The organism is Anaeromicropila populeti, assembly GCF_900112775.1.
Taxonomy (GTDB): domain Bacteria; phylum Bacillota; class Clostridia; order Lachnospirales; family Lachnospiraceae; genus Anaeromicropila_A; species Anaeromicropila_A populeti.
Genome location: NZ_FOYZ01000001.1, coordinates 288,358 through 403,700, shown reverse-complemented (window position 1 = coordinate 403,700; position 115,343 = coordinate 288,358). Strand labels below are relative to the sequence as shown.

The 115,343-nt window shown below is 36.8% G+C and carries 108 protein-coding genes, 1 tRNA gene and 2 pseudogenes (2 of these 111 only partly in view); 97 read left to right on the top strand and 14 right to left on the bottom strand.

Annotated features, from left to right (window positions below):
• The 35 genes from flgK (BM305_RS01860) to BM305_RS01690 all read left to right on the top strand — a co-directional run.
• Positions 1 to 1,643, top strand: partial view of a flagellar hook-associated protein FlgK gene (gene flgK, locus BM305_RS01860; protein WP_092558988.1) — the 3' portion only. Its footprint begins 178 nt before the window's first position; only the last 1,643 of its 1,821 coding nucleotides appear in the window; its start codon lies beyond the left edge, outside the window; the stop codon is at positions 1,641 to 1,643.
• 52 nt (positions 1,644 to 1,695) lie between these two features.
• Positions 1,696 to 3,534 (top strand): flagellar hook-associated protein FlgK, encoded by a 1,839-nt coding sequence (flgK, locus tag BM305_RS01855; RefSeq protein ID WP_092558987.1) that lies wholly within the window; start codon positions 1,696 to 1,698, stop codon positions 3,532 to 3,534.
• Between the two features lie 35 nt (positions 3,535 to 3,569).
• The gene (gene flgL / locus BM305_RS01850; protein WP_092558986.1) at positions 3,570 to 5,072 is read left to right on the top strand and encodes a flagellar hook-associated protein FlgL; all 1,503 of its coding nucleotides are present in this window, start codon (positions 3,570 to 3,572) and stop codon (positions 5,070 to 5,072) included.
• Between the two features lie 45 nt (positions 5,073 to 5,117).
• The gene (fliW, locus tag BM305_RS01845; protein WP_092558985.1) at positions 5,118 to 5,582 is read left to right on the top strand and encodes a flagellar assembly protein FliW; all 465 of its coding nucleotides are present in this window, start codon (positions 5,118 to 5,120) and stop codon (positions 5,580 to 5,582) included.
• On the top strand, positions 5,576 to 5,797 hold the full coding sequence (gene csrA, locus BM305_RS01840; RefSeq protein WP_092558984.1) for a carbon storage regulator CsrA: 222 nt from the start codon (positions 5,576 to 5,578) through the stop codon (positions 5,795 to 5,797). The genes fliW and csrA overlap by 7 nt, the downstream gene beginning before the upstream one ends.
• 96 nt (positions 5,798 to 5,893) lie before the next feature.
• The gene (locus BM305_RS01835) at positions 5,894 to 6,298 is read left to right on the top strand and encodes a flagellar protein FlaG (protein ID WP_092558983.1); all 405 of its coding nucleotides are present in this window, start codon (positions 5,894 to 5,896) and stop codon (positions 6,296 to 6,298) included.
• Positions 6,299 to 6,311: 13 nt separating this feature from the next.
• Positions 6,312 to 8,387 carry a flagellar filament capping protein FliD gene (gene fliD / locus BM305_RS01830; RefSeq protein ID WP_092558982.1) on the top strand — a complete coding sequence of 692 codons (2,076 nt, stop codon included), beginning with the start codon at positions 6,312 to 6,314 and terminating at the stop codon, positions 8,385 to 8,387.
• 62 nt (positions 8,388 to 8,449) lie between these two features.
• Complete coding sequence (fliS, locus tag BM305_RS01825; protein ID WP_092558981.1) at positions 8,450 to 8,824, top strand: flagellar export chaperone FliS; 375 nt, start codon at positions 8,450 to 8,452, stop codon at positions 8,822 to 8,824.
• Between the two features lie 29 nt (positions 8,825 to 8,853).
• On the top strand, positions 8,854 to 9,333 hold the full coding sequence (locus tag BM305_RS01820; protein WP_092558980.1) for a hypothetical protein: 480 nt from the start codon (positions 8,854 to 8,856) through the stop codon (positions 9,331 to 9,333).
• A 174-nt stretch (positions 9,334 to 9,507) separates the two neighbouring features.
• On the top strand, positions 9,508 to 10,329 hold the full coding sequence (locus BM305_RS01815) for a flagellin N-terminal helical domain-containing protein (protein ID WP_092558979.1): 822 nt from the start codon (positions 9,508 to 9,510) through the stop codon (positions 10,327 to 10,329).
• 177 nt (positions 10,330 to 10,506) lie between these two features.
• Positions 10,507 to 10,821 carry a hypothetical protein gene (locus tag BM305_RS01810; protein ID WP_092558978.1) on the top strand — a complete coding sequence of 105 codons (315 nt, stop codon included), beginning with the start codon at positions 10,507 to 10,509 and terminating at the stop codon, positions 10,819 to 10,821.
• Between the two features lie 18 nt (positions 10,822 to 10,839).
• Positions 10,840 to 12,681: a motility associated factor glycosyltransferase family protein gene (locus tag BM305_RS01805; protein ID WP_092558977.1), complete on the top strand. Its 1,842-nt coding sequence runs from the start codon at positions 10,840 to 10,842 to the stop codon at positions 12,679 to 12,681.
• An 11-nt stretch (positions 12,682 to 12,692) separates the two neighbouring features.
• Positions 12,693 to 13,694, top strand: a complete 1,002-nt coding sequence (locus BM305_RS01800) for an acylneuraminate cytidylyltransferase family protein (RefSeq protein WP_092558976.1) — start codon at positions 12,693 to 12,695, stop codon at positions 13,692 to 13,694.
• A 27-nt stretch (positions 13,695 to 13,721) separates the two neighbouring features.
• Positions 13,722 to 15,416: a motility associated factor glycosyltransferase family protein gene (locus tag BM305_RS01795; protein ID WP_092558975.1), complete on the top strand. Its 1,695-nt coding sequence runs from the start codon at positions 13,722 to 13,724 to the stop codon at positions 15,414 to 15,416.
• A gap of 19 nt (positions 15,417 to 15,435) precedes the next feature.
• Positions 15,436 to 16,929 carry an N-acetylneuraminate synthase family protein gene (locus BM305_RS01790; protein WP_092558974.1) on the top strand — a complete coding sequence of 498 codons (1,494 nt, stop codon included), beginning with the start codon at positions 15,436 to 15,438 and terminating at the stop codon, positions 16,927 to 16,929.
• Position 16,930: 1 nt separating this feature from the next.
• Positions 16,931 to 18,157 carry a CDP-glycerol glycerophosphotransferase family protein gene (locus BM305_RS01785; protein WP_092558973.1) on the top strand — a complete coding sequence of 409 codons (1,227 nt, stop codon included), beginning with the start codon at positions 16,931 to 16,933 and terminating at the stop codon, positions 18,155 to 18,157.
• Between the two features lie 47 nt (positions 18,158 to 18,204).
• Complete coding sequence (locus BM305_RS01780; RefSeq protein ID WP_092558972.1) at positions 18,205 to 18,927, top strand: IspD/TarI family cytidylyltransferase; 723 nt, start codon at positions 18,205 to 18,207, stop codon at positions 18,925 to 18,927.
• Positions 18,924 to 19,949, top strand: coding sequence for a zinc-binding dehydrogenase (locus BM305_RS01775; RefSeq protein ID WP_092558971.1), 1,026 nt, complete (start codon positions 18,924 to 18,926; stop codon positions 19,947 to 19,949). Before BM305_RS01780 ends, BM305_RS01775 begins: the two co-directional genes overlap by 4 nt.
• A gap of 17 nt (positions 19,950 to 19,966) precedes the next feature.
• Entirely contained in the window at positions 19,967 to 22,291 is a 2,325-nt protein-coding gene (locus tag BM305_RS01770) for an HAD family hydrolase (RefSeq protein WP_092558970.1), read from the top strand.
• Between the two features lie 30 nt (positions 22,292 to 22,321).
• On the top strand, positions 22,322 to 24,208 hold the full coding sequence (locus BM305_RS01765) for a capsular polysaccharide export protein, LipB/KpsS family (RefSeq protein ID WP_092558969.1): 1,887 nt from the start codon (positions 22,322 to 22,324) through the stop codon (positions 24,206 to 24,208).
• A 2-nt stretch (positions 24,209 to 24,210) separates the two neighbouring features.
• On the top strand, positions 24,211 to 24,924 hold the full coding sequence (locus BM305_RS01760; RefSeq protein WP_092558968.1) for an acylneuraminate cytidylyltransferase family protein: 714 nt from the start codon (positions 24,211 to 24,213) through the stop codon (positions 24,922 to 24,924).
• Positions 24,918 to 25,616: an acylneuraminate cytidylyltransferase family protein gene (locus BM305_RS01755; protein WP_092558967.1), complete on the top strand. Its 699-nt coding sequence runs from the start codon at positions 24,918 to 24,920 to the stop codon at positions 25,614 to 25,616. The genes BM305_RS01760 and BM305_RS01755 overlap by 7 nt, the downstream gene beginning before the upstream one ends.
• Positions 25,607 to 26,377, top strand: coding sequence for an SDR family NAD(P)-dependent oxidoreductase (locus tag BM305_RS01750; RefSeq protein WP_092558966.1), 771 nt, complete (start codon positions 25,607 to 25,609; stop codon positions 26,375 to 26,377). Before BM305_RS01755 ends, BM305_RS01750 begins: the two co-directional genes overlap by 10 nt.
• 14 nt (positions 26,378 to 26,391) lie before the next feature.
• Positions 26,392 to 27,291: an aldo/keto reductase gene (locus BM305_RS01745; RefSeq protein ID WP_092558965.1), complete on the top strand. Its 900-nt coding sequence runs from the start codon at positions 26,392 to 26,394 to the stop codon at positions 27,289 to 27,291.
• On the top strand, positions 27,276 to 28,352 hold the full coding sequence (locus BM305_RS01740) for an N-acetylneuraminate synthase family protein (protein ID WP_207649450.1): 1,077 nt from the start codon (positions 27,276 to 27,278) through the stop codon (positions 28,350 to 28,352). The genes BM305_RS01745 and BM305_RS01740 overlap by 16 nt, the downstream gene beginning before the upstream one ends.
• Positions 28,353 to 28,361: 9 nt before the next feature.
• Positions 28,362 to 29,585 (top strand): ATP-grasp domain-containing protein, encoded by a 1,224-nt coding sequence (locus BM305_RS01735; RefSeq protein WP_092558963.1) that lies wholly within the window; start codon positions 28,362 to 28,364, stop codon positions 29,583 to 29,585.
• Entirely contained in the window at positions 29,582 to 30,223 is a 642-nt protein-coding gene (locus BM305_RS01730) for a class I SAM-dependent methyltransferase (protein WP_092558962.1), read from the top strand. Before BM305_RS01735 ends, BM305_RS01730 begins: the two co-directional genes overlap by 4 nt.
• 19 nt (positions 30,224 to 30,242) lie before the next feature.
• Positions 30,243 to 31,010 (top strand): amidohydrolase family protein, encoded by a 768-nt coding sequence (locus BM305_RS01725; RefSeq protein WP_092558961.1) that lies wholly within the window; start codon positions 30,243 to 30,245, stop codon positions 31,008 to 31,010.
• Positions 31,010 to 32,062: a UDP-2,4-diacetamido-2,4,6-trideoxy-beta-L-altropyranose hydrolase gene (gene pseG, locus BM305_RS01720; RefSeq protein ID WP_092558960.1), complete on the top strand. Its 1,053-nt coding sequence runs from the start codon at positions 31,010 to 31,012 to the stop codon at positions 32,060 to 32,062. Before BM305_RS01725 ends, pseG begins: the two co-directional genes overlap by 1 nt.
• Complete coding sequence (locus BM305_RS01715) at positions 32,059 to 32,706, top strand: RraA family protein (protein ID WP_092558959.1); 648 nt, start codon at positions 32,059 to 32,061, stop codon at positions 32,704 to 32,706. The genes pseG and BM305_RS01715 overlap by 4 nt, the downstream gene beginning before the upstream one ends.
• 3 nt (positions 32,707 to 32,709) lie before the next feature.
• Positions 32,710 to 33,186 (top strand): GNAT family N-acetyltransferase, encoded by a 477-nt coding sequence (locus BM305_RS01710; RefSeq protein WP_092558958.1) that lies wholly within the window; start codon positions 32,710 to 32,712, stop codon positions 33,184 to 33,186.
• On the top strand, positions 33,183 to 33,866 hold the full coding sequence (locus tag BM305_RS01705) for a PIG-L deacetylase family protein (protein WP_092558957.1): 684 nt from the start codon (positions 33,183 to 33,185) through the stop codon (positions 33,864 to 33,866). The genes BM305_RS01710 and BM305_RS01705 overlap by 4 nt, the downstream gene beginning before the upstream one ends.
• Positions 33,867 to 33,895: 29 nt before the next feature.
• The gene (pseB, locus tag BM305_RS01700; protein WP_092558956.1) at positions 33,896 to 34,888 is read left to right on the top strand and encodes a UDP-N-acetylglucosamine 4,6-dehydratase (inverting); all 993 of its coding nucleotides are present in this window, start codon (positions 33,896 to 33,898) and stop codon (positions 34,886 to 34,888) included.
• Positions 34,889 to 34,915: 27 nt separating this feature from the next.
• Positions 34,916 to 36,052, top strand: coding sequence for a UDP-4-amino-4,6-dideoxy-N-acetyl-beta-L-altrosamine transaminase (gene pseC, locus BM305_RS01695; protein ID WP_092558955.1), 1,137 nt, complete (start codon positions 34,916 to 34,918; stop codon positions 36,050 to 36,052).
• Between the two features lie 136 nt (positions 36,053 to 36,188).
• A complete protein-coding gene (locus BM305_RS01690) occupies positions 36,189 to 37,475 on the top strand; it encodes a fibronectin type III domain-containing protein (protein WP_092558954.1) in 1,287 nt (428 codons plus the stop codon).
• A gap of 61 nt (positions 37,476 to 37,536) precedes the next feature.
• Here BM305_RS01690 and BM305_RS01685 read toward each other — a convergent pair whose 3' ends face one another.
• Positions 37,537 to 38,388, bottom strand: coding sequence for a discoidin/SUN/FTP domain-containing protein (locus tag BM305_RS01685; RefSeq protein WP_092558953.1), 852 nt, complete (start codon positions 38,386 to 38,388; stop codon positions 37,537 to 37,539).
• Between the two features lie 237 nt (positions 38,389 to 38,625).
• Between BM305_RS01685 and BM305_RS01680 the strand changes: the two genes are divergently transcribed.
• Positions 38,626 to 40,758 (top strand): glycosyltransferase, encoded by a 2,133-nt coding sequence (locus tag BM305_RS01680; protein ID WP_092558952.1) that lies wholly within the window; start codon positions 38,626 to 38,628, stop codon positions 40,756 to 40,758.
• A gap of 17 nt (positions 40,759 to 40,775) precedes the next feature.
• On the opposite strand, the gene BM305_RS01675 is transcribed toward BM305_RS01680, so the two are convergent.
• Positions 40,776 to 41,066: a PqqD family protein gene (locus BM305_RS01675; protein ID WP_092558951.1), complete on the bottom strand. Its 291-nt coding sequence runs from the start codon at positions 41,064 to 41,066 to the stop codon at positions 40,776 to 40,778.
• Positions 41,067 to 41,399: 333 nt separating this feature from the next.
• Between BM305_RS01675 and modA the strand changes: the two genes are divergently transcribed.
• The 23 genes from modA to BM305_RS01560 all read left to right on the top strand — a co-directional run bounded on the left by modA (position 41,400) and on the right by BM305_RS01560 (position 65,758).
• Positions 41,400 to 42,206: a molybdate ABC transporter substrate-binding protein gene (gene modA, locus BM305_RS01670; protein WP_092558950.1), complete on the top strand. Its 807-nt coding sequence runs from the start codon at positions 41,400 to 41,402 to the stop codon at positions 42,204 to 42,206.
• A gap of 21 nt (positions 42,207 to 42,227) precedes the next feature.
• Positions 42,228 to 42,929 (top strand): molybdate ABC transporter permease subunit, encoded by a 702-nt coding sequence (gene modB, locus BM305_RS01665; protein ID WP_092558949.1) that lies wholly within the window; start codon positions 42,228 to 42,230, stop codon positions 42,927 to 42,929.
• Positions 42,926 to 43,984: a sulfate/molybdate ABC transporter ATP-binding protein gene (locus tag BM305_RS01660; RefSeq protein WP_092558948.1), complete on the top strand. Its 1,059-nt coding sequence runs from the start codon at positions 42,926 to 42,928 to the stop codon at positions 43,982 to 43,984. The genes modB and BM305_RS01660 overlap by 4 nt, the downstream gene beginning before the upstream one ends.
• 233 nt (positions 43,985 to 44,217) lie before the next feature.
• Complete coding sequence (gene nifH, locus BM305_RS01655; RefSeq protein ID WP_092558947.1) at positions 44,218 to 45,036, top strand: nitrogenase iron protein; 819 nt, start codon at positions 44,218 to 44,220, stop codon at positions 45,034 to 45,036.
• Positions 45,037 to 45,062: 26 nt separating this feature from the next.
• Positions 45,063 to 45,389 carry a P-II family nitrogen regulator gene (locus BM305_RS01650; RefSeq protein ID WP_092558946.1) on the top strand — a complete coding sequence of 109 codons (327 nt, stop codon included), beginning with the start codon at positions 45,063 to 45,065 and terminating at the stop codon, positions 45,387 to 45,389.
• Between the two features lie 14 nt (positions 45,390 to 45,403).
• Positions 45,404 to 45,793, top strand: coding sequence for a P-II family nitrogen regulator (locus tag BM305_RS01645; protein WP_092558945.1), 390 nt, complete (start codon positions 45,404 to 45,406; stop codon positions 45,791 to 45,793).
• 13 nt (positions 45,794 to 45,806) lie between these two features.
• Positions 45,807 to 47,420, top strand: coding sequence for a nitrogenase component I subunit alpha (locus BM305_RS01640; RefSeq protein WP_092558944.1), 1,614 nt, complete (start codon positions 45,807 to 45,809; stop codon positions 47,418 to 47,420).
• Entirely contained in the window at positions 47,414 to 48,778 is a 1,365-nt protein-coding gene (locus BM305_RS01635) for a nitrogenase component 1 (protein ID WP_092558943.1), read from the top strand. The genes BM305_RS01640 and BM305_RS01635 overlap by 7 nt, the downstream gene beginning before the upstream one ends.
• A 117-nt stretch (positions 48,779 to 48,895) precedes the next feature.
• On the top strand, positions 48,896 to 50,260 hold the full coding sequence (nifE, locus tag BM305_RS01630) for a nitrogenase iron-molybdenum cofactor biosynthesis protein NifE (protein ID WP_092558942.1): 1,365 nt from the start codon (positions 48,896 to 48,898) through the stop codon (positions 50,258 to 50,260).
• A gap of 11 nt (positions 50,261 to 50,271) precedes the next feature.
• Positions 50,272 to 52,929: a nitrogenase cofactor biosynthesis protein NifB gene (gene nifB / locus BM305_RS01625; protein WP_092558941.1), complete on the top strand. Its 2,658-nt coding sequence runs from the start codon at positions 50,272 to 50,274 to the stop codon at positions 52,927 to 52,929.
• 47 nt (positions 52,930 to 52,976) lie between these two features.
• Complete coding sequence (locus BM305_RS01620) at positions 52,977 to 53,285, top strand: 2Fe-2S ferredoxin (RefSeq protein ID WP_092558940.1); 309 nt, start codon at positions 52,977 to 52,979, stop codon at positions 53,283 to 53,285.
• A gap of 52 nt (positions 53,286 to 53,337) precedes the next feature.
• A complete protein-coding gene (locus BM305_RS01615; protein WP_092558939.1) occupies positions 53,338 to 54,321 on the top strand; it encodes a homocitrate synthase/isopropylmalate synthase family protein in 984 nt (327 codons plus the stop codon).
• The gene (locus BM305_RS01610; RefSeq protein ID WP_092558938.1) at positions 54,296 to 55,129 is read left to right on the top strand and encodes a beta/alpha barrel domain-containing protein; all 834 of its coding nucleotides are present in this window, start codon (positions 54,296 to 54,298) and stop codon (positions 55,127 to 55,129) included. Before BM305_RS01615 ends, BM305_RS01610 begins: the two co-directional genes overlap by 26 nt.
• On the top strand, positions 55,101 to 55,745 hold the full coding sequence (locus BM305_RS01605; RefSeq protein ID WP_092558937.1) for a Fe-only nitrogenase accessory AnfO family protein: 645 nt from the start codon (positions 55,101 to 55,103) through the stop codon (positions 55,743 to 55,745). The genes BM305_RS01610 and BM305_RS01605 overlap by 29 nt, the downstream gene beginning before the upstream one ends.
• Before the next feature lie 10 nt (positions 55,746 to 55,755).
• The gene (locus tag BM305_RS01600) at positions 55,756 to 56,616 is read left to right on the top strand and encodes a hypothetical protein (protein WP_092558936.1); all 861 of its coding nucleotides are present in this window, start codon (positions 55,756 to 55,758) and stop codon (positions 56,614 to 56,616) included.
• Between the two features lie 314 nt (positions 56,617 to 56,930).
• Positions 56,931 to 58,298, top strand: a complete 1,368-nt coding sequence (locus BM305_RS01595) for an ABC transporter substrate-binding protein (RefSeq protein ID WP_092558935.1) — start codon at positions 56,931 to 56,933, stop codon at positions 58,296 to 58,298.
• A gap of 88 nt (positions 58,299 to 58,386) precedes the next feature.
• Positions 58,387 to 59,250 carry a carbohydrate ABC transporter permease gene (locus tag BM305_RS01590; protein WP_242940425.1) on the top strand — a complete coding sequence of 288 codons (864 nt, stop codon included), beginning with the start codon at positions 58,387 to 58,389 and terminating at the stop codon, positions 59,248 to 59,250.
• Positions 59,250 to 60,113: a carbohydrate ABC transporter permease gene (locus BM305_RS01585; protein ID WP_092558934.1), complete on the top strand. Its 864-nt coding sequence runs from the start codon at positions 59,250 to 59,252 to the stop codon at positions 60,111 to 60,113. Before BM305_RS01590 ends, BM305_RS01585 begins: the two co-directional genes overlap by 1 nt.
• Before the next feature lie 67 nt (positions 60,114 to 60,180).
• Complete coding sequence (gtfA, locus tag BM305_RS01580; protein ID WP_092558933.1) at positions 60,181 to 61,629, top strand: sucrose phosphorylase; 1,449 nt, start codon at positions 60,181 to 60,183, stop codon at positions 61,627 to 61,629.
• 8 nt (positions 61,630 to 61,637) lie between these two features.
• The gene (locus tag BM305_RS01575) at positions 61,638 to 63,191 is read left to right on the top strand and encodes a glycoside hydrolase family 32 protein (protein ID WP_092558932.1); all 1,554 of its coding nucleotides are present in this window, start codon (positions 61,638 to 61,640) and stop codon (positions 63,189 to 63,191) included.
• Positions 63,192 to 63,211: 20 nt separating this feature from the next.
• Positions 63,212 to 64,189, top strand: a complete 978-nt coding sequence (locus BM305_RS01570) for a LacI family DNA-binding transcriptional regulator (protein ID WP_092558931.1) — start codon at positions 63,212 to 63,214, stop codon at positions 64,187 to 64,189.
• An 82-nt stretch (positions 64,190 to 64,271) separates the two neighbouring features.
• A complete protein-coding gene (locus tag BM305_RS01565; RefSeq protein WP_092558930.1) occupies positions 64,272 to 65,297 on the top strand; it encodes a glycosyltransferase family 2 protein in 1,026 nt (341 codons plus the stop codon).
• Positions 65,294 to 65,758 (top strand): signal peptidase II, encoded by a 465-nt coding sequence (locus BM305_RS01560; RefSeq protein ID WP_092558929.1) that lies wholly within the window; start codon positions 65,294 to 65,296, stop codon positions 65,756 to 65,758. Before BM305_RS01565 ends, BM305_RS01560 begins: the two co-directional genes overlap by 4 nt.
• Before the next feature lie 73 nt (positions 65,759 to 65,831).
• Here BM305_RS01560 and BM305_RS01555 read toward each other — a convergent pair whose 3' ends face one another.
• The 6 genes from BM305_RS01555 to BM305_RS01530 form a co-directional block, all read right to left on the bottom strand.
• The gene (locus BM305_RS01555) at positions 65,832 to 66,872 is read right to left on the bottom strand and encodes a PocR ligand-binding domain-containing protein (RefSeq protein ID WP_092558928.1); all 1,041 of its coding nucleotides are present in this window, start codon (positions 66,870 to 66,872) and stop codon (positions 65,832 to 65,834) included.
• A 163-nt stretch (positions 66,873 to 67,035) separates the two neighbouring features.
• Complete coding sequence (locus BM305_RS01550) at positions 67,036 to 68,082, bottom strand: PocR ligand-binding domain-containing protein (protein WP_092558927.1); 1,047 nt, start codon at positions 68,080 to 68,082, stop codon at positions 67,036 to 67,038.
• Between the two features lie 130 nt (positions 68,083 to 68,212).
• Positions 68,213 to 69,481 carry an ABC transporter permease gene (locus BM305_RS01545; protein WP_092558926.1) on the bottom strand — a complete coding sequence of 423 codons (1,269 nt, stop codon included), beginning with the start codon at positions 69,479 to 69,481 and terminating at the stop codon, positions 68,213 to 68,215.
• Positions 69,478 to 70,395: an ABC transporter ATP-binding protein gene (locus tag BM305_RS01540; protein WP_092558925.1), complete on the bottom strand. Its 918-nt coding sequence runs from the start codon at positions 70,393 to 70,395 to the stop codon at positions 69,478 to 69,480. The genes BM305_RS01545 and BM305_RS01540 overlap by 4 nt, the downstream gene beginning before the upstream one ends.
• 24 nt (positions 70,396 to 70,419) lie before the next feature.
• Positions 70,420 to 70,986, bottom strand: coding sequence for a DUF2812 domain-containing protein (locus BM305_RS01535; protein ID WP_092558924.1), 567 nt, complete (start codon positions 70,984 to 70,986; stop codon positions 70,420 to 70,422).
• The gene (locus BM305_RS01530) at positions 70,986 to 71,312 is read right to left on the bottom strand and encodes a PadR family transcriptional regulator (RefSeq protein ID WP_092558923.1); all 327 of its coding nucleotides are present in this window, start codon (positions 71,310 to 71,312) and stop codon (positions 70,986 to 70,988) included. Before BM305_RS01530 ends, BM305_RS01535 begins: the two co-directional genes overlap by 1 nt.
• Before the next feature lie 236 nt (positions 71,313 to 71,548).
• Between BM305_RS01530 and BM305_RS01525 the strand changes: the two genes are divergently transcribed.
• The 8 genes from BM305_RS01525 (at position 71,549) to BM305_RS01490 (ending at position 79,771) form a co-directional block, all read left to right on the top strand.
• Positions 71,549 to 73,129, top strand: a complete 1,581-nt coding sequence (locus tag BM305_RS01525) for an ABC transporter substrate-binding protein (RefSeq protein ID WP_092558922.1) — start codon at positions 71,549 to 71,551, stop codon at positions 73,127 to 73,129.
• A 128-nt stretch (positions 73,130 to 73,257) separates the two neighbouring features.
• Positions 73,258 to 74,199 (top strand): ABC transporter permease, encoded by a 942-nt coding sequence (locus BM305_RS01520; RefSeq protein WP_092558921.1) that lies wholly within the window; start codon positions 73,258 to 73,260, stop codon positions 74,197 to 74,199.
• Positions 74,200 to 74,213: 14 nt separating this feature from the next.
• Positions 74,214 to 74,999 carry an ABC transporter permease gene (locus BM305_RS01515; RefSeq protein ID WP_092558920.1) on the top strand — a complete coding sequence of 262 codons (786 nt, stop codon included), beginning with the start codon at positions 74,214 to 74,216 and terminating at the stop codon, positions 74,997 to 74,999.
• Positions 75,000 to 75,006: 7 nt separating this feature from the next.
• Complete coding sequence (locus BM305_RS01510; RefSeq protein WP_092558919.1) at positions 75,007 to 76,599, top strand: dipeptide ABC transporter ATP-binding protein; 1,593 nt, start codon at positions 75,007 to 75,009, stop codon at positions 76,597 to 76,599.
• A 147-nt stretch (positions 76,600 to 76,746) separates the two neighbouring features.
• Positions 76,747 to 77,862: an NAD(P)H-dependent flavin oxidoreductase gene (locus tag BM305_RS01505; protein WP_092558918.1), complete on the top strand. Its 1,116-nt coding sequence runs from the start codon at positions 76,747 to 76,749 to the stop codon at positions 77,860 to 77,862.
• Positions 77,859 to 78,662: an amidohydrolase family protein gene (locus BM305_RS01500; RefSeq protein WP_092558917.1), complete on the top strand. Its 804-nt coding sequence runs from the start codon at positions 77,859 to 77,861 to the stop codon at positions 78,660 to 78,662. The genes BM305_RS01505 and BM305_RS01500 overlap by 4 nt, the downstream gene beginning before the upstream one ends.
• An 82-nt stretch (positions 78,663 to 78,744) precedes the next feature.
• Positions 78,745 to 78,816 (top strand) — tRNA-Gln (locus tag BM305_RS01495).
• Positions 78,817 to 79,246: 430 nt separating this feature from the next.
• Entirely contained in the window at positions 79,247 to 79,771 is a 525-nt protein-coding gene (locus BM305_RS01490; protein WP_092558916.1) for a DUF6465 family protein, read from the top strand.
• Between the two features lie 74 nt (positions 79,772 to 79,845).
• On the opposite strand, the gene BM305_RS01485 is transcribed toward BM305_RS01490, so the two are convergent.
• Genes BM305_RS01485 through BM305_RS01475 form a run of 3 tightly spaced genes read right to left on the bottom strand, consistent with a single transcriptional unit; the run spans position 79,846 to position 81,743 of the window.
• On the bottom strand, positions 79,846 to 80,637 hold the full coding sequence (locus tag BM305_RS01485; RefSeq protein WP_092558915.1) for a hypothetical protein: 792 nt from the start codon (positions 80,635 to 80,637) through the stop codon (positions 79,846 to 79,848).
• Entirely contained in the window at positions 80,631 to 81,329 is a 699-nt protein-coding gene (locus BM305_RS01480) for an ABC transporter ATP-binding protein (protein ID WP_092558914.1), read from the bottom strand. Before BM305_RS01480 ends, BM305_RS01485 begins: the two co-directional genes overlap by 7 nt.
• A 30-nt stretch (positions 81,330 to 81,359) precedes the next feature.
• On the bottom strand, positions 81,360 to 81,743 hold the full coding sequence (locus tag BM305_RS01475) for a GntR family transcriptional regulator (RefSeq protein WP_092558913.1): 384 nt from the start codon (positions 81,741 to 81,743) through the stop codon (positions 81,360 to 81,362).
• 409 nt (positions 81,744 to 82,152) lie between these two features.
• On the opposite strand from BM305_RS01475, the gene nifJ reads away from it, so the two are divergent.
• A complete protein-coding gene (gene nifJ, locus BM305_RS01470) occupies positions 82,153 to 85,680 on the top strand; it encodes a pyruvate:ferredoxin (flavodoxin) oxidoreductase (RefSeq protein ID WP_092558912.1) in 3,528 nt (1,175 codons plus the stop codon).
• A gap of 86 nt (positions 85,681 to 85,766) precedes the next feature.
• Here the strand turns inward: nifJ and BM305_RS01465 are convergent, their stop codons facing one another.
• Positions 85,767 to 86,255 carry an eCIS core domain-containing protein gene (locus BM305_RS01465; RefSeq protein WP_092558911.1) on the bottom strand — a complete coding sequence of 163 codons (489 nt, stop codon included), beginning with the start codon at positions 86,253 to 86,255 and terminating at the stop codon, positions 85,767 to 85,769.
• Between the two features lie 280 nt (positions 86,256 to 86,535).
• On the opposite strand from BM305_RS01465, the gene BM305_RS01460 reads away from it, so the two are divergent.
• The 9 genes and pseudogenes from BM305_RS01460 (at position 86,536) to BM305_RS01420 (ending at position 93,317) form a co-directional block, all read left to right on the top strand.
• On the top strand, positions 86,536 to 86,982 hold the full coding sequence (locus tag BM305_RS01460) for a hypothetical protein (RefSeq protein ID WP_092558910.1): 447 nt from the start codon (positions 86,536 to 86,538) through the stop codon (positions 86,980 to 86,982).
• A 57-nt stretch (positions 86,983 to 87,039) separates the two neighbouring features.
• Positions 87,040 to 87,996, top strand: coding sequence for a hypothetical protein (locus BM305_RS01455; protein WP_092558909.1), 957 nt, complete (start codon positions 87,040 to 87,042; stop codon positions 87,994 to 87,996).
• Positions 87,997 to 88,072: 76 nt separating this feature from the next.
• The gene (gene greA, locus BM305_RS01450) at positions 88,073 to 88,555 is read left to right on the top strand and encodes a transcription elongation factor GreA (RefSeq protein ID WP_092558908.1); all 483 of its coding nucleotides are present in this window, start codon (positions 88,073 to 88,075) and stop codon (positions 88,553 to 88,555) included.
• 29 nt (positions 88,556 to 88,584) lie between these two features.
• A pseudogene (lysS, locus tag BM305_RS01445) lies at positions 88,585 to 90,072 on the top strand (lysine--tRNA ligase); the annotation flags it as partial.
• Between the two features lie 539 nt (positions 90,073 to 90,611).
• On the top strand, positions 90,612 to 91,790 hold the full coding sequence (locus tag BM305_RS01435; protein WP_092558905.1) for an HNH endonuclease domain-containing protein: 1,179 nt from the start codon (positions 90,612 to 90,614) through the stop codon (positions 91,788 to 91,790).
• A gap of 96 nt (positions 91,791 to 91,886) precedes the next feature.
• The gene (locus tag BM305_RS01430; protein WP_092558904.1) at positions 91,887 to 92,162 is read left to right on the top strand and encodes an RHS repeat-associated core domain-containing protein; all 276 of its coding nucleotides are present in this window, start codon (positions 91,887 to 91,889) and stop codon (positions 92,160 to 92,162) included.
• Between the two features lie 11 nt (positions 92,163 to 92,173).
• Complete coding sequence (locus BM305_RS18870; protein WP_177214466.1) at positions 92,174 to 92,368, top strand: hypothetical protein; 195 nt, start codon at positions 92,174 to 92,176, stop codon at positions 92,366 to 92,368.
• Positions 92,340 to 92,627, top strand: coding sequence for a hypothetical protein (locus BM305_RS01425; protein WP_242940424.1), 288 nt, complete (start codon positions 92,340 to 92,342; stop codon positions 92,625 to 92,627). The genes BM305_RS18870 and BM305_RS01425 overlap by 29 nt, the downstream gene beginning before the upstream one ends.
• Positions 92,628 to 92,681: 54 nt before the next feature.
• Entirely contained in the window at positions 92,682 to 93,317 is a 636-nt protein-coding gene (locus tag BM305_RS01420) for a hypothetical protein (RefSeq protein WP_092558902.1), read from the top strand.
• 94 nt (positions 93,318 to 93,411) lie between these two features.
• Here BM305_RS01420 and BM305_RS19855 read toward each other — a convergent pair whose 3' ends face one another.
• Complete coding sequence (locus BM305_RS19855; RefSeq protein ID WP_092559044.1) at positions 93,412 to 93,516, bottom strand: cyclic lactone autoinducer peptide; 105 nt, start codon at positions 93,514 to 93,516, stop codon at positions 93,412 to 93,414.
• Positions 93,517 to 93,937: 421 nt separating this feature from the next.
• Between BM305_RS19855 and BM305_RS01410 the strand changes: the two genes are divergently transcribed.
• The 11 genes from BM305_RS01410 to BM305_RS01360 all read left to right on the top strand — a co-directional run bounded on the left by BM305_RS01410 (position 93,938) and on the right by BM305_RS01360 (position 104,869).
• Positions 93,938 to 94,273 (top strand): DUF4280 domain-containing protein, encoded by a 336-nt coding sequence (locus BM305_RS01410; protein ID WP_092558901.1) that lies wholly within the window; start codon positions 93,938 to 93,940, stop codon positions 94,271 to 94,273.
• Between the two features lie 34 nt (positions 94,274 to 94,307).
• Positions 94,308 to 95,741: a type VI secretion system Vgr family protein gene (locus BM305_RS01405; protein WP_092558900.1), complete on the top strand. Its 1,434-nt coding sequence runs from the start codon at positions 94,308 to 94,310 to the stop codon at positions 95,739 to 95,741.
• Between the two features lie 11 nt (positions 95,742 to 95,752).
• The gene (locus BM305_RS01400; RefSeq protein ID WP_092558899.1) at positions 95,753 to 96,259 is read left to right on the top strand and encodes a hypothetical protein; all 507 of its coding nucleotides are present in this window, start codon (positions 95,753 to 95,755) and stop codon (positions 96,257 to 96,259) included.
• Complete coding sequence (locus BM305_RS01395) at positions 96,259 to 97,644, top strand: contractile injection system protein, VgrG/Pvc8 family (protein ID WP_092558898.1); 1,386 nt, start codon at positions 96,259 to 96,261, stop codon at positions 97,642 to 97,644. The genes BM305_RS01400 and BM305_RS01395 overlap by 1 nt, the downstream gene beginning before the upstream one ends.
• A gap of 18 nt (positions 97,645 to 97,662) precedes the next feature.
• A complete protein-coding gene (locus BM305_RS01390) occupies positions 97,663 to 98,289 on the top strand; it encodes a hypothetical protein (RefSeq protein ID WP_143099112.1) in 627 nt (208 codons plus the stop codon).
• Positions 98,211 to 99,407, top strand: coding sequence for a pentapeptide repeat-containing protein (locus BM305_RS01385; protein ID WP_177214493.1), 1,197 nt, complete (start codon positions 98,211 to 98,213; stop codon positions 99,405 to 99,407). The genes BM305_RS01390 and BM305_RS01385 overlap by 79 nt, the downstream gene beginning before the upstream one ends.
• An 18-nt stretch (positions 99,408 to 99,425) precedes the next feature.
• On the top strand, positions 99,426 to 100,862 hold the full coding sequence (locus BM305_RS19410) for a DNA/RNA non-specific endonuclease (protein ID WP_092558895.1): 1,437 nt from the start codon (positions 99,426 to 99,428) through the stop codon (positions 100,860 to 100,862).
• A 21-nt stretch (positions 100,863 to 100,883) separates the two neighbouring features.
• On the top strand, positions 100,884 to 101,348 hold the full coding sequence (locus BM305_RS01375; protein WP_177214492.1) for an immunity protein YezG family protein: 465 nt from the start codon (positions 100,884 to 100,886) through the stop codon (positions 101,346 to 101,348).
• Between the two features lie 156 nt (positions 101,349 to 101,504).
• Positions 101,505 to 102,224, top strand: coding sequence for a PoNe immunity protein domain-containing protein (locus tag BM305_RS01370; protein ID WP_177214491.1), 720 nt, complete (start codon positions 101,505 to 101,507; stop codon positions 102,222 to 102,224).
• A 193-nt stretch (positions 102,225 to 102,417) separates the two neighbouring features.
• Positions 102,418 to 103,020, top strand: coding sequence for a class I SAM-dependent methyltransferase (locus BM305_RS01365; protein WP_092558892.1), 603 nt, complete (start codon positions 102,418 to 102,420; stop codon positions 103,018 to 103,020).
• Between the two features lie 109 nt (positions 103,021 to 103,129).
• Positions 103,130 to 104,869, top strand: coding sequence for a hypothetical protein (locus BM305_RS01360; protein ID WP_092558891.1), 1,740 nt, complete (start codon positions 103,130 to 103,132; stop codon positions 104,867 to 104,869).
• Positions 104,870 to 105,118: 249 nt separating this feature from the next.
• Here the strand turns inward: BM305_RS01360 and BM305_RS19930 are convergent.
• Positions 105,119 to 105,385 (bottom strand): annotated as a pseudogene (locus BM305_RS19930) (IS110 family transposase); the annotation flags it as partial.
• 119 nt (positions 105,386 to 105,504) lie between these two features.
• On the opposite strand from BM305_RS19930, the gene BM305_RS01350 reads away from it, so the two are divergent.
• The 9 genes from BM305_RS01350 to BM305_RS19925 form a co-directional block, all read left to right on the top strand.
• Entirely contained in the window at positions 105,505 to 106,299 is a 795-nt protein-coding gene (locus BM305_RS01350) for a phosphotransferase (protein ID WP_092558890.1), read from the top strand.
• 318 nt (positions 106,300 to 106,617) lie between these two features.
• Positions 106,618 to 107,880 carry a phosphotransferase gene (locus tag BM305_RS01345; protein ID WP_330393402.1) on the top strand — a complete coding sequence of 421 codons (1,263 nt, stop codon included), beginning with the start codon at positions 106,618 to 106,620 and terminating at the stop codon, positions 107,878 to 107,880.
• Between the two features lie 170 nt (positions 107,881 to 108,050).
• Positions 108,051 to 108,686, top strand: a complete 636-nt coding sequence (locus tag BM305_RS01340; RefSeq protein WP_092558888.1) for a hypothetical protein — start codon at positions 108,051 to 108,053, stop codon at positions 108,684 to 108,686.
• 38 nt (positions 108,687 to 108,724) lie between these two features.
• Positions 108,725 to 109,318, top strand: coding sequence for a molybdenum cofactor guanylyltransferase (mobA, locus tag BM305_RS01335; RefSeq protein ID WP_092558887.1), 594 nt, complete (start codon positions 108,725 to 108,727; stop codon positions 109,316 to 109,318).
• A 12-nt stretch (positions 109,319 to 109,330) separates the two neighbouring features.
• Entirely contained in the window at positions 109,331 to 109,810 is a 480-nt protein-coding gene (mobB, locus tag BM305_RS01330; protein WP_092558886.1) for a molybdopterin-guanine dinucleotide biosynthesis protein B, read from the top strand.
• A gap of 42 nt (positions 109,811 to 109,852) precedes the next feature.
• Positions 109,853 to 110,527: a BUD32 family EKC/KEOPS complex subunit gene (locus tag BM305_RS01325; RefSeq protein WP_092558885.1), complete on the top strand. Its 675-nt coding sequence runs from the start codon at positions 109,853 to 109,855 to the stop codon at positions 110,525 to 110,527.
• Positions 110,528 to 110,625: 98 nt separating this feature from the next.
• Positions 110,626 to 111,513: a transporter substrate-binding domain-containing protein gene (locus BM305_RS01320; protein WP_092558884.1), complete on the top strand. Its 888-nt coding sequence runs from the start codon at positions 110,626 to 110,628 to the stop codon at positions 111,511 to 111,513.
• Positions 111,514 to 111,519: 6 nt separating this feature from the next.
• Entirely contained in the window at positions 111,520 to 114,810 is a 3,291-nt protein-coding gene (locus tag BM305_RS01315; RefSeq protein ID WP_092558883.1) for a molybdopterin-dependent oxidoreductase, read from the top strand.
• A protein-coding gene (locus BM305_RS19925; protein WP_092558882.1) for an ATP-binding cassette domain-containing protein crosses the window boundary here: on the top strand, positions 114,761 to 115,343 show its beginning. 926 nt of this gene lie beyond the right edge of the window; only the first 583 of its 1,509 coding nucleotides appear in the window; it begins with the start codon at positions 114,761 to 114,763; the stop codon falls past the right edge of the window. Before BM305_RS01315 ends, BM305_RS19925 begins: the two co-directional genes overlap by 50 nt.

The window sequence follows — 115,343 nt, the reverse complement described above, 5'->3', positions numbered from 1 at the left end:
TGCAGGTTGGATTAGGAACGGATATGGACGCTATCAGGCAGATAAGAGAGACGTTTCTGGATAAATCTTACCGGCTTGAGGTGGGAAGGCAGGGGTTTTATGAGGTGCAGCAGGAAGCAGTTTCTGAAATTGAAGATTTGTTTGGAGAATTAGAAGGTGAAGCATTCCATGAAACGATTTCAGATTTCTGGACTAATCTACAGGAATTGGTAAAAGAGCCAGATAACCGGGTGAAACGTTCTGCATTTGTGGAAACGGCAGTAACTTTTCTAGAGCGTGCAGAGAACATTTCGAACCAGCTGAATTCTTACCAGGTGAATTTGAATACGCAGATTTCTGAAAAGGTTAACCGGATTAATGAAATTGGCAAACAGATTTCACAGCTTAATTCTGATATTGTTAAATATGAAAGCAGCGGGCAGAATGCCAATGATTTAAGGGATTCGAGAAATACACTGATGGATGAACTGGGGGAACTGGTTAAATTTACTTACAGGGAAGATTCCATAGGTAGTGTGACGATTAATGCAGAGGGTTATCCTTTTGTGACAGAAGATAGCTATAATAAGATGGCTACCCAGAAAATCAGTGGTTCTTCTATGCTGGAGGTAGTGTGGGACGGTATGGACGGCTATCCAGTATTTGATTTTTCTATTGAATGTAACTCTGAACTGAATACCAATATTGGCTCGTTAAAGGGATTACTGATTGCAAGAGGAAATGAGCAGGCTAATTATAAAGATATACCAAAGCCTGAGGATTATGCTACGGAAGTTTTGTATAACCAAGCGGTAGAAGATTACAATAATACGGTAGATCCATCTATTGTTATGACAGTTCAGGCAGAGTTTGACCAGTTAATTCACGGAGTAGTGACTGCTATTAATGATGTACTGGCACCTAATAATACAATTAATCAGGTAATGGATAATATTGGAATTGACACAGCCGCAGCAACTAATGTGATATTGACCATTGACGGGGTTTCCCAATCCATTAATTTGACCAATGACACATCAGGGGTTTTGCTTTGGGATCAGGGAATTGCGCCTACTACTAAGGAGGAAAAGGAGGAACCTGGTGAAGTTCTATTTAAAAGAACCAACACAGAACGTTATAAAGAAGCAGAAATATCATATATTGACGGCAGTGGTAATACTCAGACCCAAAAAGTATACGTGTATCAGCAGGAATATAAATCAGATCCATATAGCTTATATTCATTAGGTGCGATGGAAGTAAATTCAAACGTATTGCAGGATGTAGCCAATCTTCCACTAAGCGGGACTTCTGAAAGCGGCCTGACAGATGCGTATGACATGAACACTTGTGAAAAACTGGCGGACTTATTTGAAAATGATTTTTCTACCCTATCTCCAAATGAATTGACCAGCTATACGTTTCAGGATTACTATACGGCTTTGATTGGAAACATTGGGAATAGAGGCAATGCACTGGCAACCATGACGGAAAACCAGACGGGAATGGTGGAAAGTTTAGACAGCCAGAGACAGACAGTTATGGGAGTATCCTCAGAGGAGGAACTGACTAATATGATAAAGTTTCAATATGCATATAGCGCCAGTTCAAAATATATATCTGTGATTAATGATATGTTAGAACAGATTATTAACAGGATGTAAGGACTGAATTGCAGAGGCCGGAACAGATTTTTTTGAGGAAAGGAAGAAGAAAATGCCATCAACATTTTTTGGATTATCGATAAGTACATCAGGGCTTTATGCCAGTCAGGTAGCAATGAATACCACTTCACATAACATATCAAATGCAAATACAACAGGATATACAAGACAGGAGGCATCAGCTGCCGCAAGTGTTCCTATATCACTTACCAGCAGCTATGGAATGGTTGGTACGGGAGTAGATGTGAACAGTATTACTCAGGTTCGTAATGAATATTATGATTTAAAATATCGTGATAATAGTACTATCTATGGTTATTATTCTACCCAGGAGCATTTTTTGCTAAGTATTGAAGATTATTTTAAAGAAACCAATTCAGAGGGACTGACTGCTACATTTAGTAATTTTTCAGAGGCACTCTCTGAACTGCAAAAAAGTGCAGGGGATACTACGATGCGTACCCAGACGGCCAGTATGGCAGAAGGTTTTACGGAATTTGTGAATTATTTAGGAATCAGTCTCCAGACGCTGCAAAAGGAGGCGAATTCTGAAATTAAGAATACAACAGATGCTATTAATTCAATTGCAGAACAAATCGCATCTTTAAACAAGCAGATTAATACGATTGAAATGACAGGGCAAAATGCCAATGATTTACGGGACTCCAGAAATGTATTGCTAGACAGACTTTCGGAATATGTCAAGATTACAAGTAATGAATATGACTCTCCCAACAGCAGAAGTACCACATTTGAAGTTCGTATAGATGGTAAGCTGCTTGTGGATAATTATGAGTATAGTACTTTAGAATGTGTTCCAAGCGAAACTAAGACCAATCAGTGCGATGTAGATGGTTTATATGATGTTTATTGGAGTGACGGACAGTCCTTTAATGAATCCAGCCCAAGCCTGGGAGGAACATTGCAGGCATTGTTTGAGCTGCGAGATGGGAATAATCAAGAAGTATTTAGTGGAAATAGTAATGGAACACTGGGTTCTACCACTCTCACAATTACAGATTCTACTTGCAATGATATAACCAAATTGAATCTGCCAGAAAAGGATGGTTTGATTAAAGTTGGGAACAAGGAATGTGCCTATGATAGTTTTGATGTTACAGTAGATGCAGCCGGAAACTATACTTATACATTTCAATTGTCAGAACCTTTAGCAACCGATGTTACAGATGTGTCAGCTCAAGTGGGGAGGAGTATTTCTTTTAAGGGAATCCCTTATTATATGAATCAGCTGACTGAGTTTGCCAGAACCTATTCCAGTGAATTCAACAAGCTGCATAATAGTGGTGAGGATTTGAATGGGGTACAGGGAGTAGATTTTTTTGTGGGCACAGATCCAACTACAGAGTGCGATTATGAATTTGGCGAGCTGAAAGCTGGTTTTTCTTTTTCTTCCCTTGTAGCTACAGATGCAGCAGGCAATGTAATAAAGAATGCAAATGGATACGTAGATGCTTCTTATTATAATATGACATGTTTGAATTTTGCAGTTTCCAAAACAGTTACAGAGGATCCGGACAGAATTGTGACCTGTGAAAAGCGGGACAATGGTATTGAAGAAAAGAATATTTTGGAAAAACTGGTTGCTTTGAAAACAGATACCACGGTATTCTCAGTAGGCTCACCAGCTGGATTTTTAGAGACTTTCACCTCTGATATTGGAACAGATACAAAGAAATCCAGTATGTTTACCAGCAGTCAAAGTAATATATTAAAATCTATTGATACACAAAGAATGTCTATATCTAGTGTGGACACAGATGAAGAAAGTATGAATTTAGTCCGTTATCAAAATGCATATAATTTATCTTCTAAGGCAATACAAACTATGAACGAACTGTATGATGTGCTGATTAATGGACTTGGCATATAGGATTGTTAATGTGAGGTAAGAAAGGGAATGATGATATGAGAGTTACCAGTAAAATGATGACGACTAGTATGTTGAGTAATATTAATAAAAATAAAACAAACATGTCAAAAGCAGCAGATCAGTATGCTACGCAGCAAAAAATACAGAGACCGTCTGAAGATCCTGTTATTGCAGTGCGTTCTTTGAAGTACAGGACAAATCTGGCAGAACTGGATCAGTATTTAGAAAAAAATGTTCCCGATGCCATGTCATGGATGGAAGTAACAGAAAGTGCTTTGGACAATGTGAATGATATTTTGACAAAAATGAACACGTATTTTAACCAAGGGGCAAATGATACTTTAGAGACAACGGATCGATCAGCTATTATTGAAACTTTGAAGCAATATAAAGAGCAGGTTTATGAATGTGCCAATGCGGATAATGCAGGAAGATATTTATTTACAGGATATCGCACCGATACACCATTGGTATTCGAAGAGAAAACAGAGAATAAATTGTATGAGATATCAGAACAGTTAGATTTTGATAAAGTGAATACCATTTCATATGTAAAAGCAGATATACAATATACAGCAGGTAATACAGCACAGGACTATGCTTCTATGGCAGCAACACAGCAGACTGCATACAGAATGCAGCTCTCCTATGGCAATATTGATAGTCTTACCAGTTTGTCTTATACGACGGGGGGAACCACCAATAACCTATCGATTCATGAAGTTTCCATGAGTGATGCAGATGCTTATGACATTGATGCTTACAATACGGCAAATGGCACAACTTATGATGCTCTGTGGGTAAAGGAAACGGGTGAGATTATTATTTCAGGGAGTACGTATGATACGCTAGCCACTGCAACAGATATTCAAGCCGATTATGAGAAAAGCAGCTTTGAAAAGGACGAACTTCGCCCAGAACATTATTTTGATTGTAAGGTATCTGATTTAGATGGAACAGGAGCTGTTATTGCAGGTACGTTAAAACAATATGAAAAGCCAGAGGAGCAGGAAATTCAGTACGAAGTGAATTTCAGCCAGAAAATAACGGTAAATACTATGGCAAATCAATGCATTACTGCTGAACTGGGGAATCAAATTGATGATATTATCAGACAATTAAAAAAGGTAGATGAAGTGGAACAAAAGCTAACTAAAATTAAAAGCATGATAGAGAATAAAACTTACACAGGTACAGAAGATGCCATGAATGAATTATTGGAACAGGCAAATACGGAACTTACGCTTCAGAAAAATGTTTTGCAGGAAAAGTTTGGGAACGGACTGACCACAACTACTAATGTTCAGGAAGATGTAAATACAGAGCTTGCAGATTTGGGAAGCCGGTATAAGAGACTGGAGCTTACTGAAGCAAGATTAACGGATCAGCAGACTTCTTTTTCAGAAATGTTAACGAAAAATGACAGAGTGGATATCGAAGATGCAGTGGTAAATTACACATCGGCTATGACGGTGTACAATGCTTCATTAAGTGCTAGTGCGAAGGTGGCTCAGGTAAGTCTGCTGGATTATTTATAGGATAGTGTTCAAAGGGGTTACCTGTGCAGCGAAAGGAGATACAAGATGTTAATTAATACAAAGTGTTTTGGGGAAATAGATTTAGAGGAAAATAAAATTATCCATTTTGCAGATGGATTAATGGGTTTTGAAGATTATAAGAAATTTACAATATTATATGATATTGAAGATGAAAAGAAGTCAGCTATTTCATGGCTGCAATGTATTGAGGAGCCAGGTCTTGCACTTCCAGTAATTAATCCCCTGCATGTAAGGGAGGATTATAATCCAACCATTGAAGATGAACTGCTTAAGCCTTTAGGAGATGTTACAAGCGAAAATATTGTAGTATTGCTTGTTGTAACAGTACCCAATGACGTGAAAAAGACAACAGCTAATCTAAAGGCGCCGATTATTATTAATTCAGATACAAGGCAGGGATGTCAAATTATTGTAGAAAATCAGGATTACTCAGTACGATACTGCATTTTTGAGGAAAATCGTGAAAAGAAGGGAGAGAGGACATGTTAGCTCTTTCGCGTAAAACAGATGAAACAATTGTAATTGGTAATAACATTGAGATTACTGTTTTAGAAATTAAAGGTGATCAAGTCAAAATAGGAATTAATGCACCCAAATCAGTTCCTATTTACAGAAAGGAAATATATTTGCAGATTCAAGAAGCAAATAAAGAATCTGTTTCAGATATAGAGAGGGTAAATGAATTAAAAAAATTATTAAAATAGCCTACAGGTATAAACTTATTTAGGGATTATACCGATAAAATGAATAAGGAATGAGAGAGATAAAGGATTATCGATGGGTAACATGGAGGTGTTTTTATGTTAGATGGGATTGTTGGAATAGGAAATAAATATTCCAATGAAGTGAAGCCAGTTCAGGTGTCTGGTTCAGAGCTGAATCCAGCTCGTGAATCAGAAGAAGCTGGAGTGGTAAAGGATATTGGTAAGAGCAGCGAAACAAAGGAAGAAAATCAAGGAAAACAGGGAAATCAAGGTGATTTGGAAAAGAAAGTAAAAACAGCAGTGGAACAGGCGAATGAGGACGCCAGAGTGAAGCGAACTGGATTTGAATTTACATATCATGAGGTTTCCAACAAGATATCAATTAAGATTTATGACAAGAAAACCAAAGAGGTAATCAAAGAGATTCCGCCTGAAAAGACAATTGAAATGGTGGAAAAAATGTGGGAACTTTCGGGTTTGCTTGTGGATGAGAAAATGTAAGGGGGTCTGAAATATGCCAATTCGTATGACAGGATTGATTTCGGGTATGGATACGGAGACTTTAATTCAGAATTTGGTTGATGCACAGAAGATGAAAAATCAGAAAACAACCAATAAAAAGACCCTGCTGGAGTGGAAGCAGGAAAAGTGGCAGGATTTGAATAAGAAACTATATGCATTGTATACAGAAGATTTATCAAAGGTAAGGTTACAAGGAAGTTATTTGACTAAAAAAGTAACTTCTTCGGATGACACAAAGGTTGAGGTAACAGCAGGGACGACTACGCCAGAGGGCTCTCATGTAGTAAGCTGTAGTCAACTGGCCAGCGCCCAATATGTAACTGGAAATAAGGTTACTACAGATGGATTTGGCACTGCTTCAAAGTTAACAGACCTTGGATTTACTGCTGATGCTTCCGTTATTAACATCAATGGTGGAGATAAGTCGGTTCAGCTTCAAGTATCCAGTACAACAACAGTGAAGGATTTCCTTTCTGCATGTCAAAGTGCCGGATTGAATGCTTCCTATGATTCTACACAGAAAAGGATGTTTATCAGTTCCAAGACAAGTGGTGAGGACAGCGCATTTTCTATTACAACAGCATCTCTTACCAGTGATGGTCTGACTGCAAGAGATAACATTGAAGGTCTGGTAGATATGAGCATTTCTGCTAATGTAACAACGGTAAACAATGCATTACAGGCATTCAGAGATGGAGGAGATACAACAGCTACAGAACAGACTCTTGTAGATTTGGCTGTAAGTAATGTAGATGCCCAGGCAAGCAAAAAGGCTCAGGATTTTTATGGTGCAGTTGCCTATAAGGCTATTACAGATGATGCTGCTAAAATGGCAGATATAGAAGCACAATACGCTGGTATTGCCGACGCAACAGAACGGCAGACAGCAATTGATAAAGCAGTACAGACAGCAGCAGATGAACTTTATGCAACAGAAGAGTACCAGACATATGTAACGGACGCTACCCAGAATGGGATAGATGATGCCACAGTAACAGCGGCATTGGGATTATCGGATCCAACTGAAATTGCAGCGTATACATTTGAGGATAAGGCAACACGTACAAGTCAGGCAACGACGAGTATGGAAACCGCAATAGCTGATTACAAGGCGTTAGTGCAGGGTGGGGCAGGAGAGTCTACTTCTGTGAATGCCGCAGATAGTGCATTGATTAATTTGGGGCTGGGTGAGATTGGTTCCTATACAGCGGATGCAGATTCTACGGAAACAGTAGGAGGATTTACAGTAATTGCTGCAAAAAACAGTGTAATCAAGTATAACGGAGTAGAGATGGAAAGCAGTAATAATTCTGTTTCGGTAAATGGTTTGACCATTAATTTGAAAGGGGTTACCAGTGGAGATGTTACTCTGAATGTTGCCAGTAATACAGAAGAAAATTATAAGATGATTAAGGATTTCATTACTGAATATAATTCTATTCTGGAGGAAATGAACGATTTATATTATGCAAAATCTACCCGTGGATATGATCCATTGTCAGATGATGAAAAAGAAAGCATGACAGATGATCAGATAGATAAGTGGGAAACAACAATAAAGGATTCTATTTTACGAAGAGATTCTCAAATGGGTTCCTTGTTAGATGCCATGAAGGGTGCTATGCAGACATCAGTTGAAGTAGATGGAAAGAGATATTCACTTGCCAGCTTTGGAGTTGGGACATCTACGGATTATACGGAAAAGGGTTTACTCCATATTCGAGGAGACAGTGATGATGAATTATATTCTACTAGTAAAAACAAACTAATGGCTGCTTTGGAAAGTGACCCAGAAACGGTTATGAAGGTCTTTTCTGGTGTTGCAGGTAAACTGTACGATACTATGCAGGATAAGATGAAAAAGACTAGTCTGAGTAGTGCCATGACATTTTATAATGACAAAGAAATTACAAAGCAGATTACATCCTATACAAAAAAGATCGCTAAGGAAGAGGATGAAGTAACAGAACTAGAGGATAAGTATTATGCCCAGTTCTCGGCAATGGAAACAGCATTAGCTGATTTACAGTCACAACAGAATGCGTTAGCAGGGCTATTGGGAAGTTAATAGCGATTAGGCAGGTTAAGAGGAAGTATAATTTTTAATTGAGACACATGGAGGTAGGGAATATGGCATTGAATGCAGCTCTGGCATATCAAAACAGTAAAGTGCAGACAGCTTCAAAAGCTGATTTGACACTAATGCTTTATGAGGGGGCAATTAAATTTTGCAATATTGCTCTATTAGCGTTGGAAAAGAATGATATTCAAAAAGCAAATACTAATATTATAAAAGCAGAACGTGTTATTTATGAACTGCTGGCAACTTTGGATTTTAAGTATCCTGTTGCAAAAGATTTTCAAGTAGTATATAACTATATTAACAACAAGTTAATTCAGGCTAATATAAAAAAGAGCAGTGAAATATTGGAAGAAGCTCTGGCTGAGATCCGTGATATGCGAGATATGTGGAAGCAGATTATGGCTGCCAGCAAAACAAAATAAACTTCACAAGTTTAGAAAGGAAGTTTTATTTGGAGAAGACAGTATATTTGCGTATTTTGAATGATACCTTACACAGAAAGCAGGAAGCATTAAAGATGCTGAAAGAATTAACAAAGCAGCAGGAAGAACTTTTAAAAGCAGAAAGCTTTGACGAAGAAGCATTTAATAGCAAAATGGATGAAAAGGAATGTTATATTAAAAAGCTGGTTGAACTGGATAATGGTTTTGAATTGATTTACCAGCGCGTAAAAAATGAGATTGCAGAATGTCGGAATGAGTTAAAAGAGGAAATTCTGCTGATGCAGAAACTGATTTCGGAAATAACAGCTTTAAGTGTGGATGTGGAGGTTCTGGAAAAGAAGAACCGGCCTGTACTGGAACGTAAAATTATAGATAAGAAGAAAAAAATTAAAGAAGTCAGATTAAGTAATCAGACAGCAGCAAGCTATTATAAGAATATGACTAGTCAGGTACAGGGGCAATCTTATTTTTTGGATCAAAAAAAATAAAAAAAATTATATTTTGCTATTAAGTATTTAAAATTTTAACCGATATATATAGTACAAATGTAAGTTAACTTTAAAATAAAGTTTGGATAATAAACTATTTAAAGTTGGCATTGCATAAATTAAAAAAATAATAAGTAGCATGGATGCTACTTCAATTTCAAGGAGGAATAAACTATGAGAATTCAACACAATATGACTGCAGCTAATGCAAACAGACAATTAGGTATTACGAATGGAAACCTTGCTAAATCTACAGAAAAATTATCATCTGGATACAAAATCAACCGCGCTGGCGATAACGCTGCTGGTTTAAAGATTTCTGAAAAAATGCGTGGACAGATTAGAGGTTTAGAGCAAGCTTCTACTAACGCTCAGGATGGTATTTCTTTAGTTCAGACTGCTGAAGGTGCATTAAATGAAACTACTTCAATTCTTCAAAGAATGAGAGAATTAGCAGTACAAGCAGCTAACGATACTAACGTAACTGCTGACCGTGTTTCTATTAAAGAAGAATTAGCAGAATTAGAAAAAGAAATTACTCGTATTGCATCTCAGACAGAGTTCAATACTCAGAAATTATTAAGCGGTGGTTTATCTGGTGGAGTTAATCTTCAGATTGGTGCAAATGAAGGACAATGCATTACATTTAGTATTAAGTCAATGACAGCTAATGCATTAGGCGTTTCTGGAATTAGTGAAAAAGTTAGTTCTTATGCAAATGCTACAGCTGCAATCACTACAATTCAAGATGCTCTTGATAAAGTATCTGCACAAAGATCTTCATTAGGTGCAACTCAGAACAGATTAGAGCATACAATTGCTAACGCTGATAACACAGCAGAAAACTTAACAGCATCTGAATCTCGTATCCGTGACGTTGATATGGCTCAAGAGATGGTTAAGTACTCAAAGGATAATATCCTTCAACAAGCAGCTCAGTCTATGCTTGCACAAGCTAACCAAGCTACTCAAGGTGTATTATCTATTTTGGGATAATCAAATCATAGTTGAAAATAAGGCTGACAATTGTCAGTCTTATTTTTTTAAATAATTATAAAATGATTATAGCCAAAATTGGCAAATAAATGTAGAAATATATTGTGATTTAAGATAGAATAGATATAGTAGAAGTTTGAAAGAATAAAGATAAATAGAAAAGGTATGGTATCGCTCATGGAAAATATAGTGGAATTAGCAAAATTAATGCAGGAAAAAATTAATATAATGACAGAACTGTTTTATCAGCAGAACACCAATGCATACCAGTATTTAAATGTTATTCTTGAGGGTTTAACACAGCTGATTAATTTACTGGTGCAATATCAGGCAGAGAATAATGAGAAGATTTTAGATGAACAGGAACTGCTGCAAAGTATTACAGAAGCCTTTACAGCAATGCAGGAGGGGGATAATGTACTTCTTGCAGACTTGTTCAGTTATAATATTAAAGAACAGTTACAGACTTTAATAGATTGCGAAAATAAGTAAGTGACAAGGGGATAAAAAATGAGTCTTTATGATTTGAATTTATCAGCAATTGCAGAGAGAAATGGCCGTTGGCATGAAAAAGTGACAGAAGTAGAAGGCAAAAAGGAGCAATTGCCTAATTCTTTAGAAGGCGTAGAGTCTAATGTAACTAGAGATGGCAACTTTGCGGTAACCATTATAGTGGGAGATAGAAAAGTCCGGCTCAACAGTGGATTCAGACCAATGGAAGAGGCAGAACGGTGGGCAAAGCAATATTCTTTTCAGAATGTGACCAATGTTGTTACAATGTTTGGATTGGGAAATGGATATTTTTGCAAGGCTATACAAAAGAAGCTTACAGAAGAAGGACATTTTTTTATTTATGAACCGTCACCAGATATCTTTTTTCATGCTTTGGAGGAGTATGATTTACGAGATTTGATTTTAGATGAGCGAATTGTAATTGGAGTGGAAGGAATTAATGAATTTGATGTTCATATTGCATTAAAGGAAGCGCTAAACATTACTAATCTTCGCAATCATGAAATTTGCGTTCATCCTCAATATGATGAAATTTTTAAAGACTCCTGGTCAGAATTTAAAGAAGATATAAAAAATTGTGTTTCTCATGCTGTGATCAATCATAATACAATGATGTATTTTGCCAAGGTCAGCATGACAAATACATTACAAAATATAAAATATTTAAGGCAATGTAATACATTTATTGAACTGCGGGAGGTCATTCCAACAGATTTGCCAGTTGTAGTGGTAGCAGCAGGACCATCCGTTGAAGAAAGCATAGAAGGCTTACGGAAAATGAAAGGAAAGGGAATTATCATAGCAGTAGATCGTATTTTAGACTTTTTACTGGATCGTGAGATAGTTCCTGACTTTGTAGTGTCAGTAGACCCCAACAAATTAATTACTAATTTTTCAAAACGGGATGACGTAGCTGTTCCTTTATTTTGCTTTATGGACTCAAAAGCAGGAATTATGGAAAGACATAAAGGGAAAAAAATATTTTGTAACGTGGGCAGCTTTATAGGAGAGATATTTGAGAAAATCAAAGGATACGCTCCCTTGGTGCCAACCAGTGCATCTGTTGCAACGGTTGCATTTTCCATAGCTGTGCAGATTGGTTTTCGGAAAATTGTTTTAGTGGGACAGGATTTGGCTTATAGTGGAAGTACAACCCATGCAGGTGGTATAACAAGCAATCCTTACAGCAGTGATGTTATTATGGTGGAAGGCGTAGATGGGAATAAAGTCCCTTCCCGTTATGACTGGCAGGAATTTATAATGTGGTATGAGGATGTTATAAAGTTGTACCCTCAAATTGAAGTGATTGATACGAAAACGAAGGGTGCTAAAATAATGGGTACGAAAAATATGTCATTGGAAGAAGCTGTATCAATAGAGAATGACAAGTGTTTGGACGTACAGGATGTTTTAGAACAAATACCACCAACCTTTAGTGACGCTGAATTTTTGGAAGTAGTTGAGTTTTTAAAGGAAAATTTTAAGATATTAGACCAGATTAAAAAGAAGGCACAAGATGGTGTAAGAGTTTGCTGTGATTTAATTGACATGACAAAAAAGGGAAGGCTGCAATCGAGAGCAGTAGATCGCAGCTTGGAAAAAGTACGTAGTATTAATGAATTTATTTTAGAACAGCCTATTTATGTTTTTATGGATGCGGCAGTAAAACAGAATTTTCAGGAAAAATTTATTGATTCCACTTCACTGGGAACAGATGAAGTAAGTAATAGTTTAAAAGTATTTGATACAACAAGAAGTATGTTTCATGCCATTGATGAAGTGGTAAGTGAGCTGAAGCCGGTTCTGAAGGAAGCAATGGATAGCTTTATTGAGGAGTAAAGGGGTGTTATATGAATATACTTGCTGTTATTCCTGCGAGAAGCGGGTCAAAAAGCGTTAAGCATAAAAATATTCGAAATGTGAATGGAAAGCCAATGATTGCGTATTCCATTGAGCATGCTTTAAAATCAAAGTATGTAAATCGGGTTGTAGTTAGTACAGACAGTGAACAATATGCGGATATTGCAAGAAAGTATGGTGCTGAGGTTCCATTTTTACGGCCAGAGGAGTATGCAACAGATACAGCACAAGATATTGATGTGTTCTATCATTGCCTAAGTTATTTGAAAGAAAAGGAACAGTATGATGCAGATATTGTAGTTCAGTTACGGCCTACGTATCCCATCAGGCAAATAGAAGATATTGATTCCATGATTGAACTGCTCCTACAGAATGAAAGTGCTGAGTCGGTAAGAAGCATCGCGCCTGCAAAGGAAGTTGCTTATAAGATGTGGCATATGGACGAACAGGGATTTTTGACACCTATTATGAAGGATATAAAAGAATGTTACAACATGCCCAGACAGGAGCTTCCTAAAGTGTACTATCAAAATGCATGTATTGATATAGTTCGAGGACAGGTTATTTTAGAGCAAAAATCCATGAATGGAACAAGGATATTAGGATATCAGATGGAGCATAACTATGATATTGACACTGAGGAAGAATTTCAAAAGGCAGAGTTATATTTGAAGGTAAAGGCTGGCGGCAAGCGGTTTGTGTTTGATATAGACGGAGTGATTGCCCAACTAGAACCTAAGCTGGCTTATGATAAAGCAAAGCCAAATGAGCCAATGATTCGAATCATTAACCAGTTATATGAGTATGGAAATGAAATTATTCTGTTTACAGCAAGAGGATATGTAACAGGAATTGACTGGACAGATGTGACGAAGGAGCAGTTAGGGAGATGGGGATTAAAGTATCACCAGCTGCATTTTGGAAAGCCCAATGCGGATTATTATGTAGATGACAAAATGCTTTCATTAAATAGTTTATATGATATTTTTTAGAGTGAAAAGGAATGTGAGGATAGTTCTTTGAAAGAATCTATTAAGAAAATTTTTGAGGAAAATAAGCAGCTTATTTCTCTGGCAGAAAGGGTAACCAGAAACCTGAAAAAGCAGAATTTTGATGCAGGGTTACGTAATGGAATTGCAGTACTGGATAAAATGACTGGAATGCTGGAAGTTCTCCTGGCTGAAGCAGGGTATTTTAATGAATCTGGAATTGTGTATGTTGACATGGCAAATATAAATGAAATGCTGACAGAAGTTTTATCGGCGCAGCAAAATATGGATTATGTATTGTTAAGTGATTTGTATGAACTTCGCTTGCAGCCGTTTTTTTCCTCTTTACAGCAGGCTATTTTTCAGAACGAGGCAGAAGCCTTTGTGGCAGAAGGAAAGAACTATCAGGAAGAGTGCCTGAATATTAAAGCTTATGATGAGGAATTATATTATTTATTAAAAAAGGCAGTTCCATATAAAGAAGAAAAACAACTTTTTCAGGTGGAACTTACCTCCTATGGAGAATTTACACTGGCTGGAAAATCAGAAGAAAAAACAATTTATTATCATAGTAATCATAAACCACAACAAGCTGCGTATGAACTGGCAGCATCCTGGTATGAGGAAGACAGGACAGAGTATGTAGTGTATGGATTTGGACTGGGGTACCATGCACTGGAGCTGGGAAGTATAGATCCTAATGTCTCCATTACTGTATATGAATCAAGGGAAGAAGTTTTAAGACTAGCCTTGGAATATGGAGTTCTTTCTTCTTTTTTAAAAAAGTCTAATCACAAAATTATATATGATAAGGATTTTACTAAATTACAAAAAAGAATAGGGAACCTTTCAGAACAGACGAGTTTTGTAATACACTATCCGTCGTTACAAAATCTCGAAAAAGGAGCCTTAAAGGAAAAACTGGAAAATTATTTTTTGCAGTATAGTTCGATAAAAAACCAAAGAAAGCTTCTGTGTGGAAACTTTCGTGAAAATGTGAGGAAGTGCAGCAAAACAGCAGAGGAATTGAAAGATTCATGGGTTGGAAAAGATATTTATATTATTGCAGCAGGACCTTCTCTCGATAAAAACTTTGTACAGTTAAAAAAAGTGAAAAAAGAAAAAGGAATTATTCTAGCAGTAGGAACCGTATTTCGAAAATTGATGAAAGCAGGAATTGAACCGGATTATGTAGTAATTTCAGAGGCTAATGAAAGAGTAATTGGTCAAATTAGTGGGTTAGAAAATGCAGGAGTACCATTACTATTGTTATCTACGGCTTTTCATGGATTTGCCTCCCAGTATCAAGGATCAAAGTACCTTATTTTTCAGAAGGATTTTCCAATGGCAGAGGAGGAGGCAGACAGCAGAGGTACCTTTTTGTGTGAGACCGGAGGTTCAGTTGCTACAGTGGCAATTGATTTAAGTGTAAAGATGGGTGCGGCAAGAATTATTTGTGTTGGTCTGGATCTGGCATATAGCAATCATTTTGTACATGCATCGGATACTTCAAGAAGAGAATTAACGGTTACAGAAAATCTGCGTCAGATTCGAGATATATATGGAGAAAAGGTTTATACAAGCCAGTCCATGGACAAGTACCGTCAATGGATAGAAGCCAGAATTAAGAGGGAAAGTACCGTTATATTTTTAAATGCAACAGAGGGCGGTGCTAATATAAGTGGAATGAAGAATGTAATTCTTGAAAATATTGTGAGACAGTAAAAGAAAAGAGGGTGAATCTATGAAACAGATGTTTAATGATTTGTTTATTTTTGAAATGGCCAATAGCCACCAGGGAAGCGTAGAGCATGGCTTGGATATTGTACATGCAATGGGAAAGATTGCAAGAAAGCATAATATTAAGGCTGCGGTAAAATTGCAATATCGTAATCTGGATACTTTTATACACCCCGATTATGTGAACCGGGAAGATATTCCTCACGTTCCAAGATTTATGGGAACCAGGCTTACTTATGAGCAGTTTAGTGTCATTGTGGAAGCCATTCGGGAAGAAGGAATGGTAACAATGGTAACACCATTTGATGAGGATAGTGTGGAATGGTGTATGGATCAAGGAATTGATATTATTAAGGTGGCAAGCTGTAGTGCCTTAGACTGGCCGCTGCTTACACAAATAGCAAAAACCCATAAGCCAGTTATTCTGTCCACAGGAGGGAAATCCATTTCTGATATAGATAAAATTTACAATTTTCTTGTTCACAAAAACTGTGAATTTGCTTTTATGCATTGTGTAGCAGAGTACCCTACTCCCATGGAGCATTTGCAATTGGATTTTATCAATAAAATGAGCCGGAGGTATCCAAACATTACTATTGGATATTCAGGACATGAAAATCCAGAGGATAATACGGTTCCTATGCTTGCTATTGCCAAGGGAGCGAAGATTTTAGAAAGACACGTAGGTCTTCCTAACGAAAAAATTACGCTGAATGCATATTCAATGAATCCAGAGCAGGCAGAACGCTGGGTGCAGGCAGCACTGAATGCTAAGACAATTTGTTCCATGAAAAACGAAAGTAAAAAATATATTACCCAAGATGAAATTGATTCTCTTCACTCTTTAATGAGAGGAGTATATGTAAAGCGTGATATTCAAGCTGGAGAAACTATTGCAAGGGACGACGTATTTTTTGCTATGCCATGCTTTGATAAACAGATGACCAGTGGCGAATTTTATGATGGAGTGGCAGCAAGCAGAGACTATAAAGCAAAAGAACAACTTCAGGAAAAAAAGAAGTTATCTGATATTAACTTGGTTAGAAGTGTGATTCATGATGCAAAAGGTATGCTGTATGAAGCAGGAATTGCGTTGGGAAATGATTTTGAAGTAGAACTGTCACATCATTATGGAATGCAGCATTTTAGACAGTTTGGTGCAATTATTATTAATATAATTAATCGGGAATATTGTAAAAAGCTGATTATTGTGCTGCCTGGACAAAAGCATCCGCTTCATGCCCATAAGGTGAAAGAAGAGACTTTTCAGCTTTTATATGGAGATATGCAGGTGTGTATTGAGGGAAATATGATTAATATGACACCAGGAGATATCCAGACGGTTCTGAGAAGTGAGAACCATTCCTTTACATCAGTAAACGGTGCTATTTTTGAAGAAGTGTCTACCACACACGTTAGAAATGATTCCTATTATGAAGATGAGAAAATTAGAAGTTTAGATCCAATTGAAAGAAAGACTATTTTAAGGAACTGGTAATATGAAAAGGAAAGTAATGGGATTTTTAAAATACTGGGCTCAGTTATTTTTACTTCCAGTGTATGGCGTTTCCTTTATTACGCCTAGAAGCAAAAAGATTTGGCTGTTTGGAAGCAGTTTTGGAAAACGATTTGCAGACAACCCACGGTATCTGTATTTATATGTCAGCCAGATGGAGTCCTGTGAAGAAAGACCTATTTGGATTTCAAAGGATAAGCAGATTGTGGATTTTTTGAAACAGAATCATTTGGAGGCATATACGTACCGTTCTTGGAAAGGTATCTATTATTGCCTTCGGGCAGGAGTGTATCTATTTGATAACTATTCAAAAGATATATCCTTTTGGCTTTCAGGAGGCGCAAAAAAAATTAATTTATGGCATGGTACAGGAAATAAAAAGATTAATTATGATAACAAATTTGATAAGCTGCGTCATCCAAAGAATAACTGGGAACGGTTTAAAAATTTTTTGATTACTATTTCCAATGAAAAGCCATCCCATTATATTCTGGCGACTTCTGAAATGATGGGTGATATTTTTTCATCTGCCTTTGCTGTACCAAGAAATCACATTATTGTAGACGGTTATCCGAGAAATGATGTTTTGTTTTCCCAGTGTGAAATAAAGCCTGTTTATACAAAAAAAGAGGAAGCAGCGGTTTCTACAATAAGAGGGTTAAAGCAGCAGGGAGCATATATTATTTTTTACCTCCCTACCTTTCGTGATTCTGAAAAAATGTTTTTTGAGGCTATGGACTTAGTGGTTTTTAATCAGTTTCTAAAGGACAATGAAATGGTTTTTATTACAAAACTTCATCCAAAGTCAAAATTAAAAGAGCAGTTCGAAATGGTTAGTTATTCTAACATTCAAAATATGGATACAGATATTGATACTTATTCGGTATTAGGTTTTGCGGATATGCTGACCACAGATTATTCCTCCATTCATACAGATTTCTTAATGTTGAACCGTCCTTCTGTGTTATTTACATATGACTTGGACGAGTATTCAAAGGATACAAGAGAATGTTACTTTGACTATGATTCGTATATGCCGGAGCTTAGAACCTATACGATGAAAGAGTTCATGGACGGCATTGCCTCGGTTAGAAACCAGGATAATTGTGAGTCTGGAAGGGTGGAATTAAGAAGTAAAATGTTTTCTTATGTGGATTGTAAAGCCAGTGAACGGTTGGTAAAAAAAATCAGACGTATTGTAGAAAAGTAAGTTCTGAATGAAAATAGACTATAGGACATGCAGAAAAGAGGGTTTGTATGAGTGAAGCGAGAGTGTTTGCTATTATTTTAGCTGGTGGTGTAGGTTCCAGAATGGGAAATATGGAAAAGCCAAAACAGTTTATTGAATTAGGAAATAAACCGATTATTATTCATACCATTGAGAAATTTTTTGTTATGAGTGAATTTCAAAAGGTTCTTGTATTATGTCCAAGACAATGGATTCGCCATACAGAGGACTTAATTCGCAGATTTATCCCGGAAACGGAAAAAATATGTGTCATCGAAGGTGGAGAAACCAGAAATGATACGATTATTCAGGGGATTACTTATATAGAGAAAGAATATGGCTTAACAGAAGAAGATGTAATTGTAACACATGATGCAGTACGTCCCTTTGTGACACACCGGATTATTCAGGATAACATTCATATGGTAATGGAACATGGAGCCTGTGATACGGTTCTTTCTGCTACAGATACGATTGTATGCAGTGAAGATGGAAATGCCATTTCCTCCATTCCTGATCGGACAAAAATGTATCAGGGGCAGACACCCCAGTCCTTTCGTGCCAAAAGACTAAAAGAAATTTTTATGGAATTATCCGAAGAAGAAAAAGCCATTTTAACCGATGCAGCAAAAATTTTGGTCTTGAAGGGAGAGAAGGTACAGCTGGTAGAAGGTGAAGTGTTTAATATTAAAATAACGTACCCATTTGACGTACTGGTTGCCAAATCACTGCTGAAAGGAGAAACAGAATGATCAATGCGGTATATCGGCTGGTGGCACCACGAAGAATCGAGATCGCATTTGAAGATATCGATTTGACAAAACCAGAAGTGCTTGTGCGCCCAACGAAATTATCTATTTGTAATGCGGATCAGAGATATTATCAAGGTTCTAGAGAACCTAAAATATTGGAACAGAAATTGCCGATGGCATTAATACACGAAGCAATGGGCGAAGTGATTTATGATCCTACAAAAACTTTTTCGATTGGGGAACGTGTGGTTTTGATTCCTAATATTCCAGGCAGACAGGATGACGTGATAAAGGAAAACTACCGACGGGATTCTGGCTTTTGCTCCAGTGGAATAGACGGTTTTTTGCAGGAATATGTACAAATACCTGTAGCCCGTCTGGTAAGACTGCCTGAAAAGATACCCAATACAGTAGGTGCTTTTGTGGAACTGCTTTCGGTCAGTTTTCATGCAATCCAACGTTTTATGTGCTTTTCCCACAGCAGAAAGGAACGCATTGGTGTTTGGGGTGATGGAAACCTGGGCTACATTACGGCTCTTTTATTAAAAAAAACGTTTCCCCAGTCTATAATTACTGTAATTGGTGTTCACGATTATAAATTAAGTGATTTTACTTTTGTAGATGAAACCTATCTGATAACGGAGCTGCCAATGGATATGGAATTAGATCATGTGTTTGAGTGTGTAGGGAATATTGGTTCGCAGAAAGCATTGGAGCAGATTGTTGACTTGATAAAACCAGAAGGAACGATTTCACTTATGGGTGTATCGGAATTCCCAATTCAAATCAATACCCGCATGGTGTTAGAAAAGGGATTAAGGATTTATGGCAGCAGCAGAAGTGGCAGGGAAGATTTTGAAGGGCTGATCGAATTCATAACAGAGCATAATGATGTAATAGAGCATCTGGAAAAAATAGTTGCTGCTGTTATACCAATCCATTCGATTGCGGATATTCAGAGTGCTTTTGAAAGTGATATTGCAAAGAGCTTAGGGAAAACAGTTATGGACTGGAAGGAATAATCTGGAGGTATTGTGAGATGAAGTTTTTAGTGGATGTAAAACAATATGATGTATTAAGTCTGGATATTTTTGATACATTGTGGTTGCGAGCAGTGGCAAAGCCCATTGATATATTTGAAATAGTCTGGAGACGCGTAAAGGAGCAAGGTCAGAATATAATGGATCTGACAGAGTTTGAGTTTTTAAAATTACGGGTTGAGATGGAGAGAAGAGCCAGAAGCAGGGTATCTCATAAAGAAATTACATTAGCAGATATCTACCAAGAAATTCCTCCCTACATTGTGAAAAAGCAGTTTGATTTAGTGAAATTAGAAGTTGAAGTGGAAAAAGAAATGGGATATTTGAACCCTGATATTTTAGAATTAATAGATGATTTCAGAAAACAAGGCAAAAAAGTTATTTTATTATCAGATATGTATTTGACAGAAAAGCAAATCAGAGAATTATTGGCTAGTGGAGGATTTGATTTGTCATGGGTAAATCATGTTGTGATATCAAGTGAAAAAAAATGTAATAAGCAATCAGGAGAATTATATCAAGAGCTGGAACAACTATTTCCTGAGGTTTCAAAGAGCAGAATCCTTCATATCGGTGATAACAAGAGTGGAGATTACTTACAAGCACAAAAGTTTGGAATAGAAGCACATCATTATAATGTAATACCAAACAAACTAAATAGTATTTATGACTATGAAAAAATTAGACATGATATTCCCCAGCCAGCCATTTTGTCTCTTAGAAAAATAGCCGCACATGAATGTAGCTATGATACACCGGAAAAGCAGCTGGCATTTGAAATAGGTGCTAGTATCATAGGTCCGTTTCTTACTATATTTGTGTCTCATGTAATCAATCGTATGCAGCAACTAGGAATTCATGCAATTTATCCATTAATGCGAGAAGGATATTTGCTGGGTGAACTATTGAAAAATGATTGTAAGGAACAAAACCTGCCTATTAAGGTAAATCCAATTTATACTTCACGAAAGGCTTCTTATATTCCCGCCATTGAAAAGGTAAATCGTGAAGAAATTGAAAATATTATTGGGGTACGAAATATTACTATATTGGAGCTGATAGAGGTTCTTGGACTTGAAAAGGAAGCTTTTGAAGGACTAGAGGAATATTTTGATACAAAATTAAAGGTTTCGCATACAATTTTAATTCAGAAGGAAACATCACTGAAAGAATATATCATTACACGTTTACTTGAGCCAGAGAATATATCCAAAATAGAAAAGTTTGTTAGTCTAGAAAGAAAAAAATATGTTGATTATTTGAAACAAGAAATTGGGGATTTTTCTAATGTGGCTACTGTAGATATTGGTTCGGTAGGAAGAATTCAACAATGGACCGAAAAGGCTTTAAGGATGGAAGGAATAGAACCACAGATGAGTCATTTTTTTGCCATGGGAATAACAGGTGAACGTGTTTATAATGGAATGCGAATTGAAGGATATATGGGTACTTATGCAGAAAACCAGGATCTAATGACAACAATTTATCGTTCTCCTGATGTTCTCGAAAAACTAGCCAGTGTCTGTGAAGGAAGTACTATTGGATACGAAAGAATATCGCAGGGTATTAAGCCTCTACAAGCACAAGGGGTAAAAAATGATGTTTATACGAAAATTGTATTTCAAGGAGTTTTGACCTTTCAGAAATATTGGTTTTATTTCAGAAAACATAAGGCAGAGATTGCACAAGAAGTTATAAATAACAGGAGAGACACTTTGAAAATATTGCATAGACTTATTGATATGCCATTACGTTCAGAAGTTTCGCTGCTCATGAAATTTGAAGCGGATACTAATTTTGGAACAAACTATAAGGAACCTATTATTACGGAACAAAACATTGCCTTACTTGAGGACAAAGGTACTGATTATGTGGATAAGTGCAATGTCAGTTATACGTATCATAATTCCAATATTGTCTGGCCAAAAGGGTTAGTTACATTAAAGGATGAGTTTTATTATGTAAGAAGAGCGTTAAAGAATTCTGCTGGAAATGATATTATAAAAAGTATGCAGGAAGTAGTAGAAAGTATGAGTGAAGATGGTATTAAGGAAGCAGCTTTATATGGAGCTGGAGAAAATGGAAGACAATTTCATTTTATATGCAAGCTATATGGGATTAAAACAACATGTTTTATCGATCGAAAGGAATCCATTTGGGGAACTAAGAAGGAAGGTGTTTCTGTGATGGGATTAAAAGAAGCGATAGAAAAAGGAAATACAGTATTTCTTGTGACTTCTCTATTTTCCATTGGGGAAATCAAGACTTATATTGAAGAAACCTTTGAAAAGCAAGGGATAAAGCCAGAGATATATAGTGTGTAATATTATTAAATTTTTATATAGGAGAGTACTATGAGAATTGATAAATATATTGACGAAAGTAAAGTATTTGACCATTTTGATCAGGCAAAAGGAAAGAAAATTTATTGTTTTGGTGGGGGAACGGCTGGAGAGATTATTCTAAGGATTATTGGTGACAACTATCAGCTTGCCGCATTTTTAGATAACGATTCTAATAAATGGGGGAGCTGTCTGGGAAATCTGGAAATAAAAAATCCAGAAATATTAAAAGATGAAAACCCTAAAGAAATCTGTGTTTTTATTGTAAGCAGGCACGAGTTGAAAATATCGGAGCAGTTAGAAGAGTATGGACTGAAAAAAGGAAAAAGCTTCTTTTGTTTGTATTCCTTATTTGAACGTTATTTCAGATTGCAGAAGGCACTGGACACTCAGGAAGAGTTTATAGCATTTTTAAATCGGACTCCAGATAATGTGTTTGAAAAAGTAACAAAGGTATCTGATGAAAAAATAGGGGTAGTGGCATTATCCAACGCATCTGGATTGGCAGTCTGGTTTGATATTGCTCTTTGCCTTTTGCTTAAATTAAGGGGATATCAGGTAAGCCTTATTATAGATTACTTGCCTGGTTTTCCTGAAATTATGACCTATGAGGGAGCTACAGAAGATATCATAGAAATGGTGGAAGAGGTTATAGAAGTATTAAAGAAGAAGTTTCCAGAGCTAGAAATTATCTATGTAGATAAAATAAAACCTGTTGAATTATCCCAAAATGAGAAAGAAGAAATGAAAAAAATTGCGCCTTGTACAGCAATTTCCCAGTTGGGGCATTTGGGCTTCCGAGATAGATCAATGGATCGGGAGAAATTGATTTCAAGGAATTATGAAACAGGGCTTGAAAATATGAAATATATAAAGGGATTTTTTGAAAAGTATTCGTTTGCTTACTTAAATATATTTTCAGGAATTACAGAAAGAAGGAGTATGTACTCTTATTTCGCAGATAAAAATGGGATTAGGGTTTCAAATTATGATGGAGCTGGCAGTGAAGCTAAGAACAGGGCTATTTGGGCAAATGACAAGCCATGCTGTCATCAGTTTGGGATAACAGAAACAATTAAAAACAATATGTTGAATGATAAGCAGAAAGCAATCCTTCTTTCTGAGGCAAATAGAGATTTTTTACAAAGAAGATATGGAAAGCCAAAACCAGGAACAACAAACTGTCAATTAGTTGCAGCAGATAATAAAGCAAGGCATGAATTTGATATTGTGATTCCATTAAATGTAATGTTTGATGTGGCGGCAATAGGGTTAGATGAGATTTTTGTAAATACAGAGGAGTGGCTGATGGAGACATTGGACTTTATACTGGCACATACCGAAGCAAAGGTTATGGTTCGGGAACATCCTGCTCAAGAGGGATTAAAGGACTATAATTGTATGGGATTAGAAGATGTATTAAAGAATCGTTTTCAAAAAAATAAGAATTTTTATTTTGCAGCTTCCTATGAAAAAATAAATACGTATTCGGTAATAGAAAACTGTAAAGTCGTGCTTCCTTATTCCTCAACAGTAGGTGTAGAGGCGGCTCTTATGGGGAAAGTAGTAATCACTCATACCAAGTGTTATTATTCAGAATTTGATTTTGTACAAAAGGCTGTAACAAAAGAAGATTATTTTGCAAAAATTGCAGCAGCAGTAAAAGGGCAGATTAAACCAGCCAGCCAGTTAGAAGATGCCTATTTGGCATATATGTTGGTAATGAATAATAAGATTTCGTGTGAATTTAATGAAACTAATAACAGATGGCTAAAGGGTTCATTAGAAAGTCTAAATAAAACAGAAGGCATGGACTTGATTATGGAGGTTGTTGCCAAACATCAACCCCAGCACTATTGTCTTATTTTAGAGTATTTAAATAAACTTGAGGAAGTGTAGCGATGCGAATATTATACTTTTTACCGGCTCGATCGGGGTCAAAAGGGGTTAAAGATAAAAATATAAAGGATTTACATGGAAAACCATTGATGGCTTATATGATACAAGCAATTCAGAATTCTCAATACTATCATGCAGACCAGGATTACATTATGTTAAATACAGATTCAGAGGAATATGCCAGAATTGGTGAACAATACGGTTCTGTAACACCATTTTTACGTCCGCCAGAATTATCAACGGATACGGCTAGTATTACAGATACCATTATACACACAATCAATTATTTTGAAGAAAAGAAGATGAACTTTGATTTTTTTGCATTTCTTCAAGTTACCGCTCCTTTGATTACGGGAAAGGATATTGATAAGGGAATTGAAATCTTGTTAGAGCAGCCAGAAATTGATACGGTAAACTCGGTAACGGAAGTAGATGTAAGTCCTTTGTGGTGCAATACATTAGAGGAAGATGGAAGAATGGATTGTTTTCTTTCAGAAGAGGTAAAGCGAAAGAACCGGCAGGAGCTTCCTACTTATTATAAAATAACAGGAGCAGTGCGGATTGCACGATGGAACCGGTTGAAGGAGAATCAGTTTGACTGGTATAAAAATTCAAAGGCGTTACGATTAGAGCCATCCCATTCAATGGATATTGATACAATGGATGATTTTTTATATGCCCAGTACCTTATGGAAAGAAGGAATAAAAAATGTTGAAATCACTATGTGTTATACCAGCCAGAAGCGGTTCAAAAGGTTTAAAGGATAAAAACATTTTAGACTTAAGTGGAAAGCCTGTATTGGCATACACCATCGAAGCCTGTAAAAATGCCGGCATATTTTCAGAAGTATTTGTGGCGACAGATAGCGAAGTATATGCAGAAATTGCCCAAAAATATGGTGCATTGGTTCCTTTTCTGGAGCCAGAAGAAATGGCAGGAGATTTGGTTAGTTCAGCCGAACCATTGCTTTATTTTTATGAACAATTAAAAAAGGAATATGACCTGTTATGGTGTTTTCAGCCTACCTCTCCCTTAAAAACAGCAGAGGACATTATTAATGCTTATAAGGTTCTGGAGGAAAATCCTGAATGCCAATATGTATTAAGTACCACAATCATTGATCCTCATTATTTTCATTGGGCATTAGAGGAACGTGAAAATGGTATGACAGAATTATACTTTGGAAAAAAGATGTTAGTAGACAGAAGTCTGCTTAACCCAGTATATCGTCCTAATGGAGCAATCAAAGTGGGACGGACAGAAAAGGTTTTAGAATACAGGCATTTTTTTGGCGATCATATCATGCGTACAGAAATGCCAGAGGAAAGGGCAATTCACATAAGAAGCCAGTTTGATTTAGATTTATGCAGAATGTTAGTAAGTGGAGAGGATAAAAAATGTCTTTAAAGCGAAAAAAAATTATTGTAACAGCAGGCTGTGCTGGCCTTGGTGCAGTATTTACCCAATATCTGTTAGAACAGGGTGCGGTGGTAATACCTACCTCCAGAAGTGAGAAGAATGTGCAAAGCTATAGAGAACAGTTAGAACCAGCGTTACAAGAAAACTGTTTTCCAGAGCTGCTAAGTTTAGAAACACAGGAAGAAATGGATTTGTTTGTAAACCGTATCAAGGGAAAATACGAGACGGTTTATGGGCTTGTTAATTGTGCTGTTTGCAGGGACACCATTTATAATGCATTTGAGTTGGAAATGAGCCAGTGGGAAAAACATTATAAAATAAATGTATTTGCAAACACGTATCTGTCGGCACAGGTCATTGAAAAACTAATGATACAAGAGGGAGCAGTGGTAAATATATCTTCTTTCTATAGTGTAAATATACCAGATAACCGGGTTTACGATAAACATATGATACCTACTTCCCTAGTGTATGCGTCTTCAAAAGCAGCAATGAATTATATTACAAAATATCTGGCTGTCCATTATGCAAAAAATAATGTGAGGGTAAATGCAATTTTAGCAGGGGGAATACGGGATAAAGACAGGCAAAATGATTATTTTTATGATCAATATTGTATGCGGACACCAATGAACCGGATGGCGGAAATAGGGGAATTTAACGAGGCATTAAGATTCTGCCTTGCGGAAGAAAATAAATTTTGTACGGGACAATTGATTAGCATTGACGGTGGCTGGGGGTTGTACTAGAGAGGAGTGTTAAGATGGCAGAACTGTGTCTGGGTACAGTGCAATTTGGAATGAAGTATGGAATCCATAATCAGAATGGACAGCCTTCCGAGGAAGAATGTTTTGAGATGCTGGATCTTGCTTATGAAAGCGGAATTAGAAAATTTGATACGGCATTTGCCTATGGAACGGCTGAGGATGTTCTTGGTAAATTTATAGAAAAGAGAAAACTGTCAGGGAAGCTGGATGTTATTAGTAAATTAAAGCCTAATATTTTGGATGGAAATGAACAGGATGTGGTTAAGCTTGTAACAGAGGAGGCAAAACAATCCATTGAAAGACTAAAGGTTGATAAGCTAGATGGATATTTGCTTCATACACCTGCTTATATTTACAATACGCAAATTTTAGAAGGATTAAAGGAATGTAAAAAAAGGGGGCTTGTAACAAACATAGGAATTTCTATTTATGAAATAGAGGATGGTGTTGCGGCTGTGAATACAGGGATCATTGATTATATTCAATTGCCCTACAGTATATTGGATCAAAGAGGAATGAAAGAAAAGTTTTTATCCTATGCTAAAGAGAACAATGTAACGATATTTGCAAGAAGTGGTTTTTTACAAGGGCTTATTATGATGGAAGAAGAAACAATACCAGAGTATCTAAATTCTTCTAAAACATATTTGAAAAAATTTGATGACATTTTAAAAAAATATAATGTTGAAAAAGTAAACGGGCTAATACATTTTGTATTAGATAATGAATATGTTGACTATTTTGTGTTTGGAGTAGATACGAAGCAGCAGTTGTTAGAGGACTTGGAATGTGCGGTAAAGAAAACGGTTCCCAAGGAATTTATAGAAGAAACTAGGGAAGCTTTTCAAAACATTGAGAAAAGTATTATATTTCCAAGTTTGTGGGCAAAAAGATAATTAGTAAAAAAAATTATTATGAAAACAAGGAAAAGTATATGAATCATAAAATAAATGTTGGTACGAAAGAGATTGGTGGAGAGAAGACCTTCGTTATTGCCGAAATTGGTTCTAATCACAATCAGTCACTAGAGAAGGCAAAAGAAATGATGCTGGCAGCCAGGGAATGTGGGGCAGATGCTGTTAAATTTCAATCCATTAAGCCAGATAAGCTGTACCATATGGACAAGCTTTCAAATGATGAGAAAAAATTAATGAAGCAAATTGAATTAAAGGAAGAGTGGTATCGGGAGCTATTTTCCCTTGCAGAAAAGGCAGGAATTATTTGTACAAGTGCACCGACGTATTTGGAAGCAGTGGATTTACTAGTACAGTATGGAGTTCCTATTTTAAAAATAGCCTCTCCACAGGTCTATGGCTTTCCACAGTTAATTCAAAGGGCTGATAAAGCAAATGTTCCTATGATTTTGTCAACTGGATATTGTGGATATAAAGAAATAGAGCGGGCGGTAAATTGCTGTTCTAACAAAAGTAAATTAGTTTTATTGCACTGTACGGCTAATTATCCAACTGCACCAAACGATGTAAATTTAAACTTTATGACTACTTTGCAGAACATGTTTGGAACCATTGTAGGATATTCGGATCACACATTAGGGTATCATATTCCCATTGCAGCAGTGGCAAAAGGAGCTAAAGTAATCGAAAAGCATTTTACTTTGTCAAGGAGTGAGGAAGGACCAGATCACTTCTTTGCCATTGAACCAGGAGAGTTCAAAGAAATGGTATCAGCAATACGGGAAACGGAAGAAGCATTAGGTGATTCGGGAAAACCCCAGCTGACAGAATTTGAACGGGATTTTAGGAAAAAAATTGAAATGCGTTTGTTTGCCAGTCGCAGCATAATGACAGGAGAAGAGATACATTCTGATGATTTAGTATTTCTTCGAGGCAGTGAGGAGGCGGTTTCAGCATGGGATGTGAATCTGGTGCTGGGAAAGAAAGCAGGTCAGTACATTGAGAAAGGAGAGCCAATATACGGGAAGTATTTGATTGACTAGGGTGATGTTATGAAAAAAATAATGATAATCGGTGTTGGATGGGAACAGCTTCCCTTGGTGCATGAGGCAAAAAAACTGGGTTTTCGGACAGTAGCAGTTACTACATGGAAAAAAGAATTGATTCCGGCTGATGTAGTATATGAGGCAGAACCAAGGGATTTAGACGGTTTGGAACTTATTTTTCAAAAGGAAAAACCAGATGGAATTATTGCAGATGAGTGTGATTATTCAATGTATGCAGTTGCCTGGCTCACAGAAAAATATAATCTGGCGGGACCGGGTTTAAAAGCGCTAACAATTACAAATAATAAGTATTTACAAAGGGACAAAATGAAAAATTCCAATGTTCCACAGCCAGAGTTTGAGCTTTGCTGGAATTATGAGGACTTACAAATGGCAGCAGCCAGAATCGGATATCCCGTCATTGTAAAACCAGTGGATAACAGAGGCAGCATTGGAGTCGTACAGGTTCTAGAGGAAAAAGAACTGAAAACTGCCTGGTATCTGGCAGTTTCCAATGCCCACTCCAGAATGGTTTTAGTGGAAAAGTTTATTGAGGGTGCTGTTGTAACGGCAGAGGGATTTTACGATAGTGAAAAATTTCATTTTATTAGTGTTTCAACAAAGGAGACATATCCTGAAACAAAAAATGTAGCTAAGGTTTTGTATTACCCTGGGAAATTACATCCAGAAAAGGTAAATGAGATCGAAGCATATGTAAAAGAAATTGTAGAACATTGTGAGATATGTTTTGGTTTTACTCATTTTGAATTCATATTAGAGGAACAGACAGGGAATATTTATTTTGTAGAGGCAGCAAATCGTGGCGGGGGAGTATTTATATCTAATTTAATATTAAAATCCATCACAGGAATAGATTTTAATCAGGCATTGATTCAGATGGCAATGGGAGAACAAGTAAAAATAAAATTTAATAAAGAGTATATCAGTAAAACCATGATGTATTTTCTGGCGTCGCAAGGAAATACAAGTCCAGAGCAATTTTTGGAAAGGGAAGGGGATAAAGTGCTTGCCATGCATTTAAACCCACTGGATACAGGAACCCAGAGAGGCATGACAGATGCAAGAAGAAGAACAGGCGTTATTTTATTATCAGGTGACAGCTTTGATGAAATTGAAAGTAAAGCAAAGCTGGTGGAAAAAGAAATCGCACAGCTTGCAGAAGAATTTATCCATATTAATAAAATTTACGAGAAGGGAGACTTTGTATGAGCGAGTTAGAAATGTTTAAGAAAATTCAAGAGGATGCAGTAAAGCGTTATAGTCAGAGATATGAAAAATTAGGTGTAGTTCCTCAGGCATTGGGATGGGGATGTAAAGAAGACCAGCTAGAACGATTTCAGGTTATTACAAAATATAATGATTTGTCTAATCAGACAATCTTAGATATTGGGTGTGGATTTGGAGATTTTTATGTGTATTTAAAAGAAAAGCAAATTCCTTGTACGTATATTGGAATTGACATTATTCCTCAGTTCATTTCTCATTGTAAAGAACAGTTTCCAGAAGCAGAATTTTACGATAAAAATATTTTATTGGATTTTGAGGATATTCCAGAGGCGGATTATGTTATTTCATTGGGAACCTTAAATTACAAATTAACAGAAATTGATAACATTGTTTATACCGATATCTTTATGGAAAAAGCATTTCAAAAGGCAAGACAAAAGCTAATATTAGATTTTTTAAGCACACGATTAACAAAGGATTATCCCCGAGAAGATTTTGTTTATTATCATGAACCAAAAGAAATTTTGGATATGGCGTTTTCCTTTACTGAAAATGTGGAACTAATTCATAATTATGGTTCAAATCAACATAAGCAATATATGGTAATTTTGGGAAAATAGGATAGGAGGGAGAAATAGTATGATAGATGTTCATTATCATTATCATTTTTGTGGGGGAGAAATAGCTGAGGATATAAAAAAAATAGGACAGCAGTTGGAACAATATCAAATTGAAAAGGCACTACTTCATATTATTTCCGAGGATTCTATGGATAAGAAATACTATACAGCTGATTGGGGGAATCGTATTATTCCAAGTATAATGGTAAATCCTTTTAGTAAGAATATGGAAAATGATATAAAAAACCTATCAGAACATGGGATCCGTTTTGTAAAACTATTACCTTATGAACAGATGATTAAAAGAGAACATTATGATAAAGTAGCTAATCTATGTAAGTGCATAGAACAGTATGGAATGATAGTTGTTATTTGTGGTTCTTACGGATCAGAACTGATTTACCAGACCAATGGTGTGGAACTGACAGAATATGTTTTGAGACATCATATAAAATCACCTGTTATATTAGCTCATGGAGGGATGGTGAAAGTATTAGATACCTTATCGTTGATGATGGTATATGATAATCTATACATGGATATAGCCTATACCCTACCCTTTTGGTGGGGTTCCAGTGTGATTACCGATTATGCATTTGTACTGCATAAGCTGAACTATGAGAGAACTTTTTTTGGTTCAGATGCTCCGTACTATAGTCTAGAAGAAGCATTACATTATTTTGAATTGTTTTGTTCTACCTATCACATTGAACAAAGTAATAAAGAAAAACTAATGAAAACTAATTTTAATCTCTTTTACGAGAAGTATGTGAATGGGGTATTGTGATGTTTAAAGTGGTATTTCGTTTAGACTGGGGCAAAACAATTGGCTCAGGTCATTATATCCGCTGTCTGTCATTGGCAGATGCCTTTCAAAAAAGCAATAAGGCTGAAATTCAATTTATTACAAGAAGCAGTCTGCCAGAAAACATAGTGTTTCCTGTAAAGAAGCTTGAAAAGGCATTGGATATTGTAGATGGGACAGGTTATGAGTATCTGTCTATAGAAGATGAAATCGATGAAATGAAAGCTTTTTTAAAAAGTAATACGATAGATTGTTTGATTGTAGACAGTTATGGTGTGACAGAAACGTATTTCAGTGAGTTAAGACCTTATGTAAAAATTATGACATATGTGGATGATTTATTTTGTAAAAAATATGACGTTGATGTGATTGTAAATGGTAATGCCTATGCAACAGAAGCTTTTTATGAAAAGGAAGGCAAGGAAAAATTTTTGCTTCTGGGGTGTGAGTATACATTATTGAGAGATGAGTTTTCTAATCTTTCTAAAAGAGCAATAAAGGATACCGTTCAAGTAGTTACCATTTCATCGGGAGGCAGTGATCCCATGGACTTTACTTTAGTCATGATTGGTTTGGTAAAAAAATATTTAGTACCGTCGATTCAAAAAAAAATTGTGATTGGACCGTATTTTACCAATGTTGAGAGGATAAAAAAAGCAGTAGAGGGTGACAACAGCTTTCAGCTTCTTTTTCAGCCGAGTATGAAAGAAGTCATGCTTAACACAGATTTATTCCTTACCTCATCTGGCAGCATTTTGTATGAATTAGCTGCAACAGGAACACCGTCTATTAGTTTTTTGTTATCCTACGATCAGAGCATGCTGGGGCAGTATATGAGTGAGAAGGGAACCACCATCCAAATGGGAAAGCTGGAGAATTTCCAGGAACAGGAGGCAGGGAGCAGTCTGAAGATGGTGATTGCAGACAAAAACCTTCGGAGACAGCTTAGTGAAGCAGGACAAAGAATTCTGGATGGGAATGGAGCCAGGAGAGTTGCAGAAAAAATCTTAGCGTATATGGAGGTTCATTTATGAAAGAAGAAATTATAAAGTATATAAAAAGAAACCGTGTATCTACAACGGAGATAGCTGACTGCCTTGGGAAAAAGGGGAGTTTGTATGGAATACATCCTATTAACAGAGGACATTTTAGAGTGGGAAATGTATTTTGGACTTATGCCAGTGGAGAAAGCAACTGGAATGTACATGATCAGATTCGGAAGGTACAGGAAAATGATATTATTCTGGTAGATGTATTTCAATGTGGCAATCGGGCAATTTTAGGCGAGTTAGTAGCTAAATATGCCTTGTTGTATCTTCAGGCAGGAGCAATTGTTGTAAATGGAAATGTCCGAGATGTACCAAATATTATAAAAGAAAATTATAGTGTATGGTGTAAAGGCTACAATCCAGAGGGATGTTTTAACAAAAAAGATTTTCAAGATATCGCAGCTGCCATGTATGAAGAATATAATGCAAAATATAATGGAAGTATTGCAGTGTGTGATGACTGTGGAGTAGTTATTATACCAAAGGAAGAGCATACAAAAGAATTTTACGAAAAAATAGTCCATATTGAGGAACAAGAAGATATTTGGTTTGATTGTATTGATCGGCTAAAGTGGGACACCTTTGATACTGTGTGTAAGAAGAAATATATGGAAAATCCAGGAGTGTAACCAATGTGTATAAGAAAATTACGAAAAGCCCAAGAATCAGATTTAATGACCTTATTTCAATGGGTGAATGACAAGGAGTGCAGGAAAAATTTTTTCCATTCAGAAATAATTTCATTGGAAGAACATACAAAATGGTTTCAGAAAAAGCTGGCTGATAACGAGAGCAGTATTTACATTTTGTGTGAAAAGGAAGTTCCAGTTGGTCAAATTCGGTTAGACATTACCAAAAATCAAGCAGATATCAGTTATAGTATAGCGTCTGAATTCAGAGGAAAGGGATATGGAAAATTAATTTTACTTTTGGTGGAAGAAGAAGTGAAAAAGGAAAGACCTGAAATTGAAATTTTAGCAGGAAAAGTTAAATTTGATAATATTCCTTCTCAAAGAAAGTTTGAACAGATGCAGTATGAGAAGTCAGAAACAGCGGATTATGTCTATTTCCAAAAGAAAATACAAAATGCAGAGGGGAATAAGGAATGAGTACGGTATTGGTAGTGGCAGCTCATCCAGATGATGAGATTTTAGGAGTAGGCGGCACAGTTGCCAGACATGCTGCAAAAGGGGATCATGTTTTCGGGTATATTCTGGGAGAAGGACAAACTTCTAGATGGAAGGAACGGGAGCTTGCAGAAGAAAAGGTAATACAGGAGCTTCATAAAAATACATGGGAAGCCGCAAAGGTTGTGGGATATAAGAATATTTTCTTTGCAGATTTGCCAGATAACCGATTTGACCAGGTGGATTTGCTGGATATCGTAAAACTAGTAGAAGAAATGATTCAGCAGGTTCAGCCAGAGATTATTTATACCCACCATCTGGGGGACCTGAATATTGATCATCAAAGAACAGGGGAAGCGGTTATTACAGCAACCCGTCCATTACAAAACGGGATAGTTAAAGAAATCTACACATTTGAAACGCTTTCCTCTACAGAGTGGGATTTTAGTTATCGAAATTCCTTTTGCCCCAATGTTTTTATTGAAGTAGCTGATTTTTTTGAGAAAAAGGTAGAGGCGATGAAATGCTATGAATCTGAATTGTGTGAATTTCCACATCCACGTTCCGTAAAAGGGTTAGAAATTTTAGCGCAGAAGTGGGGCATGACAGTAGGAAAAAATTATGTGGAGGCATTTCAATTAGTACGTAAAATACAAGATTAGAATTATAAAAATAAAGTGAGGTTTTGCAAATGTTAAATGGGAAAAACATACTGGTTACAGGTGGAACAGGTTCTTTTGGAAAAAAATTTTTACAGATGGTTTTTGAACGTTATAAGCCCAAAAAGGTAGTTATTTACTCCAGAGATGAATTTAAACAAAGTGTAATGAAAACAGAATTGATGGACAAGATAGATATGTCAAAGGTTCGTTTTTTTATTGGAGATGTACGTGATAAAGAACGTCTGTACCGGGCATTTGATGGCATTGATTATGTAGTGCATGCAGCAGCAATGAAACAGGTTCCCACTTGCGAATATAATCCCTTTGAGGCTATTAAAACTAATATCCATGGTGCTCAGAATATTATTGATGCAGCCTTGGATAGTAATGTAAAAAAGGTAGTGGCATTATCAACGGATAAAGCGGTAAATCCCATTAATCTATATGGAGGAACAAAACTAGTGTCCGATAAGCTGTTTACAGCGGCAAATGCTTATTCTGGATCAAGGGAAACTAGCTTTTCCATTGTCCGTTATGGAAATGTAGCTGGCAGCAGAGGTTCTGTGATTCCTTTTTTTAATAGTATAGTTGAAAAGGGTCAGTGTGTTCTACCAATTACCGATTATAGAATGACTCGCTTTTGGATTACATTAGAACAAGGAGTAGAGCTTGTTTTTAAGGCATTAGAAGAATCTAAGGGGGGAGAAACCTATATTTCAAAAATTCCATCCTTTAAAATTACAGATTTGGCAAAGGCTATGCTGCCTAATTGTGAAATGCAGGAGGTTGGAATTCGGGAAGGTGAAAAACTTCATGAAGTAATGGTAACAAAGGATGATTCCCGGTTCACTTATGAATACGAAAAGCATTTTATTATTTATCCAAATTTCGAGTGGCTGAACATTAAAGACAGACTTGCTAAGGGTGGGAAATTAGTAGAGGATGGATTTGAGTATAATTCAGGTACCAATAGCCAGTGGATGGATGTGGAGCAGTTAAAAGCAGCATTACAAAAATTATAGAATTAGGCATGGGAGAAAGGAGCAATTATGTTTATTCCATATGGACGACAGACAATTGACGATGAGGACATCTCTGCTGTAGTAGAAGTTTTAAAATCTGATTATTTAACAACTGGTCCGAAAATAGAAGAGTTTGAAAAGGTTGTAGCAGAATATGTGGGCGCCAAATATGCAGTGGCGATTTCCAATGGAACTGCTGCGCTTCATGCGGCATGCGCAGCGGCCGGAATACAAAGCGGAGATGAAGTAATTACATCACCAATTACTTTTGTGGCATCTGCTAATTGTGTTTTGTATTGTGGTGGAACTCCTGTATTTGCTGATATTGATTCAGAAACCTATAATATTAGTCTAGAGGATATCAGACGGAAGATTACCAATAAAACAAAAGCAATTATTCCTGTTCATTATGCAGGACAGCCTTGTAATATGGATGCAATCCATAAGATTGCAGAAGAACATAATTTGATCGTAATAGAGGATGGGGCACATGCACTTGGTGCGGAATATAAGGGGAAGAGAATAGGTGGGTTATCAGATATGACAACCTTTAGCTTTCACCCAGTGAAACATATTACAACGGGAGAAGGTGGTATGATTACCACAAATAATGTTCAGTTATATGAAAAATTAAAGTTATTTCGAAGTCATGGTATTACACGAGATGAGGGGATGATGAGAAAAAAGGAAGGTGACTGGTATTATGAGCAGCTTAGTCTTGGGTATAATTACAGAATTACAGATATTCAATGTGCATTAGGAATCTCTCAGATGAAAAAGCTGGACGGTTTTTTGAAAAGAAGAAAAGAAATCGTCATGGGATATCAGGAAGCTTTTAAGGGAATGGAAAATATTATAGTTCCGACAGTAGCAGAGGGATGTGAAAGCAGTTGGCACCTATATGTAATACAGGTGAAGAACTGCCAAAGGAAAAAGGTATTTGATTCTTTGAGGGATGCGGGAATAGGAGTCAATGTACATTATATCCCTGTGTATAAGCAGCCATATTATCAGGAAAATGGATATAAAGAGGTAAAGTGCGTACAAGCAGAACAGTTGTATCAGCAGATGATTAGTATTCCTTTATATCCCGGACTTACCAATGAACAGCAGGATTGTGTCATTGAGAAAGTGATAAATGCAGTTAAGTTTAATGAGATTTAGAATAGTGAGAAAAAGAGAGAAAAAAATAGAAACAATGAAAAAAATAACATAATAAGGTAAAAAATAGTCAATAAAGAACTTGAAACCTCGAGTTACTTGAAATATAATAGAAAAAAACAAACGAGGAGGAAATATTATGAAAAAGATTAGAGCGTTTCTTGTTTTAATGGCAGTATTTATGTTATGTTCAATACCAACAGGTGTGTCAGCAGCAACAGTGGGCCAATTACTGACAGCACCAGAGGATGGATGGGTAAGATACGATGATCAGAATAGTTATTTCTATTATGATGGAAATTGGTCCTTATATGAATGTGGTAAACCTACAAATGGTTATATGGGAAAATTTATGTCTAGTCCAACCACAGGTGATAGCGTAAAATTCAAATTTCAAGGTACTGAATTAAGGCTTATATCCATATTAAGTAATAATTTATCAAAAAATGTGGAAGTGAAAATTGATGATGTGGTCGTTGGTAATTATAGCATTTATAGGAGTTCTATTACATCTGGAATATGCCTGTTGTATGAGGTGACTGGATTAGAGAATGGAAATCATTATGTAGAATTAACAAAGTCAGATAGTAATTCAAGCTTTATTTTTGACGCAATTGACATTAACGATACAGGAACCCTTCTTCCTTACGACAAAGTGGAACATCTGGCGGCAGTACCAGGAGATTCCAAAGCAACTCTTACCTGGAATGCAGTGGCAAATACCACAGGATATACCGTAAAATGGGGAACGACACATGGAGAATATACCTATACTCAAACAGTATCTAGTGATGCATATACAGGCTATGATGTAACGGGATTAACTAATGGAACTACCTACTACTTTACTGTATCTGCAACTGTGAATGGAGAAGAAGGAAAAAATGCTGATGAAGTGTCCGCAACACCAGTAGCCGAAATCACAGAAGCCCCTGTAAACTTGAAAGCCATAGCAGGAGATGAACAGGTAACCTTAACATGGAATACAGTGAAAGGTGCAGACAGCTACACAATCAAGTGTGGAGCAACAGCAGGAGGACCATATACACAGATTGCAACTAGCAATACACCAACCTATGTACATACTGGATTAACCAACGGAACTACTTACTATTATGTAGTATCCGCAGTGAACACAGGCGGTGAAAGTGCAGATTCCAACGAAGCCTCTGCTACACCAGAAGAGCCAGTTCTAGAAAACGCAACTTTGGTGATCACTCTGGATGGCGGAACAATAAAAGAATACAATCTGACAGGTGAGGAACTGGATGATTTTCTTACTTGGTATGACAATCGTTCAGCGGGAGCAGCCAAAGCCTATTATATTTTCACATGGAAGAGCGATGTAAGCCCATATACCAGTATAAAAGATTATATTCCATATAGTAAAATATTATATTTTACCGTTAAGAACTATAACGTATAAAAACAAGGACGTATCACATAATTGACAATTGTCATTTGTGATACGTCCTATTATATATGGTTTATTTGTTATAATCCATTATTTCAAAGCTAGATATTTTATCAAAAACTAAGTATTCACTTCGGCTTAGATATGATGTTGCATCCTTGGAAAATACAAAATAATTTGTTCCGCTGCCTGCATAACGTGAATCATACCAAGCTAGAAAAGCATCTACCTTATCTATTGTAAGCGTGTATTCTTTTATTTCACCTGTAACCATAGTAATTCTTATATCTGCTGTATTTCCTTGAAAACTGGTAACTGGTGTTGCAGAAGGAGTTGGAGTAGGGGTAGATGTTATGCTGTCAATTTCCATCATTTCTACTTCGCCAATAATAAGAGCTTCACTAAAACCACAGTTTGCTGTAATATTTAACCTGTATTTTTTATAGTATTTATTATTTGAAAAAGTAAATTCTTTTGTCACACTAAGTTCCCAGTTACTTATATTTGTTTGTGTATCTAGTACAACCCATTGAGTTGCTTCTTCATCCCATGCCTCGAATGTCCAATTTTTAGGTAATTCTTTAATAGAAGCAACTGGATTTCTAGAAGTAATGGTGTACTTGCAAATGCATTTGTCATCTGGAAATTCATAAGCTAACCAGCCTGTGGTAGTTCCATAAGCTGCCGCCCAACTAGTGGTATTAACCTGATCAAATGCTTTCCATGCCGCTAAAGTTGCCCCAGAGCTATATGTATACACGCTGCTTGCACTGGCTACACCGCTTGGTGAAGTATCACTAGTCATAGCTGGTATAACATTAGCTGAATATGTTATTTCATCTGCGGAACTTTTCAAATTACTTGTAAATAAAACAGCAGAAAAAACTAGCACCAAACAAATTATAATTTTTTTCATATTCCTCATAAAATATCCTCCATAAAATATAATTTTCTTTTGTATGTCAATTCATACAATATATACTATTGTATTGTGAATAGTGAAACCTGTCAATAAAAAATTATCTGCACATTTATTGTAGTTTACTTGATAAAAGTAGCTTACAACCTCTAGTTTCATTCCTTCCCCTAGCTTGACTATTATATGAAAGAACTATATAATTAATAGAATAATTGGTACGAATTCCAAACTAGGAGGCGTGAAATGAAGATTAAATTACTTTGCTGTGTAGAGCAGTTTGAAGAGGGAAGTGTTCTGAGCAATTATTTGGAGCAATTGGACGAAGAAATAATGGAAGTTTATTTATATACCAATATGGCGACTGAGAAAATACTCCCACCAACTGTACTCAGCACATTAGAAGAAGTACGTGAGGATGAAAAGGATACCGTCGTTTTTCTGACCGACCAGAAAGAATTATATGATCTAATATATCGTCTATATAATCAAATTTTTGATGGTTTCTTATTTATAGAAACAGAAGACAGTGCTTCCTATCAGGCGGAAGGAATATATCGAAGTCTGTTAAAGGAACCCATTACCCAGCACGAATGTTTAAGAAAAGAATTGCAAAAGGAAGATTTATCACAAGCATATACAAAAATAGCAGAAGGCAGGGCCGAGTTAACAGATGGAGCATTAGAAAAATATTATTATCTGGATCAGCAGTACTATTTTTTTGAACCTGTCATTGGGAAAACTTTAGTGGTAGGCGGGAATGAATCAGATATTGATTTAAGCAAGGTACAGTATATGTTTTACTTTGCAGATGAAGTAATAGAAGCAGCGGGACAAATATTGGATTCCATGAATGTTTTAATAAAAGATATGGACATTAAGCAGTGCGATGCCGCCATAGAGAGGATGAATAAACTTATAGAAGCATGCTCAGGTTTGGAAAAAATAGAGATTTGTTGCTTCCTGCATAATCTTGAATTTATAGAAAAGCAAATAAACGAAATATCGAAAATATGGATGCTTACGTATTTAATTGCAGTAAGCCATCATTCAAAATATTATGAAGAACTGGAACAAACAGTGTTAGAAAGCTCCTCCTTAAACATTCATAATAAATATTATATGTGGAACCAGATGAAAAGGTATGGACTGGTTTATCCAGGAATAGGTTCAAAGCTGACAGGGCAGCTGCACTGGCAGTTGTATAGGGAAATATACCAAGTGTTTAAGGGAATGGTTGAGATAGAATTAAAAGCAATTCCTAAAAAGAAAAGAAACAAAGATTTAATCTTTGTATTTGCATATACTTTTTTGGGAGAACGTCATGCTCCAACAAGAACAATATTAGAAAGGTGCTACGCCCTTGGAAAGCTGTTGAATAAAAGGATTATGCTGATTAATACAAGAGAAAGCGTTACTAAGCTGGGAGCGATTCCACACCATGACATGGTGGCAGGTAATGTGATTGAAAAATATAACGAAATTGAAGTGTATCCATATAAAGACTACAACATTCCGTTTTTTCAGCCTGACGTTGAGATGCCAGAAGTAGGAATGATGGAGGAAATTATAGAGTTTGTGAAGAAACAGAAACCATATTTCATTTTAAATATTGGTGGAGGAAGTATTTTAGCGGACCTTTGCTCTGATATAGTGCCAGTGTTGTCTATGGCAGTTGCCTTTTCCAAACTGCCCTATACCATGAGTAAGCTTTCTATTATTGGAAGAAAATTAAATGAAGCAGACTGGGAGCAATTTTTAGAACAGGGATATACAAAGGATAATATCATTGAAAGCAGGTTTACTTTTGATTTAATACCCAAAAGCCATACAGTACAGAGAACAGATTTAAAATTGCCACAAGACAAGTTTCTTATTCCAGTAGTAGGACTTCGGCTAGATACAGAAATTGATGAGTTGTTTTTACAAAAAATGAGTCAGACATTTTCCCTCGGAACACATTTTGTTTTTGTGGGATTATTTGAAAAGTACGAAGAATACGTTAGAAAATTTCCAGAGTGGGGCCAACACTCCACTTATGTTGGATATTGCAATGATATGCTGGCACTCATGGAGATTTGTAACTTATATGTAAATCCTAAGAGATTAGGAGGAGGCTTTTCTGTAATAGAAGCATTTTATATGGGAGTGCCAGGGGTTTCTATTGACACAGGGGATGTAGCGACTGCTGCCGGACGTGATTTCTGTGTAAATGATTATGATGAAATGATTGAACTAATTCAGAGATATATAACAGATCAGGACTTTTATCAAACAATGGCAAAAAAGGCAAAGGAGCGGGCAAAGCTTATGACCGATTCTGCGCCTGCCATTGCCAGTATCATTAGAAAGGCTGAAAAAAGTAAATATTTCTTCTAAAAATAGAAGGTGGTATCCTAACGTTCAAAGGTTACCACCTTTCCATTTATTAGCTTGGCAAGAAATTCTCCTACATCCAGCTCAGCATCCTCATAGTCAATTTGATTTTTTCGTTGCAAAGCCTCTACCAGTTCTTCGGCAGTGGCACCCTGCTCTAATTTATGCCACAAGAAGATACCAGTTTCATTAATAGAAGGAAGCTCTTCTAATGCACCATTGTTGGTATCTCCCTCAAAAACAAGGCAGAATTCACCCCCAAGTTCCCGTAATAGAAATCCTTCCTTAATTCGTATTTCTTTTATCTGCATAGTAACCCTCCCTTTTTGTAATAAACAATAGCATAAAAAAATTGAGCTATCAATGCACGAAATAGTACAAAAACTAGTGCTAAAATAGCTGATTTTTATAAAATAGCTGTATAAATTGTGCAAAAATATTTAATAGTAAGTCAAATAGAAAAAATATTTATTTTATTTTGTACAAATTACTAAATTGACAAAATAAACTTAAATAATAAAGTGAAACAGGTAAAAAAAATATACTACAGCAGGCAAAATTCCAAGAACAGTCTGACAATATAATTGACAAATTAAACTTACTTTTGTATGATTGGTATTCAAAAAGAGGAAGGAGCTGGTTGTATGAAAAGAAAAGTTGTTTTAGTAACTGTTTTGTTAGTAGCTAGTATGCTATTTTGTGCAGGCTGCAATGGAAAAGAGAAAGCAGCTACCAAGGAAAAAACAGAGATTTATGTATTTATTGCAGCAAGCCTAGGAAATGCTATGGAGGAAATACAGACAATGTATCTGGAAAAGGAACCAGATGTTATGATTACATATAATGCAGACAGTTCAGGAACATTGCAGACACAAATTGAAGAAGGGGCAGAATGTGATCTGTTTTTCTCTGCTGCGACTAAGCAGATGACAGCATTAAATGAAGGAGGGTATGTGGAAAGTAATTCCATAAAAAACTTGCTGGAAAATAAAGTTGTTCTAATAAAGCCAATTAATGGGGAAACAAGTGTTACAGGATTCGAGAATATAACAGATGCCTCCAGTATTGCCCTGGCTGGCGAGGATGTTCCTGTAGGTGCCTATGCCAGAGAGATTTTTGAAAACATGGGAATTTTGGAAGCTGTAATGAAAATGGAAATCAATGAAGGGGCTAATGTAACAGCTGTTTTGGCAGCAGTAAGTGAAGCCAGTAATGAAGTAGGTGTGGTTTACGCCACAGATGCTAATTCAGCAAAAGATTCTGTTGAGGTGTTGGCAGAAGCACCAGAAGGAAGCTTAAAGACACCAGTGTTATATCCAGTGGCGCTGATAAAAAATAAAGAGGCAGGCGAGAACCAGACAGAAGCCGCAAAGAATTTTTTAGAGTATTTATCAAGCGAAGAAGCATTACAGGTATTTGAAAAGTATGGATTTTCTATTTATACAGAATAGTTAAATCAGGAGGGAGGCATCATGGAGCAGATCATCAACAAAATTGATTGGAGTCCTTTGTTTATTTCCATTAAAACAGGTATTGTGGCAACCATACTGGCATTTTTTCTTGGAATATATCTGGCACGACTTGTCATGATGACAAAAGATAAAGTCAAATGGCTGCTGGACGGTATTTTTACCTTGCCATTGGTGCTTCCTCCTACCGTTGCAGGTTTTTTGCTGCTATTGCTCTTTAGTGTGAGAAGACCATTAGGAGCATATCTATATATCAACTTTAATATTAAAATTGTACAAACATGGGCGGGATGTGTTATTGCCGCCTTTGCTATTGCCTTTCCCCTTATGTATCGGAATGCTAGAGGAGCATTCGAACAAATTGATGTAAATCTAATTTATGCAGGTAGAACGCTGGGGCTATCAGAATTTAAAATTTTTTGGAAAATAATATTACCATCTGCAAAGCCAGGGCTTCTTTCAGGAATGGTATTGACTTTTGCAAGGGCATTAGGGGAATATGGTGCAACAACTATGCTGGCTGGAAATATCTTAGGGAAAACCAGGACTATATCGGTTTCTATTGCATCAGAAGCAGCAGCAGGAAATTATGGAAAAGCTGGTTTTTGGGTAATTGTAATTGTAATTCTATCCTTCATTATTGTAGTATCAATTAATTTTCTTACAGGAAAGGGTATGAAAAATAGCAGGAGGTGGAGTGGATGACATTAGAGGTTTCGATAAAAAAGAGGCTAAAGGGATTTTCACTGGAAACAGAATTTCAGGCAAATGGAGAGTATATGGGAATATTGGGAGCGTCAGGTTCGGGCAAATCCATGACGTTACGCTGTATTGCAGGGATTGAAAAACCATCCTCAGGAAAAATAGTTTTAAATGGCAGAACACTATTTGATTCAGAAGAAAAAATAAATATAGCGCCAAGAAATCGGAAGGTAGGTTATTTATTTCAGAATTACGCATTGTTTCCTACTATGAGAGTAAAAGATAATATTAAGATAGCCATTGGGAAAAAGAATGCTGACAAACAAAAAGTAATTAGAAATTTAATAGAAAGGCTGCAACTAGATGGCTTGGAAGAAAGATATCCTTGTGAACTTTCAGGTGGCCAGCAGCAAAGAGTAGCTTTGGCAAGGATTTTGGCAAATGAACCAGATGTAATTTTGCTGGATGAGCCATTCTCTGCATTAGATTCGTATTTAAAGGAAGTGCTGCAAAAAGAAGTATTGGAGATATTGAAAGATTACCATGGAGAAGTACTAATGGTATCTCACAGCAGAGATGAGCTGTACCGCTTTTGTGAAAAGCTGACGGTTCTGGGACACGGACAGCAGCTCTTAACAGGCGCTACAAAACAAATCTTTAAGAATCCAGTCAAGTATCAGGTATGTAAGCTGACAGGATGTAAAAACGTTTCCAAAATTAAAAAAATCAGCAGTCATACCCTGTACGCAGAAGATTGGAAAATAGTTTTAAAAACGGAACTTGAAATTTCAGAACGCATTCAGTATGTGGGAATACGGGCTCATGACTTAGTACCCTGGAATGGCGAGAGGGAACGGGAAAATGTATTTCCTGTAAACTATTTTTCTAGTGTATATACTCCGTTTGAAATTGAGTTTATAGTAAAGAAAGCAGGGGAAGAACAGGGAGAAGAGATTTGGTGGAAGATTTCCCAACAATCATTTTTTCAAATTTATTCTGAGGAAACGCTTCCAGAGTATATGTCTATGCCAAAGCAATTTTTAATGCTGTTGGAGTAGTCTATGCCTAATATTGCACAAAAATTTTCAATAAAGAGTGTTTCAATTATAAAAATTAGTGTATTGTACAAAAGGCAAATTGTATATATAATTTAGCCCATAGAGAAAACAAAACTGATTTTTCTGACAGAGACGTCAAAGTGATAAAAAACTTTGGCGTCTTTTTATATTAAAAGAAATCAGAACTCTAAGTGACGATTGACAAAGTTGTATTCGAAAAGGAGGTTCTTATTATGAGACAGGTCGCAATATACGGAAAAGGTGGAATTGGTAAATCCACAACAACTCAGAATCTTACAGCAGGTTTAGGAGAAATGGGAAAGAAAATTATGATAGTAGGATGTGATCCAAAGGCAGATTCTACAAGATTAGTTCTTGGTGGTCTTGCTCAAAAAACAGTTCTGGACACATTACGAGAGGAAGGCGAAGACATCGACCTGGACTACATCATGAAGACAGGTTTTGCAGGAATCAAGGGTGTAGAATCTGGCGGACCAGAGCCTGGTGTAGGTTGTGCAGGACGTGGTATTATCACTTCCATCAATCTATTAGAGCAGTTAGGTGCTTACGAAGATGATTTAGATTATGTTTTTTATGATGTACTTGGCGATGTTGTTTGTGGTGGATTCGCAATGCCAATCCGTGAAGGAAAAGCACAGGAAATTTACATTGTTTGTTCTGGTGAAATGATGGCTTTATATGCTGCAAATAATATTTCAAAAGGTATTCAGAAATATGCAACAACAGGCGGTGTTCGTCTGGGCGGTTTAATTTGCAACTCCAGAAAGGTTGACGGAGAAGCAGAACTTGTACAGGCAGTAGCAAAAGAAATTGGAACACAAATGATTCATTTTGTACCTCGTGATAATGATGTACAGAGAGCGGAAATCAATAAGAAAACAGTAATTGATTTTAGCCCAAATGTTCCACAGGCAGACGAATACAGACAATTAGCAAAGAAAATCGACGAAAATGATATGTTTGTAGTTCCAAAACCAATGAAAATTGAAAGACTTGAAGAAATCTTAATGGAACATGGAATTATGGATTAATTGCAGAGAAAGGATGGAGGTATCTTATGGTATTAGTTCGTTCAATTATTAGACCAGATAAAGTAGGAGTTGTACTTTCAGAGTTATTATCAGCTGGTTATCCAGCTGTTACAAAAATGGATGTGTATGGTCGTGGTAAGCAAAAAGGTGTTAAGGTTGGAGATGTATTTTATGATGAAATTCCAAAGGAAATGCTTTTAATGGTTGTAAACGATGAGGACAAGGATGATGTGGTCCGAATTATTATGAAATATGCAAGAACAGGTGAAAATGGAAATTTTGGTGATGGAAGAATTTTTATTAGTCCAGTTGAGGAAGCATATACAGTTAGTACAAAGAAACAAGGACTATAATAGGAGGACTGCTTATGAAAGAAATAATGGCAATTGTCCGTTTAAATAAGGTGAATGAGACAAAGACGGCATTAGCAGCAGCAGGATTTCCAGCATTTACTTGCAGGAAGGTTATGGGACGTGGGAAAAAGGCAATTGATGTTTCCTTGTTTCATACTATTTTGGAAGAAGGTGAATTGCCGATGTCTCCTGTAGGAGAATATATATCGGAAGCTTCCAGATTAATTCCGAAAAGGGTGTTTGCACTGGTGGTTCCTGATGATTCAGTAGAAATTATCGTAAATACCATAATGGATGTTAATTCAACAGGAAACCCAGGCGATGGAAAAATATTTGTGCTGCCGATTTATGAATCTATTCGCGTTAGAGACGGTGAACATCAAACAGATACTGATTCATATTAGGAGGTGAAACAAAATGAGTAGTGTAAGAGAGAAAGTACTAGAACAATATAGTTCCAGAGTTTATAAAAATAGAAAAGAGCATGTAATCGCAATCGGTGAACATGAAAAGGATGTAGTAACCGCAAATACCAGAGCAATTCCAGGTATTATTACACAAAGAGGCTGTTGTTTTGCAGGGTGTAAGGGCGTTGTACTGGGGCCAATTAAGGATGCGGCAATTATTGTGCATGGACCAATTGGTTGTGCCTATTATTCATGGGGAACCAGAAGACATAAAGCAGTTGCAGATGAAAAGAATGGTGAGAAAGCAGATTGCTATTTGGAATATTGTTTTTCCACAGATATGCAGGAGTCAGATATCGTATTTGGCGGAGAGAAAAAATTGAAAAAGGCAATTGAAGAAGTAGTTGGTTTGATTCATCCAAAATGCATTTTTATCTGTTCCACTTGTCCAGTTGGTCTGATTGGTGATGATATCCATGCAGTTGCTAAATGGGCTCAGGAAGAATATGAAATAAAATGTATTGCATTTAGCTGTGAAGGCTATAAGGGTGTCAGCCAGTCAGCGGGACATCACATTGCAAATAACCAGTTAATCCGTTATATCATCGGTACGGGTGACCACCAGCCAGAAAAGAAATATTCCGTAAATGTTTTAGGTGAATATAATATTGGTGGTGATGGCTGGGAAGTTGAAAAAATACTGAAAAGATGTGGTATAGAAGTTGTATCTGTCTTTACAGGAAGCGGAAGCTATCGTGATATTAAAAATGCACATACTGCCAGTTTAAATTTAGTCCAGTGCCATCGTTCTATTAACTACGTAGCAGATATGATGAAGGACAAATACGGAATGGATTGGATTAAAGTAAACTTTATTGGAATTGAGTCCTGTAAAAAGTCGCTTCGGGATATTGGAGAATACTTCGGAGATGAAGAACTAAAGGCAAGAATTGAAGCAGTCATTGCAGACGAAGAAGACGCAATTCGAGATGAAGTAGAATACTATGAAAGTAAATTAAAGGGAAAAACGGCAGCATTATATGTTGGTGGTTCCCGTTCTCATCATTACCAGTTATTATTAAAAGATTTTGGAATCAGTACCGTACTGGCAGGATACGAATTTGCACATAGAGATGATTATGAAGGCCGTGAGGTTATTCCTGATATTAAGCCAGATGCAGACAGCAAAAACATTGAAAGTATTGAAGTAGAGGCAGATCCAAAATTCTATCGGGTATATATGACTGACGAGCAGAAAGCGGCACTAGAGGAAAAAGGAGTAAAAATAAACTATTACGAAGGTATGTTTAAGGGGATGGATGAAGGAGCAATTATCTGCGACGACTTAAATCATTTTGAAACAGAAGAATTTATGAAAATATTAAAACCAGACATTTTCTTTTCAGGTATCAAAGATAAATTTGTAGCTCAAAAAAGCGGCATGCTGTCCAGACAGCTTCATTCATATGATTATAGCGGTCCATACGCAGGTTTCCGAGGAGCAGTTAATTTTGGACGGGATTTGGTAATGGGCTTGTACACACCAGCCTGGAGCTATGTAAAAGCTCCATGGAAAGACACACCATGTATAGAAGGAACTTTAGGAGGTGACGAAGCATGCTAGATTACACACCAAAGGAAATAACAGAAAGAAAAGCAATTGTAATTAATCCAGCAAAAACATGTCAGCCAGTTGGAGCAATGTATGCAGCACTGGGTGTTCACAACTGTCTCCCACATAGTCACGGCTCGCAAGGCTGTTGTGCATTCCACAGAATGTTTTTGACTAGACATTTTAAGGATCCTGCAATGGCATCCTCCAGTTCATTTACAGAAGGTGCATCCGTATTTGGTGGAGGCAGTAACTTAAAAACTGCGGTAAAAAATATTTTTGATTTATACCATCCTGAGATGATAGCAGTACACACAACCTGTCTTTCTGAAACAATTGGAGACGATTTAAATGCTTTAATCATAGACATGGATATACCAGATGGAAAATATGTTGTTCACTGTAATACTCCAAGCTACAAAGGTTCACATGTTACTGGATTTACAAACATGGTATCTGGTTTTATCAAATACTTAGCTAAAAAGGGTACAGAGCCAAACGGAAAGGTTTGTATTATGCCTGGTTTTGTGAACCCAGGTGATATGAGAGAATATAAGAAATTGGCAAATGCATTAAAGGTACCGATTACTATGCTTCCGGATACCAGTGGGGTAATGGATTCGCCAATGACTGGAAAATACGAAATGTATCCAAAGGGCGGTACCTTGATTGATGATATTAAGGAATTGGGCGGCTGCATCAAAACAGTAGCGTTAGGAGTTCAGACATCTGAACCATCAGCAGAGGTTCTTCGTAAACAATGTGGGGTTGAATATGTATCTATGCCACTTCCAATGGGGGTTGAGGCAACGGATAATTTCATCATGGAACTACAAAAAATTTCAAAGGAAGAAGTTCCATATGAGATAGAAGAAGAAAGAGGTCAGCTGATTGATATTATGATAGATATTCATCCATATACCTATGGTAAAAAAGTGGCGATATTTGGAGACCCAGATACCGTATTAGGAATTGCTTCCTTTGCATTAGAATTAGGTATGATTCCAAAATACATGGTAACTGGTACACCAGGAGCTGCATTTGAAACGGCTGGAAAAGCGCTTCTTGAAAAATTTGGGGTAGAAGACTGTACCGTAAAGGCAGAAGGTGATTTATTCCTGTTACATCAATGGATTAAAAATGAGAAGGTTGATTTAATCATTGGAGGAACACATGGAAAAACAATTGCCAGGGCAGAGGATATTCCTTTGGTAAGAATGGGATTTCCAATTATAGATAGATATATACATTCTTATATGCCACTTACAGGTTATCGTGGAGCAATGAGAATGGCAGAATTGATAGCAAGTGCATTAATGGATTACCAAGACAGTCATTGCGAAGAAAAGGATGTCGAAGTTGTAATGTAAAAGAGGATTTGAGGGTATTTGACAATTGAGTCAACATACCCTCTTTCTGTAAATGACAGCAGGCTGTCAGGCAAATCTGATAGAGTGAGAAAACGGTAGTGGAAGGAAGTGTTTGGTATGGTTGTAGAAGAAATAGTAAAAACGGACAGCAGTATATTAAAAGAAAGACAGGATTTTATTCTGCATAAGCAGGCAGGGGGCTGTAGTGGCGATGGGATGAGATGTGACTCCGATAGTGTTTCTGGAGCCGTCAGCCAAAGAGCCTGTGTTTATTGTGGTGCAAGAGTCGTGTTAAATCCAATTACAGATGCATTTCACATTGTGCATGGACCAATTGGCTGTGCAAGTTATACGTGGGATATCCGAGGCAGCCTGACTAGTAAGGAAGATTTATACCGAAACAGCTTCTCTACCGATTTAAGAGAGACCGATATTATATTTGGCGGTGAAAAAAAATTAACGGCTGCCATTGAAGAGGTCATGGAGAAATACAATCCAAAACTTGTTTTTATATATGCAACCTGTATTGTAGGAGTCATTGGCGATGATGTGGAAGCGGTATGCCGGACTTTGTCTGAAAAATATGGAAATCATATTATTCCAGTAAAGTCACCAGGCTTTTCGGGGAATAAATCTACTGGCTATCGAATGGCTTGCAATGCCATTATGTCATTGATTGGTCAGTATAAAACAAAGGAAAAGGTAAAAGGGGTAAATATTCTTGGAGATTTTAATCTGGCAGGTGAGATGTGGATTATCAAGGATTATTTAAAGCAGATTGGAGTTCATGTGGTTTCTTCTTTTACAGGGGATTCCAGCTATGAAAGTTTGATTGCAGCTCCGTCCGCTTCCCTTAACATCGTTCAGTGTGCAGGTTCAAGTACTTATTTGGCAAAACAGATGGAGGAAACAATGGATATTCCTTTCATTAAAGTAAGCTTTTTTGGAGTGGAAGATACGACAAGCTCCTTGATTCGGATTGCAGAAGCCTTAGGAGATGAAAAGGCCCGGCAGAAGGCAATTGCATTTACTGAGAGTAAAGCAAAAGAAATCCAGGATTTAGTGGAACGATATAAACAAAATTTAATTGGAAAAAAAGCTGCCATCTATGTGGGTGGAGGCTTTAAAGCAATTTCACTGATCAGGCAGTTTCGCTCGTTAGGAATGGAAACTGTTGTGGTAGGTACCCAGACAGGGAAAAAGGATGATTATGAAATAATAGAAAGTCTTGTAAAGGAAGATACCGTTATTTTGGATGATGCAAATCCTGCCGAGCTGGAAACCTTTATGATAGAGAAAAAAGCAGATATATTAGTAGGTGGTGTAAAGGAAAGACCTCTTGCTTATAAACTGGGAATTGCATTTTGTGATCATAATCATGAGAGAAAGCATCCTTTAGCTGGATTTGAGGGTGTTCTGAATTTTGTAAAAGAAATCAATTCCAGTATAAACAATCCAGTATGGGATTACATCAAAGAATAGGAGGGATTGCCATGAAAACCAAGGTATCATCACTTGTTAATTTGAATACAAATCCATGTAAGATGTGTATGCCAATGGGTGCCGTAACAGCACTGTATGGAATTAAAAAATGTATGTCTATTTTACATGGGTCACAGGGATGCAGTACTTATATCCGAAGACATATGGCAACACATTATAATGAGCCTGTGGACATAGCCTCTTCTTCTTTGACAGAGCAGGGAACTGTATATGGCGGTGAGAAAAACCTGTTGCAGGGCTTAAAAAATCTGATTACACTTTATGAACCAGAAGTAATTGGTGTTGCCACCACTTGTTTAGCCGAAACAATCGGAGAAGACATTAAAAGAATGATAGAAAAATTTTATGATCAAAATCCAGGATATGAAAATATCACCATTATTCCTATCAATTCAGCCGGTTATGGAGGTACTCAGTTTGAGGGGTACTTTAAAGCATTATATGCCATAGTATCCCAGGTGAAAATGAAGCAGGAAAAACATAACCGGATCAATGTGATAACAAGTGGGATTAGTCCGGCAGACACCCGATATTTAAAGAGAATTTTCCAGTTATTTGAGCTGGATGTTATTTTACTTCCTGATCTAGCGGATAACCTGGATGGAGCATATAAGAAGTCTTACAGCAGACTGCCGTCGGGAGGAACGTCAATAGAAGACATACAGCAGATGGCGGGAGCAAAATATACCTTGTTTTTAAGCAACATGGAACCAGAGAAATCACCAGCTGGATATTTATATGAGCAATATGGTGTACCGTATGAAAGAATCGAACTTCCAGTAGGATTAAGAGCAGTGGATCGTTTTTATGATTTGTTGGCAAAGATTTCGGGAAAACCGATTCCTGAAGAAATAAAAGAAATGCGCGGGCGGTATCTGGATGGCATGATTGATGCCCACAAATACAATGGCGATGGCAGGGCAGTAATATATGGAGAACCAGATTTTGTAGTGTCTACAACCAGGCTATGTGTTGAAAATGGCGTAATGCCAGTGGCAGCAGCTACTGGGTCTGTTTGCAGCCAGCTGGAAAATTTAATTAAAGAGGATATAGACCTTTTGGCAAAGAGGTATTTAATTGAGCGGTATGAAATAGTACAAGATACAGATTTTAAAAATATAGAAGAGCTTGCCCAAACCTGTCAGGCGAATCTGATGATTGGGAATTCAGATGGAAGAAGAATAGAGGAAGGCTTAAACATTCCGTTAGTTAGAAGAGGCTTTCCGATTCATGACCGGGTAGGAGGACAGAGGTTGAGGATGCTGGGCTATGAAGGGTCTTTGAACTTTCTAGATGAAATTACAAATGCGATATTAGCAAGAAAAGAAACAGGTTTTCGGGAAGAGTTATACAATACTTATTATAAAGAAAAAATGGAAGATAAGATGGAAGAAGTAAAAAAGGACGTTCCTAAAACAGGAGCAGCATTTACAAAAGAAGAGATGGAGGAAAAAACAAAAACCCATCCATGCTATAATTGCGGCGCACACAGCCATGCCAGAATGCATCTGCCTGTTGCACCAAGGTGTAATATCCAATGCAACTATTGTGTCCGCAAATTTGATTGTCCAAATGAAAGCCGCCCTGGTGTTACTACAAAAGTACTTACCCCTGAGGAAGCATTTGAAAAGTATAAAGTAATAAAAGAAAAGGTTCCTAATTTGTCTGTAGTGGGAATTGCCGGACCTGGTGATGCACTGGCAAACTTTGAAGAAACAAAAAGGACTTTAGAATTAATTAGAGAATATGATAAAGACGTTACATTCTGCCTGTCCACAAACGGGTTAATGCTTCCTATGTATGCAGAGGAGCTTGTAAGGCTGGGAGTAAGCCACGTTACCGTTACATTAAATGCAATTGATCCTAAAATCGGTGCAAAGATTTACAAGCACGTTAATTATATGGGGGTACGGTTTACAGATGAAAGTGCAGCAGCAGTTCTGCTTTCTAATCAGCTAATAGGATTAAAACTACTGGTTGAAAGAGGAGTGATATGTAAAATTAATATTGTTACCTTGAAAGGCATCAATGATCACCATATACCAGCTATTGTGGAAAAAATGAAAGAGATTGGATGTTATATTACAAATATTATGCCGTTTATTCCGGTTGAGGGAAGTGTGTTTGAACATAATCCGGTTGCCAGCAACAAGGAAATTAATAAACTGAGAATCCAGTGCGGACAGACGATGAAGCAGATGTTTCACTGCAAGCAGTGCAGAGCAGACGCCATAGGTACACTGGAGGATGACTTATCCTTACAATTCAGAGGGTGCGGTGGAAAAGAAAAGACAGAAGGTACTTCAAAGGCATTACGTTTTGCCGTTGCTTCAAAAAGTGGAATGTTTACCGACCAGCATTTTGGACAGGTTTCAGAATTATATATCTATGAATACAAAGAGGGAAGGCCAGTTTTCCTGGAAAAGAGGAAAATTGATAAATACTGTGCTGGATCAGATGAATGTGGCCAAGGGGAAGATAAGATATCTAAGATTATCAAAGTCATTGGTGACTGTAATGGTGTAATTGCCATGAGAATAGGCGAATCACCAAAAGAGAAATTAAAGGAAAAAGGAATTTTAGTGCTTGCTACTTATGACAGAATAGAAGATGCTGTGACTATGGCATCCAATAAACTGTTGTCATAAATAGAGTATCAGTAAATTATGTGTCTGTGGTTTGAAAGGAGGAAAAAATGGTACAACCAAAATATCATGTATTCATTTGTACAAGCTGTCGGATCAATGGGCAGCAGAAAGGATACTGCTTTTCAAAAGGCTCCGTAGATTTGGTACAGCGTTTTATGGAGGAAATCGAAGACAGGGATTTATCAGGTGATGTTGTTATTAATAATACAGGATGCTTTGGCATTTGTGATAAGGGACCTGTTGTCGTTGTTTATCCAGAAGGAGTCTGGTACGGAAACGTAACAGAGGATGATGTGGAACGTATTTTTGAAGAGCATTTTGAAGGCGGAAATCCAGTAAAGGATTTAATGATTTAATCTTTTCCGGTATAGAATTACGGTAGGAGACTTCTGAAAGGGGGAAAAACACATGATTCGAATTATAGATGCTACATTAGCAACACTCGATCATTGTCTTCCTACCAGGGAACAACTGATTCTATTTTGTGATTGTATGAAGACAATTGGAATTACAGATTTAGAAATATCCCAGGAGGTTTATCAAAAATTGGAAAAACTACCTGAAGGTTTTCGCTTTTACGTAAAAATAGATGCATCCCCTTTACAAAAATTTTTTCGGGGAATACATCGATTCATATGTCACAATGGAGAGAATACAGAATCCGTAATGTCAGAATTTCAGCTAAATGATATAAGAGAAATTGTGCAGCTTAGAGCACATAAAAGCCGTGATTATGTTCGCATTGTCGGTCTAGATGATTTGCTGTGCCATAACTATGAGCATGCAATGAAGGAAATCAGACAACTGCTTCATAGAAGTAAAATCAATTTCTGCCCAGAAAATACCTACGGCTGTGCCAGCGCTCTGGCTGTACAATGGATCTTAACAGGTGGAAGCGAAATAACTACAAGTTTTGCCGGCAGTGGTAATTTAGCTGCTACAGAAGAGGTGCTTATGGCACTAAGAATTGCTGCCCGCTATAAACCGAATCAAGACATTACATCTCTGGTAAAATTGAAAGAACTTTATGAAACCATAACTGGGAAAAAAATATCACCATATAAGCCAGTAATCGGAAACGAAATTTTTCATGTGGAATCTGGGATACATGTAGATGGAATTGCAAAAAATCCATCCAATTATGAGGCATATCCACCAGAATCGGTTGGACAGACTACAAAAATTATACTAGGAAAACATTCGGGAACAAGTTCTGTTGAGATAAAATTAAAAGAGCTAGGAATGGGATCTGTTGATCAGGAAACTACTTTAGTTATTTTAAGGAAAATAAAAAAACTTAGTATGAAAAAAAGAGACAGTCTCTCAGATGAGGAATTTAACAGTATTGTAAGAGAGGTGATGGCTTATGAGGGAAAGAAGATGGATTGTTGATACGACTCTTCGGGATGGAGAGCAGAGGCCGGGAATTGCGTTGCGGCCTGAGGATAAAATACAGCTGGCATTATTGCTGGATGATATAAATGTACATGAAATAGAAGTAGGGATACCTAATGTGGATACAGAGGGGATTGACTACGTAAAAGAAATTATGAAGAAGAAAAAAAATTCATACATATCTGTGTGGAGTAGAGTAAATGAAGAGGATGTTATTTACTCTGTTTCGTGTTGTCCGGATATTATTCACATTGGAACACCAGTTTCCTACGTTCAAATCTATAGTAAATTGAAAAAAAATAAGGTTTGGATGCAGAAAACATTAGCAAGATGTGTGGATATAGCAATGAATCATGGGGTAAAGGTTACAGTGGGCTTTGAAGATTCCTCCCGGGCAGATGTGGGGTTTATGATTCATACTGCCAGACTGCTGAAGGATATGGGAGTGGAAACGATCCGCATTGCCGATACAGTTGGGGTATTAACACCTTGCCGGACAAGAACAATGATAGAAGAGATATTAGAACATGTGGATATTAATATAGAGATGCATGCCCATAACGATTTGGGGATGGCAATTGCAAATTCTATAGAAGGAGCAAAAGCAGGAGCAAAATTAATAGACTGTGCTTTGTTTGGAATTGGAGAACGAAGTGGAAACTGCAATATGTGGGAATTTTTGCACGCTGCGGAGCGGACATTTGATTTTGGAATTCAAAAGAAAAAAGTACGTGAAGTGGAAAAAGCATTTGAAAAAATAGCAGGAGGGAATTGGAATGAATGGGAAAATAGCAGTTCTTTTTAACCAGGAAAATAAAATGACAGATTTTTCACATATTGCTAAAATAAAAGTATTTGAAAAGGAGCAGGAGTGGGAAATAAAAAAAGAATTCCAGGCAGGCAGTGATTTACAAGAAGGTATCATGGTATCAACTAGTGCCATACGGGAGCAATGCAAAAAAATAGTGGAAGAGCTGGGAGATTGTAGTATTCTGATAGGAACAATGATTACAGGACTGCCTTTTCAGGTTCTAGACAAGCAGGGATTCATTTTGTTAGAAGCAGAAACTTTTACAACAGAATTATTAGATCAAGTGTATGAGGATTGTTGTGTGGAAAAGGATAATATTGTCGTCCAAGAAGAATTGCCTGATGTTCCAACAGCACCCTATCCCCTGGATCATCAGGGTAACTTTTTTCTGGATTTTGCTCTGCTGCAAAAGGTACATCCAGAAGTCACGTCAAAAAAGGCATTGCTGCCATTTTTAAGTAATGAACTATTTCAAAGTATAACGATTATTTGTACACATGTTATGCCATGGCTGGACAGCTTTATCATGGAACGAAATTTAAACTTTGAAGTAACCAGAAATAATGGTCTTTCAACCATTATAATAAGGCATAAAAGCTGTAGGGAATAGGAGGAGCAGTATGGAAATAAAAACAAAATACGGTTCGTGGATTCCTAAATTTAGTTTTGAGGAAACAAGAACCAAGGATAGAAAATCAGTGGATTATTATCTGGATGGACAATTAAAAAGTGTATATATGGAGGCACCATCTCCTGTAATAACAGAAATCGGAAAAATAGAAGCAGAGTTTGTAACATTTTATGAATCTGGTGAAATTCACAGGGTATTTCCTCGATATGGCCAAATAAGCGGTTTCTGGTCTGTAGAGGAAGAAGGAGCTCTTTTAAAAGAAATTACAATTCCGCTGGCATGGGGGGATATTACGGTAAAGGTGGCATGTCTTTGCTTTTATCCAGGCGGACAATTGAAAAGTATTACCTTATGGGAAAATGAATGTGTTTCAATACCTACTTTATTTGGGTCGATTGATGCCCGGATAGGAATTTCATTTTATGAAAAGGGAGCAATCAAATCACTGGAACCAATAAGACCTTCCGTTATTAAAACTCCGTTGGGAGTTTTTTTAGCATATGATAATGGACCAATTGGGGTTCACGGAGACAAAAATTCACTGCAATTTTATGAAAATGGAGCGATACGAGGGTTGAAAACAGTCCAAAGTGGAGTTGAAATCATATTAGAAAACAATGAGCTTGTAATCATTGAACCTGAAAAACGTCCCAGTATGCTCGAACTGGATGAGATGGTGGTGGTACCAATTGAAGTGGGCTTTAATGGTGACAATATCTATATAATAGATTCTGACGGGAAAAGAATGGATTTTTCTCGAAGCACCTGCCGCTTCCGTTCCTTTGTAAGTAAGGAAGCCATAGATAGTGTACCATGTGGAGAATGTAGTTCCTGCCAGCATTGTAAATAATAAAGTAAAGTAGGGGGACCGCCAGAGTACCGTTTAGAAGGTTTATGGCGGTCATTTCTTCTGCCATAGGTATCAACCGATTGATATATAACATACAAGATAAAAATAATTTATTTCAAAATATAGCAAGTAAATAGGGGAAACAAGGAATTGGTTTTAGAATAAATGCATAAAATATGATGGAATATATAAAAAATATTAGATAAAAAGTATATCAAACGGTTGACATATATATTTTCATGTGATAGTATAAAGATACAACAAATCATGATTAGTTAGCAACGATAAAATTACAGTAATTTTGGAGGGAACTTATGAAAGAAAAGATGAAAAAGGTTGTAGCATTATTATCTGTAACAGCAATGACATTTACTTTATTTACGGGATGCGGAAGCAGTGGAACATCTGAAAAAGATGTTGAGAAGACAGAAGAAGTAGTTACTACAGAGGCTCAGGGGGCTACAGAAGGAACAACAGATTTATCAGGAGTTAAAATTTCATTTTTGAATAGTAAAGGTGAGATTCAATCCGGACTAGAAGAGATGGCAGCAGCTTTTGAAGATGAAACAGGAATTTCAGTGGAAATTATGGCATGCGGTACGGGAGAAGTACCTTATACCAAAATTACATCCGCATATAACTCAGGCACAGCACCTACCATGGCAATGCTTGATACTACAGATATCGTGGCGTTAGCAGAAGAATATGCACTGGATTTATCAGAAGAAAAATGGATTTCTGAATGTGCAGATCAAGTGACAAAGGTGAATGAAAAAGTATATAGTTTTCCATTCTGTGTTGAAGGAAGAGGTCTTATTTATAATAAGACAGCAATTGAAGACACATTAGGTACAACATTTGATTCCGCTTCAATTAATTCTTATGATGCTTTAAAAGCTTTGTTAGAGCAGTTAAGAGAAAAAGGAATGGAGAATCCAGTGGTTATTTCAAAAGAGGACTGGTCCTTAGGTGCGCATCAATTAGGATTTATTTATGATACTTATGACGGAACAACTGCGGGAAGTGCAGAATTAATTGCGAATTTAAAAAGTGGTGCACAGGATCCAGCTGAATATGAAAGATTTAGTCAGTTCCTGGATACTATGGATTTGTTATTAGAATATAACATTAATGGAAAAGATCCATTAGGAGCTTTATATGAACAAGATCCTATTTTCCTGGCAGATGGTGATGCGGCTATCTGGGCAAATGGATGCTGGGCTTGGCCAAATATTGCAGAGGCTGGAGCATCTACAGAAGACGAATACGGGTTCCTTCCATTCGTGTTAGGAAATGATTCAGCGGATTTTGCTAATAACGGAATTCAGGCAGCGCCTTCCAAACAGGTTATGATTGATAAAGTACAGGCTACAGAAGAAGAACAGGCAGCAGCAAAGGAATTTTTAAACTGGATGGTTTATAATACCAATGGACAAAAAATGTTGGTAGAAACTTGCGGAATTATTCCAGCATGCAGAAATAATGCATATGATCCACTAGACCCACTGGGAATGGATATTAAAAATAAAATGATAGCAGGAAATACATTTAGTTCCTCCTTTGTTGCTCCATCCGATCACTGGAGTGTAATGGGTGCAGCTATGCAGAAATACATTGCAAAAGAAAGTACAAGAGAAGAATTAACAGAAAGCTTAAAAGAGTATTGGACCTCACAGAAATAATTTAAATGGTAATTGCCAGGAAGTTATCTGCCTGGCAATTACTATAAGAAAGGAATGAGTTGGTATGGGAACTATGGGTAGAAAACCTATGGATAAATTGAAAAATCTTGTTATATTTGCATTGCCAGGAATCTCTATCTTTCTATTGGTTGTAATGGTGCCATTTATATATGGTTTTTATCTTACACTAACAGACTGGAATGGTGTGAAGCAGGTAAAAAATATAGTTGGTGCAGCCAATTATATAGAAGTATTTAAAGATATAGAGTTTTGGACATCTATGGGTTTGACACTAAAGTATGTATTGTTTTCAGTTGTTTTAGTTAACGTAGTTGCCTTCATGCTGGCTTATATCCTTACAAATGGTGTAAAAGCCCAGAACTTTTTTAGGACAGGATTTTTTACACCCAATTTAATTGGTGGTGTAGTATTAGGATTTATATGGCAGTTTATTTTTTCAAGAGTTCTAGTAGATATTGGGGAAAGTACGGGATGGGGAATTTTTAGTGCCTCCTGGTTATCCAATCCAGACAAGGCATTTTGGTCCCTGGTAATTGTAACAGTATGGCAGTTATCTGGGTATATGATGTTAATTTACATTGCGGGTTTTACAGGATTATCAACAGATGTTTTAGAAGCATCCAGTATTGATGGCGCTACAGGGTTTCAAAAACTGAAAAGCATTATTATGCCGCTTATGGTACCATCATTTGTAGTCTGTTTGTTTTTAACATTATCAAGAGCATTTATGGTATACGATGTTAATCTTACATTAACTGGTGGTGAACCATATGGCTCTACCCGGCTGGTTGCCATGCATGTATATGAAAAAGCATTTACTGCCAGAAACTATGGAGTGGGTCAGGCAGAAGCATTATTCTTATTTTTATTAGTGGCAATTATTAGTGGTATACAAATTTATATAGGAAAGAAAAAGGAGGTTGAGGCATAATGAATGGAAGAAAAAAAATTGGCGGAACAAAAAGAGTTGCAATAGATTTGTTTCTGTTTATTTCCATGATAGCCGCATTTGCGTTTTACATGGTACCATTTGTACTGATTGTGTTAAACTCCTTTAAATATAAAAGAGATATTATAAAAAGTCCATTTTCCTTTTTGGCTGAAAAAGGGTTTATGCTGGACAACTATAAAGCAGCATTTGATAAAATGAATTATCTAAGAAGCTTTGGAAATTCCTTTATGGTTACAGGATTAAGTACATTGATTGTTATTATTTTAGCATCGATGACAGCTTACTATTTTGTAAGGTCAAAAAATAGAATCTCAACGATCTGTTTTTCCCTGATGGCAGTTTCCATGATTATTCCATTTCAGGCAATTATGATACCTTTAGTTTCTATTTATGGAGCAAAATTACACATGCTAAACAGCAGATTTACCTTGGTATTTTTTCATGTTGGATTTGCTATGAGTATGTCTGTATTTATTTATCAGGGATTTATAAAAAGCAGTATTCCAATTTCATTAGAAGAAGCAGCCTATCTAGATGGGTGCGGAAAGCTTCAGACATTTTTTAAGGTGGTTTTTCCACTGCTAAAGCCAATTACTTCTACGCTGGTTATTTTAAATGTGCTGGCATTCTGGAATGACTACTTATTACCATCCTTAGTACTTGGTAAAAAGGAAATTATGACACTTCCACTTTCCACATATGCTTTTTATGGTACTTACTCTGCGGATTACGGCGCAATTATGGCAAGCTTGGTGTTAACAGTTGCACCGATTTTGATTTTATATTTATTCCTGCAAAAATACATTATTAGTGGTGTTGTGGCAGGTGCGGTAAAGTTATAAGAGAGAGCGGATTACAAGGAAAGGATGTATTAGTAAGCGCAGCAAAGCGATGCTAATAGGGATAATTATGAGAAAATTAGAAAATAAAATTATGCTTATCACTTATGCGGATTCTATGGGGAATAACTTGACAGATTTAAACACTGTTCTGGAAAAATATTTTAGTAAAGCAGTTGCAGGAGTTCACATTTTGCCATTCTTTCCATCGTCTGGAGACAGAGGCTTTGCTCCAGTGGATTATCACAAAGTAGAGCCGGCATTTGGAGACTGGAAAGATATTGAGGCATTGTCAGACAAGTATTACTTAATGTTTGATTATATGATTAACCACATTTCAGCACAGAGTGAGTATTATAAGGATTTCTTAAAATATAAGGACGATTCAAAGTATCGAGATTTATTTATACGATATAAGGACTTTTGGGATAATGGTGAGCCAACCCAGGAAGAAGTAGATGTTATTTACAAAAGAAAGCCAAGAGCACCTTATGTAGATGCAGACTTTGCAGATGGAACAACAGAAAAGGTATGGTGTACTTTTGATGAAGAACAAATAGATATTAATTGTAAATCAGAAACAGCAAAAGAGTTTATTCAAGATAATTTAAATTGCTTATGCCAGCATGGAGCAGCCATTATACGGTTAGATGCTTTTGCTTATGCAACAAAAAAAGCAGGTACAAGCTGTTTCTTTATTGAACCAGATGTATGGGAATTTTTAAAGGAATGTGATAAAATAATAGAAGGATATGGTGTGAAACTATTGCCAGAAATCCATGAACATTATACGATGCAGAAAAAAATTGAAGAGAAGGATTATTATGTATATGATTTTGCACTTCCAATGCTTCTCATTCATGCACTGTATTATAACAAAACAGAGTATTTGAAAAACTGGCTGGAGATATGTCCTAGAAAGCAATTTACAACTTTGGACACTCATGACGGAATTGGTGTAGTGGATGTGAAGGACTTACTTCCAGAGGAAGAAGTTGAAAGGACAAAGGAAGATATTTTTCAGTACGGGGCAAATGTTAAGAAAGTTTATAATACAGCTGCATACAACAATTTAGATATCTATCAAATCAACTGCTCCTATTTTTCTGCGCTTGGAGATGATGATGCTTCTTATTTGATGGCAAGAGCTGTACAGTTTTTTGCACCAGGGATTCCACAGGTTTATTATGTGGGACTGCTGGCTGGAAAAAATGATTTGAAGCTGCTGGAAGAAACAAAGGTTGGCAGAAATATTAACAGGCATTATTATACGTTAGATGAAATAGAACAGGAAGTTGAGAGACCTGTTGTGAAAAAACTGATTCAACTGATGGAATTCCGGAACAGTCATCCTGCATTTGATGGTGAATTTAACTTACTTCCATGTGGAGATGAGAAATTAATAATACAAAGAACCAATGGAGAATATTCTGCGGTGCTGAAGGCAGATTTTGCATCAAAGGAAATGATTATTTATTATACGGATTTAGAAACTAAAGAAACAAAAAAATTATTTTGAGGGAATCTATGAAAAAGCAAATTAAGATTACGGAACAAGATAGCTATTTGATTTTCCCAATTCAGGCAGAACAGGACAAAACTCCTGTTTTGCTTTATATTGGGGATACTATATTAACAGAAGTCCAGATTCCAGTTGGAAAAGTGGAGAATGGAAAATATGAAGCGGACTATCTGGCAGCAATTCCAATCTGTCAATATACGGGTAAAATGCTTACGTTAGTGGGAAATGTTCCAGAAGAATTTATGAATGCTGTGCATACAGATGTCCAGGTGAAAAATAGTGAGGTGAAGCGTCCTCATATTCACTTTACTCCCCAATATGGCTGGATGAATGATCCCAACGGGCTGGTTTATTACGAAGGTCAGTATCACATGTATTTTCAATATAATCCATTTGATACCCAGTGGGATAATATGAGCTGGGGACATGCAGTCAGTGATGACCTGCTGCATTGGCACCAGAAGGATACTACCTTGCTTCCAGATGAAGATGGTATGATATTTTCTGGATGCGGACTGGTGAACAAGCTTGGGAAAATGAATCTGCCAGAGGATTCCCTGCTGTTTTTTTATACGGCAGCAGGTGGAATTAATCAGATAAGTAAAGAGAAATTGTCAGTACAGAAAATGGCATATAGTCTGGACAAAGGAAATACATTAATAAAAATGGACAAGGCAGTTGTGCCCACTATTTGCAAAGAAAACAGAGATCCTAAAATTTTTTGGCATGAAGAAACCAAGGCATATATTATGTGTCTCTGGCTAGAAGAAAATGATTTTGCTATATTACGTTCTGTGGATTTGGAAAACTGGGAATTAAGCCAAAGATTAACATTACAAAAGGGGTTTGAATGTCCTGATTTATTTCAATTGCCAGTTTCGTCAGGAGGAAGTAAGTGGGTTTTCTGGTGTGCAGATGGATATTATTATATGGGAGATTTTGATGGATATCAGTTTATAACCGATGGTAACAGAAAATCGGCCTATAAAACAAAGTTACCATATGCAGCACAAACCATATCTAATCTGGATGGCAGGGTAATATCCATTCCATGGCTTAGGACAAATGGCTGTTTCAAAAGGTATAGAGGAGCCATGGGAATTCCAAGAGAGTTTTCGCTGATTGAAAAAAATGGCGAATGGTATGTAAGCCAGCAGCCAATAGAGGAATTAATAGCCAGCCAAAATGAAATTGCAGTTGAAAAGCAGGAGAAAAACAACTGGATAAAGTTAGAACAAAACAAAGAGTGTGCTATAAAAATAGATACAATACTTACTATTACGGAACAATCAATTTTGGAAAGTATGGAATGGCACATATATCAGAATAAAATAGTATATCATCCACTTACAGGAATTCTAATGGTTGGTGAAACGGTAGTAAACATAGGAGAGGGATTGAAAGATTTCTCCATTATATTTGACAAGGCAATGATTGAAATAACTGCTGGCTGTGGTATAATATATGCAGTATTTGAAGCAGAATCAAAGGAAGAAACGGGAGATATCTCAATTAAAAACAGATATTTAGAACAGGTAAAGGTGTATGAAATTTTATAGAGAAACGAAGGAGGGGGATTGTGGCAACCTTAAAAGATGTGGCAAGAGAGACAGGTCTTACGGTAAGTACTGTTTCCAGGGTATTAAACAACAGAGGCTATATTAGTGAGGAAACACGGAAAAAGGTATATGAAGCAATGAAAAAGCTGAATTACCAGCCAAATGAAGTGGCACGTTCTTTGTCCAAACAGGTAACCAATACAATTGGAGTTATTGTTCCCCATATCAGGCATCCTTATTTTGCAGAATTAATCAGCTGTATTGAAAATGCTGCGAACAAGAAGAAGCATAAGATTTTACTTTTTAATTCCAAGGACAGAGATGAAAAGGAAATGGAATTTTTGGATATGTGTATCAGCAACCGTGTGGCAGGTGTTATTTTGTGTAGTGGTTCGGTTGCAATGGAGTCCTTTCAGGGAATTAATGTACCCCTCATTACGATTGAAAGAAATCTGGAAGGAGGCACAGCTGCTGTAGAGTGTGATAACTTACAAGGAGGCCGGCTGGCTGCCAGTCATTTAATTGAATGCGGGTGTAAAAAAATAGTGCATATCAGCGGGGTAAGTGGAATTTCTATGCCCGCTGATGACAGAGAAGTTGGATTTGTAGAGGTCTGTAATGAAAAGCGAGTAGAGCATCTGGAAGTGAAGACAGATTTCAAATTATATAATGCAGGTTATTATAATGAGTTTTTAGAGGAAGTGTTGTTAAACCATACAGATATTGATGGGATTTTTGCAAGTAGTGATTTAATTGCAGCACAGATTTTACAGGTTTGTGCCAAGTTAAAAATTGCAGTTCCTGAGCAGATAAAAATTGTTGGTTTCGATGATGTACTGATAGCTTCTTTAACAGCCCCAAGTATTACAACGATACATCAGCCTATTAAGGAAATGGCAGGGATGGCAATTTCCTTGTTGCTTGACGCTGCGGAGAACAAAGTGGTTCCCAATAAGGTGACACTTCCCGTTACATTGGTTGAAAGACAGTCAACTTAGTTCTTTTTGAATTTTCATCTTGTATTTGGGCAGTATAGTATTGTATGATAGGATTATAAATTCAAAATGAGGGATAGATGAGATGATAACCATTAGCCTTTGTATGATTGTAAAAAATGAAGAAAAGGTTCTCGCCCGCTGCTTGGACAGTATTTGTGATTTAATGGATGAAATTATTATTGTGGATACGGGTTCTACTGACAGGACAAAAGAAATTGCCGCGTGTTACACCGATAAAATTTATGATTTTCAATGGAATAATGACTTTTCCGCTGCCAGAAATTTTAGTTTTACTAAGGCATCGAAAGAATATATTTATGTTGCAGATGCAGATGAGGTCATAGATGAAGAGAATCGGGAAAAATTCAGGATACTAAAGGAAGCCATGGTTCCAGAAGTTGAAATTGTTCAGATGTATTATACAAATCAGCTGGCATTTGGAACCACGTACAACTTTGATGAGGAATACAGACCTAAGTTATATAAAAGACTAAGGGAATTTATGTGGGTGGAGCCAGTTCACGAGGCAGTAAATCTGGAGCCAGTTATTTTTGATTCTGAAATCAGAATACAACATTTGCCTCTTAGCAATCACAGCAAACGAGACTTTGGCATTTTTAAAAAAATTATGCAGGATGGAAACGGGCTATCAAAGAAGCTACATAATATGTATGCCAAAGAATTATTTATTTCAGGAGAGAAGCAGGATTTCATTGAGGCAGCAGACTTTTTTGAGGCATCTGCCTCAGATTCCCTGCGCAGTGAGGAGGAAGTGCTGGAAGCCATCTGTGTTTTAGTAAAGACGGGGCGGTTAGAAAATGATATGAACAGACTTTTAAAATATGCTCTAAGAGGGGTGGCAACCCAGTCTTCATCTGAAATCTGTTTTGAAGTAGGAGAATATTTTTATCAAAAATCTGATTTCGCAGAAGCGGTGCTTTGGTTTTATAATGCAGCATTCGAGACAGAATGTATTTTAAATATTCGTTATGGGAAGGAATTTCCCTTTGCAAGGCTGGCAGAATGTTATAGAAGACTTGGAAATGAAACAGAAGCCAAAGAGTACGAAAAACTCTTAGTTTCAGATAAAGAGGAGGGAATCATATGATTTTTGTTATCATAGCAGGTCTTATTTTTATAAGTGATATTCTGCTGAAAAATCAGATAGAGAAGCAGTGGAAGGATAGCGAGGAAAGGACGTATTTTAAGGGAAAACTTAAAGTAACCAAGCAGTATAACAAAGGTGCATGTCTGAATCTTATGGAAGATTATCCGAAAGCTGTATTGGTAGTGTCGGGGATTCTTTTGGGTGCTGTTTTGATGGGATTTGCTCTATTGCTTCCCAAGAAAAGAAATTATTTCCTAAAGACCGGGCTGGCAATGCTTGTGGGAGGTGCAGGAAGCAACGTATATGATCGGGCAGTTCGAGGATATGTTGTGGATTATTTGACACTTCCTAAGGTTAAGATGTTAAAAAAAATTGTGTTCAATATTGGAGATTTCTTTATTTTTCTAGGTTCTATACTGGCAGCACTGGTATCTGCCTTTGGAAAAGAAAGCAGATGGTGATAAGTGGTACAAAAATGCGCACTTGGGAGGGTAGAAAGACACCGTTGCCAAGTGCGCATAACTTTTATTCGTGTTAGTTTACCAGGGAGTTAAATTCTGTAGTCAGCGCTAGTATTTCTTCAATGCTGGCAGTAGTTTCTTCGATGGCAGCAGATTGTTCTCTGGAATTATCCATGGTAGAGTCGGAAATTTTCAGTGTTTTATCTACGGATGACTGGATGTAAGCAGTCAGCTTTTCAATCTTTATTGCCGTTTCTTTGGAATTCTGTGAAAGATTTCGTATTTCACCAGCTACAACCGAAAAGCCTCTTCCAGCATCTCCTGCCCGGGCAGCTTCGATAGAAGCGTTAAGTCCAAGCATTTTAGTCTGGTCAGCAATGCTCTTAATTGCTTTTAGAATAGCATTTATTTCATCGGAAATGCTTTTAATATTCATAATTTCTTTGTTCAATGTGCTCTGATAGTCATTAACTGTTATAGAGGAAGCTGCCAGCTCTTCCATAGTAGCAGAAATCTGGGAGAAGTTTTCAACTAAGGTATGGCTGATCTCCTGAGATTTTAACTTCTGATATCCATTTTGTGAAAGAGTGTTGGCGACGATATAAAGCACTTCAGCAGCAGCATGAATACTTTTTTCATTAGATATGTACACTTCATGAGCCGCTTTAATGTATTCATCCTCATGAATACCCATTTCTCTTGCTGTCTTCCGAAATTCATTTTCATCAAAGTTAGAAGGCAAAATCTGTCCACCCAGAATAGAACCAATCTGTACACCTTCCACCATGATTGGTACAGCGAAATCAATTAAACCAGCGTGACATTTGTAAACACTAGGTTTACCAAGCCTCGCCGCTTCTTCTCCGCCTCTCCGGTCACATTCCATACAGCGTTCCTTACCAAGCTTAGAGCCACGAGTGTAATCCATGCAGAATCTGGTAAAATGGCATGGTTTGGTAACAGGTGTTCCATTCAAATCTACTGCAATGCTGGCAAGATTCATACTTTCTGTATAGTTATCCAAAAATTTTTGCAGCAGATTCAGATCCATAACATCCTTCAGTTGAAGCTTAGAAATTGCCTCCTGATTTGCGTTCCCCAAATTATTTACCATAGTGTAAGTCCCCACCTTTGTAATTTTATTATAATACCCTATCTTACTAATTTTATGATACCATGTTATGAATAAATGTCAATGGATACCAGAATAAATATAGCAAAAAGGGAAGCAGATAAACGGAATGTACAGTTATCTGCTTCCCTATAGGTGGTTACTGTTATTCTTCGTTAGCAAGACTGCTAAATTCAGTGGTTAATGCTAAAACCTCTTCAATGCTGGCAGTAGTTTCTTCTATTGCAGATGACTGTTGTTCTGAATTTTCCATGGTTAAATCTGAGATAGAAAGTGTTTTATCCACAGAAGACTGAATATCAGCAGTCAGCTTCTCAATTTTTATTGCCGTTTCCTTTGAATTTTGAGAAAGATTTCGGATTTCACTTGCAACAACAGAGAAACCCCTTCCTGCATCACCAGCGCGTGCTGCTTCAATTGCTGCATTTAAACCAAGCATTTTAGTCTGGTCGGCAATATTTTTAATTGATTTCAAAATGGAATTAATCTCATTTGAGATGTTTTTTACCTGTAAAATTTCCTGATTCAAAGATGACTGATTGTCATTTACGGAAATAGATGAGGCGGCAAGTTCTTCCATAGTAGCAGAAATTTGTGAGAAATTTTCTACTAAAGTATTGCTCATCTGTTTCATTTTCAGCTTTTGATAACCGTTCTGTGATAAGGCATTTGCCACAATAAATAATACCTCTGCGGCCGCCTGCACGTTTCTTTCTGTAGAAACATAAACTTCCCTCGCAGCATCTACATATGCTTCTTCATTAACGCCGATTTCACGGGCAACCTGTCGGAATTCAGATTCCACAGGTGCTGAAGTAAGAATCTGTCCACCTAATATAGTGCCAATTAGTTTGCCTTCCACGATGATTGGGGCAGCAAAATCAATTAATCCAGCATGGCACTTGTATACATAGGGACGTTTTAAGCGTGCAGCTTCTAAACCACCTTTATTATGGGAAACAGCGCACCGGTCGTCACCTGCTTTGGTAGAATGGGTATAATTCTTACAAAACCGGGTGTAACGGCTTGGATTGGTGACAGGGTTCCCCTGTGCATCCACTGCAACACTGGCAAGATTCATACTTTCAGCAAAGTTATCTAAAAATTTTTGCAGCAGGTCTAAGTCTATTATATCCTTTAATTCGATATCAGAAACGGTTTCAGAGTAAGTATTTTCTAAGTTGTTTGTCATTCAATTTTCCCCCAATGATGTATTATTGAACTAGCTATGTTTTGATTATAACACGATGGGAGAAAAAATCAATATTTTGTAGAAAACTGTCAAAAATTACATGGGTAGTATTTGTTATACAATATATCAATTATTGTTGCTTCAGAAACTTAAAAACCTGTGTAAATTTAATTGGATTGCCATAGCGTAAGGTTCCCATACGGTAAATCTTGGCTCCTAGAATACCAATGCCTAAAATCGAACCATACAAAAGAATTAGGGAGGCAGCTACTTCCCAGGCAGCAACCTTACCCATAGCTACTCGGACAAACATTGCACTGTAAGAGCTGATTGGTAAAAAGGAGGCAACTTTAATTACAATGCCATCCACATTTTGTAATTGAAATAGAACGGCAAAGTATACGATCATAATAATCATCTGGATTCCACCAGAGCTTTTGGAAACATCTTCGGTTTTGGAAACCAATGCACCAACAGCACCATAGATAAAGGCAAAAAATAGGAAGCCGCCAAGACCAAATAATGAAAAAGTCATAAGTACTGAGCCAGGTATGTTTAGAAACATATCAAGCTGATAATTCCATTTTTCCGCATTAAACTGATAACCTGCTAATGTGGTGCCAAGGATAATGCCACATTGAAGAAGGCTGGCAATACAACCTGCAATTACTTTACCAAATAGCAGATAGGCAGGATTTGTACTGGTTACTAGAACTTCAATGGAACGATTGCTTTTCTCAGAGGTAACCGAAATGGCAATCATATTTCCATAAAGAATAACAATCATGAATACTAATATTACAAGAGCGTAGCAGTACCAGTAGTTTTGTGCCGAGTCTTTTCCCAATACCTGTTCCTTTACTTCAATTGGTGCATAGTAAACAGAATCTAATTCTTCTACATTAAGTCCATGCTCTTCACAATATTTTTGCTTTAAAAGGGTACTCAATATAGTCTGAAACTGGGAACTGGAATTGTTAAACAGACTTTTATTCAGAACATAAAAGTCAAAGCTAGTAGCAGAATGAATGACAAAACCAGCTTCAGCCTCACTTTTATTTACCAGCTCCTTTACTTCGTCCACACTAGATGCGTTATGCCAGCTGGTGGCTGGAAAAAGGGCAGCCAACAGGCTCTCATCTGTAATAACAGAAGCTTCATCATAAATAGCCATCACACGGGAATCTTGAATGTCAGTAGCAGAATCTGTGTCAGGGGTATCAATGATACTTTCAATTTTTGTATCATCTGTACCTAACAAACTGGAAATATCAACAAAGTTAGGAAGAAACATAAGTACGGCTACTAATAAAGCAACGCCCACAGTAGTAATAATATAAGTCTTGTTTTTAAAATAGGTTACTAATTCAAATTGCAAAACGGTTAAAAATTTTCTCATTTTTCATTCCCTACCTTTGCTACAAAAATATCATTTAATGATGGTTTATAGGTTTCAAAATGCTCCACACTAATATCTGTTTTAAGCAGGGCTTCCAGGAGCTGGTTTCTTGTTGTGCCAGGAGTTAGCTCTAAAATCAGATAGTCCCTCTTTGCATTCATAGGAATCATATAAGCAGATAGTTCCTGCTTACATTTTGCCTCCAAGGCAGCAGTATCATAGTTTTCAGCAGAAAGAACAAGCTGGTTTTTACCAAAATCTTTTTTAATCTCTTTTATGGCACCTGACAGTACCACTTCACCAAAGTTAATAATAGCAATACTTTCACAAAACTCCTCTACATAACTCATCTGATGACTTGAAAAAATAACCAGTCTGTTATCTGCAATCAGTTCTTTTACAACGTCCTGAAGAATCTGGGAGTTAACAGGATCTAATCCACTAAACGGCTCATCTAGTATTACTATGTCAGGATTACAAACAAGAGTGGAAGCTAACTGTACCTTTTGCTGGTTTCCTTTTGACAACGTTTCTAATTTTTTACCAGCGTATTGGGTGATTTCCAGTCTTTCCAGCCAGTAGTCTGAATTTTTCTTTGCTTCAGAAGAAGAGGTACCCCGTAATTTAGCCAGATAAATCATTTGCTCCATGACCGTTCTCTTTGGATATAGTCCACGCTCCTCTGGTAAATAACCAATTTGATGGTTACGGCTGATAAATGGTTTTCCGTCAAGAAGAATTTCTCCTTTGTCTGCGCGGAAAACATCCATTAATATGCGGATGGTAGTTGTCTTACCTGCTCCATTTCTCCCCAGAAGGCCCATTGCAGTACCACTTTCTAATGCGAAGGATACTCCGTGAAGGATTTCCTTTTCTCCAAAGGATTTATAAAGTTGTTTTACTTCAAATTTCATAAGCGATCCTTTCTTACTAATTTTTTATTTTTCATAAATATTGCTCTTAGCTTGCAGCTGTTTCTTTTTATATAATAATGGTATTGCTTGCAATAGAAAAACAAAACCAAAAAAAGTGAGTAGAACAAAGGTGGTGAAAGGAAAAACCGAATGGGTCTCTCCAGATATTGCAGTAAAGATACTTAGCATTAATTCAAATAATCCAATTGAAAATTCTAGTATGGAAAAGGAAATCCACCATTTGGAAATTCTATTCAGTTTCTCTATCTGGGATGCCGTATCCGTATAAAGCTCTAAAGGACCATCTTCTGTTTTTTTTCGTACCGATATCCAATGCATGTAGCGTCCAACCACTTCAACACCCATTTCTTCTAAAAATGCAATATATTGTTGGCTCTCTGGATGGGTATGCATATGTTCCAGAAACTCAAGTGCATATACATAGGAACCAGGGATTCCTTTTTCAAAGGTATAGCGGGTCCACCAGTAATCAACTAATAAATATCCCTCCTGTGCCATTTTATTAAGCCATACCGTTTCCTTTTCGTAATTATAAAAAAAACGCCATTTGGTAAAAAATTGTTTTGCCATTAAATAATACCTCCCAGAAAAATTCTACCATTCTGAATCAGCTCTTCTAATCTAGATAATTCATTTTTTATTACTTCAATTCCAGTATCTGTAATGACATATTCCTTTTTCCTGGAATTAACGGTGTTTCCCCAGGCAGTAATCCATTTTTTGTCCAAAAGAGAATTTAACGCGCCATAAAGAGTACCAGGACCAAGGGATACTCTGCCATTGCTTAACTTTTCCACGTTTTGCATAATTCCATATCCGTGAAGCGGCTCTTTTAGAGAAATCAGAATATAAAAAACACCTTCTGTTAAGGCAATGCGTTCGTTATAATCAGACAATTTAAATGCCTCCTTATTTAAAGTATATCGGCAAAGGTTATATCGCTTGTCGATATAATAAAGTATATCGCTTGTCGATATAGTTGTCAAGTAGAATATGAAATAAATAGAAGCTATGGTACTGTGTGAATTTTTTGACAAAAAAATATTGCAAAATGTTTTTATATGATTTATGATATAAAAGCGGTAAAAGCCGACAAACTAAATAAAGAAGATGCAATAAGGAGACAAGTAAAATGAAGAAAAGAAAAATACTAACTCTGTTAGCAGCTGCACTTTTTTTATCTCTTGCACTTTACGGATGTAAAGGCGATACGGATAGTAAAAGTGGTACAGCAGAAACACAAGCTCCGTCAAGCGAAAGCGATTCTTTGGGAGAACCAGTTTATGGAGGCTCTGTAGTTGTTGGAATTACGCAGGATTTGGACAGTCTTGACCCACATAAGGCAGTAGCGGCAGGAACTAAGGAAGTTTTATTTAACATCTTTGAAGGATTAGTAAAACCGGATGAGGAAGGGAATTTAGTACCAGCAGTTGCAAGTGATTACACGATTTCAGAGGATGGAACAGTATATACCTTTATTCTGAGAGATGGTGTGAAATTTCACAATGGTAAACTTGTAACAGCAGAAGATGTTATTTACTCGATAAAACGTTGTGCCGGACTGCTTGAAACAACAGATGCTGAGGTGAAGGTGGAAACGGCGCTTGCTAATATAAAAGAAGTGACTGCAAAAGATGAAAAGACCATCGAGATTGTCTTAAAGGAAGGTGACATTGAGTTAATTGGTTATCTTACCTGCGCAATTATTCCATGTGATTATGACCAGCAGGCAACACAGCCTGTAGGAACAGGACCCTTTAAATTTAAGTCTTACCAGCCATTGGAAAGTGTTGAACTGGAAAAAAATGCAGAGTACTGGGACAGCGCCCTGCCGTATCTGAATGAAGTGAAATTTCAGATTTCCTCCAATACAGATGCAGCTTTTCTACAGCTGGAAGCAGGAGCAATAGACATTTTTCCATACTTAACAGAAGATCAGGCAAAGCAGCTGGAAACTACATTTCGTATTGAAACAGGACATATGAATTTGGTTCAGGCATTATTTTTAAATAATAAAGCAGAGCCATTTACGAATGAAAAAGTAAGAGAAGCGTTAAACTATGCTATAGATAAGCAAGGAATTATTGATATGGTTTCTGGTGGTAAAGGGACTATTTTAGGAAGTAATATGTTTTCTGGCTTGTCAAAATATTATTTGGCAGAGTTGGAAGATTACTATCCTTATGATGTCAATAAAGCTAAGGAACTTTTAAAGGAAGCTGGCTATGAAAATGGGTTTACCTTTACCATTACCGTACCTTCTAATTATCAGTTTCATGTAGATACAGCACAAATTATAGTGGAGCAGCTAAAGCAGGCTGGTATTACAGCTGAGATTGAATTAGTTGAGTGGTCTGCATGGCTGGAGGAGGTTTATGTAGGAAGAAATTATCAATCCACCATTATTGGACTTGATGCTAAACTATCACCAAGGGATTTGATGGAGCGGTATACGTCAACGGCTTCTAATAATTTTATGAATTTCAACAGTGCTGCTTATGATGAGATAATTGAAAAGGCAATAAAATCTACAAACGAGACGGAAAAAATAGAATATTATTATCAACTACAGAAGATTTTAGCAGAAGACAGTGCTTCTGTCTATCTTCAAGATCCGCCTTTAATGGTAGCAGTAAACAAAAAGCTGGGAGGATATAAATTTTACCCAGTTTATGTGCAGGATATGGCTCATGTTTACTATATGGAAGAGTAGGATATAAAACCAAGATGCTCCGTGCTGGATTTTATATGGCACAGGGGCATTTTTGTATAGATGATTAAAAGCGCGAGAGTGTGAGGAATATAAACTTTGTTCTATAAAAAGGAAAGGAAGTGCCAGTGATGAAATTTGCTTTTCAGAAGGCAGGTACCTTAATGATTACATTATTTATAATTTCCATTGTAACATTTTTTGCATTTCAGGTGATTCCAGGGGACAGTGCAACAGCAAATCTGGGTATAGATGCATCCCCAGAGCAGGTGGAGGCATTGAGAGAACAATATGGACTGAATAAGAGCCTGCTAGAACGGTATGGAGAATGGGCAGTGAATGCGTTAAGGGGGGACTTTGGAACGTCTTTTAGCTACCGGGTGCCGGTAAGAACTCTCATTGGAGAAAGACTGCCAGTTACGCTTATGCTTGGTATGACAGCTATTTTAATAATTTTAGCAGCGTCTGCTCCATTAGGCATTCTTGCTGCCAGGTGGGATGGCAGATTACCTGAAAAACTAATTACAATAGCCAATCAAATCGGGATGGCCATTCCTTCCTTTTTCCTGGGGATGATTATCAGTCTTGTATTTGGTGTTATATTAAAGTGGTTTATACCAGGACAGTATGTTGGATTTTCTGAAAATCCAGGAGGATTTTTTCGATATCTGATATTTCCAGCAGCAGCAATTGCCATTCCCAAAACAGCTATGCTGGTGAAGTTTCTGCATAATTCAATTGTAAGGCAGCTTGGTATGGAGTATGTAAGGACTGCCAGAAGCAAAGGAAACAGTGAACACCAGATATTATATAGACATGCTTTTCAAAATGCACTGCTCCCAGTCATTACTTTTCTGGCAATTATCATTATGGAGGTTCTGGCGAATAGCATTATTATTGAGCAGGTGTTCAGTGTTCCAGGCATGGGAAGGCTTTTAGTAGCAGCTATTTCAAACAGGGATTTCCCAGTAGTACAGGCAATTGTGCTTTACATTGCTATTGTAGTAATTTTGCTAAATGGTCTGGTGGATTTACTATATCACTACATTGATCCGAGAGTTAAAACCTTATAATAAGGGAGGAACATATGAAAAGGAAAAGAAAAGGGAGCTTTTGGGCAGGCTGTTTTCTGGCAGGGCTTGCCATACTATTTGTAGGGACAGGGATTTTTTATACCCCCTACGATCCCAATCAAATGAATGCAGCGTTAAAAAATACAGCGCCATGTTGGACGCACTGGTTTGGAACAGATAACTTTGGGCGGGACATTTTAAGCCGTGTGATGGCAGGAAGCAGAACAACCTTTCTCATTGCTCTTTGTACAGTGGGAATTGGTACTTTTTTTGGAATTATTTTAGGTGCTATAACAGGATATTTTGGTGGGATCCTTGATAAAATTATTATGAGAATGAATGATGTGCTGCTGGCATTTCCAAGCTTGTTATTGTCACTTGTTTTCATTAGCATAATTGGAATAGGAAAATATAACAGCATAGCTGCACTAGGCATAGCATTTATTCCGAGTTTTGTGCGGGTGGTCAGAAGTGAGTTTGTAACACAGAAGGAAATGGATTATGTGAAAAACGCAAGGATTATGGGAGCAGGACATGGAAGAATTATGTTTGTGCACATTCTGCCTAATACATTTTCCATAGTTGCCTCTGCAATTACAATAGGATTTAACAACGCGGTGCTGGCAGAGGCAGGAATGAGCTATCTTGGTCTGGGTGTACAGCCGCCTGATGCCAGCTTAGGAAGGATGCTGTCAGAATCACAGGCCTATTTATTTTCAGCTCCATGGTATGCCGTTGCCCCAGGTATGGTTATTATAATTACCGTATTGGGCTTTAGTCTTGTGAATGAAAAGAGGTGAGGAATAGATGCAGGAAGCAGAAAAAACCTTATTAAAGGTAGAACATCTTCAAATTGGGTTTCGGGAACGAAAAAAAATGAATGTTGTGGTAAAGGATGTATCATTTTCAGTGAAGGAAGGTGAAATCCTTGGTATAGTGGGAGAGTCAGGTTCGGGAAAATCAATGACTGCACTTTCCATTCTGGGATTGCTTTCAAAGGAAGCAAAATTAGTAAATGGGAATATTATTTTTGAAGATAAGGAATTATATCATTGTACCAAAAAAGAATTCTGTAAAATACGCGGAAATGATATTTCTATGATTTTTCAAGAACCAATGACTTCACTCAATCCAGTAATGAAAATTGGCTCACAGATTGAAGAGATGCTCTTATTACACAGTTCGATTAATGAGACTGAGAGAAAGCAGAAAGTGTTAGACATTTTAGAAGAAGCAGGATTACAGAACTCAGAATTACTGATTGGAAAATATCCACATCAGCTTTCTGGTGGAATGCGCCAAAGGGTTATGATTGCCATGGCAATGGTGATGAAGCCAAAGCTTTTGATTGCGGACGAACCAACCACAGCATTAGATGTTACGGTGCAGGAGCAAATATTAAAACTAATACAGCGGTTTAATAAAGAATACAAAACAGCAGTTATTTTTATATCTCATGATCTGGGCATAATTAAAAATCTCTGTCATCGTGCTATTGTTATGTGCAATGGTTTCATTGAGGAGGAAGGCAGTATACAGAAGATTTTTGAAAACCCTGAGTCAGAGTATACAAAAAAACTTTTGTCAGCAGTTCCAGGACGTGACAGAATAAATCAGTTTGAGCAGCAAGAGGATGAAATACAAGCTGCGTCTATAACGGAGCAGAAGCAGGCGTTGGAAGTGAAGCAGTTAAATGGTTTTTACCTGGAACAAAAAAATCTTTTTGGTCAAAACGCAAAGAAAAAGATTCTTGATAATATATCCTTTTCGGTAGCACAAGGTGAGATTGTAGGTATTGTAGGAGAAAGTGGATGTGGAAAATCAACACTGGCAAAGGCGGTATTGGGTCTGCTGGAACAGACGGAGGGAACGATTCATACATTTGGAGAAAGACCTGCTATGGTGTTTCAAGACCCATTTTCCAGTTTGAATCCTACTAAAAAAATCAAATGGCTTATGGAAGAACCTTTAAAATTAAAAGGGGGCTTTTCGAAACAGCAAAGACAGCAGAAGATTATGGAGATGCTGAAAGAAGTTGGCTTAGAGGAAGAACATATGAACAGGTATGTTTCAGAACTGAGTGGTGGACAGAGGCAGAGAGTGAGCATAGCTTGTGCGTTAATAACCAATTCCAGACTGGTAGTTTTGGATGAACCGGTGTCTGCTCTGGACGTAACGATTCAGGCACAAATTCTTAAACTTTTATTGAAACTTCGGAAAACCTTTGATTTATCCTATGTATTTATTTCACATGATTTAAATGTAGTTTACCAGATGTGTGATCGGATATGTGTCATGTATCAGGGAAAAATGATAGAAATTGCAGAACGCCAGGAACTTTTTGAAAACCCAAAAGAAGAATACACTAGAAAATTATTAAGTGCAATTCCTTGGATATAGGATGATGGAAAATAAATCCATGTAATGTAGTATTAAAAACCATTAAAAAAGGTAAAACTAACTTTTATATATTGACATTAAAACTCTAATGAACTATAATACAATTAAATACTTTGGAAGTCAAAATAATTTATTGGAGGCGACAGCATGATTTTAGAACCGTTAGTGATAGGAGACTTGAAGGTAAGAATACCGATTATACAAGGTGGAATGGGTGTTGGAGTCAGTCGGTACCGGCTTGCTGGAACAGTTGCAAAAGAAGGTGGAATAGGTATTATTTCTACAGCGCAGATTGGATATGATGAACCTGAATTTGAAAGCGAACCAATTGAAACGAATCTGTCAGCAATTAAGAAGCATTTACGTATGGCAAAGGAAATTGCAGAAGGTGGAGTGGTAGGCGTTAATATTATGGTAGCAACACAGCAGTACAAAAGATATGTGGAGGCTGCTGTTGAAGGTGGTGCTGATGTAATTATATCAGGTGCTGGTCTGCCGGTTGAATTACCTGCATATGTAAAAGGAACTAATACCAAAATTGCACCAATTGTTTCTAGTGTCAGAGCGGCTAATGTTATTTTGAGCTTATGGGATAAAAAGTATAAACGTACAGCGGATTTTATAGTGATAGAAGGACCTAAGGCTGGTGGACATTTGGGATTTACAGTGGAACAGCTTGCGAATATAGAACAGACAAATTATGATGAGGAAATCGTTAATATAATAAAGGCTGTATCTGTATTTGAGGAAAAGTATCAGGTTTCGATTCCTGTTATCGTAGCAGGAGGCGTTTTTACTCATGAAGATATTGTACATTGCATGGAACTAGGTGCAAAAGGGGTACAAATTGCAACCCGTTTTGTAGTGACAGAAGAATGTGATGCTTCAGATGCTTATAAGCAGGCATATATAAATGCCAAAAAAGAAGATATCGTTATTGTAATGAGCCCGGTTGGAATGCCTGGCAGAGCAATTAAGAATACTTTTTTGGAGCGGATTAAAAAGGAACGGGAACCGATTACAAAATGTTTTAACTGTATTGTCCCATGTAAACCAAAGGAAACTCCTTATTGCATTACCAAGGCATTGACCAATGCAGTTGTGGGAGACTTGGATAATGGATTGATTTTCTGCGGGGAAGATGTATATCGTTTAAATAAAATGACAACGGTACATGAACTTATGGACGAACTGGCAGCACCAAATGGTATGATTTTTTCCCAGAGATTTATAAATAGAAAAGTGTTAGAAGGTATGGTATGATTATAGATTTTCACACGCACATTTTTCCAGAAGCCATTGCGGAGAGAACAATTAAAAAGCTGGAAAAAATGGTAGAGGTTAAGGCTGCTACTAATGGTACCTTATTAGGATTGAAGCAATCCATGAGGGAAGCAGAAGTTGATTGGTCGGTGATTTTACCAGTTGTAACAAAGCCAGAACAGTTTACTTCTGTAAATGAATATGCAGCAAGTATTACAGACAGAGAAGGTATAATCTCCTTTGGAGGGATTCATCCAGAAACAAAATGCTTTCGAGATGAGATTGATAAAATCTGTGAGTATGGATTAAAAGGAATTAAGCTGCATCCTGATTTTCAAAACACGTATATAGATGATAAAAAATATATTAATATCATTACGTATGCACTTTCCCGTAATCTAATCGTTTCTATTCATGCAGGTGTAGATAAGGGGCTTCCATATCCAGTACATTGCCCGCCGGATAAGGCATACAACATGATTAAGCAGGCAGGAATGGAAGCAGATACTTCAAAAATCGTTCTGGCGCACATGGGTGGCTATTTACAATGGGATGATGTAGAAAAATATTTGGTAGGGACAAATGTATCCTTTGATATTAGTTTTTCATTTGGGTACATGAATCCTCAGCAGATGGTGCGAATGATTAGAAGTCATGGAGCGGAGAAAATTCTTTTTGGTACAGATTCACCATGGAGTGGACAAAAGGAAATGGTAAAGGCTGTTCAGCAGCTGCCTTTATCGGAAAAAGAGAAGATAATGATTCTGGGAGAAAATGCAAAAAAATTTTTACTGCTATAGTGAAAAAAAATAAATATAGTGCTTGCATTTTTTAAAAGAGTAGGTTATAATATCATTCGTGAGTGAGGTTCACTTACATTGATGGGCTATCGCCAAACGGTAAGGCACTGGATTCTGATTCCAGCATCTCCAGGTTCGAATCCTGGTAGCCCAGTTTTTATAACGTGTAGAAGATAGTTATCTTGTGAATAATAAGGTACTGGATCAATCCTGATAAGCAGGTAGTTCAGTGCCTTATTTTTTTATGTGCTAGGAAATGTGGAACAATTTCCTAGCACATAAAAAAGCACCCTAAAAAATAGGGTGCAGGATGATGCGCACTTGTGGGTAAGGAATATTGTGGCTAAAGGACAGCCACACCCCCACGGCGCGGCAAAGTGTGTGTTCCTTATAGTTGATTAAAACCGCGAGAGTGAGTGGAACACACACTTTGTTACTGTGCTAGGAAATTGCTCCATTCTAGTAATAGCTTTTAGATGGATAAATTTTGATTTATATTACACTTAATACTTGAAAAATAGTGTTAGTGGGTATATTATTTTAATTAGGATACTGCGTGTATCGAAAAGGAGGAGATGATTATTATGGATAAAGAAAAAGTTGTAACAGAAGCGGTTGAAAAAGATAAGGATTCTGTAGAGCTTGTGGAGACAAAATCAGAGGTGGAAGCTGTGGCACCAGAGAAGGAATCAGTGCAGAATAAAGCAGAAGAACCAGTAGAAGAAGCGAAAACAGAAGTAAAAGCAGAAAAGAAAACGGCAACTAAGAAAACAGCGACTCCAAAGACAACAACTCCAAAGAAAACAACTAAGAAGACTGTGAAGCAGGAAAAGACAAAAACTGAAAAAGCGGTTAAACCAGTAAAAGCAGTAAAACCCGTTGCAACAGCTTCTAAGAAAACGGTAAATACAAAAGTATCTATGTACATACAATATGCTGGCAAAGAAGTTTTGCATGACGATATCGTTGAAAATATAAAGGCAGATTGGGTTCTTCAGGGGAACAAAGAAAAGGATATTAAGAAACTGGATGCATATATTAAGCCAGAAGAGGGCGCCGTGTATTATGTAATTAATGACACTCCTGACTCTGGAAAGATTGATTTATAATTAAAAATGTTTATAGAAAGAAAACAAAGGAAACCAGTAAAGGAATCCTTTGTTTTTTTTGTAATAAAAAATATTTATTCAAGATTTAATTTCTTTTCAAAAATGTATTTGGTGCAGAAGAACAGCCCAGCAAATACGAGAGCATTAATAAAAAATGCAGCGGTTAGATAAATGTTATAAAAGGACAAAACATCTGGAAGGTATTCTGTCTCTAGTACATCGATCTGCCCAATTGACAGGATTCCTAAAATAACAGAGTAAATAGTCTGTATTGCTGTACTTAAACCAAAATAAAAAATAATTGAAAATAGCAGTTTATGTTTTTGAAGTAGTTGTCCCAGTGCAATGGCAGCAAATATCATAAGCTGGCTTACAAATAGGGAACCTATCATTAACAAAATGAAGATAATAACTGTATAAGTATAACTAACATCAAACGAACCAAGGAACTCAATCATTTCACGTATCGGAATTTCACGAAAATCAACTTGTAAAAATATTAGTAGGGGAATACTAATGCAAAACACAATGACGATAATGACAGACCATAAAAATGCTACTAATAATTTTGAAAAAATAATGGAAGAAATTTTAACTGGTAATGTATGTGTCAGATACCCTTGATCGGTAACCATTGTTTTGTAAAAATTATGTGCAATAACAAAGTAGCCAGACATAGCATAAGCAACTAGTAATAAAAAGTATGCAACTAAAGCAAGTACGGCTACAATACGTACTGGCGTTGGATAATCTTCAAAATTTAAAAGAAAACCTGCAATAAAACTATAAACAATTACAAAAATGGATATTGGCAGCAGAATTCTGCTTACTGCTTTCATATCATATTTAAATAATTTTCCTAACATCTATATACCTCCCTGAATAACGCATCAATTGATTTTCCTTCCTTAATACGGACATCATCAACGCTGGCGTGTAATTTTACCATTCCGCTCTGGATAAAAACAACCTCATCCAGAATATTTTCAATATCCTGAATTAAATGAGTTGAAATAAGTACAGTGCCGTTTTCGTTATAATTTTTTATAATCGTGTCAAGAATATAATCCCTTGAAGCAGGGTCTACGCCGCCGATTGGTTCATCCAGACAGTATAAATCTGCTTTCCTTGACATGACAAGAATGAGCTGTACTTTTTCCTTTGTTCCCTTTGAAAGTGTTTTTAACTTATTATTCGGATTAATCTGCAAACGGCTAGTCATATCATAAGCTTTTGCAATGTCAAAATCAGAATAGAATTCTGCGAAGTACTGATAGAAATCTTTTATTTTCATCCAGTTATTCAAATAGGTCCGGTCTGGAAGGTAAGATACTATTTTCTTTGTTTCCATACCAGGTATATTTCCGGCAACTTTCAGTTCACCACTACTTGGCTCCAGCAGCCCATTAATTAATTTAATTAGTGTTGTTTTACCACATCCATTTGGTCCTAACAGTCCGACAATTTTACCACGCTGTAAAGTTAAATTTACATCGGACAGAGCAACAAAGTGGCCATATTTTTTTGCAAGATTTCTACATTCGAGAATATTTTCCATAGATAAACCTCTCTTTCCTTTATTAAAATTTTAGTGATACAGGACTGGGACTTCGTCTTTTGTCAATTCAAGTAAAATAGTAACCGTTTCATCTTTTTGAAATCCAAGGTGTTCCATTTTAGTTAAAAAATCTTTAATTTCCTTTTTAGCAAGGTCTGCCTTCATTGTCTGAAGCATGGTTTTATCCTCCGTTATATACCGTCCGCTAGTACGGTTTGTATAAACTAAGTTTTCACGTTCTAATTCTGCCAGTGCTTTTTGCATCGTATTTGGATTAACAGAGGCTTCAGCAGCTAATTCTCTGACAGAAGGTATTTTGTCACCTGACTGGAACTTACCAGATATGATAAGATATTTTAAATGTTCCACCAGCTGAAGATAGATTGGTCTGTCTGAATTTAAAATCCAGGGCATTTTCATCATCCTTTCATAAAAATAGATTTATTGGTCATAATAGTAGATGGCAGTAATAAGAATACTAATTTCTATCACGTGTACCACTGTACTAAGTGCTTAATACAATAATACGATACGTAAAAGGAATTGTCAACCTTTTTTTATAAAAATATTATGTATATAAAAAAATACAATCAGCAATTAATTTGTAAAAGCGCTCAAAGCCTTGAAAAACAAGAATACTTTGTGGTGGTTAAAATAAGAATTGTTTTTGCTTTAACATCGAAATCTTTACAATTTCTCCAAAAAGTGATAGAATAATCATCAGTGTATGCCTTTTGAGAAAAAGTATCGTTTAATTGATCTTAAAGAAAGAACGGAAACTCAATAGGGCATGATATGCAAAATAGAAGGAGGATATATTAAAATGGCAAGAAAAATGAAAACCATGGATGGAAATACAGCTGCTGCTCACGTTTCATACGCATTTACAGATGTTGCAGCGATCTATCCTATCACACCATCTTCCCCAATGGCAGATTACACAGATATGTGGGCTACTCAGGGCAGAAAAAATATTTTTGGACACGAAGTTGTAATTTCAGAAATGCAGTCTGAAGCAGGAGCAGCAGGTGCTGTTCATGGTTCTTTACAAGCAGGAGCGCTTACTACAACTTATACAGCATCACAAGGTTTATTACTTATGATTCCTAATATGTATAAGATCGCAGGTGAATTATTACCATGTGTATTCCATGTATCAGCTCGTGCACTTGCATCACATGCATTGTCCATTTTTGGAGATCATTCCGATGTATATGCATGCCGCCAGACTGGTTATGCAATGCTTTGCGCAAGCAGCGTGCAGGAAGTTATGGATTTAGGAGCAGTTGCTCATTTAACATCTATAAAAGGAAGAGTACCTTTCTTACATTTCTTCGATGGATTTAGAACATCTCATGAAATTCAGAAAATTGAGATCTGGGATTATGAAGATTTAAAAGAAATGTGCGATATGGATGCAGTAGAAGCATTCCGTGACCGTGCGTTAAATCCAAACCACCCAGTAACTCGTGGTACAGCTCAGAATCCTGATATTTTCTTCCAGGCAAGAGAAGCAAGCAATCAGTACTATACAGCAATTCCTGATATGGCTCAGGAGTATATGGACAAGGTAAATGCTAAGATTGGAACAGACTATAAATTATTCAATTACTATGGTGCTCCAGATGCAGAAAGAGTTCTTGTTGCTATGGGTTCCGTATGTGATACAATTAACGAAACAATTGACTATTTAATGGCTGCCGGCGAAAAAGTTGGTGTTATTAAAGTTCGTTTATATAGACCTTTCAGTGCAAAACATTTAATTGATGCAATTCCTGACACAGTAAAACAGATTACTGTATTAGACAGAACAAAAGAACCAGGTGCTCTTGGCGAGCCACTTTATTTAGATGTAATTGCATCACTGAAGGGCTCAAAATTCCATGATGTTCCTGTATTATCAGGCCGTTATGGTCTTGGTTCTAAGGATACAACTCCAGCTGATATTATTGCAGCTATCAGAAACAGCGAGAAGCCAGTATTTACATTAGGAATCAAGGATGATGTTACTAATCTTTCTCTTGACAGAACAGAAAATCCTAATACAACTCCAGCAAGTACAATCAGCTGTAAGTTCTGGGGACTTGGTGCGGATGGTACAGTTGGTGCTAATAAGAACTCTATCAAGATTATTGGTGATCATACAGACATGTATGCTCAGGCATATTTTGACTATGACTCTAAAAAATCAGGTGGTGTAACAATTTCTCACTTACGTTTTGGTAAGGATCCAATTAAGTCTACTTACCTAATTAGTAAGGCAAACTTTGTTGCATGTCATATGCCTGCTTATATCAGAAAATATAACATGGTTCAGGATTTAAAGGATGGTGGTACTTTCCTTTTGAACTGCGCTTGGAATATGGAAGAATTAGACAAGCATCTTCCAGGACAAGTTAAAAAATATATTGCAGATCATAACATTAACTTCTACACAATTGACGGTTTCAAGTTAGGTAAGGAAATTGGTCTTGGTGGACGTATTAATACAATTTTACAATCTGCATTCTTCAAATTAGCTGAGATTATTCCAGCTGATGAAGCAATCCAGTATATGAAAGACGCTGCTACAGCAACTTACTCTAAAAAGGGTGATGACATTGTTAAGATGAACCATGAAGCAATCGAAGCTGGTGCTAAAAACATCGTTAAGATTGAGATTCCTGCTTCTTGGGCTGATGCAGATAAAGAAAGCTTGAATATGACTGTATCTGGTGACAGAGATGAAGTTGTGGATTATGTAAATTCTATTCAAAACTCCATTAACTCTCAGACAGGTAATGAGCTTCCAGTTTCCGCATTTGTTAAATATGCAGATGGTACTCTTCCTGCTGGTTCTGCTGCTTACGAAAAACGTGGTGTAGCAATTGATGTTCCAGTTTGGAATCCAGATAACTGTATTCAGTGTAACTTCTGTGCTTATGTGTGTCCTCACGCAGTTATTCGTCCAGTTGCAATGGATGAAGCACAGGCAGCAGCAGCACCAGAATATCCATCTATGGATATGACAGGAATGGCTGGTTACAAATTTGCTATGTCAGTTTCTGTATTAGACTGTACAGGATGTGGTTCTTGTGTGAATGTATGTCCAGGTAAGAAGGGTGAAAAAGCTCTTTCTATGACTAGTTTAGAAACACAATTAGCTTCACAGAAAATGTTTGATTATGGTGTATCCATTGACACTCCAGCTGCTGTTTCTGAGAAATTCAAAGAAACTACAGTTAAAGGAAGTCAGTTTAAACAACCATTACTTGAGTTCTCAGGAGCTTGTGCAGGATGTGGTGAAACTCCATATGCTAAGTTAATGACTCAGTTATTTGGTGATAGAATGTATATTGCAAATGCAACAGGTTGTTCTTCTATCTGGGGTGGTTCTTCACCAGCATCACCATATACTGTAAATAAAGAAGGCAAAGGACCAGCTTGGGCTAACTCTTTATTTGAAGATAATGCAGAGTATGGTTTTGGTATGAGACTTGCTCAGGAAACATTAAGAAAACGTATTGTAAGTGCAGCATCAGATTTAGCTGGACAAGCAGACGATAACACAGTAAAAGCAGCATTAGAAAAATATCTTGCAGCTAAGGATGCTACTTCAGGTGAAAGTGCAAATGCTACAAAAGAAATGGTTGCAGCATTAGAAGCTTCTGGTGCTGATAATGAATTAAAGAATTATATCTTAAAGAATAAAGACTTCGCTTCTAAGAAATCCCAGTGGATTCTTGGTGGAGATGGATGGGCTTACGATATCGGATTTGGTGGTGTTGACCACGTATTAGCAAGTAACAAAAATGTTAATATTCTTGTATTCGATACAGAAGTTTACTCCAATACTGGTGGACAATCTTCTAAGGCTACTCCAACAGGTGCAATCGCTCAATTTGCTGCTGCTGGTAAAGAAGTTAAGAAGAAAGACTTAGCTGCAATTGCAATGAGTTATGGTTACGTTTATGTAGCACAGATTGCACAGGGTGCTGATTACAATCAATGTATCAAAGCATTTATTGAAGCAGAAAGCTACGATGGTCCTTCTTTAATTATCGCTTATGCTCCATGTATTAACCATGGTATTAAGGGTGGTATGAAGAGCGCTCAGACAGAAGAAAAACGTGCCGTTTCTGCTGGTTACTGGCATTTATTCCGTTTTGACCCACGTCTTGAGGCAGAAGGAAAGAATCCATTCCAGTTAGATTCAAAGGCTCCAACAGAAGATTATCAAGCATTTATTCAAAGTGAAGTTCGTTACAACAGATTATTACGTTCTAATCCGGAAAGAGCGAAAGAGTTGTTCGAGAAAGCTGAGAAGGATGCTAAGGCTAAATACGAAGCATTAGTAAAAAAAGCAGAGTAATAAAAATTATTTCAAACATGCATGAATGAAAATGAAGGAGGCTCTTTTCATAGCTAGCAAATAGCTGTGGAAGAGCCTCCTCTTTGTTAATTTTGTAAAGCTTTTTGTCCCATGGAATCAGCCTCGTGTTCTAATGATACATCATCATTGATATTGGCATCATTAATTTTGGTTGTAGGCTGAACACGTCCTTGTTTTTGCTGAACTACATGCCACGCCTCGTGAGCAACGTGCTGTTCCTGACCAGGAGAAACAAAAATTTCAGATCCCTGCGTATAAGCCAGAGCATTTAAAGAAGAAGGTTTATCAGAATTATAGTGGACTTTGACGTCATCCATACTGAACCCAGATAAGTTTTCAACATTTGATTTTAAGTCATCAGAAAGCCCGGTGTGATTTTCTTTTCGCTGGACGGGTTCTTCTGTAAATAGGTTAGTAAATGCGTTGGGCTGATTTGCTTTTTTAAATGAAGGCTGAGAACTCATTTTTTGAACAGGAACGGTATCAGCAGAGGAAGAAATGTCTGACTGCTTCTGGGAAAATGTCTTGCTTTTCTTTGTAGACAATTCATACATGCAACTATCACCTCAATACTATTATGTATAAAACATATTATATCATATATGGTAACATGAACCAAAAGTTAGCGCAAGTAAATAAAATAATAATGCACATTTTTCAAAAAAAAGCATATTAAGTAATTAGATTGCATATAATATAAGGTTGATTTTTACATTACAGTGCTTAAAAACAACATCTGATGTTAAATTATAGTAAAATATGGTATAATGCATTATAATATAAATATCCGATTTATATGCATACATAGACAAAATAGTAAAGGGGGAATAACGTATGGCAGTTAAGGTAGACTATAAACTGGTTAATTTTATATCTTTTGATGGTTTGTTAACGCAAGACAGGGCAGCTATAGTAGAAGAACGCATGAAGCAGGGGAAGCCAATTTCAGACGTGAGTTATGGTGAATTTATTCAGCTTTGTACTTATATAAAAGGGGGTGAAATTCATCCCTCGATAGAAATTTATAATCAGCTTTGCAGAGGTTGGAACCGTATTGAACAAGATCATGCATGGAGAAAAGAAAAAATTTATTTTGAAATTTTTCCAGCAGATCAATCGGAAAGTCTCAGGGAAGATATTTTAAACTATATAAGCCGATGGTCAGCCGGAGAAGAATTAAACCAATACGAAAGAGCAGCAATGCATGCAGGAAGTATCATTTTTGATAAAAAAGAAGAATTGGAAAACGCTGAAACGAAAAGAAAAAATAATAAAATGTGAATAAGAAATATCAGGAAGGAATACAATATTAGAAAACTATGCTTTGCGGTGTACAACATGAAGGATGCATTATCTAATAAATTTTACATTTTACAACCTATAAAGAATAAGCAAAGTACAGCTTTTACCCAATATTATAAAAAACATTTTAAAAAGAAATATTATAACGGGCTGTATTACAAGTTTCCAGTCAGGGTTCAGGCTATTACCCAGTATCACATGGATGGAACAGTAATACAGCTTCCGTTTACAGCAGAAGAATTAGAAGAATTAGAAAAAGAGTATATTGATAAATTTATGAAAAAGCTGTGGGAGAGGTTTGACATAGGAAGCTGTTATATTGAAAAGGATTTAAGGGGAGTATTAAAGGATTACTATGAGGACAAAAGCTGGTTTTTTCAATACATGCTTTTCAAACCATGCCTTTTAAAAATAATTGAGCATTATAATATTGATTTGAAGGAAACAAAAGTTGTTATTGTGGATTCAAACAATAAAAAAATAGAGTTTGTACTGCAATATCTGGTACCAGAATTGAATTATCTGACAATTGTAACTGACAGAGAGGAATATTTTCAGGATGCAATTGAAATTATATATCATACAACAGGATTATTAGTTGAGCTATGCCAGTATCCGGTTCAAGAGCCACTTTCCAGTACACTGGTTATTTTTTTGGACTCTGGGCAGTATAAGCTGTATTCTATGTTTCCTGAAAATTCGTTTGTGATGGATTTAGCATTTCATCCTATAAAGAGGGACTATTTAGCTAATCGAAGAAAGGATTTGGTCATTGCATATGATTTGGAGATTGAATTTCAGGGAGAGCAGGCAGATAAGGAACTGGTCATGGAAATCCTTACAAAGGACTGCTGGAAAATTAATCGGTTTATTAACAAAGAGAATAGTTCGATTACTCCTGGAGAAATGGAAGAACTATTTAAACATTACAAAATACGTGTAAAAACACTTAAAGTATTGCAGAAAGACAAAAGTGTATACATTGACAATTAGAACGGTATGAGATATAATACTATGAATGTGATAATATAATACAGAGAAGAGAATAAAGTTGGAGGTTGGGGCAAATATGGCAGAAAAAAAGAACATTTTAACCTATGAAGGTTTGAAGAATCTTGAAAACGAACTTCAGGAGTTAAAGGTAAATAAGAGAAAAGAAGTTGCTCAAAAGATTAAAGAAGCCCGTGAACAGGGCGACTTGTCAGAAAATGCTGAATACGATGCTGCAAAAGATGAACAACGTGATATTGAAGCTAGAATAGAAGAAATTGAGAAAATATTAAAAAATGCAGAAGTTGTAGTAGAAGAAGATGTGGATCTGAATGTAATCAATATTGGTTGTAAGGTGCGCATTTTAGACTTAGAATATAATGAAGAATTAGAATATAAAATTGTTGGTTCAACAGAAGCAAACAGTTTAAAAGGAAAAATATCCAATGAGTCTCCAGTAGGAACTGCTTTGATTGGGGCACAGCAAGGGGAAGTAATAGAAGTTGAGACTCATGCAGGTACACTGAAATATAAAATACTTGAAATACAGCGTTCAAATTAGTAAGTAATATAGAAAAGGAGAGAATTATTTTGGCAGAACAGAATAATCAACAGGACCAACAAGAGAATCTGAGTGAGTTAATTAAGGTCAGACATCAGAAGTTAACGGAGTTACAGGAAAATGGAAAAGATCCATTTCAGATTACAAAGTATGATGTTACCGCTCATTCCAATGAAGTAAAAGAAAAGTTTGACGAATTTGAAGGAAAAGAAGTTACCATTGCAGGTCGTATTATGTCAAAACGTGTCATGGGAAAAGCATCTTTTTGTAACCTGTCCGATCGTTATGGAAATATTCAAAGTTATGTTGCAAGAGATTCTATCGGAGAAGATTCTTATAAAGATTTTAAGAAATATGACATAGGTGATATTGTAGGTATTAAGGGTGAAGTATTTAAGACAAAAACAGGAGAAATCTCCATACATGCTTCCGAGGTAGTTTTACTTACTAAGAGTCTTCAGATCCTTCCAGAAAAATTTCATGGTTTAAAGGATACCGACGTCCGATACAGACAGAGATATATCGATTTAATTGTAAACACAGAAGTAAGAGATACGTTTATGAAACGTTCCGCAATTATCCGAGAAATAAGGAATTACCTTGATGGCAAGGATTTTATAGAGGTTGAAACTCCTGTGTTAGTGCCTATGGCTGGAGGAGCCGCAGCAAAGCCTTTTACCACCCATCATAATTCATTAGATGAAGACTTAAATTTACGCATTTCCCTTGAATTATATCTGAAGAGACTGATTGTAGGCGGTCTTGAGAGAGTTTATGAAATTGGACGGGTTTTCCGAAATGAAGGCCTTTCTGTTAGACATAATCCAGAGTTTACTTTATTGGAGTTATACCAGGCATTCACAGATTATCATGGAATGATGGATTTGGTTGAAGAATTATTCCGTACAGTAGCAGTGAAGGTTCTTGGTACATCTCAAATCAGCTATGACGGTGTAGAGATTGATCTAGCGAAACCATTCGAGCGTCTGACTATGATTGATGCTGTTAAGAAGTATGCTGGTGTTGATTTTAATGAAATTAAAACGGTTGAAGAAGCGAAAAAGGTTGCCAAGGAGCATCATGTTGAATTTGAAGAAAGACACAAGTATGGCGATATTATTAATCTTTTCTTTGAGGAATTCTGTGAAGAAAAGTTAGAACAGCCAACGTTTATTATGGATCATCCAGTAGACATTTCTCCGCTTGCTAAGAGAAAGCCTGAAAATCCTGAATTTACAGAGCGTTTTGAGCTGTTTATTACAAAGCGTGAAATGGCAAATGCATTTTCAGAGTTAAATGATCCAATCGATCAAAGAGGCCGTTTTATGGCACAGGAAGAGCTTTTTGCTGCTGGTGATGAAGAAGCGAATCATTGTGATGATGATTTCCTTTGTGCTTTGGAATATGGTATGCCTCCAACTGGCGGTATTGGAATCGGAATTGATCGTTTTGTAATGCTGTTAACGGACTCCGCAGCAATTCGTGATGTGTTGCTGTTTCCGACGATGAAGAGCTTGGAGAAGTAAAGGTAGGGAAATCAAAGGGTTGCAGCATGTCAAGTCACTAGATGACAGTAATTTGACAGACCATAGTTTGAGATAATTCGTAATAATTTCAAACATCCTTATAAAATTTAATTTAAGAATTTGCACTTAAAGGACATCTTTCTAAAATGACTTTTTGAAAGGTGTCTTTTTGAATATCGAAAATAAAAGCTAAATTAAACGAACTCACATCGAAAAGTAACGGAAAGGTAAATTATTTTGCAATGGCAGTCATGGATGAACTATTAAAAAATTGGGGATGTAGAAATAATAAACAGCAAATAAACTTGACATATTGGAAAAGAATTTTCCTATATGACGTGAAATCTGATATAATAGAGATATCGAATCAAGGAGGAAATGACCAGGGTTGCCAATACAAAAGCTCTTTAAATCAAAGAAATAGAAGACAGGATTTCTGAACAGCGACAGATGAACAAAACGCTTTAGGCAAATTGAAAACTTAACAAGTAGAATTCTTCACATGTAAGAGCAGGAAGGGGAGGTGAAAATTGGCTGAATCTGATTATAAGAAAAATAGATTAGAAAAAAATAGTATGTTGCCAGAGCTGGATAATTTACCAATTCATCTCTTGGCTGGAATATTTAAGGATAAGAACCAAAGTTACAAATTATTTTGGTTTCAAGCGATTTTGGATATCGTTTCGGATGGGACTTTTGTTATTACCTATGAACAGTTGATTCATCGAATGGTGGCGGAAGCATGGTATATGGTTATGGAATACCATTTAAATCTTGGACCCGCAGATGCACTGGAAATCTTAATCAATCAGGTACGCAACACATCGGGTTTATTGCCGACCGCAAAGAAAGAGGATGTTATACGGTTTCTTATAACTAGTGAAGATGAAAATATTAAAAAAGCGAAGCAAAAATTGGTTTTGAATGTGCCATACCGATTACAAGCACCATTTTTAGGGAAAATGACAGAAAAACAATGGCGTGATTTTCATTTTATTGAGGAGAAAGCAAGGCAAAATGATAGATTGCTTTATTACTATGAGCAACTATCAGGAAAGGAACGTCAGATTCGAATGAATGAAAACTGGATTGGTTATTTGCAGAAAAATGAGGCTATTCTTCGTGGCTGGATTCAAAATGAACTGATACAATATTTGCAAAGACGAAATCCGAATGTGCCAGGAATCCCATTCAAAATTCACCCTCCACAAAAACGAGATTTAAAAGCAGCGATGAAATTCTGGAGTGCTGTTATAGAATATCATGAAATGAATGACATATATACGGGTAAGTTATTGAACAGAGAAAATTTTGATGAACTAGGCAGAATACATATGGATCATTTCATTCCGTGGTCTTATCTTGCAAGTGATGAAGTGTGGAATTTGACTCCGACTTTTGCAAAGATTAATATTAGTAAAAGTAATCAGGTTCCTAGCGAAAAGAATGATATTGAGTTGTTATCAAGACAACATTTCATGGCACTTCAAATTGCACAGCGTAATAAAGAAATCAAGAAGCTGTTCGATGCATACACAAGAAAAAATCTGAACAATACAGATTTAAAAAGACGGCTATATTCTGGTGGCATTTCAGAGGAAATATTTACAGAAAATATGGTGAGTTTAATAGAACCAATATGTCAGTCGGCAAAAAATCTTGGATTTATGGAATGGAAAAATAGAGGACTTGTTACAAGTGTGTTTTAAATTCACATATTTTTTATGTGATATATTGTATAAAAATGTATTATGTGATAAAATGGGGTAACTTTATTGTGAATATACCAAGGGGAGTGTCTTTTGATGTTTCTGTATTCTGTTGTCTGTACATACCAATATGATGCTTGGGGGAATGTAATTCAGATAACTGGAGACATGAAAATAGGGCAGCTCAATCCAATCCGTTACCGTAGTTATTATTTCGATAGTGAAACAAGTTTTTACTATTTAGGAAGCCGATACTATAACCCAGAAACTTGTCGATTTTTAAATGCAGATGAATATTGCTTATGTATTGATAATAACCAAAATATGTATCAGTATTGTGAAAACAATCCGATGTATTATATTGATAATTAGGTTATTATGCTATGCAAAATTCTAATATTATTGAATATGTAAAGGATACGGTATACAGCTACATTAACAGTGGTGGTAATAATATTCCGATGGATAATAAATATCTAATCGCAACAGTAGCAGGTGAAGGCTATTGGGGAGAATACAACGGCAAGAAGAGCGGTAGCAAGTGTAATCGTGAATCGGACTGTAACAGGGTATTTTAGCAGTGGTAGTTTTTATTCAACTATATCCAGACCAGCTCAATTTAGCTCTTATTTAACAAATGAATATAATAAATGCATGAACTATTTAAATAGCCGTAACGGATCAAGTACATTGTATGAACCTTTAATTGAGACCAGCCTAAAAGTTGGATATCGAATTGTTTCTGATATAACAAATGGATGTTTAATGTTTTATTCGCCAAAATCAATGGAACCCAAAATCCAGTGCCTAGTTGGGTGGATACCAGTCAGGAAGTAATAATTTCAAGAATAAATCGCAATGATTTCAGATTCTATTTAAAGGGGCAATGACATGGATTATAGAACTAGGAATAGTGGATTTAAAAAAAAGAAATATTTAATATTTCTTTTTTGCTTTGTATGTATTATAGGAATTGTTTGTATTGCTTGGAACTTACATAATCATATAGAAAAGAACAAGCAGGAAGTAATTCAAACAGGAAAATATTTTGAAATATTAAAACTAAGTAAGAAAGACCACTATAAATGTAAAGCTTTTAATGAAGATGGTGAATTGATATATTCAGAAGAAATACAAACAATTGTATGGCCTACTGCGACAATGCAATATAATGCAGTAGATTTTCACCATGGCGCAGGAACAGGAACATATTTAGATAAGTTTGTTGATTATCAGCAAAATCTAAAATCAGATTGGTTTCAAAATGTAAGAGCTATTGGTAAGGATCATGTAGCGTATGTAAGATGGGAAGGCAAAGAAGTAGAAAACATAAAAACGGTGTTAGTGGTAGCAAAAAAATATGAACAAAATACAGAAAAAAAATATTCATTTCCACATATTTTGAATGAATGGGATATTGATATATGTGAATTTAGAAACAATGAAACGGAACTGTATATCCATTACATAGACAAGGACACAAAAGAGACAGAAGAAAAAACAATTAAGCTAAGTGAATTTGAGTAAGGTTATTTCTAAAATGGAACCGGCACAAGTTATACTTGATAAGAAAAGAGAGGGTATAAATTAAGCTTTAATAACCCTCTCTTTTCTTATAAAACTACTTCTTAAATTTTTCTATTCCGCTGGGAAGTTTAGGCTGGTAAAACCACCAAAGACAAGCGGAATTAATACTGTGTTTTAATGTTACCTGAGGAAGTTTCAGAACAAGAGTATAACACTTTCACTGATAATTATTATTATGTAGTGCGTCAGACCAAGATATGTAGTGTATCATTTCGAAAAGCTCCTTCGTGGTAAGTAACATGATAAATTTCAGAAAGTTCTTCGGTTATCGGAAAGGCTTATGTAGTTATGCTCCAAATCTTAAATTGGTATAAAAATAAAACAAAGATACCTCTGCAAATTCAAGCTACAGCATTTTATAAACATGGTTTACTGTAAAGTATTAAATTTTCAAGGCTTACCTGTAGGGTCAGGAATAAAAGACACTATGTATTGACCTCAATATCATGGAATTCTAAAAAATAAATTCTCAACATACACAAAACGACAATTTACATTTGTAAATTATTATATAATAAAACCAATTTAGAAAGATTAAATCAAAAGAATGGAGTGTTTACATGATATTCAAAGTAAAAGAAGGAGCAAAACTTTCCTGCACTTTGGGGAGCTGCCAGACCTGTTTACAGGTGCCAGTCAGTCATGGAGCTGTTTTGCAGGGAAAAAACGAGGCGACCATTGCAGATAATAAAGCTGGAGTAAATATTATGCCATTTGGCACCTGTGCCAGAGTTTCGCCGCCAGTTCCCTGTACCCCTGTCCTTATGATGAAATGGCTTATGGGAAATTCTACAAATAAGATACGGGGAGAGATGGCATTGCTGAATTGTTCTATTCTACCTTGCCTGAATGGGGGCATTATAAAAGTTGAGAAATCAGGACAGAAAGAAGATTAGAACCTAATTGTTTCAATTTAGGAGGAGGAGCAGAATGGCAGGAATCACTTATTTGGAAATCAAAACAAACTGGAAAGAGATACAGGAAATCGAAGAATTAAATATAATGCAGGAAATAAATGAACACGGACGTCTGGAACTGACGGGGGTTCTGGTGGAACAGAATAAGGACTCATTGGTCACCCAGTCACTGGAGGGAAAAGAAATTGAAGTGTACGCAGAACAAGACACACAGATTGTGTTGTTTAAGGGGCTGATTCAAGAAGCAGCCATACATATGACAGGTGGACTATACACGATACGAATACTGGGAATTACCTATTCTATATTAACTGATACTAAGAAGAAAAATCGTTCCTTTCAAGATATTGGGATGACCTATACTAGCCTGGTTAATCAGATGATCAAAGACTATGACAAGGGAGTCATCAAAGATTTGGCATCTGGTGGGAAGGCGATTGAAACCTTGTTGGTGCAGTACCAGGAAACGGACTGGGAATTTTTTAAGCGGCTGGCGTCCCATTTTAATATGGGAATTTTACCAAGTCTTATATTGGAAGGACCAAAGATCATGTTTGGCACGTATGAGGGAAAGGATTGGGGGAATATCGACTGCCATGAGTACACACTCAGCAAAAATCTGTTGGATTATAAACAGGTTTCGGAGAATACATTTCCCGCATTGACAGAGCAGGACGTAGTGGAATATGAAATCGATGTGCTGGATTGCTTTGAAATAGGAGAAAAGGTTACTTATCAGGGAAAATCCTATCGAATTAAAAGAAAGCAGGCGGTGTTGGTGCAGGATATGCTCCGTTTTCGTTATGTACTATCTTCCCAAAGAGGACTGGGAAAGGAAAGGATATATGCCAGTCAGCTAAAAGGAGTTTCTCTAAAAGGGACAGTGATAAAATCGGTACAAGATAAAGTGAAAGTACATTTGGAAATTGATCCAGAACAAGCGGAAAGTACAGCATTTTTATTTCCTTATACAACCGTATATACAGCAGAAGGGCAGAGTGGTTGGTACTGTATGCCAGAAGCAGGGGATACGGTTTTGATTTATTTTCCATCAGGTGAAGAAGGGCAGGCAGTTGGAATGAATTCCTATCGGACAGGGGAAAAGGGAACGGCTCAGATTACGGATCCCAAGACCAAATATTTTCGGACAGCAGATGGAAAGGAATTAAAATTCAGTCCAGAGGAAATCGTAATTACCTGTATTCAGGGAAAGGATCCGAAAACGGGAGAGAATAAAACGATTTACATAAAATTAAACCAGACAACGGGAATTGAAATTAAGAGCACTCTTCCGGTACAGATTACTTCTAATGAAGGAGTCAGCATTACCGCAGAGGAAAAGGTGGAAATTACAGCAAGTGAAAGTATTAGCCTGCGCTGTAAGAAAAGCCAGATTAAAATGGACTCTAAGGTGGATATATGTGGACCTGAGGTAAGAATCAATTAGGGAGGGGCAAGATGGAATATTTCATTTTGGAAACAGACCAACGGATTTTACAGACAATAAAACCAGAGAGTAAGGAAGGACAGTTTGAAAAAGGAGAACCATTTGTCTGTAATACAAAATTTAAGGAGTGGGGAAGGCTTCCCGATTTTTTTGTGGTGCAAAAAGTAAGGAAAAAATATTTCTGTTTTTCAGACCAGTTAAAGCAGCTGTTTGAAGTATATGCAGACGGATTTATCAGAGCAGTTCCATTTTTTCCAACGGATCGGGAAAAGGAGCGTCAAGAAGTGTACTGGAATCTGGAACTGGCAGAAACAGAATATTTTGCAAACAGAACGTTATATAGTCCAGAGAAGCCAAGTTTGCTGAAAGAGCCAGACTGTGGGTGCTATTGCTTTCAGGCTGAAGATGAAAAGGGAAGTTATATTATTGTATCGCTTCACATGGTGGAAAATATGCTGCGTAGAGAAATATACGGAGTAAAATTTGTGCCAATCGGAATAAGGGAGGGAATAGCATAATGGAAACGGGAACATTTGAAAATCTTCGTGTAGAACTTCCGGTTAAGCTGATAGAACTAGTAGATGTTCAGCTGGAGGAAAGATTAGGGGAGCATGGTACAGCCCGAATTGTTGGAATATTAGCAGAAGGCGAAGAAAAAAATGCCATGGACAAGCTGACTATGAAGGTAAATGCAAAAATTTTATTAAAAGGCAGGGGAGAACAGAAAATCGTATTTTCGGGAGTTCCCACAAAGGTTTCGATTGCCCATGCAGGAAATACGTATCATATAGAGGTAACCATACAGAGCTATTCTATTTTAATGGATTTGAAAAGAAAAAGTAAAAGTTTTCAAAACAAAAGTCAAACGTATACGCAAATATTCCAGTATATTGTTTCTATATATGGTGGGGAAGTAAAAGATTTGATAAGTAACGGAAAAACGCAAAATAATCCTCATATCCAGTGGAAAGAAACAGACTGGGAATTTTTAAAGCGCATGGCGTCTCATTTTGGTGCTTATATTTATCCTCTTATAGAGGCAGACAAACCAAAAATTTTTGTGGGAATCAGTAAAACGGCCAGCCATACGATAAATGAAACGGTTTATGAAGTAAAAAAGAATCTGTCAGAGTATTGGTGGCGGAAGGAAAATGATATACCAATATCAGAAAAAAATGACACAGCTTATGAAGTGGAAACTACGGAACACTATGAACTGGGAGATCAGGCAGTCTTTCAGGGCAGAACTTTTATCATAGCCAGAAAGTGGTCTGGCATGAAACAGGGAAGACTGGTGCATGTATATGAACTAGTCCCAGAAGAAGGGTTAAAGACAAGAAAAAGGTATCAGGAAGAATTCAGCGGCGCTTCTGTAGAAGGAAAAATTATTGCAAGAGAAAAGGATAAATTGAAGCTGCATCTTTCTATTGATGAAATGCAGGAGGAAGCAGAGGCATACTGGTATTCCTTTTCTACCAGTTACACAGCAGAAGGGGCTACAGGATGGTACGCCATGCCCGAAACAGGACAGTCTGTACAGCTGTTTTTCCCAGACAGGGATGAAACGAAAGCCTATATTACCAAGGGAATCCGAAAGGATGGAGAAAATAATCCAAAAACCCAGGATGTCAGTACCAAATATTTTGGAACCAAGGAAGGAAAGGAAATGGTATTGTCTCCTTCTGGCATTACGTTTCATGTGTTACAAAATGAAACCACAGTACAATTAAGTAATCATGGCGGAGTAACCATTTCCAGTCCCAAACCAATCCAAATGAATGCAGGAGAAACGTTATCCTGTGACTGTAAGAATTTTAGTGTGACATCAAAGGATAAGATTGCACTGTCAACCAAAGGGGCAACGATTGTGGTAGATAATATTACACATATCATTGGTTCTTAGGGATAGAAAGGAATGTATATGGAGAACAAACAGATTTATGCAGAGCAGATAATCAAAATAGTAAAAGAAAAACGGAATCAAGATGGCATAGATTATTTTAATCCGAAAAACCAGATAGAGGATGGCTTTGTTATTATTAACTATGAAAAAGTACTTTTGCAGAAGCAGTCGGTCTGCAATGGGACAATGGAGATGCTTTTGCCAGAAGGCTTTTCAGAACTGTCAAAGGAAGCTGTCACTCAAAAATACAGAAAAGGAAATGCACCCCATTGGGTATATGTCAGTCAGAAGGGAACGGCTGCGTTTTCTTTCTCAGTAAAGCCAGAAATCACAGAAGCAGAGTTTCTAAATTTAAAAGATTTACTGGAAGAAGATTTAAAAAAGACATATTCTTCTTTGTGTCTGGAAGAGGAATCCCTCGTTTGTTCCGATGGCGGAGCAGTAAAATATTATGTGTTGGATTTTCCTACAAGCGGCGGCGAAGTCTTTCTCATCCTATTTTTCAGGCAGACAGCAGGGGGCGTATTCGCAGGGAGCTTTGAATGTGATGCAGATGACAAAAAGCAGTGGAAACCAGTTTTATTACAACTGGCGGCTACTCTGGAAGAAAAGAAGGAAGGGGACAGAGAGGGGGATGCCAGATGAGGGCAGAATTCTTAGAACAGTTTTATGAAAAAGAGGTACGTCCCAGGCTGGGGGAGTATATGCAGCGGGCAGAGCAGGCATTTCAAGAGAATAAGGAAGCACTTAGAGAACAATTTGTAATAAAGTTCCGAAAGATTTGCTGCCATATCCAAACAATACAGAAAGGCAGCCAGTGGAAATCGGGTTTTATGCAGTTTCATTTATTCCGAAGCAGGGTTTTACAGCATGATTACCGCTATCACGTCATGTTGTATGGAAGGGAATGGTATGAAAAGGATGGTATCCCGGTAACCGACTGGGATGCAGGCTTTTTCTTTCAGTATTTTGAAGCTTTGTGGAAGGAACTACAGAATGAGTATCGAAAATATATGGGAAAGCTGACGGAGCCAGATGTGGAAATAATGATGCTTCGTCTGCTGGATCATTTTCATACCTATGTGGTGGAACTGCTCCGTTACAGTATTCTGGATGCCATAGAAACGGAGGAATATTTGGGTTTAGATAGAGGGGATTTCTTTCAAATTCGTGCAGGAGAATTTTATGAGCCAGGACAGCTGATACATAAAGAGCAGGAAGAGAAAAATATTTTTAAAATTTTAAGGTGGTTGGAAAAAGAAGAAAAGCAGGCGTATTGTTTTGAAGATTTTAGAGGACTGGATTTCAGCAGGGTTGACTTGGCGCGGCGGGATTTACGGTATACCGATTTTCGCAAATGCATGCTGCGGGAAACCAATTTTTCTCTTGGTGTTTTGCTAGGGGCAAAATTCCGGGATGCCGATCTGCGGAGGGCAGATTTGAAAATATCCATGGTGGCAGGAGCAGATTTTGCAAGGGCAGATCTGACAGGAGCGGAATTTCAACATTGTGTCAGCTATGCAGGGAAGAAACCTTTTAATGAGTGGAAGAAAGCGGGATTTACGGAAACTAGTTTTCGGGAATGCAATCTGACCTGTACCAATTTTGAGGGAGCACTTTTACAGGGAGTGGATTTTTCAGGAGCCATGCTGAAGGAAACCAGTTTCCGGGGTGCTCATTTGTTTCAAAGCCGGTTTACAAAGGACGCGGTGGAAAACTGCTGTTTTACGGAACAACAGCTTGAACAAATATTGGTAATCTAATATAATAGGGGGAGAAGAATGTTTGGAATTAGTTTTTTGGTAAATGCCCTGATTGAAGGAATTATAGATGGATTTAAGGGGGAAGAATCTGCTGAAAGCCAGTCAGAGGATACCAAGGATGAAAAGAAAGACCCATCATTAGAGCGGGGGATGCTGGTGGAACAGGCAATCAAATATCCCTGGTCTATGTCGTTTTATGGACTGGATCAATTGTTCCAAAAGTATGATATGAATATAGAAGTAATACCAGCAAAATGGGGAGGGCTTGCCAATGTATTCCTTGGACCAGCAGGGTATCTGTTCACTGATAAATCGGAAGCAAGAAAGCAGTATGCGGATTTCAAAGAAGATCTGTCAGATAAATTTACAGGCATAGGAAAGTGGGTCTATGATAAAGATATCCCCATTGTTTCGGATTTAGCAGGAGGATTTACAGGAACTGCGGACAGAGATGATGTGAATTATTATACCATGAAAGGTTCTTTTTATAAGGGCTTATATGTAGATGGCTTGTTAGGCACAGTAGACGGTGTTGTAGGGGTTGGACTGGATCCGGTAGGAACGGTGAAGAATCTAACTTCTGTGCTGGCACATCCGGAAGAATCGGCAAGGGCAATTGGAAATAATATCGGGGATTTCTGCAAAAATGCCAATGGGAATGACTGGGCTGCGTTGACGGGGCAGATAACCTTCGAGGTGTTAACAGAGGTTGCTACAGGTGGAGCAGCAGGAGGTGCCAAGGCAGGAAAAGTAATAGATGCTGTGGATGATGTATCGGATACAGCCAAAACCACGAACAGACTTCTGGATGTGGCAGAGGATTTGGATGATGTGGCAGACGCATCTAAGGCAATGGAGAAGGGGCAGGATGCTGCTTCTTCGGCGGAGCATGGAGTGAATATTAAGCCCGAAGTGGATGATGTAAAGGTAAAAGAGGTTCCAGATGGAAGTGGAGGAGACATTGGGATTACGAAGGATTCAGCTAAAAAGGTTGAATATGGGGAACAGTTTACGAAAGGAAAGAATGGAAGGAAAGAGTTGAAACCTAATGTCGAATATACAACACCTGAGGGATATACATATACTACCGATGATGCTGGGAGAATAACAAATGCAGAAGGTACATTAACTAAAAATACAGCAAAAAGAAATTCATATTCACAAAAAGTAGCAGGTAGAGAAGACCGTCTTCCCACAGATGATGGTGGTCATTTAATTGCAAGTATTTTTGATGGGTCAGGAGATTTAGATAATTTAGTGCCAATGGATGCAACCTTAAATCGTGGAGAATGGAAGGTAATGGAAAATACTTGGTCTAAGGCATTGGATTCAGGAAAGAAGGTTGAGGTTAAGATAGAACCAGTATATAATGGACTATCACAACGTCCCATTTCCTTTGATGTTGAATATAAAATTGGAGATGGAGATTGGATATGGCAATCGTTTGATAATTAGGATTTAGAAAGGATGAGAATAATGGATGAAAAAATATTGACACCAATTTATGGGAAAATTGCAAATCAGCTAAATGAAATTATTCCAGGTGAGTGGAAGGAAATTGTACTATATGCAGAAGAACTTGGTGATACGAGAACAGCATTGTTTTTCTTTAAAAATGATAGTACAGGCGAGTTTATTCATAGTAGTAAAATTCCAGATATATATCATGTTGATAGAAAAATATATTTTAAATTAATGAAAGAATTAAGTATGATCGTTAAGGATTTACGTGAAAAATTCTTGGAGAGTGAAGTAGAATTATGGAACTCTATTACATTTTTTTTGGATAGTGATTTTAAGTTTAGTATTCAATATAATTATGAATGGGATGATACTATTGGAAGCTATGAAAGAGGAGTCATATGGGCTTATGAAATGCTACAAATTGTACCTCATGATGATTTTGGGAAACAAGTACTAAATGAATATTTAGAAAAGTAATTGTAGCAGTGCTATTACAAATGGTAATGTAGTTTACTAAAATGCATGATTTGTGTGGAAGTTAAAAGTTAATTCGAGATTGTAAAAGAGAGTAAAGCTATTTTACAGATCCGAATTAAATAGCTGATGATATTGCGGACAAATGGAGGAAACAATATGATTCGTGATAAAAGTAGAACAGAAGAATATTTTAAGCTGAGAAATGAAAAAGATATAAAACGACTTAAAAGTGCAATTACGGATTATGAAGAAGTTCTTGAAGAACAAGGTGAAGATGCACCTGGTATGAGGATGTGCCATTTAGATATTATGGATAAGGCAATGTTAAAATTATATTCGGGGTATTCATTAGGAGTAGATTTAAAAGAATTGAAGCAGGATACACTACTAATTTTGAGTAGTACATTGAAATCATGGGAAGGTAGCGTCTATGGGAGCATGGAACAAGCATTGGAGCTAGCCATTAATTTTGACATAAGAAATGAAACCGTTTATGAATTAATTCAATTGCTTAAAAAATATAGTTATAACGATAAATATTTAGATTTGCTTGCACAGTATATTTATCCTGAATGGACAATACAGACAGAAAAACTGAAGTTTAAAAAAGCTACAGAGCCACTGGTAAAAGTAATTGATTTGGCAAAAACAGATAAAGAATCTGCGGTATTGCTTCTAAAAACATATCTAACCAAACAATGGTTTAACATGCAAAAAGAAGGATTAATTACAAATAAAGATCACCTGTCAAAGGATAGATATAGAGGATACTGGAGCTTGGAAGCGGCAGCATTAGTTAAAATGCTTGGTCTGGACGATGAAGTACTACAGGAATGTGAGTATTATCCGTATGAAATGGCACATTATCAAGACTAATATTAATCTATGCTATTTTAAATCTTTGAAGCACTTACTGAAAAAACGAAGCAAAGAAAAAATCGAAATGAATCAATTATAATTAATAAAACAACAGCATTCGTAAATTATGAGTCTGAGAAGCTGCGTCTTAACTATTATTGGGCACGTGTGAATGATTATAATAAAATTTGGAAGCTGGGTGGTAAAGTAGATGAATAGTACGAAGAATTATTATAATAGAAATGCAAGAGAATATGCTGATATGAGTTTTGAAGTAGATGTTACTGAACACTATAACAATTTTCTTAAATACATTCCGGAAAATGGAAAGATTATTGACATAGGCTGTGGGAGCTGCAGAGATGTACTAGCTTTTATGAGAAAGGGATATTGTGTAGATGCTTTAGACCAATCAGAAGAATTTTGTAGGCTTGCATTAGAACGATATAAAATTGAGGTTATTAATGAGAGCATAGAGGAATGGGTTAAAAAAAATACGCATAAATATAATGGTATTTGGGCGTGTGCTTCTATGCATCATTTGAAAAAAGAGGATTTTGTGAGATTTGTTGAATGTCTTGATTCTAACTTAGTTGAGCAGGGGGTTTGCTATATTTCCTTAAAAAATGGAATTAAGACTGGAGAAGACAAGAATGGAAGATATCAACAGAATTATAGTAAAGATAATATGATACAAATACTATTAATGAATGAAAAGTTGCAAATTAGGATGCTTAATGAGAGCGATGACAAAATGGGACGAAATGATTTTACCTGGATAAATGTTATTGTACAGAAAAGAGGCGACATGTGATGAAAGCTGAGGATGCAGTGCATATGCAAAGTTATGTTATGGTAATATATTAATAATGGATAAGCCTAAAAAAGCAATAACAAAATTTGAATTTAAGAAGGAATCATGAATGAAAAAATGGATAGTAGCAACATTGTTAGTTACAATTATGACAATAACTATATCAGGTTGTAATAGCAAAAGCGTAGGAATTGACATGCCAGTGGACGGAAATAAACCGCCAATGGAAACTGCTAGTACTAAACTGTTGCAGGGATTTGAAGGATGGGAAGATTCAGAAGCAATTAGCGCACTAAAACGAGTGCTTTCACTACAGGAAACCATAACAGATGCATCGCCGTCAGGTGCAGCCAGTAGTGAATTTATTTGTAAAGAATATTACTTGAATGAGCTGGATGCTTTTCTTGGTTATGAATTTGATACCATGATGATACCAGATCAGTATGCTGTTGTGGATTTAAATCAGGATGGCCAGCCAGAAGTGGTTGTAAGCCTGTTAGGTTGTGGCGGCGGATGGATTAAGGTTTTGAGATATTATGAAGGAACAGTTTATGGGTACTCCTTTGTAGTAAGGGGATTTGATTTACTTAAAACAGATGGAACATATATGGATTACTCAGAAGAGAGCAACAATTGTATTAGAAAACTTAATTTTGATGGTAAGATGGTTCATGAAAATTGCCTTGGATTTACAAGTTCATCAAAGGATGAAATGATGTATCATATCGGGGATGAGGAAGTTTCAGAACAAGAGTATAGCACTTTCATTGAAAATTATTATAATAAACAAGATGTTACATGGTATTTATTTCAAAGCAAGATAAGAGCAAGCTACGAAGGGCAGGAATTGTTAAGATTGGATTTTACCGCTAGAACCCATGCACAGGTACAGGATATGGAAGAATACTATTCTGGGATGAATGTCGAGGAGTTGTTTTCGCACAGCAGCCTGATTCCAGAGGAATTGTGTGAGCTGATACTGGATGCAATGGAGCAGGGAACGGAGCAGGAAACATTTACGCCGCTTATCGTGGATACTGATATCAGCCAGGAGGAATTTTGCAGTGAGACAGGGCTTGAATGGGATGGGATGGAATCAGCCTATCCAGTCAGGGTTGATGCAGATAATGACGGTGTTCAGGATTTGATTGCACAGTGCTATTGGGGTGGTTCCGCAGGTTATAGCAGTATGGAGTTTTGTAAAAAATCAGAGGATGGCCAATATAAGCAAACCAGTACTTTAGCTTGTCTTATTCAGGAATTTGGCTTTCTGCAATATAAGGGAAAACAATATTTGTTAATGACAGAATTTGATTATAACACAAAATGCTATAGTGGGAACACGTTATACTTATATGAAAATGGGATTCTTGCAGATGGTAAGGTGTTCTCCTTTGTGGTAGATGATTATGATATGGATACCGTATTTGAGGATGCAGCTTTTGAAGAAATAAATTCTGTTAAAAAAGCACTTAGCAATAAGAAGATGCCGGATATACTGTTTCATCAGGATGGGGTTATTTGTGGTTCGGCAGAGACAAAATATGATTCCGATGCATCTGAATATGAATATTCTAGTGATTTAAACAATGATGGGAAACAGGAGTATTACAATAAGTCTATGTGGTATCCCTCCAATATGGGAACGGTTATGTGCTGCTCATATGAATTTGAGAACTCCATGATTATTGATGATTTATGTAACAGGCTTTCTGGCGAGATGGGCAATGGCACATTGTATACCTTTTGGCTTGATAAAGTAAATGGGAAAAATATTTTGTACCTCTATTATGGAAAAGATTTGGACTATACGCTGTATGCGTATTTAATCAACAGGTTTGACAAATAAATCAAAATAACTTTTATAGAATGTTGTATAAATAAGAAATAAGCACCGATTTAGCCAGCTAACCACTGGCTTTTATTGTTGCAAGGAGGAAGGTTGAAAAAGAATAGTAGAGGATATCCATTCACTTAAGGTATCACAAACAAACCATCTTTCGGTGGCGATTTAAAATTGAATATGTAGCAAAGTTAAGGTTTATTCAGTAGCTGACTTGATTTTATAATCTTGAAACTGCGCCATTAAGATAGCCTGTTAAATCGTGATTTCACGGTTAATAGGAAGAATATCAGATTTTCGATAAAGTTTAGCATTATAGGGTTCCTTATTTTTCAGCATGTTGTATAATGATGTTAGAAGTATTCTTGCTATTGCAATGATTGACTTCTTGTGACCGCGTCGTTTTCGTAAGAGAAGATATCGGTTGCGAATTTCAGGATGCTTTTCACTTTTTACTACGGAGTTTGCGCATTGTACTAAAAGTGGTTTGATATAGCATCCAGCATTGGCAATCCGGACAGCCCACTCACCTCTCCGTGATTTGTAGTATACTGAATATCCCTATGACTTGATTATAAAAAAGAAAGTTGCAAAAACCAACGTTTTTCATAACGTTTTGTGCCTTGAGCAGCGCGAAAGGAATGGATATAAATATGAAGGAACAAGAAGTACTAGAAGGTGGACGTGAAGGAAAGATATTTAAGCAAGGAGAAAAAATTATTCGTCCTGCGAATCCTTGGTCAATTAACATTCATGCATTTTTAGATTTTTTAATTAAGGAGCAATTTCAGTTTGTACCAAAGCCATTTGGTTTTACAGAACATGAGGAAGAAATTTTATCTTATGTCCCAGGTACAGCATATAATTATCCTTTGCCGAAAATGTTTTTAAAAGATGAAGTAATTGCGGAAGCTGCAATTTTGTTACATTCATACCATCAAGTAAGTAAAAAGTATATTAACAGATTATCAAATCAGGAGGTATGGATGTTGCCAACTGTTTCTCCGATTGAAGTAATGTGCCATGGAGATTTTGCTCCCTATAATGTTACCATAATTGATGGAAAGCCAGCAGGAATCATTGATTTTGATACCTTACATCCAGGACCTGCTTTATGGGATGTTGCGTATGCAGTGTATCGCTGGGTTCCATTTACCAGTCCAGAGAACCCTGATCATTACGACGATTTAAAGGAGCAGATACGTAAGACAAAAGTATTTATGGATGCCTATAATGCAACTACAAAAGATAGAGAAGAACTTCCGTCAATGATGGTGAAGCGTTTAAGTACTTTGGTGCAATTCATGCTTGCCCAGGCTGACAGCGGTAATGAAGATTTTAGTAAAAATGTAGAAGATGGACATGTGAAATTATACAAATGTGATATTCAATATATTTTAGAGAACAAAAGGATGATAATAAATGGAATCAAGTAAATTTAATTTTATTCAATAGCTTATTTGTGGGGAGAACAAAAGAATTTTTAAAATGAGGTTTTAGCTTCAGGATTTTGGGCAGGTAGTCGTGCAAAATATATTAAAGAGGGTACATTTATCAAATATTATTTTCGTCATCTTAATATAATGTTTAGTTATATTGCAGATAAGGCAATATTAAAATTATATTCTGGGTACTCATTAGGAGTAGATTTAAAAGAAGTGATGCAGGATATACTATGGGGAGTATCTTTTACTGATATAATGTTGCAATAGAATCCTTTATAAAAATAGGAGGAAGAAAATGGAACAGAAAAAATCGGTAAGTTTATTGCAGATATTAGAAAAAGCAAAGGTCTTACCCAAAAAGAAGTGGCTGGCATGCTTAATATTTCAGAAAAAACCGTTTCTAAGTGGGAATGTGGAAACGGATTACCAGAAGTGGTATATATGTTGCCACTTTGTAACATACTGGGCATTACAGTTAATGAACTGCTTGCAGGTGAATATCTTCACATTGAGGAGTTTTTGCAAAAAATGGATATATCCCGTCTTGAATTGATGAAACAGCTGGAGTTTGAACAATTGAAGATGCTCATGTATAAACTATATGGACTCGAAGTTGACAGTATGGAGATTTCAGATAAAGGCGCAGGTTCGCTTACGTATTTTGTAAATGCATCTGAAAAAAAATATGTTATTAAGTATGCAAGTGATAATAATATGAATAATCCTGAACTCGAACCAAAGCTATGTGAGTACCTGCGTGAAAATGGAATTCCCGCGTGTGAATTTATTAAAAATCTTCAGGGGAGGGTTATTTCCACTGATGAAAATGGACGGAGGTTTCACGTTCAGAAGTTCATAGAGGGAATAACATATTCATATAATGAAGCAACAGATTTTTTGCTGAAAGAAGCGGCTGAGTTTCTTTCAAAAATTCATTTGGTTCTAAAAGATTATGAGGAACTTCCTGATGGTATCGGTACAGAGTTCTTTCAGTATCGTACGCCAGAAAGTACCCTGATTTCTTATGAAAATTCCCTTCAGATGGCACTTCAGAGTGGTGATTATGACAATGCAGAGGACATTCGCAATAATATAGAAATTTTAAAGAGGTTTACAAATGATACAATTGATATTTCGGAGTTATCATGTGGAAATACGCATGGAGACTTTATGATTTCACAGATTCTCTGTGACGATTATGGAATAATTAAGGGTATTATTGATTGGACAACTGCATGTAGACATCCATATGTGTGGGAAATTGTACGTTCTTATGTGTTTATGGCTCCAGAATGCAAACATGGTGAGATTAACATGGACAAGTTTGAAGTATATTTAAAAACCTATTTAAATAAAGGTAAACTGAAACAATATGACATGGAAAATGCCGGTAAAATGTTTTTTCAATTCTTGGCTGTATGTGATTTTTATGGTCAGTATTATCATTCTCTTGCAAGAAACCGACATGTCTATTTGCAGCAGGCAAAACTCAGTGCAAAGCTACTTAAATGGTTTGAACAGCACATAGATGAACTGACTAATCGACTAAACAAGATTGCTACTGAAATGTGAGGTAAAAAATCAAACATACTTTATTCGTCGACTTTCGTCATTAAATTGCAAAATTATATTTGACTCTAAAAGGCTTATTTGTTATACTGATTTTTAAGAAATGCAGTAGTAAAAAAAGGAATTAATTACAGTACAGCAATACAAGCATTACACACAAAGGAGAAAAATCATTGAAAAACACAAAATCCTTACTATCAAACATCGTCTTTTGGGGATCGATATGGGGAATTATGGAGGCAACACTAGGCTATGCATTGCATTGGCTGCCTCAGATGATTTCTGGTAATATCATGTTCCCAATTGGTGCATCTATCTTGTTACTTGCTTATAAAGTAAATCCTAACCGTCAAACTGTTATGGGGGTAGGACTAGTAGCGTCTTCCATAAAATTAGTAAATTTACTCATGCCAAATATCTCCGTATTTAAAGTTTTGAATCCAATAATCTCAATCATTATCCAGACAATTCTGTTTGCAATCATCGTTCCAGTATTCATTAACAAAAGAATATACCGTAGAAGTCTATTAATTATAGGTACAAGCATCTTATGGAGAGGTGCATATGTAGCATTTATGGCAATGCAGTATCTGGGCAACGGTTACATACAGGAATACATGAGTACATATAAAAAGGCAATAAGCTTTATTTTGATAAATGGAATGCTTAGTGGTTTGTTTGCAGCATTGCTGATATGGTTTATCTGCCCTATGAGCAAATCCATTGCAACAAGTAGAAAATTTATACCAAAACCGTTGGTTTCAGTAGCAGTCATGCTACTTGCAGTAGTCCTTACTTATTTTATATAGTCCAACATTCGATACTAGTTAAGGATAGGTGAGTTTATGTGGTGAAAATAGAAAGTGCAATTATCCTATGTGGTGGGAAAAGTACAAGAATGGGGTTTGATAAGCAGAATATTAGGATTCATGATCGTCCCATTGTATTACATATTGCATCTCAACTTGAACCTCTGGTCAATGAGATAATCATTGTCACGAATACCCCAGAGCGATACGATAGTTCGGGGTACAGGGTTGTGGGAGATGTCCTAAAAGATTGTGGACCGATTGCTGGAGTTTATTCTGGTTTGCTCAATTCCAGCAGTCAGTTTTCTTATGTTGTAGCAGGAGATATGCCATTTATAAATCAGGACTATATAAGATATCTTGAAAAAATACTTAAAAGCACAGAGGAAGATCTGGATGTCTTGGCAATGAGAAGAAAAGGAATCATTGAACCTTTCCATGCAGCATATTCAAAAAGCGTGTGTCCGTTGCTATATGAATATATCCAGCAGAAGAATTATAGATTATACAAGCTGATTGAAAGTGCTAACACCAGATATATTGAGGAAAGAGAAGGGTCAAAGTTTGATATAACAGATGAAATGTTTATAAATCTGAATACAGTAAGGGACCTTGATGACCATAATTTGTAAAGGAGCCAATACATGAAGATTATTTCTGTTGTAGGATATTCAAACACAGGAAAAACCACGCTGATTGAGTGTATGATTCGTGCACTAAAAAGCAGAGGATACCGTGTTGGAACAATAAAAAAAATACATTGCGGGGATTACGAGATAGACAAGCCCGGAAAAGACACCTATAGACATAAAGCAGCAGGAGCTGATATGGTAACCGCCTATAGTCCGCATTCAACAGATATCATGATCCAAAAAAGCATTGATATACGCAAGGTAATAGAACTCTATGATGTGGATTACCTCTTTTTAGAGGGACCGTTTCATCTGGTTTATCCAACAATAGTTACAGCAGCAGCTTACGAAGATATAGAACCATTTTTCAATGATAAAATACTTTTTGTATCGGGGGTTATATCCGAAAGTATAGAGAATTACCAGAAGTATAGGATACTAAACGCCAATCGAGATATGGAACACATTATTAAGTTGCTTGAGAATGTGTAATATTCAGAAATATGAATTTTACGAATTAAGGAAGCGAGTTAAATGAGTAAGGATAATTGTTTTATAAAAAAATTCATTTCCAAGAAAAATCACGTTTCCCTACATAAATATACAGATGAGGGTGGAAAACAATATGTTGTTAAAAGATTTCATAATGCAGATTCCTATCAAGCTGAATTAGAAATGTACAGGTGCTTGATACATTGTCAGCAAAATGAAGCCGGCTCTCAGCTTAATTATCCAAATTTATTGGATTATGATGATAGTAAGTTATCTCTGTGTTTAGAATATATCAAGGGGAATAATGTTCTGGAATTGCTTGAATATTATGAGAGCAGAAGTTTTGTCAAGGAAGCGGCAAAGGTGTTAATACAGGTCCTTCAATGGTTGGAGCAATTTTATAGTACCATTGGAATAGATGGAGATGAAGTACTTGGAGATGTAAATCTGCGTAATTTTATTTATGCAGAAAATAAAATATTTGGTATTGATTTTGAAGATGCTAGATCAGGCTGTAGACATATTGAAATGCTGGAAGTTCTTGCTAGGTATTTGCTTTATAATCCTGCAAAAAGTGAATTCAAACATACTGTATTGAGTATAGTAGAAAAACAGTATTTAGCCGTAAGCATGAAGAATCAAGGCATTGAAAAGTATGCTGATTTATTGGAAAATGAAATAACGCATATCCAGATGCGGCGCAAAAGGTTTACTTAAATACTAGTCATTGTTATAAAAGGGTTTTTACGCTACAAAAAGATAAGAACCCTTTGAATAATAAAAAAGTAAAATCAAACAAAAGGAGAAAATGTTCTATGAAGAAATTTAACTGGAAACGAAGAATGGCATTATTATTGTGCTTATCTGTCATGAGCGGTGGCTTGGCAGGGTGTGGGGGCAAGAAACAAGAAAGTGTTCTTGACAAGGTAACAAAAGAGGGGGTTGTACATGTGGGTACTGCTAATAATAATCCTCCTATGAACTATTTAGACGAAGATGGAAACTGGACAGGTTTTGATGTAGATCTTGCAGATGCTATTGCAGAGGCGTTAGGAGTAAAAATTGAAAGAGTCGTTGTAAACAACAAGACAAGAATCTCATTCCTAGCTAACGGTACTGTTGATATGGTTGTTTCTAATCTAAGTCATACCAGAAGCCGTGATGAGCAGATCGATTTTGCTGAACCAGCTTACCTGTGGACAGGAAAGATTGCTTATGCAAAGAAAGGAATGTTCAACGAACTTACCGATTTAGCAGGTAAGAGGATTGCAGTTGATCAGGGTTCTAACGCATATATTGCGATTCAGCAGGCGATCGAAGAAGCAAATGGTGAAGCACCAGAGATTCAGACTTTCCAGTCTAATGCAGAATGTTTCCTTGCTTTGAAACAAGGTAAAGTAGATGCGTTTACTCAGGACAGTGTTATTATCGCAGGTGTTGCAGGCAAAGAAGGTGTTGACTATGAACCAATCAGTGGTATCTATAGTCCAGGATTATACAGTATAGGTGTTCCATTAGATGATAGCAAATGGAGAGACAAAGTCAGCTTTGTTTTACAGGATTTAATGAAAAACGGTAAATATGATGAAATCTATGATAAGTGGTTTGGCCCAGACGGAATGTATCCATTAGAACCATCAGCAAAACCAGTTTTATCAAAAGATGCTTTTGGTGAAAATGAGCTTTATGTTTGGCCAGACTAATAATGAATGGAGAGGCTTAGAGGTATTAATGCAGGCATGGAAAATTACGTTGATAAATACGGAATGATTATTGACCTTGATAAATGTATTGGATGCTATACATGTCAAGTGAGCTGCCAAAAAGAACATAATCTGCCTCGGAAGGCAGGACGCATAAAATTACATATACAGGATATTGGCTCATATCCAAATCAAAAGCGGATTTTCTTCCCAGCATTATGCAATCACTGTGAAATGCCAATCTGTACAAAGTGTTGCAGCAGCAATGCACTTTACCTCACGGAACAGGGAGTTGTCTTGTACGATGAGGAAAAGTGCGCTTACTGTTTCTCTTGTCTAAAAGTATGTACATCTGGTGCTATCAGGTATCAGAAAGAATTTAACTTGTTAAATAAGTGTGATTTTTGTTGGGAACAACTACAACAGGGATTACAGCCTGCCTGTGTTCAAAACTGCATGGGGAAAGCATTGCACTTTGGAGTTCTGAATCATGAGGAAAGTGAAATAGTGCAGATGCTTAAGGAAAATCAAAATTATTTGTATGTACAGAAAACATTAACTTCATCCCTGCCCAAGGTATTCTATATACAACGGGGAAAAAATCATTTCGAATCATTAACATCGATAGATCTTTCTTTGTACAATTTTCAATTTCCACGTTCAGAGTTGGTGCAGAGAAAACCAATTTCAAAACAAACATATATCAATACAGTGGATCTGATGTGTCCGGCGGAGTGTAGTATTCGAGTACTTGTTGAAGATGGGCAGGCCAAGAAAATCTGCGGTAATCCAAAATCATTCAATAATCAGGGAACTATCTGTGCAAAAGGTGCAGCAGGATTAGAACTTGTGTATTCTCCACAACGTATCAAGGTACCGCTTGTAAGAGTTGGGGAGCGAGGGAGTGGAAGATGGAAGGAAGTTTCATGGAACTATGCGTTAGATGAGATATCTAAGAAACTTCTAAATATCAAGAAGAGATACGGTGCAGAATCGGTTATTCTAGATTGTGGAGATTTGACAGATACAGAACCTTACATGATGTTGTTCCATGCCTTTGGAACGCCAAATACATTTACCCATAGTGCAATATGTGATACGAATCGCAGATGGGGATCCAAGCTGATGATGGGGGATGAAAGACCTCTGCCAGATATTCAGCGACCTGTTTTACTAAGGAATTCCAGCAATGAAATGTATCAGAAGCAAGAGCATGATATAAAACTCCTTATCAATGTTGGAGCCAATCCGCTAGTTGCTACCCGGTTTCATTATATGTCTCGTGGCATTCCAGAAGCACAGGTAAACAATCAGATGTATTATGTGGTGATCGATCCGGCATTTACTAATTCGGCAGCAAAGGCAGATATGTGGCTGCCTGTTACACCAGGTACAGATGCCGAATTATTGGCATGTATGCTTTCCTATATCATTACTCATGATAATAGGGAAAATAAAAATGCGTCGTATATCGATCATAATTTTATTGAAAATTACACAGAAGGCTGGGGAGAATTTAAACAGGAGTTTCTCAACCAGAGCAGGATGAAGGATGAAACAAACGGCTTCTTATATTTTTCCCCAGAATGGGGAGAAGAAAAGACAGGAATTGAGCAAAGCAAGATTATACAGCTAGCGCATTTAATGGGAATAACTAAACCAGCAGCCATTGAAATGGGAATGCATGGAGGAGCGCATCATTTAGCTGGGGATGTTACTTCGGTTTTGGCAAATGTAATATGTGCAGTAACAGGCAATATAGATGTACCAGGTGGATTGGTTTTTTCGGGGGCGGTCAAGCCAATTCTTAATCTTCCAAGTAGAAGAATAAACGGGAGTTCGACTACTTTCAGAATTGTAAATGGTGAGAAGAGGTACGGTAATTATCTCCAACTTCATAAAGATCTGTATGGAGATTTCCCCCTTGCCTGGAGAGGAACTGTAAGCACGATTCCAAGCAATATACGTAATGGAATTACCTTAAAGAAGGGATCGTTTAGGGGACATACATATCCGATAAAAGCCTTTATTAACCGAACAGGCAATCCACTGTATACAGGCGGTAATACCAATGAGTGGATAGACGCCTTTCAGGCAGAACAAAACGGCGAAAAGCTGTTGGAACTAATTGTACATATTGATACTCATATGAATGAGACTGGCAGATATGCTGACTTTATTCTTCCGGAATGCAGTTATCTGGAGAAGATGGGGTTAAGTGACCAGTATACTATAAATCCTGAAATCGCATTAAGAGATCGTGTAATTGCACCACAATATGAATCTAAGACGCCATTCTGGATTATGCAGAATCTGGCTTCTGCGTTAGTAGAGGCTGGAGATGAGGAGATTGCTCATAACAAGCTCAATTGCTATCAATCGGAAGAAGATTTACTCAATACACAGCTGCGCAGTTGTCCAGGCTTAAGGAATATTGGACAACCATTGCCATATGCCCAGTACCCAGAAGGAGCCTTGATTGAAGGAATACCTGATAATCCCAATGTTTATGTGGAAGGAGAACTTATTCATAAGGGAGAATCATTAACGGTTAGCTGGTTAAGGGAAAATGATGGGGTTGCAGCTTGGCCAGTCAGTTACTATCGCTATCGGTCGAGTAACGGAGGCACGCCATCTGGGTATCTGCCTATGACAGGTTCGGGAAAATTCCAGTTTAATTTCCGTTATAAGGTGGAATCAAGTGATAAAGCGGGTTGTTATAAAACAACAGCATTTATGTGGAAAGAAAATAATAGTCAATTTACAGAGGAAATAAAAAAGCAGTATCCATTTTACCTAATTACAGGCAGGACACATCAGACAGGAACCATGACCCAGGTGTGTAGTTCTCTGGCAGATCTTGAAACAGAAGCAAACAGGAAACTAAATGATGTGCTTGTTCAAGCCAAATGTGATAAAAACACAATTGCAATACCAGTTTTCTTGCTTAACGAAACAGAGGGAAATGAGATGGGAATTCACACTGGAGACAAGATACGGCTTGAAAATGCAAATGGAACACATCTTATTGGAAAAGCATTTCTTTCAAACGCTATAAAAGCTGGGGTTATTAAGACAACTTTCGGTTCGGGAGGAAGAAAAGTATCAGCGAAGGCTTTCGTAGAAGCAGCCTCCTATACACCGAATGTGAATAGGATGTATGACTCATCTAAAATGAATAAGATAACGGGGATGCCATCTTTTGGAGATATCATGGTTAGGGTTGTGAAAGAGGAGGAGAGAGAAGATGAGCGCTGTGGACAAAAGAGAAATCATCAAAATCAAGAATGTCAATAAGTCCTATGGTGATGTTCAGGTATTGAAAAATATTGATTTAGAAGTGTATAACGGAGAAGTATTAGTTCTTCTTGGACCAAGTGGTTCAGGAAAAAGTACATTGCTAAAAATCATAAATGGGCTTGAGAATATCCAGACGGGAGAAGTGTTAATTAATGAGGAGGTCTATAATTGCAAAAATGGTGTTGCAGTCAGCGGGAAAAAGCGGGCAGAGGTTGGCATGGTTTTCCAGCAATATAATCTTTACCCACATATGACTGTCCTTGATAATGTAACTCTTGCTGTAAGGAAAGTGAAGAAAAAGACAAAAGAGGATGCCATGGCGATTGCGATTCCTATCCTTAGAAAAGTTGGTCTTGAGGAAAAAATTCATTTCTATCCTTCCCAGTTATCGGGTGGAGAGCAGCAGCGTGTAGCAATTGTGCGAAGTCTAGCTATGCAGCCGAAAGTTATGTTATTTGACGAACCAACATCTGCATTGGATGTGGAACTGATTAATGAAGTGCTGGATACTCTGATTCAGCTTTCTAAAG

Coding starts and splice junctions, on each gene's coding strand:
- fliW (WP_092558985.1), top strand. CDS start 5,118: ATGTTAATTAATACAAAGTGTTTTGGGGAAATAGATTTAGAGGAAAAT.
- BM305_RS01615 (WP_092558939.1), top strand. CDS start 53,338: ATGATTCGAATTATAGATGCTACATTAGCAACACTCGATCATTGTCTT.
- BM305_RS01640 (WP_092558944.1), top strand. CDS start 45,807: ATGAGTAGTGTAAGAGAGAAAGTACTAGAACAATATAGTTCCAGAGTT.
- BM305_RS01590 (WP_242940425.1), top strand. CDS start 58,387: ATGGATAAATTGAAAAATCTTGTTATATTTGCATTGCCAGGAATCTCT.
- nifB (WP_092558941.1), top strand. CDS start 50,272: ATGAAAACCAAGGTATCATCACTTGTTAATTTGAATACAAATCCATGT.
- BM305_RS01555 (WP_092558928.1), bottom strand. CDS start 66,872: ATGGTAAATAATTTGGGGAACGCAAATCAGGAGGCAATTTCTAAGCTT.
- modB (WP_092558949.1), top strand. CDS start 42,228: ATGGAGCAGATCATCAACAAAATTGATTGGAGTCCTTTGTTTATTTCC.
- BM305_RS01780 (WP_092558972.1), top strand. CDS start 18,205: ATGAGTGAAGCGAGAGTGTTTGCTATTATTTTAGCTGGTGGTGTAGGT.
- BM305_RS01705 (WP_092558957.1), top strand. CDS start 33,183: ATGAGTACGGTATTGGTAGTGGCAGCTCATCCAGATGATGAGATTTTA.
- BM305_RS01550 (WP_092558927.1), bottom strand. CDS start 68,082: ATGACAAACAACTTAGAAAATACTTACTCTGAAACCGTTTCTGATATC.
- BM305_RS01805 (WP_092558977.1), top strand. CDS start 10,840: ATGAGTCTTTATGATTTGAATTTATCAGCAATTGCAGAGAGAAATGGC.
- BM305_RS01315 (WP_092558883.1), top strand. CDS start 111,520: ATGGAGAGGCTTAGAGGTATTAATGCAGGCATGGAAAATTACGTTGAT.
- BM305_RS01650 (WP_092558946.1), top strand. CDS start 45,063: ATGGTATTAGTTCGTTCAATTATTAGACCAGATAAAGTAGGAGTTGTA.
- BM305_RS01535 (WP_092558924.1), bottom strand. CDS start 70,986: ATGGCAAAACAATTTTTTACCAAATGGCGTTTTTTTTATAATTACGAA.
- BM305_RS18870 (WP_177214466.1), top strand. CDS start 92,174: ATGCAAAATTCTAATATTATTGAATATGTAAAGGATACGGTATACAGC.
- BM305_RS01785 (WP_092558973.1), top strand. CDS start 16,931: ATGAAAAGGAAAGTAATGGGATTTTTAAAATACTGGGCTCAGTTATTT.
- BM305_RS01715 (WP_092558959.1), top strand. CDS start 32,059: ATGAAAGAAGAAATTATAAAGTATATAAAAAGAAACCGTGTATCTACA.
- BM305_RS01430 (WP_092558904.1), top strand. CDS start 91,887: ATGTTTCTGTATTCTGTTGTCTGTACATACCAATATGATGCTTGGGGG.
- BM305_RS01755 (WP_092558967.1), top strand. CDS start 24,918: ATGTTGAAATCACTATGTGTTATACCAGCCAGAAGCGGTTCAAAAGGT.
- BM305_RS01410 (WP_092558901.1), top strand. CDS start 93,938: ATGATATTCAAAGTAAAAGAAGGAGCAAAACTTTCCTGCACTTTGGGG.
- greA (WP_092558908.1), top strand. CDS start 88,073: ATGGCAGAAAAAAAGAACATTTTAACCTATGAAGGTTTGAAGAATCTT.
- fliS (WP_092558981.1), top strand. CDS start 8,450: ATGGCATTGAATGCAGCTCTGGCATATCAAAACAGTAAAGTGCAGACA.
- BM305_RS01485 (WP_092558915.1), bottom strand. CDS start 80,637: ATGTTAGGAAAATTATTTAAATATGATATGAAAGCAGTAAGCAGAATT.
- BM305_RS01480 (WP_092558914.1), bottom strand. CDS start 81,329: ATGGAAAATATTCTCGAATGTAGAAATCTTGCAAAAAAATATGGCCAC.
- BM305_RS01600 (WP_092558936.1), top strand. CDS start 55,756: ATGGAAATAAAAACAAAATACGGTTCGTGGATTCCTAAATTTAGTTTT.
- flgL (WP_092558986.1), top strand. CDS start 3,570: ATGAGAGTTACCAGTAAAATGATGACGACTAGTATGTTGAGTAATATT.
- BM305_RS01790 (WP_092558974.1), top strand. CDS start 15,436: ATGAAACAGATGTTTAATGATTTGTTTATTTTTGAAATGGCCAATAGC.
- BM305_RS01685 (WP_092558953.1), bottom strand. CDS start 38,388: ATGAGGAATATGAAAAAAATTATAATTTGTTTGGTGCTAGTTTTTTCT.
- BM305_RS01610 (WP_092558938.1), top strand. CDS start 54,296: ATGAGGGAAAGAAGATGGATTGTTGATACGACTCTTCGGGATGGAGAG.
- pseB (WP_092558956.1), top strand. CDS start 33,896: ATGTTAAATGGGAAAAACATACTGGTTACAGGTGGAACAGGTTCTTTT.
- BM305_RS01800 (WP_092558976.1), top strand. CDS start 12,693: ATGAATATACTTGCTGTTATTCCTGCGAGAAGCGGGTCAAAAAGCGTT.
- BM305_RS01515 (WP_092558920.1), top strand. CDS start 74,214: ATGAAAAGGAAAAGAAAAGGGAGCTTTTGGGCAGGCTGTTTTCTGGCA.
- BM305_RS01490 (WP_092558916.1), top strand. CDS start 79,247: ATGGATAAAGAAAAAGTTGTAACAGAAGCGGTTGAAAAAGATAAGGAT.
- BM305_RS01745 (WP_092558965.1), top strand. CDS start 26,392: ATGGCAGAACTGTGTCTGGGTACAGTGCAATTTGGAATGAAGTATGGA.
- BM305_RS01660 (WP_092558948.1), top strand. CDS start 42,926: ATGACATTAGAGGTTTCGATAAAAAAGAGGCTAAAGGGATTTTCACTG.
- BM305_RS01730 (WP_092558962.1), top strand. CDS start 29,582: ATGAGCGAGTTAGAAATGTTTAAGAAAATTCAAGAGGATGCAGTAAAG.
- BM305_RS01505 (WP_092558918.1), top strand. CDS start 76,747: ATGATTTTAGAACCGTTAGTGATAGGAGACTTGAAGGTAAGAATACCG.
- BM305_RS01560 (WP_092558929.1), top strand. CDS start 65,294: ATGATTTTTGTTATCATAGCAGGTCTTATTTTTATAAGTGATATTCTG.
- BM305_RS01675 (WP_092558951.1), bottom strand. CDS start 41,066: ATGCAGATAAAAGAAATACGAATTAAGGAAGGATTTCTATTACGGGAA.
- BM305_RS01815 (WP_092558979.1), top strand. CDS start 9,508: ATGAGAATTCAACACAATATGACTGCAGCTAATGCAAACAGACAATTA.
- BM305_RS01680 (WP_092558952.1), top strand. CDS start 38,626: ATGAAGATTAAATTACTTTGCTGTGTAGAGCAGTTTGAAGAGGGAAGT.
- modA (WP_092558950.1), top strand. CDS start 41,400: ATGAAAAGAAAAGTTGTTTTAGTAACTGTTTTGTTAGTAGCTAGTATG.
- BM305_RS01455 (WP_092558909.1), top strand. CDS start 87,040: ATGAAGGATGCATTATCTAATAAATTTTACATTTTACAACCTATAAAG.
- BM305_RS01770 (WP_092558970.1), top strand. CDS start 19,967: ATGAAGTTTTTAGTGGATGTAAAACAATATGATGTATTAAGTCTGGAT.
- gtfA (WP_092558933.1), top strand. CDS start 60,181: ATGAGAAAATTAGAAAATAAAATTATGCTTATCACTTATGCGGATTCT.
- BM305_RS01420 (WP_092558902.1), top strand. CDS start 92,682: ATGGATTATAGAACTAGGAATAGTGGATTTAAAAAAAAGAAATATTTA.
- BM305_RS01810 (WP_092558978.1), top strand. CDS start 10,507: ATGGAAAATATAGTGGAATTAGCAAAATTAATGCAGGAAAAAATTAAT.
- BM305_RS01835 (WP_092558983.1), top strand. CDS start 5,894: ATGTTAGATGGGATTGTTGGAATAGGAAATAAATATTCCAATGAAGTG.
- csrA (WP_092558984.1), top strand. CDS start 5,576: ATGTTAGCTCTTTCGCGTAAAACAGATGAAACAATTGTAATTGGTAAT.
- BM305_RS01320 (WP_092558884.1), top strand. CDS start 110,626: ATGAAGAAATTTAACTGGAAACGAAGAATGGCATTATTATTGTGCTTA.
- nifE (WP_092558942.1), top strand. CDS start 48,896: ATGGTTGTAGAAGAAATAGTAAAAACGGACAGCAGTATATTAAAAGAA.
- BM305_RS01545 (WP_092558926.1), bottom strand. CDS start 69,481: ATGAGAAAATTTTTAACCGTTTTGCAATTTGAATTAGTAACCTATTTT.
- BM305_RS01520 (WP_092558921.1), top strand. CDS start 73,258: ATGAAATTTGCTTTTCAGAAGGCAGGTACCTTAATGATTACATTATTT.
- BM305_RS01360 (WP_092558891.1), top strand. CDS start 103,130: ATGAAAAAATGGATAGTAGCAACATTGTTAGTTACAATTATGACAATA.
- BM305_RS01465 (WP_092558911.1), bottom strand. CDS start 86,255: ATGTATGAATTGTCTACAAAGAAAAGCAAGACATTTTCCCAGAAGCAG.
- BM305_RS01765 (WP_092558969.1), top strand. CDS start 22,322: ATGAGAATTGATAAATATATTGACGAAAGTAAAGTATTTGACCATTTT.
- flgK (WP_092558987.1), top strand. CDS start 1,696: ATGCCATCAACATTTTTTGGATTATCGATAAGTACATCAGGGCTTTAT.
- BM305_RS01620 (WP_092558940.1), top strand. CDS start 52,977: ATGGTACAACCAAAATATCATGTATTCATTTGTACAAGCTGTCGGATC.
- pseG (WP_092558960.1), top strand. CDS start 31,010: ATGTTTAAAGTGGTATTTCGTTTAGACTGGGGCAAAACAATTGGCTCA.
- BM305_RS01395 (WP_092558898.1), top strand. CDS start 96,259: ATGGAAACGGGAACATTTGAAAATCTTCGTGTAGAACTTCCGGTTAAG.
- nifJ (WP_092558912.1), top strand. CDS start 82,153: ATGGCAAGAAAAATGAAAACCATGGATGGAAATACAGCTGCTGCTCAC.
- BM305_RS01325 (WP_092558885.1), top strand. CDS start 109,853: ATGAGTAAGGATAATTGTTTTATAAAAAAATTCATTTCCAAGAAAAAT.
- BM305_RS01375 (WP_177214492.1), top strand. CDS start 100,884: ATGGATGAAAAAATATTGACACCAATTTATGGGAAAATTGCAAATCAG.
- BM305_RS01540 (WP_092558925.1), bottom strand. CDS start 70,395: ATGAAATTTGAAGTAAAACAACTTTATAAATCCTTTGGAGAAAAGGAA.
- pseC (WP_092558955.1), top strand. CDS start 34,916: ATGTTTATTCCATATGGACGACAGACAATTGACGATGAGGACATCTCT.
- BM305_RS01760 (WP_092558968.1), top strand. CDS start 24,211: ATGCGAATATTATACTTTTTACCGGCTCGATCGGGGTCAAAAGGGGTT.
- BM305_RS01510 (WP_092558919.1), top strand. CDS start 75,007: ATGCAGGAAGCAGAAAAAACCTTATTAAAGGTAGAACATCTTCAAATT.
- fliD (WP_092558982.1), top strand. CDS start 6,312: ATGCCAATTCGTATGACAGGATTGATTTCGGGTATGGATACGGAGACT.
- BM305_RS01575 (WP_092558932.1), top strand. CDS start 61,638: ATGAAAAAGCAAATTAAGATTACGGAACAAGATAGCTATTTGATTTTC.
- BM305_RS01635 (WP_092558943.1), top strand. CDS start 47,414: ATGCTAGATTACACACCAAAGGAAATAACAGAAAGAAAAGCAATTGTA.
- nifH (WP_092558947.1), top strand. CDS start 44,218: ATGAGACAGGTCGCAATATACGGAAAAGGTGGAATTGGTAAATCCACA.
- BM305_RS01400 (WP_092558899.1), top strand. CDS start 95,753: ATGGAATATTTCATTTTGGAAACAGACCAACGGATTTTACAGACAATA.
- BM305_RS01750 (WP_092558966.1), top strand. CDS start 25,607: ATGTCTTTAAAGCGAAAAAAAATTATTGTAACAGCAGGCTGTGCTGGC.
- BM305_RS01500 (WP_092558917.1), top strand. CDS start 77,859: ATGATTATAGATTTTCACACGCACATTTTTCCAGAAGCCATTGCGGAG.
- BM305_RS01735 (WP_092558963.1), top strand. CDS start 28,362: ATGAAAAAAATAATGATAATCGGTGTTGGATGGGAACAGCTTCCCTTG.
- BM305_RS01690 (WP_092558954.1), top strand. CDS start 36,189: ATGAAAAAGATTAGAGCGTTTCTTGTTTTAATGGCAGTATTTATGTTA.
- BM305_RS01775 (WP_092558971.1), top strand. CDS start 18,924: ATGATCAATGCGGTATATCGGCTGGTGGCACCACGAAGAATCGAGATC.
- BM305_RS19410 (WP_092558895.1), top strand. CDS start 99,426: ATGTTTGGAATTAGTTTTTTGGTAAATGCCCTGATTGAAGGAATTATA.
- BM305_RS01725 (WP_092558961.1), top strand. CDS start 30,243: ATGATAGATGTTCATTATCATTATCATTTTTGTGGGGGAGAAATAGCT.
- BM305_RS01390 (WP_143099112.1), top strand. CDS start 97,663: ATGGAGAACAAACAGATTTATGCAGAGCAGATAATCAAAATAGTAAAA.
- BM305_RS01460 (WP_092558910.1), top strand. CDS start 86,536: ATGGCAGTTAAGGTAGACTATAAACTGGTTAATTTTATATCTTTTGAT.
- BM305_RS01350 (WP_092558890.1), top strand. CDS start 105,505: ATGGATATAAATATGAAGGAACAAGAAGTACTAGAAGGTGGACGTGAA.
- BM305_RS01405 (WP_092558900.1), top strand. CDS start 94,308: ATGGCAGGAATCACTTATTTGGAAATCAAAACAAACTGGAAAGAGATA.
- BM305_RS01585 (WP_092558934.1), top strand. CDS start 59,250: ATGAATGGAAGAAAAAAAATTGGCGGAACAAAAAGAGTTGCAATAGAT.
- mobB (WP_092558886.1), top strand. CDS start 109,331: ATGAAGATTATTTCTGTTGTAGGATATTCAAACACAGGAAAAACCACG.
- BM305_RS01370 (WP_177214491.1), top strand. CDS start 101,505: ATGATTCGTGATAAAAGTAGAACAGAAGAATATTTTAAGCTGAGAAAT.
- BM305_RS01365 (WP_092558892.1), top strand. CDS start 102,418: ATGAATAGTACGAAGAATTATTATAATAGAAATGCAAGAGAATATGCT.
- BM305_RS01710 (WP_092558958.1), top strand. CDS start 32,710: ATGTGTATAAGAAAATTACGAAAAGCCCAAGAATCAGATTTAATGACC.
- BM305_RS01525 (WP_092558922.1), top strand. CDS start 71,549: ATGAAGAAAAGAAAAATACTAACTCTGTTAGCAGCTGCACTTTTTTTA.
- BM305_RS01475 (WP_092558913.1), bottom strand. CDS start 81,743: ATGCCCTGGATTTTAAATTCAGACAGACCAATCTATCTTCAGCTGGTG.
- BM305_RS01565 (WP_092558930.1), top strand. CDS start 64,272: ATGATAACCATTAGCCTTTGTATGATTGTAAAAAATGAAGAAAAGGTT.
- BM305_RS01595 (WP_092558935.1), top strand. CDS start 56,931: ATGAAAGAAAAGATGAAAAAGGTTGTAGCATTATTATCTGTAACAGCA.
- BM305_RS01605 (WP_092558937.1), top strand. CDS start 55,101: ATGAATGGGAAAATAGCAGTTCTTTTTAACCAGGAAAATAAAATGACA.
- BM305_RS01645 (WP_092558945.1), top strand. CDS start 45,404: ATGAAAGAAATAATGGCAATTGTCCGTTTAAATAAGGTGAATGAGACA.